At 65.5% G+C, this 113,712-nt stretch carries 113 protein-coding genes and 4 pseudogenes (1 of these 117 cut by a window edge); 65 read left to right on the forward strand and 52 right to left on the reverse strand.

Annotated features, from left to right (window positions below; genetic code table 11):
• Positions 1-294: 294 nt before the first annotated feature.
• Positions 295-888, reverse strand: a complete 594-nt coding sequence (locus AB0L63_RS14625) for a TetR/AcrR family transcriptional regulator (protein ID WP_364499790.1) — start codon at positions 886-888, stop codon at positions 295-297.
• 54 nt (positions 889-942) lie between these two features.
• On the opposite strand from AB0L63_RS14625, the gene AB0L63_RS14630 reads away from it, so the two are divergent.
• From AB0L63_RS14630 to AB0L63_RS14650, 5 genes are all read left to right on the forward strand, one after another.
• Entirely contained in the window at positions 943-1,332 is a 390-nt protein-coding gene (locus tag AB0L63_RS14630) for a DUF2867 domain-containing protein (RefSeq protein ID WP_364499793.1), read from the forward strand.
• A gap of 57 nt (positions 1,333-1,389) precedes the next feature.
• On the forward strand, positions 1,390-2,184 hold the full coding sequence (locus tag AB0L63_RS14635) for an HAD-IIA family hydrolase (RefSeq protein WP_364499796.1): 795 nt from the start codon (positions 1,390-1,392) through the stop codon (positions 2,182-2,184).
• Positions 2,185-2,412: 228 nt separating this feature from the next.
• Entirely contained in the window at positions 2,413-3,045 is a 633-nt protein-coding gene (locus AB0L63_RS14640; RefSeq protein WP_364499799.1) for a TetR/AcrR family transcriptional regulator, read from the forward strand.
• Positions 3,046-3,076: 31 nt separating this feature from the next.
• Positions 3,077-3,937 carry an alpha/beta fold hydrolase gene (locus AB0L63_RS14645; protein ID WP_364499802.1) on the forward strand — a complete coding sequence of 287 codons (861 nt, stop codon included), beginning with the start codon at positions 3,077-3,079 and terminating at the stop codon, positions 3,935-3,937.
• Between the two features lie 18 nt (positions 3,938-3,955).
• Positions 3,956-4,774 carry a thioesterase family protein gene (locus AB0L63_RS14650; protein ID WP_364499805.1) on the forward strand — a complete coding sequence of 273 codons (819 nt, stop codon included), beginning with the start codon at positions 3,956-3,958 and terminating at the stop codon, positions 4,772-4,774.
• A 38-nt stretch (positions 4,775-4,812) separates the two neighbouring features.
• On the opposite strand, the gene AB0L63_RS14655 is transcribed toward AB0L63_RS14650, so the two are convergent.
• From AB0L63_RS14655 to AB0L63_RS14665, 3 genes are all read right to left on the reverse strand, one after another.
• Positions 4,813-5,460 (reverse strand): TetR/AcrR family transcriptional regulator C-terminal domain-containing protein, encoded by a 648-nt coding sequence (locus AB0L63_RS14655; protein WP_364499808.1) that lies wholly within the window; start codon positions 5,458-5,460, stop codon positions 4,813-4,815.
• Positions 5,457-6,392 carry an alpha/beta hydrolase gene (locus AB0L63_RS14660; protein ID WP_364499811.1) on the reverse strand — a complete coding sequence of 312 codons (936 nt, stop codon included), beginning with the start codon at positions 6,390-6,392 and terminating at the stop codon, positions 5,457-5,459. The genes AB0L63_RS14655 and AB0L63_RS14660 overlap by 4 nt, the downstream gene beginning before the upstream one ends.
• Positions 6,393-6,478: 86 nt before the next feature.
• Positions 6,479-8,536, reverse strand: coding sequence for a prolyl oligopeptidase family serine peptidase (locus AB0L63_RS14665; RefSeq protein WP_364499813.1), 2,058 nt, complete (start codon positions 8,534-8,536; stop codon positions 6,479-6,481).
• A gap of 169 nt (positions 8,537-8,705) precedes the next feature.
• Here AB0L63_RS14665 and AB0L63_RS14670 point away from each other — a divergent pair, with 169 nt between their 5' ends.
• Positions 8,706-9,680, forward strand: a complete 975-nt coding sequence (locus AB0L63_RS14670) for a membrane dipeptidase (RefSeq protein ID WP_364499816.1) — start codon at positions 8,706-8,708, stop codon at positions 9,678-9,680.
• A 9-nt stretch (positions 9,681-9,689) separates the two neighbouring features.
• Here AB0L63_RS14670 and AB0L63_RS14675 read toward each other — a convergent pair whose 3' ends face one another.
• Positions 9,690-10,127 carry an MmcQ/YjbR family DNA-binding protein gene (locus AB0L63_RS14675; RefSeq protein WP_364499819.1) on the reverse strand — a complete coding sequence of 146 codons (438 nt, stop codon included), beginning with the start codon at positions 10,125-10,127 and terminating at the stop codon, positions 9,690-9,692.
• Positions 10,128-10,343: 216 nt separating this feature from the next.
• Between AB0L63_RS14675 and lpdA the strand changes: the two genes are divergently transcribed.
• Both lpdA and AB0L63_RS14685 read left to right on the forward strand, forming a co-directional pair.
• Positions 10,344-11,744 (forward strand): dihydrolipoyl dehydrogenase, encoded by a 1,401-nt coding sequence (gene lpdA, locus AB0L63_RS14680; protein ID WP_364499822.1) that lies wholly within the window; start codon positions 10,344-10,346, stop codon positions 11,742-11,744.
• Between the two features lie 70 nt (positions 11,745-11,814).
• Positions 11,815-12,534, forward strand: a complete 720-nt coding sequence (locus AB0L63_RS14685; protein WP_364499825.1) for a polysaccharide deacetylase family protein — start codon at positions 11,815-11,817, stop codon at positions 12,532-12,534.
• Here AB0L63_RS14685 and AB0L63_RS14690 read toward each other — a convergent pair.
• A complete protein-coding gene (locus tag AB0L63_RS14690; protein WP_364499828.1) occupies positions 12,519-12,935 on the reverse strand; it encodes a PPOX class F420-dependent oxidoreductase in 417 nt (138 codons plus the stop codon). The two genes, AB0L63_RS14685 and AB0L63_RS14690, sit on opposite strands and share 16 nt — an antisense overlap.
• Positions 12,936-13,434: 499 nt before the next feature.
• Entirely contained in the window at positions 13,435-13,812 is a 378-nt protein-coding gene (locus AB0L63_RS14695; protein ID WP_364499831.1) for a VOC family protein, read from the reverse strand.
• Between the two features lie 136 nt (positions 13,813-13,948).
• On the opposite strand from AB0L63_RS14695, the gene AB0L63_RS14700 reads away from it, so the two are divergent.
• Positions 13,949-14,716 (forward strand): TetR/AcrR family transcriptional regulator, encoded by a 768-nt coding sequence (locus AB0L63_RS14700; RefSeq protein WP_364499834.1) that lies wholly within the window; start codon positions 13,949-13,951, stop codon positions 14,714-14,716.
• Between the two features lie 10 nt (positions 14,717-14,726).
• Here AB0L63_RS14700 and AB0L63_RS14705 read toward each other — a convergent pair whose 3' ends face one another.
• Together AB0L63_RS14705 and AB0L63_RS14710 are read right to left on the reverse strand one after the other, a co-directional pair.
• Positions 14,727-14,858, reverse strand: a complete 132-nt coding sequence (locus AB0L63_RS14705; RefSeq protein WP_364499838.1) for a hypothetical protein — start codon at positions 14,856-14,858, stop codon at positions 14,727-14,729.
• Between the two features lie 283 nt (positions 14,859-15,141).
• Entirely contained in the window at positions 15,142-15,675 is a 534-nt protein-coding gene (locus AB0L63_RS14710; RefSeq protein WP_364500244.1) for a carboxymuconolactone decarboxylase family protein, read from the reverse strand.
• A gap of 221 nt (positions 15,676-15,896) precedes the next feature.
• Here AB0L63_RS14710 and AB0L63_RS14715 point away from each other — a divergent pair, with 221 nt between their 5' ends.
• Positions 15,897-16,781, forward strand: a complete 885-nt coding sequence (locus AB0L63_RS14715) for a nuclease-related domain-containing protein (RefSeq protein WP_364499840.1) — start codon at positions 15,897-15,899, stop codon at positions 16,779-16,781.
• Between the two features lie 10 nt (positions 16,782-16,791).
• Here AB0L63_RS14715 and AB0L63_RS14720 read toward each other — a convergent pair whose 3' ends face one another.
• Positions 16,792-18,621: an acyl-CoA dehydrogenase gene (locus AB0L63_RS14720; protein WP_364499844.1), complete on the reverse strand. Its 1,830-nt coding sequence runs from the start codon at positions 18,619-18,621 to the stop codon at positions 16,792-16,794.
• 410 nt (positions 18,622-19,031) lie between these two features.
• Positions 19,032-20,438: an acetate metabolism transcriptional regulator RamB gene (gene ramB / locus AB0L63_RS14725; RefSeq protein ID WP_364499846.1), complete on the reverse strand. Its 1,407-nt coding sequence runs from the start codon at positions 20,436-20,438 to the stop codon at positions 19,032-19,034.
• A gap of 93 nt (positions 20,439-20,531) precedes the next feature.
• Between ramB and AB0L63_RS14730 the strand changes: the two genes are divergently transcribed.
• From AB0L63_RS14730 to AB0L63_RS14740, 3 genes are all read left to right on the forward strand, one after another.
• Positions 20,532-22,043, forward strand: a complete 1,512-nt coding sequence (locus AB0L63_RS14730) for an ATP-dependent DNA ligase (RefSeq protein WP_364499849.1) — start codon at positions 20,532-20,534, stop codon at positions 22,041-22,043.
• A 144-nt stretch (positions 22,044-22,187) separates the two neighbouring features.
• Complete coding sequence (locus tag AB0L63_RS14735; RefSeq protein WP_364499852.1) at positions 22,188-23,474, forward strand: lipase family protein; 1,287 nt, start codon at positions 22,188-22,190, stop codon at positions 23,472-23,474.
• 216 nt (positions 23,475-23,690) lie between these two features.
• Positions 23,691-24,347, forward strand: coding sequence for a hypothetical protein (locus AB0L63_RS14740; RefSeq protein WP_364499855.1), 657 nt, complete (start codon positions 23,691-23,693; stop codon positions 24,345-24,347).
• 101 nt (positions 24,348-24,448) lie between these two features.
• Here the strand turns inward: AB0L63_RS14740 and AB0L63_RS14745 are convergent, their stop codons facing one another.
• From AB0L63_RS14745 to AB0L63_RS14770, 6 genes are all read right to left on the reverse strand, one after another.
• Positions 24,449-25,864, reverse strand: a complete 1,416-nt coding sequence (locus AB0L63_RS14745) for a glycosyltransferase 87 family protein (RefSeq protein ID WP_364499858.1) — start codon at positions 25,862-25,864, stop codon at positions 24,449-24,451.
• A 128-nt stretch (positions 25,865-25,992) separates the two neighbouring features.
• On the reverse strand, positions 25,993-26,820 hold the full coding sequence (locus AB0L63_RS14750; RefSeq protein ID WP_364499860.1) for a class II fructose-bisphosphate aldolase: 828 nt from the start codon (positions 26,818-26,820) through the stop codon (positions 25,993-25,995).
• Entirely contained in the window at positions 26,817-27,755 is a 939-nt protein-coding gene (locus tag AB0L63_RS14755) for a hexose kinase (RefSeq protein ID WP_364499864.1), read from the reverse strand. The genes AB0L63_RS14750 and AB0L63_RS14755 overlap by 4 nt, the downstream gene beginning before the upstream one ends.
• Positions 27,756-27,763: 8 nt before the next feature.
• Entirely contained in the window at positions 27,764-28,912 is a 1,149-nt protein-coding gene (locus tag AB0L63_RS14760) for an N-acetylglucosamine-6-phosphate deacetylase (RefSeq protein ID WP_364499867.1), read from the reverse strand.
• 19 nt (positions 28,913-28,931) lie between these two features.
• Entirely contained in the window at positions 28,932-29,975 is a 1,044-nt protein-coding gene (locus AB0L63_RS14765; RefSeq protein WP_364499869.1) for an ROK family protein, read from the reverse strand.
• 32 nt (positions 29,976-30,007) lie between these two features.
• On the reverse strand, positions 30,008-30,952 hold the full coding sequence (locus AB0L63_RS14770; RefSeq protein WP_364499871.1) for a sugar isomerase: 945 nt from the start codon (positions 30,950-30,952) through the stop codon (positions 30,008-30,010).
• A gap of 162 nt (positions 30,953-31,114) precedes the next feature.
• On the opposite strand from AB0L63_RS14770, the gene AB0L63_RS14775 reads away from it, so the two are divergent.
• From AB0L63_RS14775 to AB0L63_RS14790, 4 genes are all read left to right on the forward strand, one after another.
• Entirely contained in the window at positions 31,115-32,365 is a 1,251-nt protein-coding gene (locus AB0L63_RS14775) for an extracellular solute-binding protein (RefSeq protein WP_364499874.1), read from the forward strand.
• Between the two features lie 82 nt (positions 32,366-32,447).
• Positions 32,448-33,350, forward strand: coding sequence for a sugar ABC transporter permease (locus tag AB0L63_RS14780; protein ID WP_364499877.1), 903 nt, complete (start codon positions 32,448-32,450; stop codon positions 33,348-33,350).
• Between the two features lie 34 nt (positions 33,351-33,384).
• Positions 33,385-34,290, forward strand: a complete 906-nt coding sequence (locus AB0L63_RS14785; protein WP_364499880.1) for a carbohydrate ABC transporter permease — start codon at positions 33,385-33,387, stop codon at positions 34,288-34,290.
• A 127-nt stretch (positions 34,291-34,417) separates the two neighbouring features.
• A complete protein-coding gene (locus AB0L63_RS14790; RefSeq protein ID WP_364499882.1) occupies positions 34,418-35,071 on the forward strand; it encodes a TetR/AcrR family transcriptional regulator in 654 nt (217 codons plus the stop codon).
• Position 35,072: 1 nt separating this feature from the next.
• Here the strand turns inward: AB0L63_RS14790 and AB0L63_RS14795 are convergent, their stop codons facing one another.
• Entirely contained in the window at positions 35,073-36,221 is a 1,149-nt protein-coding gene (locus AB0L63_RS14795) for an FAD-dependent monooxygenase (RefSeq protein WP_364499885.1), read from the reverse strand.
• An 89-nt stretch (positions 36,222-36,310) separates the two neighbouring features.
• Between AB0L63_RS14795 and AB0L63_RS14800 the strand changes: the two genes are divergently transcribed.
• Positions 36,311-36,883: a helix-turn-helix domain-containing protein gene (locus tag AB0L63_RS14800; protein WP_364499887.1), complete on the forward strand. Its 573-nt coding sequence runs from the start codon at positions 36,311-36,313 to the stop codon at positions 36,881-36,883.
• A gap of 118 nt (positions 36,884-37,001) precedes the next feature.
• Entirely contained in the window at positions 37,002-37,793 is a 792-nt protein-coding gene (locus AB0L63_RS14805) for a DeoR/GlpR family DNA-binding transcription regulator (RefSeq protein ID WP_364499890.1), read from the forward strand.
• Between the two features lie 21 nt (positions 37,794-37,814).
• Here AB0L63_RS14805 and pnuC read toward each other — a convergent pair whose 3' ends face one another.
• The 3 genes from pnuC to AB0L63_RS14820 all read right to left on the reverse strand — a co-directional run bounded on the left by pnuC (position 37,815) and on the right by AB0L63_RS14820 (position 40,286).
• Positions 37,815-38,504 (reverse strand): nicotinamide riboside transporter PnuC, encoded by a 690-nt coding sequence (pnuC, locus tag AB0L63_RS14810; RefSeq protein ID WP_364499893.1) that lies wholly within the window; start codon positions 38,502-38,504, stop codon positions 37,815-37,817.
• Between the two features lie 142 nt (positions 38,505-38,646).
• Positions 38,647-39,684, reverse strand: a complete 1,038-nt coding sequence (locus AB0L63_RS14815; protein ID WP_364500247.1) for an XdhC family protein — start codon at positions 39,682-39,684, stop codon at positions 38,647-38,649.
• 14 nt (positions 39,685-39,698) lie between these two features.
• Positions 39,699-40,286 carry an NTP transferase domain-containing protein gene (locus AB0L63_RS14820; RefSeq protein WP_364499896.1) on the reverse strand — a complete coding sequence of 196 codons (588 nt, stop codon included), beginning with the start codon at positions 40,284-40,286 and terminating at the stop codon, positions 39,699-39,701.
• 59 nt (positions 40,287-40,345) lie between these two features.
• On the opposite strand from AB0L63_RS14820, the pseudogene AB0L63_RS14825 reads away from it, so the two are divergent.
• The 4 genes and pseudogenes from AB0L63_RS14825 to AB0L63_RS14840 form a co-directional block, all read left to right on the forward strand.
• A pseudogene (locus AB0L63_RS14825) lies at positions 40,346-40,556 on the forward strand (2-oxo-4-hydroxy-4-carboxy-5-ureidoimidazoline decarboxylase); the annotation flags it as partial.
• Positions 40,553-40,900, forward strand: a complete 348-nt coding sequence (gene uraH / locus AB0L63_RS14830; protein WP_364499898.1) for a hydroxyisourate hydrolase — start codon at positions 40,553-40,555, stop codon at positions 40,898-40,900. The pseudogene AB0L63_RS14825 and the gene uraH, both read left to right, overlap by 4 nt.
• 7 nt (positions 40,901-40,907) lie before the next feature.
• Positions 40,908-41,813 (forward strand): factor-independent urate hydroxylase, encoded by a 906-nt coding sequence (pucL, locus tag AB0L63_RS14835; RefSeq protein ID WP_364499901.1) that lies wholly within the window; start codon positions 40,908-40,910, stop codon positions 41,811-41,813.
• Positions 41,814-41,876: 63 nt separating this feature from the next.
• A pseudogene (locus AB0L63_RS14840) lies at positions 41,877-42,143 on the forward strand (8-oxoguanine deaminase); the annotation flags it as partial.
• 34 nt (positions 42,144-42,177) lie between these two features.
• On the opposite strand, the gene AB0L63_RS14845 reads toward AB0L63_RS14840, so the two are convergent.
• On the reverse strand, positions 42,178-43,221 hold the full coding sequence (locus AB0L63_RS14845) for a type II CAAX endopeptidase family protein (protein ID WP_364499904.1): 1,044 nt from the start codon (positions 43,219-43,221) through the stop codon (positions 42,178-42,180).
• A gap of 372 nt (positions 43,222-43,593) precedes the next feature.
• Positions 43,594-43,797: a hypothetical protein gene (locus tag AB0L63_RS14850; RefSeq protein WP_364499907.1), complete on the reverse strand. Its 204-nt coding sequence runs from the start codon at positions 43,795-43,797 to the stop codon at positions 43,594-43,596.
• An 8-nt stretch (positions 43,798-43,805) separates the two neighbouring features.
• Here AB0L63_RS14850 and AB0L63_RS14855 point away from each other — a divergent pair.
• A pseudogene (locus AB0L63_RS14855) lies at positions 43,806-43,922 on the forward strand (urate oxidase); the annotation flags it as partial.
• Positions 43,923-43,926: 4 nt separating this feature from the next.
• Positions 43,927-45,288, forward strand: a complete 1,362-nt coding sequence (locus AB0L63_RS14860; protein WP_364499910.1) for an 8-oxoguanine deaminase — start codon at positions 43,927-43,929, stop codon at positions 45,286-45,288.
• Positions 45,289-45,299: 11 nt separating this feature from the next.
• Here AB0L63_RS14860 and AB0L63_RS14865 read toward each other — a convergent pair whose 3' ends face one another.
• Together AB0L63_RS14865 and AB0L63_RS14870 are read right to left on the reverse strand one after the other, a co-directional pair.
• Positions 45,300-45,482 (reverse strand): hypothetical protein, encoded by a 183-nt coding sequence (locus tag AB0L63_RS14865; protein ID WP_364499913.1) that lies wholly within the window; start codon positions 45,480-45,482, stop codon positions 45,300-45,302.
• Between the two features lie 371 nt (positions 45,483-45,853).
• Positions 45,854-46,273: pseudogene (locus tag AB0L63_RS14870) on the reverse strand (IS5 family transposase); the annotation flags it as partial.
• A 236-nt stretch (positions 46,274-46,509) separates the two neighbouring features.
• Between AB0L63_RS14870 and AB0L63_RS14875 the strand changes: the two are divergent.
• Both AB0L63_RS14875 and AB0L63_RS14880 read left to right on the forward strand, forming a co-directional pair.
• A complete protein-coding gene (locus AB0L63_RS14875; RefSeq protein ID WP_364499916.1) occupies positions 46,510-47,289 on the forward strand; it encodes an FAD binding domain-containing protein in 780 nt (259 codons plus the stop codon).
• Positions 47,286-50,213 (forward strand): molybdopterin cofactor-binding domain-containing protein, encoded by a 2,928-nt coding sequence (locus tag AB0L63_RS14880; protein WP_364499919.1) that lies wholly within the window; start codon positions 47,286-47,288, stop codon positions 50,211-50,213. Before AB0L63_RS14875 ends, AB0L63_RS14880 begins: the two co-directional genes overlap by 4 nt.
• Before the next feature lie 64 nt (positions 50,214-50,277).
• Here AB0L63_RS14880 and AB0L63_RS14885 read toward each other — a convergent pair whose 3' ends face one another.
• On the reverse strand, positions 50,278-51,402 hold the full coding sequence (locus tag AB0L63_RS14885; protein WP_364499922.1) for a lipase family protein: 1,125 nt from the start codon (positions 51,400-51,402) through the stop codon (positions 50,278-50,280).
• Between the two features lie 434 nt (positions 51,403-51,836).
• Between AB0L63_RS14885 and aceA the strand changes: the two genes are divergently transcribed.
• From aceA to AB0L63_RS14910, 5 genes are all read left to right on the forward strand, one after another.
• The gene (aceA, locus tag AB0L63_RS14890) at positions 51,837-53,126 is read left to right on the forward strand and encodes an isocitrate lyase (RefSeq protein WP_364499925.1); all 1,290 of its coding nucleotides are present in this window, start codon (positions 51,837-51,839) and stop codon (positions 53,124-53,126) included.
• 246 nt (positions 53,127-53,372) lie between these two features.
• Positions 53,373-54,245, forward strand: a complete 873-nt coding sequence (locus AB0L63_RS14895) for a 3-hydroxybutyryl-CoA dehydrogenase (RefSeq protein WP_364499927.1) — start codon at positions 53,373-53,375, stop codon at positions 54,243-54,245.
• A 452-nt stretch (positions 54,246-54,697) separates the two neighbouring features.
• Positions 54,698-57,004, forward strand: coding sequence for a 5-methyltetrahydropteroyltriglutamate--homocysteine S-methyltransferase (gene metE, locus AB0L63_RS14900; RefSeq protein ID WP_364499930.1), 2,307 nt, complete (start codon positions 54,698-54,700; stop codon positions 57,002-57,004).
• 108 nt (positions 57,005-57,112) lie between these two features.
• Positions 57,113-57,532 carry a VOC family protein gene (locus AB0L63_RS14905; protein WP_364499933.1) on the forward strand — a complete coding sequence of 140 codons (420 nt, stop codon included), beginning with the start codon at positions 57,113-57,115 and terminating at the stop codon, positions 57,530-57,532.
• Entirely contained in the window at positions 57,532-58,098 is a 567-nt protein-coding gene (locus AB0L63_RS14910) for a TetR/AcrR family transcriptional regulator (RefSeq protein ID WP_364499936.1), read from the forward strand. Before AB0L63_RS14905 ends, AB0L63_RS14910 begins: the two co-directional genes overlap by 1 nt.
• Before the next feature lie 118 nt (positions 58,099-58,216).
• On the opposite strand, the gene AB0L63_RS14915 is transcribed toward AB0L63_RS14910, so the two are convergent.
• Positions 58,217-58,789 (reverse strand): TetR/AcrR family transcriptional regulator, encoded by a 573-nt coding sequence (locus AB0L63_RS14915; protein WP_364499938.1) that lies wholly within the window; start codon positions 58,787-58,789, stop codon positions 58,217-58,219.
• Between the two features lie 124 nt (positions 58,790-58,913).
• Here AB0L63_RS14915 and AB0L63_RS14920 point away from each other — a divergent pair, with 124 nt between their 5' ends.
• Entirely contained in the window at positions 58,914-60,215 is a 1,302-nt protein-coding gene (locus AB0L63_RS14920) for a condensation domain-containing protein (protein ID WP_364499941.1), read from the forward strand.
• Here AB0L63_RS14920 and AB0L63_RS14925 read toward each other — a convergent pair whose 3' ends face one another.
• Positions 60,216-61,418: an AI-2E family transporter gene (locus AB0L63_RS14925; RefSeq protein ID WP_364499944.1), complete on the reverse strand. Its 1,203-nt coding sequence runs from the start codon at positions 61,416-61,418 to the stop codon at positions 60,216-60,218.
• A 51-nt stretch (positions 61,419-61,469) separates the two neighbouring features.
• A complete protein-coding gene (locus tag AB0L63_RS14930; RefSeq protein ID WP_364499946.1) occupies positions 61,470-62,522 on the reverse strand; it encodes an NAD(P)-dependent alcohol dehydrogenase in 1,053 nt (350 codons plus the stop codon).
• Positions 62,523-62,661: 139 nt separating this feature from the next.
• On the opposite strand from AB0L63_RS14930, the gene AB0L63_RS14935 reads away from it, so the two are divergent.
• A complete protein-coding gene (locus AB0L63_RS14935; RefSeq protein ID WP_364499949.1) occupies positions 62,662-63,777 on the forward strand; it encodes a trypsin-like peptidase domain-containing protein in 1,116 nt (371 codons plus the stop codon).
• On the opposite strand, the gene AB0L63_RS14940 is transcribed toward AB0L63_RS14935, so the two are convergent.
• The 10 genes from AB0L63_RS14940 to AB0L63_RS14985 form a co-directional block, all read right to left on the reverse strand.
• Entirely contained in the window at positions 63,774-64,340 is a 567-nt protein-coding gene (locus tag AB0L63_RS14940) for a vitamin K epoxide reductase family protein (protein ID WP_364499952.1), read from the reverse strand. The two genes, AB0L63_RS14935 and AB0L63_RS14940, sit on opposite strands and share 4 nt — an antisense overlap.
• Positions 64,337-65,125, reverse strand: a complete 789-nt coding sequence (locus AB0L63_RS14945) for a thioredoxin domain-containing protein (protein WP_364499955.1) — start codon at positions 65,123-65,125, stop codon at positions 64,337-64,339. The genes AB0L63_RS14940 and AB0L63_RS14945 overlap by 4 nt, the downstream gene beginning before the upstream one ends.
• A gap of 126 nt (positions 65,126-65,251) precedes the next feature.
• Positions 65,252-66,097, reverse strand: coding sequence for a polyphosphate kinase 2 family protein (locus tag AB0L63_RS14950; RefSeq protein ID WP_364499957.1), 846 nt, complete (start codon positions 66,095-66,097; stop codon positions 65,252-65,254).
• Positions 66,098-66,234: 137 nt separating this feature from the next.
• On the reverse strand, positions 66,235-66,930 hold the full coding sequence (locus tag AB0L63_RS14955; protein WP_364499960.1) for an ESX secretion-associated protein EspG: 696 nt from the start codon (positions 66,928-66,930) through the stop codon (positions 66,235-66,237).
• A complete protein-coding gene (locus AB0L63_RS14960; protein ID WP_364499963.1) occupies positions 66,927-67,592 on the reverse strand; it encodes a hypothetical protein in 666 nt (221 codons plus the stop codon). Before AB0L63_RS14960 ends, AB0L63_RS14955 begins: the two co-directional genes overlap by 4 nt.
• A 3-nt stretch (positions 67,593-67,595) precedes the next feature.
• A complete protein-coding gene (locus tag AB0L63_RS14965) occupies positions 67,596-68,015 on the reverse strand; it encodes a hypothetical protein (protein ID WP_364499966.1) in 420 nt (139 codons plus the stop codon).
• 134 nt (positions 68,016-68,149) lie between these two features.
• Entirely contained in the window at positions 68,150-68,782 is a 633-nt protein-coding gene (locus tag AB0L63_RS14970) for a class I SAM-dependent methyltransferase (protein ID WP_364499969.1), read from the reverse strand.
• An 18-nt stretch (positions 68,783-68,800) separates the two neighbouring features.
• Positions 68,801-70,051: a saccharopine dehydrogenase NADP-binding domain-containing protein gene (locus tag AB0L63_RS14975; RefSeq protein ID WP_364499972.1), complete on the reverse strand. Its 1,251-nt coding sequence runs from the start codon at positions 70,049-70,051 to the stop codon at positions 68,801-68,803.
• A gap of 31 nt (positions 70,052-70,082) precedes the next feature.
• Complete coding sequence (locus tag AB0L63_RS14980) at positions 70,083-71,522, reverse strand: AarF/ABC1/UbiB kinase family protein (RefSeq protein WP_364499975.1); 1,440 nt, start codon at positions 71,520-71,522, stop codon at positions 70,083-70,085.
• Between the two features lie 257 nt (positions 71,523-71,779).
• Positions 71,780-72,460, reverse strand: coding sequence for a TetR/AcrR family transcriptional regulator (locus tag AB0L63_RS14985; RefSeq protein ID WP_364500250.1), 681 nt, complete (start codon positions 72,458-72,460; stop codon positions 71,780-71,782).
• Positions 72,461-72,694: 234 nt separating this feature from the next.
• On the opposite strand from AB0L63_RS14985, the gene AB0L63_RS14990 reads away from it, so the two are divergent.
• The 4 genes from AB0L63_RS14990 (at position 72,695) to AB0L63_RS15005 (ending at position 75,876) form a co-directional block, all read left to right on the forward strand.
• Positions 72,695-74,179, forward strand: coding sequence for a DUF445 family protein (locus tag AB0L63_RS14990; protein WP_364499977.1), 1,485 nt, complete (start codon positions 72,695-72,697; stop codon positions 74,177-74,179).
• A gap of 177 nt (positions 74,180-74,356) precedes the next feature.
• On the forward strand, positions 74,357-74,857 hold the full coding sequence (locus tag AB0L63_RS14995) for a helix-turn-helix transcriptional regulator (protein ID WP_364499980.1): 501 nt from the start codon (positions 74,357-74,359) through the stop codon (positions 74,855-74,857).
• Entirely contained in the window at positions 74,854-75,507 is a 654-nt protein-coding gene (locus tag AB0L63_RS15000) for a heparin-binding hemagglutinin (RefSeq protein ID WP_364499983.1), read from the forward strand. Before AB0L63_RS14995 ends, AB0L63_RS15000 begins: the two co-directional genes overlap by 4 nt.
• Before the next feature lie 72 nt (positions 75,508-75,579).
• Positions 75,580-75,876 carry a DUF2516 family protein gene (locus AB0L63_RS15005; RefSeq protein ID WP_364499984.1) on the forward strand — a complete coding sequence of 99 codons (297 nt, stop codon included), beginning with the start codon at positions 75,580-75,582 and terminating at the stop codon, positions 75,874-75,876.
• An 11-nt stretch (positions 75,877-75,887) separates the two neighbouring features.
• Here the strand turns inward: AB0L63_RS15005 and AB0L63_RS15010 are convergent, their stop codons facing one another.
• Positions 75,888-77,582: a GMC oxidoreductase gene (locus AB0L63_RS15010; protein WP_364499986.1), complete on the reverse strand. Its 1,695-nt coding sequence runs from the start codon at positions 77,580-77,582 to the stop codon at positions 75,888-75,890.
• Between the two features lie 294 nt (positions 77,583-77,876).
• A complete protein-coding gene (gene purU, locus AB0L63_RS15015) occupies positions 77,877-78,767 on the reverse strand; it encodes a formyltetrahydrofolate deformylase (protein ID WP_364499989.1) in 891 nt (296 codons plus the stop codon).
• A gap of 200 nt (positions 78,768-78,967) precedes the next feature.
• Here purU and AB0L63_RS15020 point away from each other — a divergent pair, with 200 nt between their 5' ends.
• Positions 78,968-79,234: a hypothetical protein gene (locus AB0L63_RS15020; protein WP_364499992.1), complete on the forward strand. Its 267-nt coding sequence runs from the start codon at positions 78,968-78,970 to the stop codon at positions 79,232-79,234.
• Between the two features lie 50 nt (positions 79,235-79,284).
• On the opposite strand, the gene AB0L63_RS15025 is transcribed toward AB0L63_RS15020, so the two are convergent.
• The gene (locus tag AB0L63_RS15025; protein ID WP_364500253.1) at positions 79,285-79,845 is read right to left on the reverse strand and encodes an N-acetyltransferase; all 561 of its coding nucleotides are present in this window, start codon (positions 79,843-79,845) and stop codon (positions 79,285-79,287) included.
• A 194-nt stretch (positions 79,846-80,039) separates the two neighbouring features.
• Between AB0L63_RS15025 and deoC the strand changes: the two genes are divergently transcribed.
• Entirely contained in the window at positions 80,040-80,666 is a 627-nt protein-coding gene (gene deoC, locus AB0L63_RS15030; RefSeq protein ID WP_364500256.1) for a deoxyribose-phosphate aldolase, read from the forward strand.
• A gap of 35 nt (positions 80,667-80,701) precedes the next feature.
• Here the strand turns inward: deoC and AB0L63_RS15035 are convergent, their stop codons facing one another.
• Positions 80,702-81,427, reverse strand: a complete 726-nt coding sequence (locus tag AB0L63_RS15035) for a DUF2993 domain-containing protein (RefSeq protein ID WP_364499995.1) — start codon at positions 81,425-81,427, stop codon at positions 80,702-80,704.
• Positions 81,428-81,526: 99 nt separating this feature from the next.
• On the opposite strand from AB0L63_RS15035, the gene AB0L63_RS15040 reads away from it, so the two are divergent.
• Positions 81,527-82,135 (forward strand): hypothetical protein, encoded by a 609-nt coding sequence (locus tag AB0L63_RS15040; RefSeq protein WP_364499998.1) that lies wholly within the window; start codon positions 81,527-81,529, stop codon positions 82,133-82,135.
• A 48-nt stretch (positions 82,136-82,183) separates the two neighbouring features.
• On the opposite strand, the gene AB0L63_RS15045 is transcribed toward AB0L63_RS15040, so the two are convergent.
• From AB0L63_RS15045 to AB0L63_RS15055, 3 genes are all read right to left on the reverse strand, one after another.
• On the reverse strand, positions 82,184-82,987 hold the full coding sequence (locus AB0L63_RS15045) for a class I SAM-dependent methyltransferase (protein ID WP_364500001.1): 804 nt from the start codon (positions 82,985-82,987) through the stop codon (positions 82,184-82,186).
• Positions 82,957-83,478 carry a DUF2505 domain-containing protein gene (locus AB0L63_RS15050; RefSeq protein WP_364500004.1) on the reverse strand — a complete coding sequence of 174 codons (522 nt, stop codon included), beginning with the start codon at positions 83,476-83,478 and terminating at the stop codon, positions 82,957-82,959. Before AB0L63_RS15050 ends, AB0L63_RS15045 begins: the two co-directional genes overlap by 31 nt.
• Positions 83,479-83,616: 138 nt before the next feature.
• A complete protein-coding gene (locus tag AB0L63_RS15055; RefSeq protein WP_364500007.1) occupies positions 83,617-84,102 on the reverse strand; it encodes a DUF2505 domain-containing protein in 486 nt (161 codons plus the stop codon).
• 40 nt (positions 84,103-84,142) lie between these two features.
• On the opposite strand from AB0L63_RS15055, the gene AB0L63_RS15060 reads away from it, so the two are divergent.
• The 5 genes from AB0L63_RS15060 to AB0L63_RS15080 all read left to right on the forward strand — a co-directional run bounded on the left by AB0L63_RS15060 (position 84,143) and on the right by AB0L63_RS15080 (position 90,096).
• Positions 84,143-85,234 carry a UDP-N-acetylmuramate dehydrogenase gene (locus AB0L63_RS15060; RefSeq protein ID WP_364500259.1) on the forward strand — a complete coding sequence of 364 codons (1,092 nt, stop codon included), beginning with the start codon at positions 84,143-84,145 and terminating at the stop codon, positions 85,232-85,234.
• A gap of 140 nt (positions 85,235-85,374) precedes the next feature.
• Positions 85,375-86,547, forward strand: a complete 1,173-nt coding sequence (locus tag AB0L63_RS15065) for an Ig-like domain-containing protein (RefSeq protein ID WP_364500262.1) — start codon at positions 85,375-85,377, stop codon at positions 86,545-86,547.
• Between the two features lie 38 nt (positions 86,548-86,585).
• Positions 86,586-87,035: a helix-turn-helix transcriptional regulator gene (locus tag AB0L63_RS15070; RefSeq protein WP_364500010.1), complete on the forward strand. Its 450-nt coding sequence runs from the start codon at positions 86,586-86,588 to the stop codon at positions 87,033-87,035.
• A 5-nt stretch (positions 87,036-87,040) separates the two neighbouring features.
• Positions 87,041-87,451, forward strand: a complete 411-nt coding sequence (locus AB0L63_RS15075) for a VOC family protein (protein WP_364500013.1) — start codon at positions 87,041-87,043, stop codon at positions 87,449-87,451.
• A gap of 179 nt (positions 87,452-87,630) precedes the next feature.
• Complete coding sequence (locus AB0L63_RS15080; protein ID WP_364500016.1) at positions 87,631-90,096, forward strand: excinuclease ABC subunit UvrA; 2,466 nt, start codon at positions 87,631-87,633, stop codon at positions 90,094-90,096.
• A 65-nt stretch (positions 90,097-90,161) separates the two neighbouring features.
• Here AB0L63_RS15080 and mscL read toward each other — a convergent pair whose 3' ends face one another.
• Both mscL and AB0L63_RS15090 read right to left on the reverse strand, forming a co-directional pair.
• A complete protein-coding gene (mscL, locus tag AB0L63_RS15085; RefSeq protein WP_364500019.1) occupies positions 90,162-90,611 on the reverse strand; it encodes a large conductance mechanosensitive channel protein MscL in 450 nt (149 codons plus the stop codon).
• A 175-nt stretch (positions 90,612-90,786) separates the two neighbouring features.
• Entirely contained in the window at positions 90,787-91,521 is a 735-nt protein-coding gene (locus tag AB0L63_RS15090) for an SDR family NAD(P)-dependent oxidoreductase (protein ID WP_364500022.1), read from the reverse strand.
• Positions 91,522-91,765: 244 nt separating this feature from the next.
• Here AB0L63_RS15090 and AB0L63_RS15095 point away from each other — a divergent pair, with 244 nt between their 5' ends.
• The 6 genes from AB0L63_RS15095 (at position 91,766) to AB0L63_RS15120 (ending at position 98,813) form a co-directional block, all read left to right on the forward strand.
• A complete protein-coding gene (locus AB0L63_RS15095) occupies positions 91,766-92,587 on the forward strand; it encodes an alpha/beta hydrolase (protein WP_364500025.1) in 822 nt (273 codons plus the stop codon).
• 175 nt (positions 92,588-92,762) lie between these two features.
• A complete protein-coding gene (gene mshA / locus AB0L63_RS15100) occupies positions 92,763-94,199 on the forward strand; it encodes a D-inositol-3-phosphate glycosyltransferase (protein WP_364500028.1) in 1,437 nt (478 codons plus the stop codon).
• Positions 94,196-94,699 (forward strand): YbjN domain-containing protein, encoded by a 504-nt coding sequence (locus tag AB0L63_RS15105; RefSeq protein WP_364500031.1) that lies wholly within the window; start codon positions 94,196-94,198, stop codon positions 94,697-94,699. Before mshA ends, AB0L63_RS15105 begins: the two co-directional genes overlap by 4 nt.
• 77 nt (positions 94,700-94,776) lie before the next feature.
• Positions 94,777-95,682 carry an ROK family protein gene (locus tag AB0L63_RS15110; RefSeq protein ID WP_364500034.1) on the forward strand — a complete coding sequence of 302 codons (906 nt, stop codon included), beginning with the start codon at positions 94,777-94,779 and terminating at the stop codon, positions 95,680-95,682.
• Between the two features lie 51 nt (positions 95,683-95,733).
• A complete protein-coding gene (locus AB0L63_RS15115; protein WP_364500037.1) occupies positions 95,734-96,471 on the forward strand; it encodes a phosphoglyceromutase in 738 nt (245 codons plus the stop codon).
• A gap of 287 nt (positions 96,472-96,758) precedes the next feature.
• The gene (locus AB0L63_RS15120; RefSeq protein ID WP_364500040.1) at positions 96,759-98,813 is read left to right on the forward strand and encodes a CocE/NonD family hydrolase; all 2,055 of its coding nucleotides are present in this window, start codon (positions 96,759-96,761) and stop codon (positions 98,811-98,813) included.
• Positions 98,814-98,904: 91 nt separating this feature from the next.
• Here the strand turns inward: AB0L63_RS15120 and AB0L63_RS15125 are convergent, their stop codons facing one another.
• Positions 98,905-99,567, reverse strand: coding sequence for an NAD(P)-binding domain-containing protein (locus AB0L63_RS15125; RefSeq protein WP_364500043.1), 663 nt, complete (start codon positions 99,565-99,567; stop codon positions 98,905-98,907).
• 90 nt (positions 99,568-99,657) lie between these two features.
• On the opposite strand from AB0L63_RS15125, the gene AB0L63_RS15130 reads away from it, so the two are divergent.
• The 3 genes from AB0L63_RS15130 to AB0L63_RS15140 all read left to right on the forward strand — a co-directional run bounded on the left by AB0L63_RS15130 (position 99,658) and on the right by AB0L63_RS15140 (position 102,196).
• Positions 99,658-100,047, forward strand: coding sequence for a helix-turn-helix domain-containing protein (locus tag AB0L63_RS15130; protein ID WP_364500046.1), 390 nt, complete (start codon positions 99,658-99,660; stop codon positions 100,045-100,047).
• A 227-nt stretch (positions 100,048-100,274) separates the two neighbouring features.
• Positions 100,275-101,510, forward strand: coding sequence for an ATP-binding protein (locus AB0L63_RS15135; RefSeq protein ID WP_364500049.1), 1,236 nt, complete (start codon positions 100,275-100,277; stop codon positions 101,508-101,510).
• Positions 101,507-102,196 carry a response regulator transcription factor gene (locus AB0L63_RS15140; RefSeq protein WP_364500053.1) on the forward strand — a complete coding sequence of 230 codons (690 nt, stop codon included), beginning with the start codon at positions 101,507-101,509 and terminating at the stop codon, positions 102,194-102,196. Before AB0L63_RS15135 ends, AB0L63_RS15140 begins: the two co-directional genes overlap by 4 nt.
• A gap of 169 nt (positions 102,197-102,365) precedes the next feature.
• Here AB0L63_RS15140 and AB0L63_RS15145 read toward each other — a convergent pair whose 3' ends face one another.
• The gene (locus AB0L63_RS15145; RefSeq protein ID WP_364500056.1) at positions 102,366-102,698 is read right to left on the reverse strand and encodes a hypothetical protein; all 333 of its coding nucleotides are present in this window, start codon (positions 102,696-102,698) and stop codon (positions 102,366-102,368) included.
• A 76-nt stretch (positions 102,699-102,774) separates the two neighbouring features.
• Complete coding sequence (locus AB0L63_RS15150) at positions 102,775-103,629, reverse strand: hypothetical protein (protein ID WP_364500059.1); 855 nt, start codon at positions 103,627-103,629, stop codon at positions 102,775-102,777.
• A gap of 160 nt (positions 103,630-103,789) precedes the next feature.
• On the opposite strand from AB0L63_RS15150, the gene AB0L63_RS15155 reads away from it, so the two are divergent.
• The 9 genes from AB0L63_RS15155 (at position 103,790) to AB0L63_RS15195 (ending at position 112,492) form a co-directional block, all read left to right on the forward strand.
• Positions 103,790-104,821 (forward strand): Ppx/GppA phosphatase family protein, encoded by a 1,032-nt coding sequence (locus tag AB0L63_RS15155; protein ID WP_364500062.1) that lies wholly within the window; start codon positions 103,790-103,792, stop codon positions 104,819-104,821.
• Complete coding sequence (locus AB0L63_RS15160; protein ID WP_364500065.1) at positions 104,818-106,488, forward strand: hypothetical protein; 1,671 nt, start codon at positions 104,818-104,820, stop codon at positions 106,486-106,488. Before AB0L63_RS15155 ends, AB0L63_RS15160 begins: the two co-directional genes overlap by 4 nt.
• A 142-nt stretch (positions 106,489-106,630) precedes the next feature.
• A complete protein-coding gene (locus tag AB0L63_RS15165; RefSeq protein WP_364500265.1) occupies positions 106,631-107,494 on the forward strand; it encodes a sugar phosphate isomerase/epimerase in 864 nt (287 codons plus the stop codon).
• A 110-nt stretch (positions 107,495-107,604) separates the two neighbouring features.
• Positions 107,605-108,489: a thioesterase family protein gene (locus AB0L63_RS15170; RefSeq protein ID WP_364500067.1), complete on the forward strand. Its 885-nt coding sequence runs from the start codon at positions 107,605-107,607 to the stop codon at positions 108,487-108,489.
• A gap of 54 nt (positions 108,490-108,543) precedes the next feature.
• Positions 108,544-109,380 (forward strand): pyrroline-5-carboxylate reductase, encoded by an 837-nt coding sequence (gene proC / locus AB0L63_RS15175; RefSeq protein ID WP_364500070.1) that lies wholly within the window; start codon positions 108,544-108,546, stop codon positions 109,378-109,380.
• Positions 109,381-109,689: 309 nt separating this feature from the next.
• Positions 109,690-109,878 carry a helix-turn-helix domain-containing protein gene (locus AB0L63_RS15180; protein WP_040696222.1) on the forward strand — a complete coding sequence of 63 codons (189 nt, stop codon included), beginning with the start codon at positions 109,690-109,692 and terminating at the stop codon, positions 109,876-109,878.
• A gap of 168 nt (positions 109,879-110,046) precedes the next feature.
• Positions 110,047-110,148: an AURKAIP1/COX24 domain-containing protein gene (locus tag AB0L63_RS15185; RefSeq protein ID WP_003402602.1), complete on the forward strand. Its 102-nt coding sequence runs from the start codon at positions 110,047-110,049 to the stop codon at positions 110,146-110,148.
• Positions 110,149-110,403: 255 nt separating this feature from the next.
• Positions 110,404-111,468, forward strand: a complete 1,065-nt coding sequence (locus AB0L63_RS15190; RefSeq protein ID WP_364500268.1) for an NAD-dependent epimerase/dehydratase family protein — start codon at positions 110,404-110,406, stop codon at positions 111,466-111,468.
• Positions 111,461-112,492 (forward strand): lysophospholipid acyltransferase family protein, encoded by a 1,032-nt coding sequence (locus tag AB0L63_RS15195; protein WP_364500073.1) that lies wholly within the window; start codon positions 111,461-111,463, stop codon positions 112,490-112,492. The genes AB0L63_RS15190 and AB0L63_RS15195 overlap by 8 nt, the downstream gene beginning before the upstream one ends.
• On the opposite strand, the gene AB0L63_RS15200 is transcribed toward AB0L63_RS15195, so the two are convergent.
• Positions 112,489-113,499, reverse strand: a complete 1,011-nt coding sequence (locus AB0L63_RS15200) for an HAD-IB family hydrolase (protein ID WP_364500076.1) — start codon at positions 113,497-113,499, stop codon at positions 112,489-112,491. The two genes, AB0L63_RS15195 and AB0L63_RS15200, sit on opposite strands and share 4 nt — an antisense overlap.
• 130 nt (positions 113,500-113,629) lie before the next feature.
• Here AB0L63_RS15200 and AB0L63_RS15205 point away from each other — a divergent pair, with 130 nt between their 5' ends.
• Positions 113,630-113,712, forward strand: partial view of a glutaredoxin family protein gene (locus AB0L63_RS15205; RefSeq protein WP_364500078.1) — the start only. It continues 178 nt past the right edge of the window; 83 of the gene's 261 nt are visible here — the first part of the coding sequence; its start codon is at positions 113,630-113,632; its stop codon lies beyond the right edge, outside the window.

Genomic DNA, 113,712 nt, shown 5'->3' on the forward strand with positions numbered 1-113,712 from the left:
CGCCACTTCAGCCTCGTGCCCGGTCAGTCGGCCGAGCTTACGTCACCGCGGCGGCAAACCTGCAATGGGTGCGGGCGTTTCGTTGCGATTTAGATCAAGTTGTCATCTGGTGAATTGTCCGATGGCAGATGCGGACGCGAGCGCCGTCTGCGTGGAGCGCGCATTGGCCGGCGAGTTCACCGCGGCCGAGCACGCCGCGCTGCGAGAATTGCTCACCCGCTGCGCCGATCTGCTCGACTCCGTCCGCCCCGAATCCGCGCCGAAAATAGCTCCCGGGCGGCGGCAGCAGCTGATTCAGCGCCGCTTCGGCAGCAGACTCTCGAATGCGCTGTCCACCAACGCCCTCCGCTGGGCCTCGGTGCTCGGCAGCGCGTCGGGGGAGACGCGGGCCAGTTGGTTGAAGCCGTGGTAAATGCTCACGGCGACAACAGCTCTGGTCCGCGCCTGCCCGGCGGTGAGCCCCATTTCACGCAGCAGTTCCGCGACGTATTCGATGCGGCGGTCCGCGGCTCGGCGCAATGTCGCGGCGACCGCCGCCTGGTCCGCCGAGGCCAGTAGCGCCAATTCGATGCGTCCGGTGGCCGCATAGTCGATGACGTGGGCGAAGAGTCGATGCAATCGCTCGGCTGGGTCGGGCTCGACGCTGATCTCGGCGATCACATTGTCGGTGCTGCGCTGCTCCCAGCGCGCGAGTGCCGCGTCGATGAGGGCCGCGCGGTCCTTGAAGTGCCAGTAGAAGCTGCCCTTGGTGGTGCCGAGCCGCTTGGCGATGGGCTCGACGGCGACCGCCGCCAGACCCCCCTCCGCCAGCGCGTCCAGCGCGGCATGCGCCCAGTCGGTGGCGCTGAGCCGTGTCCTCGCGGTCGCATCCCCTTGTGCCATTTCCATACGCTATCGTATGGTCATTCCATACGCTACCGTATGGGTTATTGGAGGAATGCGATGCCGACTTATGGGCGAGTCGAAATTCCCGAGCGCGCGGCCTTGGCGCGCTCGTCGGGGACCGATTGGGATTACATCGATTCCTACGAAATTGCGTTGCCACCCGGCGCGCCGACCGATCCTCGGGAATGGACCCGAAAGATATTCTTCGGCAGGCCTTTTCCCGATCGCGAAAGCGATGAGCATGAGCACGTGACCGCCGATGCGATGACGGTCCTCGACTTTGTCGTCTCGGTTCTCGTCGACGGCGGCACGGTCACCATCACCTCGCTGGTCAAATATCGAAATCGCTGGGGCCGAAGGTATTTCGCGGTCGTGCGCCCATTCCATCGTCGACTCGTGCCATTGATGCTCGCGCGCGCCGCCCGCGGTTTCGCCGCCGCCCGCTGACGCGCCGCGCCAAACGGATGCGGCGACGACTACGCGCGATAGTCGTAGGCTGAACCCATGTCCGGCTACATACGCGGTGTGCTCTACGACATCGACGGCGTGCTGGTGACTTCTTGGCGAACGCTCGACGACGCGGTCGACGCCGTGCGTCGCGTGCGCGAAAGTGGTTTGCGCCGAAGGTTTCTCACCAATACCACGTCCCGCACCTGCGACGAGATCGCCGAGCGGCTGCGGGATGCCGGATTCGAGGTCGATGCCGCGGAGATCGTCACCGCCGCCCGGCTCACCGGTGAGTATGTCGGCCGCCGCTACCCGGATGCGGCAGTGTGGGTGCTCAATCACGGTGATATCGAGGCCGATCTCGCCGAGTTGACACTCGACGACGAACATCCGGATGTCATCGTAATTGGCGGCGCCGGTGCGGAATTCACCCATGACGCGCTGAGCCGGGTGGCCGAACTGATGCTGGACGGTATCCCGGTCGTGGCGATGCACGGCGGCCTGACCTGGGCCACCGAGACCGGACTCCGCATCGATGCAGGCGCGTACCTGCCGGGTCTGGAGGCGGCGGGCAATGCCGGGATCGCGGTGGTCGGCAAGCCCGCGGCGGCCGGATTCCGTACCTGCGCGGACCTTATGGGCCTCGATCCGGCCGAGGTGCTGATGATCGGTGACGATTTGCACTCCGATGTGCTTGCCGCCCAACAGGTCGGTATGACCGGAGTTCTGGTGCGTACCGGCAAATTCCGGCCCGCCGTTCTCGCGGCGGCCTCGGCGGCGCCGGATCATGTCATCGATTCCGTGGCGGAACTGCCTGCGTTGTTGAAAGGCCTGTCGAAAGAATTATTCTAAAAATAGTCCTTCAAAAGATTTTCGGCGTGCCGAACCTCTCGGTATCCTCGAATTTGGCAAACAGCCAGTGAAGATCATCGTTGTGGCGATGAGATCGGAGATCGGCAGATCGCAAGCGCAATAGCAACCGCGCGGCCAACTTTCGGCTAACGACTATTCGGCTGCAGGTTGATACGAAGGGCCCGATCCATGACGAGGGGATCGGGCCCTTCGGTATTGTCTGCCCCAATGTCACAGGATGCGAATACGGGACGAATGTATGCCGGGCAACCCGTAGAGGACCGGCAACGTCAGCGGCGTGCGCGTTTTCTGGAATCGGGCCTGACGGTCTTTGCGCGCGACGGCTACGCCAATAGTTCGGTCGGCGCTATCTGTAAGGACGCCGGACTCTCCTCGAGACAGTTCTATGAGGAGTTCACCGGCCGCGAATCCCTCCTACTCGAGCTCTACGAGCAGATCGACAGGGAATCGCGCGAAGCGGTGACCGCCGCCCTCGAGAAGAAATCCGATGCGACCGCACTGGAGACCATAGATGCCTCGGTGCGCGCCTACGTCGGATCCATCGGCTCCGATCCGCGCAAGGCGCGGGTGGCGCTGGTGGAGGTCGTCGGCGCTGGGCCGAAGGTCGAGAAGTTCCGGCTGGAGCTGCGTCGCGTCTGGGGCTCGCTACTCGCCAGCGCCGCGGAGGATGCGGCCCTGCACGGCGAAATCCCAACGGGCGACTACGAGATGCGGGTGCTCGCCATCATCGGCGCGGTCAACTATGTGGTGGATTCCTGGAGCGGTTCGGATCCACGACCGCCACTAGATGACGTGATCCGGGTGCTCAGCCGCGTGATCATGGGTGCGGTCGGCGCGTAGTTCCGCCCCAGCGTCGGCTAGCGTGCGCTCTATGGAGACGGTTCCCATCCAGATGCCGGACGGCACCACCGTACCGGTGCGGCTGTTTCCGGCGAGCGGGGCGCATCGGCATCCGGTACGCCCCGATGCGCCGCGTCCGGTGGTGGTGATGGTGCCCGGCCTCGGTGTTCCGGCCGGTTACTACGAACTGTTCGCCCAGGAGCTGGCTGCGCGCGGCTTCGATATCGCGATCGGTGAGCTGCGCGGCGCGGGTGATAGTCGCCCGCGCCCGAGCGCCGCGAGCACCTTCGGCTACCACGAGCTGGTGTCGGTCGACTTCCCGGCGATCTTCTCGGTGGTGCGCGACCGCTTCCCGGACAGCACCCCGTATCTGCTCGGCCACAGCATGGGCGGTCAACTCGCGGTGCTGTACGCGTCGCGGATCCGGGGCCGCTTGGGCGGGCTGATCCTGATCGCCTCCGGTACCCCGTATCACCGTGGGTTCCGAGGCATTTCGGGTCCCGGCATGCTGGCCGGCGCCACGGCCATGTCGCTGACGGCCAATCTGGCCGGTTTCTGGCCCGGCGACCTGATCTCGCTCGGCGGCTTCGGACGCCAGTCCAAGGTGCTGGTGTCGGACTGGGCCCGACTGGCCCGCACCGGCCGTTTCGTGCCGGTCGATGCGGATATCGACTACGAGGAGCGGATCGCCAGACTGAAGCTGCCGGTGCTGTCCATCACGATTACCGGCGACGATGTCGCACCGAGCAGTTCGGCCGCGCACCTGCTGGCCAAGATGCCCTCGGCCGAGGTGACCACCTGGGAGCAGCCGGAACCGTTGGGGCACAACGGCTGGATCCGTCGGTACGGCAGCACGGTCGATCAGATCGAGAAGTGGCTGCGGAACCGCTGATCGGACGGAGTCAACGCTATGAATGCCTTCTATCTGCCCGACTCCTCGGACCCGGATCTGTTTCATTCCACCGAGCTCACCCGGGGGCCGTGGTCGCCGAATGCCCAGCACGGCGGGGCGCCGTCGGCTCTTGTGGGGCATGTGATCGAACGGTGCGAACCTCGACCAGGGTGCCGGATCGCTCGGGTCACGGTGGAGTTTCTCGGGCCTGTGCCGATTGCGCCGCTGCGAGCCCAGGCGCGAGTCACCCAGGCGGCGGCCCGAGTCGGCCAGCCGGGGCGCAGCGTCGAACTGATCGAGGCCACACTGAGATCCGACCACGGACCGGTGCTGAAGGCCACCGCTTGGCGGCTGCGGCAGCTGGAGCCAGAGCTGGATGTGCTGGCCGAGATACCCGCGGCCGGTCCGCTGCCTGGCCCGGATACCGTGACGCCGGGCCCGGATCACAGCTTCCCGAGCACGCAACTGGTTGGATTCCACACCGGCGTCGAATACCGTTTCGTCTCAGGCGCATTCCGGACCCTCGGCCCAGCCGTGTGCTGGATTCGTCTGCGCTACCCGATCGTGGCCGGCACCTCACCCAGCCAGTTGCAGCGGACCCTTGCCGCCGCCGACTTCGGGAACGGGGTCAGCTCCGTCCTGCCATGGGATCGATACTTTTTCATCAATACCGATCTCACAGTGACCCTGCACCGCCACCCCGCCGGCGAATGGGTATGCCTGGACGCGGTCACCTACCCAGAACGCGGTGGCATCGGCTTGGCCGAGTCCCGCCTGCTCGATGAGAAGGGCCCGATCGGGCGCAGCACCCAGACGCTACTACTCGGCACACGCTGAGCCGCACGGCAACGACCAGCTGTGGCCCGTCGAAGGCGCTAAGTGGGGTCGGCGATTTCGCCGAGGTGTCTGCTGAATCCGTCGAGCATTGCGGTGAGGCCGATGTCGAAGTGGTCGGTGTCGACAGTGGCGTCGGCGGCTGCGGCGAGGGCGTTGTAGTCGGGTGCGTTCGGGGTGGGTTTGCGGCTGCGTTGGGCGGCCACGGAGTGGCTCAGGATGTGTCCGACTACGTATTCGCGCAGGCAGCGGGCGAATTGCAGGGCTACGGCGGGGGTGAAGCCGACGTCTTGTAGCCGTTCGAGCATCCAGTTTCCGGTTTCGATCGCCGCGGCGCTGCGGACCGGTCTCGTTGCGAAGATCGGTACGGCATTCGGGTGTCGGCGCAGTGTGGAACGTAGTCGATGGGCGTAGGCGCTCATCAGCTCCGGCCAATCTTGCTGCCACGGTAGGGTTTCCATCTCCAGTTCGTCGAACATCGCTTCGGCGATGCCATCGAACAGGTCCTGCTGGTCGGTGAAGTGCCGGTAGGCCGCCATCGGGTCCGCCCCGAGTGCCGCACCCAATTTCCGCATGGTGAAGCCGTCGAGCCCCGCGGTATCGATGACGGTCAAAGCCACCGCGGCGATGTAATCGCGGTTCAGCGCGGTCCGGGTACTCGGCTGCCCGCGTCGACCTGTTCGGCTCATCGCAAGGTCCTTTCGTCCATTTCGTCGAACAGTTCGAGCAGCCGATCGACGAACTCCTCCGGCTGCAACTGATAGGGCACATGCCCATAAGGGAATTCCACACAGTCCCGGCCGAGTTCGCCAGCCAGTGCGTGGGTGGCGACGTAGTACGGCTTGCCGACGCTGTCGCGTCCGGCGGCGAGTCGCCAGGGCACCGCGACCTTCCGGAGGGCGGACAGGTCCGGGCGGTAGTCGAACAAGAAGGCGGGCAGTTCGCGGCGGAGCAGCAGGTCGGCATTGTTCAGCTGGCGGGTCATGGTCGAGGGGTGAGCTCGAGTGATTCGCCGCAGCGCGGCTCCGATCGACAATGAAATCCGACTACCGCCCGCCATCAAGGCCTGTCCGAAGTTCGATCGCAATACCCGCGGCACATTCGGCATCGTCATGACACCGAATGCGGCGAACGCGCGCAGCGGGCTTTTCTCGGTCGCGAGTTTTAAGAGCTCGGCGATCTCCGATCGTGCTGGACTCGTCTCCGGCAGCAACTGAACGACCGGTGCTTCGTGCACGATCGCGTCGGTAAGCCGGTCGGCGTGCGCGGCGAGCAGTTCCAGCGCGATGATCGCCCCGCCACTGTTGCCGAAGATATGGGCGCGGTCGATGGCGTAGGCGTCGAGGATCGCGATGACATCGGCCGCCTGCGTCGCGACATCGATCGCGGCGTGCGGATCGGTGAACGGGCTGCGTGAATTGCCACGTCGGTCGAAGGTGATGACGCGGTAGCGGTCGGCCAGTAGCGGTACGACCGCCTCGTACATTCCGGCGTCGCCGCCGCCGCCGGAGATGAGGACCAGATCCGGTCCGGTTCCGGCCGATTCGGTATGCAGTCGCGCGCCGGTGGTCTCCACGATTCGTACGGCGGTTTCGGGCATCGCGGATCTCTCGTTCGTCATGTCTACAACGTAGACTAAGTCTGCGTTGTAGACAAGGGCGCAAAAAAATCGGCCCGGTGCAGCGCTGCACCGGGCCGGGATGCGGCTCAGGCGGACCGCTCCATCAGCGTCTGGGTGAAGAACTCGTAGATGAGTCCGGCCTGGAACGCCGACTGCTTGTTGTCGGCCGCGCCGCCGTGGCCACCCTCGATATTCTCGTGGTACCAGACGGTGTGGCCCTGTTCCTCCAGCAGCGCCGCCATCTTGCGGGCGTGCCCCGGGTGGACTCGGTCGTCGCGGGTGGAGGTGGTCAGCAGGATCGGCGGGTAGGACGCGTCGGCGCGCACGTTCTGGTAGGGCGAGTACTTGCTGATGTACTCCCACTCCTCGGGCTTATCCGGATCGCCGTATTCGGCCATCCAGGACGCACCGGCCAGCAGCAGGTGATACCGCTGCATATCGAGCAGCGGGACCTGGCAGACAATGGCGCCGAACAGTTCCGGATAGCGCGTCAGCATGACGCCCATGAGCAGGCCGCCATTGCTGCCGCCGACGGCACCCAGCTGCTCATGTGTGGTGATGCCGCGGGCCACCAGATCCTTGGCGATCGAGGAGAAGTCCTCATAGACCTTGTGCCGGTTGGCCTTCTGCGCCGAGGTGTGCCACTGGGGGCCGTATTCACCGCCGCCACGGATATTGGTCATCACCCAGGTGCCGCCGCGTTCCAGCCAGCCCATGCCGGAGGCGCCGCCGTAGCCGGGGGTGCGTGATACCTCGAAGCCGCCGTAGCCCGACATCACCGTCGGACCAGGAGTGCCCTTTCGGTCGCGATGGCGGATCACGAAGTACGGCACCATGGTTCCGTCATCGGAGCGCGCGAAGAACTGCTCGGTCTCGATGCCGTCGGCGTCGAAGAAGCCCGGTTCCTGTTTGAGTTGTTCGGTCCGGCCGCCGACCGCGCTGGCGAGCAGCGTGGCGGGAGTGGTGAATCCGCTTGTGGTCAGCATGAATTCGTCGCCGCCTTCGAGCGGGTCCAGATTCATCACGCTGGTGGTCGCCATCGGCGGGGTGTCGGCGAGTGGCTCCCTGTGCCAGCCGTCCGGGCCGGGCGTGAGGACGTAGAGCTTGGTCTGCACGTCCTCGAGGGTGATGAGCAGCAGATGGTTCTCGGTCCAGCCGTAGCCGTGCAGCGAGGTGTGCGCGTCGGGGGTGAAGATCACCTCGAATTCCCGTGCGCCGGAAAGGAACTTCTCGAAGTCGATGGCCAGCAGCGCACCGGCGGGGTAGGTCTTGTCCCCGATTTCCCACGGCGACTTCAGTCGCACCAGGAACCAATCCTTGTACCAGGATTCGCTGGCGTCGGTCGGCACCTCGAGATGCCGCAGACTGCCGTCGCTTTCGAGCAGGTACACCTCTTCGTTGAAGAAGTCGGTGGCGCGGCCCACGAAATGCCGTTCATAGCCGGGCGTGCGGTCATAGCCGGCCGCGACCGAGACGTCGTCTACCTCGCCCTCGAATACCGTTTCGGCCTCGGTGATCGGGGTGCCGCGCCGCCAGCGCTTGGCGATGCGCGGGTAGCCGGAATCGGTGAGCGAACCCGGACCGAAATCGGTGCCGACATACACCGAGTCGATATCGATCCAGCGGATATCGGATTTCGCCTCGGACAGGAAGTAGCCGCCGTCGGCGGGATCGATGAATTCCCTTGTTTCGATATCGAATTCGCGAATGACCTTGGCATCCGCGCCGCCGCGGGACAGGCTGATGAGCGCGCGCGACTGTTCTGGCCGCAGCACCGCGGCACCGCCCCACACCCAGTTCTCGCCCTCCGTGGTGCCGAGCGCGTCCAGGTCGATCAGCACATCCCAGTCCGGCGCTTCCTTGGCGTATTCGGCGAAGGTGGTGCGCCGCCACAGCCCGCGCGGATGTTCGGCATCGCGCCAGAAGTTGTAGAGCCAGTGGCCGCGCCGGCCCGGGTAGGCGATCTTGGTATCGGTGTCGAGCATGTCCAGGATGCGCTGCTCGAGCTCGGTGAAACGATCGGAGCTGGCGAAACGCTCGACGACCACCTCGTTGTGCGCGCGGGCGAAGTCGAGGGCCCGCTCATCGGTTACTTCTTCGAGCCACAGGTAGGGATCGGTCACAGTGTGTTCAACGCCCGTCATGTCCACATTGTTGCCGAGCGTCTGGTAAATGTGAGACACCACCCGAAGAATCGGGCAATTCGGGCACACTGTTACCGGTTGCCCAACATGTGTCAAGGTGTGACATCCGTACCGGTCGGCTCAGTACGATCGCTGCTCCGATACCGATCCGAGTGGAAGGTGGCCGGGTTTGCCACAATTTCTCTGGGAGCAGCACTGCTGCCTGCCATTATCGCATTCCGCGCGGATCGCAGATCTGGCACGCTATCCGCTCGGGTCGTATTTATCGGTGAACGTCGGGTATTCGCGGCAGTCGACCGCGGATTCGCTGGCGCTGCTGCACAAGTTCCGCCGGGGTGCGCTGGGCGACGATCGCTTCCGGCTGGTCGAGCGGTTCCCCGATATCGGTGCCGCCGACACCATTTCGCTGGCCTTCGACCTGGAGGATTCCGGACCGCTCGGCGGCGACCCGGATAGCCTCGAGATGTTCTATGAACTGGGCGTCCGCTCGATGCTGCCGACCTACAACCACGCCAATGCGGCCGGTTGTGGCTGTTTGGATGCCGACGACACCGGACTCACCGCCTATGGCCGAGATCTGGTGCGCAAACAGAACGAGGTCGGCATATTCGTCGACGGTTCGCACTGCTCCCGGCGCACCGGGCTGGACCTGGCCGAATGCACCGAGGTTCCGATGATCTATAGCCATTCCAATTTCGCGGCACTGTGGGCGCATCCGCGCAATATCACCGATGAACAGGCGCTGGCCTGTGCGCGCACCGGCGGAGTTATCGGAATCAATGGCGTGGGAATCTTCCTGGGGCAGAACGCGGTCGATGGCCGGGCCGAGCGGGTGGCGGCCATGGCCGCGCATATCGAATACGGCGCGGAGCTCGTCGGGATCGAACATATCGGCATCGGGTCGGACTACTCCTTCGATGCCGAGGATTTCAATGACATGCTCACGCAGGACCCGGGTGCGTTTTCCGACGCGTATACGAAATGGGGACCGTTGCAATGGGTGCCGCCGGAGGACCTCTTGGGGCTCGACGAACTACCCGGGCTGGACGCGGTACTCACCGATCGCGGATTCAGCGCGGCCGACCGAGCGGCGGTGTTCGGCGGCAACTTCGCCCGGGTCGCACAGCAGGTCTGGCGCGACTAGCACGCTGGCTCAGGCGCCGAGGTGTTCGGCCGCGACGCGCTTGGGGACGACCATGCGCCACGCCTCGATGACCAGTTCGGTCAACTCCGTCTCGTCGATGGCATCGAGGCGCACCCGGACCCAGTTGTATCGCTCATCGCGTGGCAGTGGCATCAAGAACTTGTCCGGCTCACCCGCGACCAGCGCCACCCGCTCCTGCCTGGGAAAGGCGAAACCCATCCGGTTCTCGTCCGTGGACAGCGCCAGGTACACGATGCGGCCAACCCGGAACTTGACCCGGTCCCGCACCAGCGCCTCGGTCGTTCGCGGCAGGCTCAGCGCGATCCGGCGTACGTCATCGGAGGTCACCACCGGCCCAATTATCGTCAGCCGGGCCGAACCGGCCGCGGTCGCCATCGCGTAAATAATGTTCACCGCACTGACGATTCCGCCTGGTGCGCCACTCATGGATGCAGATCCAGCTCGAGAGCTGATCGCTATCAGTGCTGCTGGCGGCGCGAGGGGTTTAGTTCACCGCCACCGTGTGTCGCAGCCGCCGGCCTAGGTATCGCAGCCCGTTGCAGTTATCCGGTCGCAGGAAAGTCGCGATGCCATGTGGCGCGCGTCTCATAGTTGCAGGGGGACGGTGGGTGCAGTTTGCTCCACGGAGTTAGGCTCGACGACGTGACTTCCCATTACGACGTTGTCGTTCTCGGTGCCGGACCTGGCGGTTATGTCGCCGCCATCCGCGCGGCACAACTTGGCCTCCGTACCGCGATCGTCGAGCAGAAGTATTGGGGTGGTGTCTGCCTCAATGTGGGCTGCATCCCTTCCAAGGCGCTGCTGCGCAACGCGGAACTCGCGCATATCTTCACCAAGGAAGCCAAGACTTTCGGCATCTCGGGTGAGGTGAACTTCGACTTCGGTGTCGCGTTCGACCGCAGCCGCAAGGTCGCCGACGGCCGGGTCAAGGGCGTCCACTTCCTGATGAAGAAGAACAAGATCGACGAGTTCGACGGTAAGGGCACCTTCACCGACGCGAACACCCTCTCGGTCGCCCTGTCCAGCGGCGGTACCGAGACGATCACCTTCAGCAATGCCATCATCGCCACGGGCACCGTCACCAAGCTGCTGCCGGGCACCTCGCTCAGCGCGAATGTGGTGACCTACGAGGAGCAGATCCTCACCCGCGACCTGCCCGGTTCCATCCTCATCGTCGGTGCGGGCGCGATCGGCATGGAGTTCGGCTACGTCCTGAAGAACTACGGCGTCGACGTGCGCATCGTGGAGTTCCTGGACCGTGCGCTGCCGAACGAGGACGTGGACGTCTCCAAGGAGATCACCAAGCAGTACAAGAAGCTCGGCATCACGATCACCACCAGTGCGGCCGTGCAGTCTATCGACGACGACGGTTCGAAGGTCACCGTGTCGATCAAGGACAACAAGACCGGCAACCTGGAGACGGTCACCGTCGACAAGGTGCTGCAGGCCGTCGGCTTCGCGCCCCGGGTCGAGGGCTACGGCCTGGAGAACACCGGTGTCGCGCTCGAGCGCGGCGCCATCGTCATCGACGACAATATGCGCACCAATGTGCCGCACATCTACGCCATCGGTGACGTGACCGCGAAGCTGCAGCTCGCCCATGTCGCGGAGGCTCAAGGCGTCGTTGCCGCGGAGACCATCGCCGGTGCGCCGACGGTCACCCTCGGCGACTACCGGATGATGCCGCGCGCCACCTTCTGCCAGCCGCAGGTCGCCAGCTTCGGTCTCACCGAGCAGCAGGCCAGGGATGAGGGCTACGACGTGAAGGTCGCCACCTTCCCGTTCACCGCCAATGGCAAGGCGCACGGCCTCGGTGATCCGACCGGTTTCGTCAAGCTCGTCGCCGACGCCAAGTACGGCGAACTGCTCGGCGGCCACCTCATCGGACCGGACGTCTCCGAGCTGCTGCCGGAGATGACCCTGGCCCAAAAGTGGGACCTGACGGTCAATGAGCTGATCCGCAATGTCCACACCCACCCGACGTTGAGCGAAGCCCTGCAGGAAGCGTTCCACGGCCTCGCGGGTCACATGATCAACTTCTGATCCGTATCGAAAGCGGTGGTGTTCGGGCCGAAAGGTCTAGGCACCACCGTTTTTTCTTTGGAGCGCAACGATGCGACGCAAGTGGTTGATCGGTAGCGCGCTGGTACTCGTGGTGGTGTTGGCGCTGGTGGTCGGCGGCTATTACCTGATGAACTCGCGCACCTTCCAACTGGCGGGGCGATTGGTGAACCGAGTCGATACGACCGACAAGGTGGTTGCGCTGACCCTGGACGACGGGCCGACCGAAAAAGCGCCCGAAGTGCTGAAAGTTCTTGCCGAAGCCGGTATTCCGGCTACCTTCTATCTGATGGGCCGCGATTTGGCCGCACATCCGGAGTACGGCAGGGCCATCGCGCAGGCCGGTCACGAAATCGGCAATCACACCTACAGCCATCGCCGCATGGTGTTCGTGTCCGGCGATACCGTCCGCGACGAGATCGAACGAACCGACGCGGAAATCGCGAAAACCGGTTACCAGGGCCCGATCACTTTCCGCCCGCCCTACGGCAAGAAGCTCCTGGCCCTCCCGAAATACCTCTCCGACCACGATCGCACGACGATCACCTGGGATGTGGAACCGGACTCGGGTAGACAGGCGAGCACCGACGCCATTGTCGCCGAGACCGTTGCCGAGGTGCGGCCGGGTTCCATTGTCCTACTGCACGTCATGGGCCAGTGGAATGAATCCCTTGCCGCCATCCCGCGCATAGTCGGCGAACTCCGTTCCGCGGGTTATCAATTCGTCACGGTGTCGGATCTGCTGAAGCAGTGCGGTCAGAGCATGCCGTAGGCATGGGTGGGGGTCAGGCGGACGAGAGCGCGGTGGTCGGTGACCATGGCCTTGCGGTATTCGTCCCAGTCGGGGTGCTCGCCCGCGCCCGCTCGATAGTAGGCGACCAATTCGTCGACGGCTGCGTCATTGGGGTCGGCGGCGACGGGGGTGAGGTCGACAGTGCCCTCGATGACGGCGTAGGCGTAGAAGTCGTCGCGGGTGACGTGGATCGCGGCCCATGGATCGCGCACCAGGTTGTGGTACTTGGCCCGGTCGGCGGTGATGGAAATGCGAATGATCCCGTCGTCACCCACCACATGCAGCACATTGGATAGCTGTGGGCGGCCATTGCGCCGAATAGTCGTGAGCACGGACCGCTTGATGGTCCGCGCGAAATCAACAGCCGAAGAAATTTCCATACCAACACCAACCCATCGCAACCGCCCGATCTTCCCTGCCCGCACGGCTGGTCAGTTGATCACCATGCAGTGGTTGCGGCATGGCCGAGAGGCAGCGCATGACGGTTACCGACCAATTCGGGCCGGGTGTCATTCGCGGTGTTAGGCGGCTTGGGCCTCGCGGACTCGGGGCGCGCGCTCGAGCAGGCCGGTTACTGCTCGGCCGTCCCTCTGCTCCCGCCGTCGAGGTCTTCCGCGCTGCCCTCGCCTGAAGCTTCCACCGGGCTTGCGCGCCGCCGCGGCAATACCTTGATGCGCCGTGCCGGCCCGTTGCGCGGCAAAGGAATTAGCTGGTCGGAGCGTCGAAATCGCACGCGGCTGGCGTGATGAATTCAGGGAGGTTCACCGGGCTTGCGTGGCGCGAGGCTGTGTAAGCCCGGTGTGTGTCAACGGAATTGGTCCTCTGACGCTACCCGGGTCGCACGCCTGCTTCTGGCATGGTGTGCGACCTCGACGCCCATCAGACCCACTGCACCAGTTGCAGGATGATGCCGTTCGGATCGGCCGTCTGGAAATAGCGCTCGCCCCAGGGTTCGGTTTCGATCGGGGTGACGATCGGCACGCCCTCGCGCTGGAGCCGCTCGTACTCGGCATCGATACCGTCCACCACGAAGGCGACCAGTAGGCCCTCGCCGGCACTCCCCGCCTTGTCTTTCGGTTTGAAGCTGCCGAGACCGGTGCGCAGGTAGCACAGGTTGAAACCGGCGTCGGGGCGAGCGACCGAGACGAAACCGTCGGCCGACATCTGCTCGGTGAAGCCGAAGTGGTCGATGGCGAACTTCGCCGACGCCTCCGGGTCGGCGACATTGAGCGAGATGGCGGAAGCGGTGATATTCACAAGGTCCTCCTCGGAGTTGGCATCAAGTACTGTACTTAGTACGATGTACTTTGTACAGAAATTTCCGACCGGCCGCATTGTCATGTGGACCACACCGATACGATCGGCTTCCGCGGCGCGTAAATGAGGAGGCGGCATGGCTGAGCAATCACGGGACCGCAGCGGTGCGGGCGATCCAATGCGGACGTTGGCACTGCTGTGGCGCGTGCCCGCGGCCTCGGTGCGTGGACCGAAACAGCGCAGCAGTGTGGATGCCGTGGTCACGGCGGCCATCGAAATCGCGGATGCGAAGGGGATCGGCGCGCTCACCATGCGAGCCGTCGCCACCAAGCTGGGGCTCACGCCCATGGCCACCTACACCTACGTGCCGGGCAAGGCGGAACTCGTCGACCTCATGCTGGATGCGGTCTACCAGGAGATATCGCGTGCCGACCTGACCGATCTACCCTGGCGCGATCGCGTCGCGACGATCGCCGCCGAGAATCGCGCCATGCTGGTCCGCCACCCGTGGGTCGCCTATCTGCCGACCACGCGGCCGCCGCTCGGCCCGGGCGTCGCCGCTAAATATGAACACGAACTGCGCGCTTTCGACGGTCTCGGCCTCGGTGATCTCGAGATGGACGCCGCCGTCACCTATGTCGTCGGCTTCGTCACTTCGGTGGCTCGCATCGCCATCGACACCGAACGCGCCGCCGCCGATAGCGCCATATCCGACGGGCAATGGTGGGAGCGCGCCGCCCCGCTATTGGCTCAGTTCTTCGACGCCGAGCGCTACCCGCTGGCCGCCCGCATCGGCGCGGTCGCCGGGCAGGCGCACGATTCCGCCTACAGCGCCGACGATGCTTACGAATTCGGTCTGGCTCGAGTCCTGGACGGGCTGGCGGATCTCGTCGAAAACCGCTGAGCCGCAAGGGCTACTGATCGTCGGTTTCGTTGGGCGGCTCCGGATGCCGCGGGGCATCCGCACCGCCGGGAAGCGTGAAGGTTGCGATCGCGATGGACAGAAGAATGAATCCCGCCATGATCAACACGAGACTGATGGTCATGACGCCCCCTTTCTCCTTGAGCCGACAGTTAATTGTCAGCTAGCTTGACGGAGGGTTTCCGATCTCGGTGTCATCACGCTATGGCGTGCAACACACTGCGGTTGTGGGTCTCGAAGACTGTGGTTGTTCCGATGTGCTGCATGACGATGGGCATGAGAATCGTCATTCTGTGCGTGCCGAGTTTCAGTTTAGGAGCTATCGGCGGTGATCGCTATGGAATTGCTACTTCGAGAATGAGCGGCGTCGGCGCGAATAGCAAACCGCGCGCCAACGCCGGGGTTCGTCAAACGCCGTCGCGCTGGATCCGCAATGTGGTGATGGTCGCGGCCAGTCCGTCGTACTGATTGATGAGCAGCACGATTTCGATCAGGCTGCGCTCGTCGTAATGCTCGGCGAGGGCGGTCCAGGTGGCGTCGTCGATATCGCGGGTTTCGACCAACCTGTCGACGGCGGTGAGCAGCGCGCGATGCTTATCCGACCAGCCGACGGCGGTGGGCCCGGTGCGAACCCGGTCCAGGATCTCCGGTGTGACACCCGCCCGCCGGCCGAGGCGAATGTGATGGTCCATTTCATACGCGCAGTCGCGCAGCTTGGCGACGCGCAGGATGACCAGCTCGGATTCATGCCGGGGCAGGTGGCCGCCCGGCATCAACCGTCCGGAGAAGTGCAGCCAGCCGCGGAACAGTCCCCCCGTGCGGCCGAGTGTGCTGAACAGGTGTGCGTCGTCTGTCCCCGCCGCACGCGAAAGTATCTGCCAGACAACCCAATTGAGCGGGCCGAGCTCCCGGAGCCGACCGGGTGAAATGCGTGGTTGCAACGCCGGAACCATGCTTGTGCCTCCTTGTCCGTCGCCGGTGGCGGGATCCGTCCTGCTGGATCGGATCCGAGCGTACTAGCGGGTAGGTCCGTGATCGCCGGAGGATCGTGCTGATCTTCTCGGCTTTCCGGTGGTTTTCGCGGCGATGGCGGGTCATCATCAGTACCGGCGCGGTGGATGGTGGGGCGCCGGTTCGAACCGGATGAGGCAGGGAATACGCGATGCTGGTGAAGATCAAGACCGGAGCGAATCTCTCCGGTGCCGAACAGGAGTTCGTCGAATGCCTGCGGTCGTATCCGACGACTGGTGTCGCATTGGTCGGTTTGGAGGTCGGCGAGAACGGGTCGCGCCGGGTCGACGCGGTCATCCTGACCCCGCGCGGCATTACCGTGATCGATATCAAGGGCTTCCAACGCCGCCAGAGCGGGATCCTGAACATTCCGGGCGACGGTCCATGGACGATCAGCGCGGAGCCCGCCGACTTGGACGAGGAGATCTCCGGCAATCCCGTCGATCAGCTGGAACATAGCGTGCATGCGGTAAAGACACGGCTGGAGCGGGCACTGGTCGATCCGGGCCACATCTGCGGCGCCGTCGTGCTCATGCCGTTCCGCGGGGTCGCGGTGCGGCCGGCTCGGACCAATCTGCGCCCCGGCATGGATATCATCGTCGCGAATGTCCGTGATGCGACCGAACTCCGCATCTACCTCGAGGGTTTCTCCGCCGGACCGCGCAGCTGGACCGCGGATCGGGTCGTCGCCACCTGTGCTGCGCTCGGCGCCACCGAAAAGCCTTTCCGCGCCGAGCTGCTCGCCGACGGCTTCGACGAGGTGCAGCCCAAAGCGCCATCGCTGTCAGCGCGTGAGATGCGCCAGCACGCCATCCCCGCGCCGCTGCCGCCGAGCAGGCGGCAGACGGCCGCGGGGTGGGCAGTCTTCGCGGTTGCCCTGGTCGGAATGGTTGTGGTCCTCATCGTGATCACGAGTTCGCTCGCCCACGATTCGGCCCATCCGGCCCGCGAACCGGATACCTCGACGACGAGCGTGACGCCCTCGCCGCCGCCGTACCACCCGATCGAGTGCTGGCCCCTGCAGCAGAACTGCTGATCCGGTCGGATCAGAATGCGGCTTCGTCCAAATCCATGATGTCGTTATCGATCTCGGCGATAATCTTCTTCATCGCGGTCAGTTGCGGCAGCACGTTCTTCGCGAAGAAGCTCGCGACGGCAACCTTTCCGGAATAGAACGCCCGATCCTTCTCCGGCGCTTCGGCGGCCAGTGCGGCGGCCGCGATCTCGGCCTGCACCAGCAGTCGCCAGGCGATGAGCAGATCGCCGACCGCGAGCAGGAAGCGCACCGAACCGAGCCCGACCTTGTACAGCTGCTTCGGATCCTGCTGGGACGCCATCAGATACCCGGTCAGCGTGGCCGCCATCGCCTGCACATCGGCCACCGCGGTGGCCAGTAGCGCCCGCTCGGTCTCGAAGCGGCTGGTCTTCGCCTCCAGGAAGGCGGTGATCTGCCCGTTGACGTGGGCGAGCGCCACACCCTTATCCCGAATGATCTTGCGGAAGAAGAAGTCCTGCGCCTGGATGGCGGTGGTGCCCTCGTAGAGCGAGTCGATCTTCGCGTCGCGGATGTACTGTTCGATCGGGTAGTCCTGCAGATAGCCGGAGCCACCCAGTGTCTGCAGCGATTCGGTCAGGTACTGGTAGGCCCGCTCGGAACCGACACCCTTGACGATCGGCAGCAGCAGATCGTTGACCTGGTGCGCCAATTCGGCGTCCGCACCCGAAACCAGCTGCGCCACATCGGCATTCTGATGGGCGGCGGTGTACAGGTAGATGGCGCGCAGACCCTCGGCGTACGCCTTCTGCATGGCCAGGCTGCGGCGGACATCCGGGTGGTGGGTGATGGTGACGCGCGGGGCGGACTTGTCGGTCATCTGGGGCAGGTCCGCACCCTGCACGCGCTGCTTGGCGTAGTCGAGCGCGGTGAGATAACCGGCGGACAGCGTGCCGGCGGACTTGATGCCGACCATCATGCGGGCGTTCTCGATCACCTGGAACATCTGTGCGATGCCGTTGTGCACCTCGCCGACCAGCCAGCCCCTGGCGGGCACCTCGGTAGCGCCGAAGGTCAGCTCACAGGTGGGCGAGGACTTCAGACCCATCTTGTGCTCGACACCGGTCACGTAGACGCCATTGCGGTCGCCCAGCTCCAACGTCTCGTGATCGAACAGGAATTTCGGCACATAGAACAGCGAGAGCCCCTTCGTGCCCGGGCCGGCTCCCTCCGGGCGAGCCAGCACCAGATGGAAGACATTCTCGGCGGTCTCGCCGACATCGCCGCCGGAGATGAAGCGTTTGACGCCCTCGATATGCCAGGAGCCGTCCTCCTGCTCGATGGCCCTGGTGCGGCCCGCACCCACATCGGAACCGGCATCCGGCTCGGTCAGCACCATGGTGCCCGCCCAGCCGCGCTCGTAACCCTTTGTGGCCCACTGCTTCTGCTGTTCGGTGCCGACATTGAACAGCACCGAGGACATCGCCGGGCCTATATTGAAGAAGCTCGCCGCCGGGTTGGCGCAGCTGAGCATCTCGTTGATCGACCAGATCACCGCGGCGGGCGCGGGTGTGCCGCCCATCCCCTCCGGCATGCCGAGCCGGCTCCAGTCGGCCTCGTGCACGGCCTGGACCGTCTTGCGTAGCGGCTCGGGCACCGAAATCGAGAAGGTGGCCGGATCGTAGACCACCGGGTCGCGGTCGGCCGCGGCGAAGGAGTCCGCCACCGGGCCCTCGGCCAGCCGCTTCACCTCGGACAGGATCTCCCGCACGGTTTCCGAATCGAGATCGCCATAGGCATCCGTATCCAGGAGCTTGTCCAGTCCCAACACCTCGAATAGGTTGAACTCGATATCCCTGACGTTCGCCTTGTAGTGACCCACCGGTCCTCCTCGACTCACGCCTCCGCGACCTGGCAGCCACGGGATCGGCGTTTTGACGTTGTACAAAAGGAGCCTGCCGTACCGCTGTCTTGCTACGCAACCGTAGCCAGGCCGGGGTCCGCACAACCGTTGACCGAGCGATTACCGCAAACGTTCACACGGCGCAGACGTGTGCAACGGACTCGTCACCGCGAGATATTCCGGCGCACCGCAGTGAAACCGCGAATCGGTGTATCGGAACCGAAAGCGTTCAGTCGGCGAGGAGTTTCAGGACGACGGGACGGGACAGCGTTCCCGATACTTGGCGGGCGAGTTGGTTGGCTGGGGGTGCGGATCCAGCGTTCGACGCTACCGGCTTAGCGGAATGTGCAAGGCCGACATCGGGTATCGCCGGTGTCGGCCTTCGCGCGTCACTTGAGCACGTACGGTGAAACCGAACTTCGATGTTCGCTGATATCGAGCACCTTGCCCAGCGGCGGAAATGCGCGCTGCGGGCAATTGGCGCGTTCACAGACCCGGCAGCCCGCACCGATCGGCGTTGCCTTCGCCACGTCGAGATCGATGCCGTCGGCATAGACGACGCGACCCGCGTGCCGTAGTTCGCAACCGAGCCCGATCGCAAAGGTCTTACTGGCCTGGCCATAGCGGGTCGCGCGGCGTTCGACGGTGCGAGCCACCCACAGGTATTTGCGGCCGTCGGGCATCTGGGCGATCTGCGTCATGATCTTGCCCGGATAGGCGAAGGTTTCGTAGACATTCCACAGCGGGCAGGTGCCGCCGCTCGAGGAGAAGTGGAAACCGGTGGCGGACTGGCGTTTCGACATATTTCCGGCGCGGTCCACGCGCACGAAGGAGAATGGCACGCCGCGCAGCTTGGGCCGTTGCAGCGTCGAGAGCCGATGACAGATCGTCTCGTAACTCTGGGTGAAGAAAGCCGAGAGCCGCTCGATATCGTAGCGGAAATCCTCGGCGACCTCGTGAAAGTGCGTGTAGGGCAATACGGTTGCCGCGGCGAAGTAGTTCGCCAGGCCGAGCATTGCCAGTTTGCGGGTGTCCTCGGAGGCGAAATTGCCCTCCTCTACCAGCCTTTCGAGCAGATCACCGCATTCGAAGTAGGCGAGTTCGGCGGCGAGTTTGAAGGTGCGCTGGCCACCGGACAGATGCGGTGCGATCTCGAGTCGCTGGGTCTGCGGGTCGTAGCGGTGCAGTACCCCCTCGCCGAGATCGATGCGCTCGATAATGCGCACATCGTGTGCGCGTAGCAGGCGGGCGATCTCGCTGTTCACATCGCCGCCGTGGAAGCGGATGCGGGCGGTGAGTTCCTCTGCGGCGGTATCCAATTCATGGATGTAGTTCTGCCGCTGGTAGAAGAAGTCGCGGACTTCCTCATGCGGTTTGCTGATCGTCGCGCTGCCGGAGCCGTCGGCGAAGCGGTCCTCGGTGGCGGCGGCCAGCTGTGCCGAGGTATTGCGGTACCGGTTGTGCATATTGACCAGAGCGCGCGCCATACTCGGATGCGCGGAGACCATATCCGCGATCTCCTGGGTATCGGCCTCGATTCCGAGTTCCTGATCCATCACGACCTCTTGGAGTTCGGCGATGAGCCGGGTGTCGTCCTGGGAAGAGAAAAAGGTCGCGTCGACGCCGAACACTTCGCTGATGCGCAGCAATACCGGTACGGTGAGCGGGCGCACATCGTGTTCGATCTGGTTGAGGTAGCTCGCCGAGATCTCCAGCTTCTGGGCGAGTGAGACCTGGCTCAGCCCGCGTTCGGTCCGCAGCTGACGAAGCCGCGCCCCGACGTAAGTCTTGGCCATGTGTCCAGCCTATTAGCGGATTCGCAAACCTGCCAATAGGTCATTAGCAGCGAAGCTGAGCGATATGTCACAGGGTCGGGCTACCGTCGACTGATGCTGTTCTCGGATGTCGTGCAGGCTTCGGAGACCGTCCGTGCGACCCGGTCCCGGAAGACGAAGATCGTCACCCTGGCCACGCTGTTGTCCGCGGCCGCCCCGGATGAGCTGGCGTCGGTGGTGGCATGGCTCTCTGGTGAACTGCGGCAGGGGCGCATCGGCACCGGCTGGCGCACGTTGACCGCACTCGAATGCGAGCCGAGTGAGCTTGCGACGCTGACGGTTTCGTCGGTCGACAACATGTTGAGCGAATTGGCCACCACCTCCGGCCCTGGCTCCACCAACCGGCGCAAGGAATTGCTGTCGGATTTGTGGACCGCCGCGACCGCCGATCAGCAGGCATTCCTGATGCGGCTACTCGGTGGCGAGCTGCGTCAGGGTGCGCTCACCGCGATCGTCGCGGAGGCGGTGGCGGTGGCCGCGGCGGTGCCGATCGAGCTGGTCCGGCGCGCGTACATGCTCTCCGGACAACTGCCGGTCACCGCTGTCGCGGCGCTGACCGGTGGGGCCGAGGCACTGAGCGAATTCCGGCTCGAAGTGGGCCGCCCGATCCAACCCATGCTCGCCTCGCCCGGTGCGACACTGGATGAGGCGATGACCGAATTCGGTGCCGAGGTGAGCGTCGAACACAAACTGGACGGCGCGCGCATCCAGGTACACCGCGCGGGTTCGCGGGTCTGGGTATTCACCAGGACGCTACGCGATATCACCGCCGGCGTGCCGGAACTGGTCGATCTCGTCGCCCGGCTCGACTGTACGAGTGTGGTGCTGGACGGAGAAACGCTGGCGCTCACCGATTCCGGACGGCCGCGTCCGTTCCAGGAGACGATGAGCCGCTTCGCCGAGGTCAGCTCGACCCGGGAATTGCTGCTGCACCCGTACTTCTTCGACTGTCTGCATCTGAACGGCAAGGATCTGCTCGACGCCCCGCTGCACGAGCGCCGCAGGTCGCTGACCGAGGTCGCGGCCGAGCACAGCATCCCGGCCCTGATCCGGCCCGATGCCGAGGCGGCCGCCGAGTACTTCGACGGCGCGCTGGCCGCTGGACACGAGGGCGTCATGGTCAAGTCGTTGACCGCGCCATACGCCGCGGGCCGCCGCGGCCGGTCCTGGCAGAAGATCAAGCCGACGCACACCCTTGACCTGCTGGTGCTCGGCGCCGAATGGGGTTACGGCCGCCGTACCGGATATCTATCGAATCTGCACCTCGGCGCGCGCGATCCCGAAACCGGCGAACCGGTCATGGTCGGCAAGACCTTCAAGGGCCTCACCGATGCGCTGCTGCAGTGGCAGACCGCCGAATTCCCGCGGCACGAGCGCACCCGCGACGAGTACGCCGTCTACCTCTGGCCGGAACTCATGGTCGAGATCGCCCTCGACGGCGTCCAGGTCAGTCCACGCTATCCGGGCGGCGTCGCGCTGCGCTTCGCCCGCGTGGTGCGCTATCGACCCGATAAATCCGCCGCCGACGCCGACACCATCGACACGGTCCGTGGACTCCTGCCGTAATCGGGCGGCCGAATCGTTATGCGGACCGCGCGGTTGTGTTCCCGGTATTTGTGCTGGCCGTAGGTGAGACTGGCTGCGATTCGGTCCGATACCCGCGCGGAAACGAAGGACTCGGCGTTGCTCGGTGCGGCACAAAAACGATGGATGCGATCGTGGTCGGCCATTGGTCGGCCGATTCGGAAGGTGGTGGCGCTCGGTGCGGTGACCTGTCTGGGGTTTGTGGCGGCGGTCGGGGCGGCGGTGCCGGGAATGGCTGGGGCGGACCCGGTTCCGGCCACCGATGTCGTGCACCTCGTGCGTGATCCCGCCTCCGTCATGCCGACGCCGCTCGACGACCCCTTCTATTCGCCGCCGCCGGATTTCGAGAAGCTGGGTCCCGGCACCGTGCTCGCGGCCCGTGGCATCGATATCGGGCCGGAGCCGACGCCGGTCACTGCCACCGAACTGCTGATCCGATCGACCGATGCCAAGGGCCATCCGGTGCCGGTGGTCGCCACCCTGCTGGTGCCCGTCGCGCCGTGGCAGGGTTCGGGACCCCGACCCCTCGTCGCCGACAACGAAGCGATCGATTCACTCGGCAACGACTGTGCGCCGTCACAGCAAATCAGGAAAGGTCTCGCGGCCGATATCCACTCGGTGCAGCTGCCACTTTCGAAGAACTATGCGGTGATCGTGCCCGATCACCAGGGACCACGACAGGCTTACGCGGCCGGTCGCATGGCCGGACATGCCGTACTGGATTCGATACGCGCCGCCGTGCACACGCCCGAGTCGGGTCTGTCGCCCGATGCGCCGACGGTGGTCTCCGGGTACTCCGGCGGTGCCATCGCCACGGGCTGGGCGGCGCAACTCGCACCGGAATACGCAGGGGAGTTAAACCTCGTCGGTGCGGTGGTCGGTGGCGTTCCCGCCGACTTCGGCATGCTGATCAACACGATGAACGGCGCCAATGCCGCCGCCGGCGTATTCCTGGCCGCGACCCTCGGTCTGGCCAGGGAGTACCCGGAGATCATGGCGCTGTTCAATGACAACGGTTGGCGGCTATCGCAATTCGCGAAGGATTTCTGCTTTCTGGGTGCGGCGCTGCTCGGTGCGCTCGCGCCCATACCCGCGGAGATGCTCACCGATGTGCCCCACCCGACGAAGCTGCCGATGATCAGGGAGATCCTGGCCGAGAACCGCCTCGGTACCGCCGCGCCGCGGGTGCCGGTCTTCATGTACCACGGCACCAACGAGGTATGGGTCCCCTTCGCCGGAGCCGAACATCTCTACGACGACTGGTGCCGGTTGGGAGTTCCGGTGCACTTCGAGGCCTACCTCGGCGAGCATATTATCGTCAACAGCGCCGGCGTCTCGGCCGCGAATTCCTGGATTGATCAACGCTTCGCGGGTGGGCCGCCACCGGTCGGCTGTACGAAGGTCGGTAAGTAGCGAGCGGCATTCCTGACCGCTGAATTCGGAATACATTCCGAATTTGCCGATCCGACAGCCGATCAGCGCGGAACGCTCCCGCCCGATTCGAGTTTCGTTCGGGCAGAACGGTATTCGCTGTGGCATAGGCCTCACAATAGGTAACAATATCGGACGGTCGGCCGATCCTCAGATCGGAGCGCGGCACCGCGCTCCGTTTCGAGAAGGAGGTCGATTATGGTGCGGTGGACGAGGAGTTCACGCACGGTGCAACGGATGCTGATGCAGACCGTTGTCACCGGGACATTGGCACTCGCTCCCGCGGCGGCAATCACGTCCGCGTTCGCAACCCCGGACACCGGCGCCCCAGCGGCGGCGCCGAATCCCGCCCCGATTCCCACTCAGGCTCCGATTCCCACTCGGGCTCCCGCGCCGACGCAGGATCCGATTCCTACGCAGGCTCCGGCGCCGATGCAGCCCGCCACGCCGATGCAGCCCGCCACGCCGATGCCGACTCCGCCGCCCGACATCGACGGTCCGGACGGTTATGGTCCCGATGGCTACAACCGCGCGGGCCGTGATCGGTCCGGCTTCGACCGCTTCGGGTACGACGTATGGGGTTACGACCGTGAGGGCCGTAACAGGTCCGGCCACGACCGCGGCGGCTTCGACCGCTTCGGGTACGACGCATGGGGTTACGACCGTGAGGGCCGTGACAGCTTCGGCTATGACCGCAGCGGCTATGACCACTGGGGTTACGACCGCTGGGGCCGTGACGCGTCGGGATACAACCGACAGGGTTGTAGCCTGCAGGGTCCGGACCGCCCCGATGCCGACCCCCAGGAATGCGAGCGGCAGCGCCAGGCCCGTCCATCCACCGGAAGCGCCAACTAACCGCTTCCCAGGCGATTCACAGCTGGAACGCCAATATTCTCGAGGTTGTCCGAGCAGTATGACGATGTCGGCGAACGGAAGCAGGCTCCGCGGACAGAGCCCTACCCCACGGCTTCCAATTCGTTCGACCTCGGCGGTTCACTGCTCGGACCGCCTTCTTGCCGACCGGCGGGGCCGATCCCTTGCTCGCGCCCTCGGTCCGCAATAACCTCGTCGCAGGATTGCGGTGTCCGCGGTTTCAGCGGCAGCAACCAGACGATCGCGACGACGAGCGTGATGGTGGCGAGCAGGGTGTACGAATCGCCGAGCAGGAATTGCCATGGCGTCCAGCGGAATTCCCGGCCCTCGGTCTGCGGTACCTGCCAGATCAGCCCCTGCGGTAGCAGTGGCAGATCCGGATCCCATGCGCCGAACTCGTCGGCTCGCAGCGGCCAGGCGAAGACGAACAGGTAGATGAGCGCGGGCACGGCGATCCGGACGGCGAGCGGTCGGTGGCGCAGCACGTGGATCAGCCACAGCAGCGCCGGTGCGATCCACACCCAGTAGTGGGTCCAGGAAATCGGCGAGATCAGCAGCATTACCGTGGCCGCGAGCAGTGCGCCCAGCAACTCGTCACCGCGCAGGTAGGCGATTCGCGCCGCCGCCATTCCGGCCAGTCCGAGCAGTCCGGCGCAGAAGAACGCGGAGGTGGTGTCGTGCCACGTCGTCCATTCCAGGCGGCCGAACATGCCGTTGATCGACTGGTTCTGCACATAGGCAAAGCCGATGCGGTTCTGCGAGGTCATGGTCGTGGACCAGAACTGCAGCGCCTGGGTCGGCCGGTACCAGAAGCCGATCGCGACCGTAGCGCCGAAGGTCGCGGCGGCCGTCGCGGCGGCCCGGAACTGGCGGGTGATGAGCAGATAGACGATGAAGATCGCGGGGGTCAGCTTCAGTCCGGTCGCGATGCCGATGAGGATGCCCCGATAGCGGCTCTGCTCGGGCATGGCCAGATCCGCCAGGACCAAGGCCATCAGGATTGCGCTGAGCTGACCGAAACGGAACGTCTGCTGGACCGGCTCCAACCAGATCGCGGCACCGGTGACCGCGATGCTCAACGCCAGCAAACCCGTTGTGCGGCGTAGGTGCTGCAGTTTGGCGGCGCTCCAGACGCTCACGAACAGCGACACCATGGTGAGCACCGTGATGCCGGTCCCGATGTAGTTGATCGGGAATCTCGACAGTTCGGCACAGATCCACGCGGCGAAGACCGGATACAGGAAGGGCAGGCCGAGCGGTCCGCGGCCGTCGTAGAGCAGCGCGGGGTTGGTAGCCGCGGCCGTACCGCCCCACATATAGACCTGGAGGTCGACTTGGTGCCAGTACATCTGCCAGTTGGGCCGCAGAAATAGCAGCCAGGCGCCGATGGACACGGAGGTGAATACGATCGCGGCACTGAGCATGAATGTGTGCGAGACCTTGGGCTGCGTCCCCGCACCGACAGCGCGCTGTTCTCCTGATTGCAGGATGACAGCCATGGAGTTGTTTTTCCTTCACCAGGTGATACAGCTCGAACAGACAGCAAATCCTTAGCTAAACTAAAAACAATTCAGCCTATCATCGCTGGCCGGTGCTGGCTGCCCCTAATTCCCCGGACTGGTGAGATCTACCCGGCGAGCACCCGCAGCAGATGTTCGACCTCGGACCGGATCGCATCCCGGGCGGGACGCAGGTACCTGCGTGGATCGGCGATGGTGGGGCCGTCCGCGAGCACTGCCCGGATTGCCTCGGTGGCAAGGACATTGAGCCGGGTGGCGATATTGATTTTGGTCATGCCGTACTCGACGGCGGCACGCAGACCCGCGTCGGGCACGCCGGAGGAGCCGTGCAGCACAAGGGGGACCGGAACCTTCGCGGCCAGCCGAGAAATCAGGTCGTTATCGAGTTCGGCCGTGCGCTGCTGCATGGCGTGCGAGGAGCCGACGGCGACGGCAAGGGCGTCCACGCCGGTCGCCGCGACGAATTCGACGGCCTCGTCCGGATCGGTGCGGACACCGGGGGCGTGCGCACCGTCCTTACCGCCCACCTCGCCGAGTTCGGCCTCTACGAAGACATCGCGGTCCTGGCACCAGCGGACGATATCGGCGGTGGCGGCGACATTTTCGGCGTAATCGAGAGTGGAGCCGTCGTACATGACCGAGCGGATGCCGAGGTCGACCGCGGTGCGGATGAGTTCGAACGAAGTGGCATGGTCCAGGTGAACGGCGATATCGGCGCTGCTGTCGGCGGCAATGTGCAAGCAAGCCAGCGCGATCGGGGCCAGAGCGCCGTGGTAGTGCACCGTATTCTCCGAAAGTTGGAGCAGCACGGGCCGTTCGGCCGCCTCGGCAGCCGCGGCGATGGCCTCGGCATGTTCGATGGTGATCACATTGAAGGCGCCGAGACCGCCGGGTCGGGCGGTCGCGATCAGGTCCGTGACGGGTCGTGCGGTCATGGGGAGGTCTCCTGCGGGGTGGCTAGTCGTTCGACGATCACCGTCGGTGCGATCTGGTTGCGTAGGCGGCGATCGATTTCTCCGGCGACCGGGATGACTACCGCCGCCGCGGAGGTGGCGACGGCATCGACCAGCACGGCGGGCCAGTCCGGGGTGTCATTCGCCTCCGACAGTGCCGCACTTACCGCGGCGGTCGCCGAATCGCCCGCGCCGGTGGGATTTCCGGCGAGTGGTTCGGGCAGGGTCGCCGACCACGCGCCCGTGGCGGTGACAACGACCATGCCCTCGGCGCCGCGGGTTGCGATGACGGCGCGCACCCCGCATTCGATGAGCGGCCATGCGGCTGTGGCGACTTCGTCCGGGGTCACCGGTACCCGTCCGGTGAGACGTTCCAGCTCTTCGGTATTCGGCATCAGTACGATGCCGGGGACCTGGGCGGCCAGCCGCAAGGACTCGCCGTCGACGTCGCAGATGGTCGGGACACCGGCGGCGATGGCGGTTCGTGCGATTTCGGCGGGTAGGTCGTTGGCGATACCGCCCGGTAGTGATCCGGAGATGACCAGGCCGTTGATATCCGGCAGCATGCCGGAGACGCGGACCGAGAGCTGTTCGGCGGCATGTGGATTCGAGACTCGGGCGCCGGGTTCCCACAGTGCGGTCGCGGTACCGTCGCCGGATTCGCTGATCACCACCGTGCGCCGGACCCAGGGCAGCGCGTGCACGAAGTCGACCGGCATTTCCAGCTCGGCGGCGGCGGCGAAGGCGTGGTCGGAGAAACCCGTTGCCCTGGAATACTTTCCGAGCTGATTGAGCACCCGGGTCACATTGATGCCCTTGCCGCCGATGCGTTGCTCGACCGAACGGACCCGATGGGCCTGGCCGCGCTCGAAATGCTCTACCCGGTAGGTCATGTCGTAGGCGGGATTCATTGTCACGGTGAGGATCACGTCAACAACTGTCCACGTCTGAGCACCTGGCGCAACTGTAGATTGTCATCGACTATCAGCAGGTCGGCGAAATGGTCGGCCCGGAGGTCGCCCACATCGGCCAGTCCGGCCGCCGCGGCCGGTACCGAAGTGGCGGCGATGACCGCCTCTCGCAACGGCACACCGCAGCTGCGGACCGCCCAGGCGAGGCAGCGCAGCAGGTGCGCGGTGCCGCCCGCAATGGATCCATTGGCGATCCGGGCCACGCCATCGGCAACGCGAACGACCTGCGGACCGAGTTGGTATTCGCCATCGGGCATGCCGGCGGCCTGCATCGCGTCAGTGATCAGCGCGACCTGTCCGGGCGCGGACGCGAAAACCATTGCGCCGAAACCGGAGTCGATGTGCACCCCGTCGCCGATCAGCTCGACGACGACTTGGCGCTGCGCCGCGGCAACGAGTGCGGCGGCCACCGGGCCGGGCGTTCGATGATGCAGTGGCGGCATGCCATTCGCCAAATGCGTGACCAGGCCGCCGAATCCATTGGGTCGCATGGCCTGTCGGAACCGAGTGAAGTCGGTATCGCTGTGGCCGAGCGAGACCACCACATTACTGTCGGAAAGGCGTTGGGCGACCTTCTCGAATCCCGGCAATTCCGGTGCGAGCGTCATGACCCGCAGCTGCCCGTCGGCGGCGCCGAGCAGACGTTCGGTCAGCTCGAGATCGGGATCGCGCAGAAATCGGGGATCCTGCGCACCACACCTGGCGGCAGCCAGAAATGGTCCCTCGGCATGGATTCCGCCGATGGTGCCGTCTGCCGCCAACGATCGCAGCGTCGCGACCTGCGCGACCATATCGGTCGCCGCGCCGGTGACAACGCTGGCCAAGACGGTGGTGGAGCCGTGCTTGTGATGAAACTCGGCGGCCGCTCGCGCCTCGGCGCCATCGACGGTGTCGAACCGGTGGCCGAATCCGCCGTGGTTGTGAATATCGACGAGGCCGGGCAGTAGGGTGCCGGAAAATGGCGGCACGGTCGAATCTGGATGTGCGGCAACCCAGTCCGCGAGTGAGCGCACCCGATCGATCCGGTCCGCGCGGATGGATACGACACCGTCGTCGAAGGTGCAGGCCGCCGAGACGATCCGGCCGCGAATCTCGAAATTCATGCGAACACCTCGACGTGCGTCATGTGAGGGCTCCGTGTCTGGCGAACAGGGCCGCGCCCATGAGCCCCGCGCGCGCGCCGAATTCGCCGAGCACCACCCGCGGTGCGGGCACGACGCGCAGGCGTTCGGCAATGGTGTGGTGCAGGGGTTCAGTGAGCGCGGGTCCGGCCCCGGCCAGGCCGCCGCCGAGAATGATCAGTTCGGGGCAGGCCGCGTGAATGAGGCCGAGCAGACCGTCGGCAAGGGCGCTGATCGCTTCGCCGACCACGGCTTTGGCATCCGAATCGCTATTGATTCTGGCGAAAACATCTGCTGCGCTTGCTGTTTCATGTCCGGTTCGCTTCGCGTAGGCGCGAGCGATGGACGCACCCGATGCTACGGTCTCCACACAGCCGATATTGCCGCAGGGGCAGCGCAATCCGTCCGTGCGCCGAACCGGGATGTGTCCGTATTCGCCGGTCTGCCCGTAGCCGCTGCGCAGCAAGCGGCCGCCGACGGAAACAGTGCCGCTGATGCCGGTGCCCAGAATGAGCACGCACACGTCATCGTGGCCGCGTCCCGCGCCGAAACGCCATTCGGCCCAGCCTGCCACCGCGACATCGTGCTCGATCAGCACCGGCATACCCCAGCGACGGGTGAACCGATCGCCGATGTGCACATCGCGCCAACCGACATTGCTGCTGAATACCGCGATCGACCGGACCGGATCGACAATGCCCGGCAGCACTACCGCCGCGCGCGCGACCCGACCACGCTGCTCATCGGTCAACTCGGCCAGCAGCTGATCTCCGAGTGCCCCCATGGTTTCGAAGGCTGCCTCGCCCTGCGGTGTGGCCAGCACACCCGAGGCGAGCACCGTGCCCTCGGCATCGGTGACCTCGCCCTTCATTGTGGTGCCGCCGACATCGAGACCGAGCACCAGCAGGTCATCGGTCAGCGCCGGGACCGACTGCGGCTGTTCCGCAACCGGCCCCTGCACATCCGGCGCCGCCGAGTTCGCCGCGCCAGTGCGATCCGCGAGGTCATCGCGGTGCACTGTGGTCTGGCGCTGTTGCGTTCCCATATCCCGCACAGTAGTTGCCTGGTAGCGGACGCTCACCGATCCAAGACGACGGAACGGTTCAGGTTGCGCGGATGGTCCGGGTCGAGTCCCTGGTCGGCGGCGCGCAGCACACAGAGCTGCTGTACGCGGACCAGATCGGCCATCGGGTCGATATCGCGGTGTTCGAAGTGGGCACCGGTGACGGCCACATCGGCAGCGAAATTGGGGACCAGCGGTCCGAAGGCCCAGACGGCGCGTCCCGGGGTGGAGATGCTGATCGGGCCGTGCCGGTATTCGGTCTGCAGATACGCCTCGGTCCAGGACTGGCAGGATTCGCGCAGCTTGAGCCCCGCCTCCTCGGCGATCGCGGCCGCGAAACCCATCCCGACGAAGCTGATCTGCTCGGCACGACGTACGGCGGCGAGCGCGGTCGCCGGGTCTTCGGCGAGTACGGCCCTGGCCTGCTCGATGGCCGGACGCAGGTCCTCGCCAAAATGCCAGCGTAGGATCGAGAGCGCGGTGGTGGCGAAGCGGGTCTGCACCACCGACTGCTCGTCGACCTCGTCGATCAGGATCGGATCGCCGAGGTCGAGCACCGGGGTGCCCGGACTGCTGCAGATGACGGTGCGCGGAATCTGCGTCGGAATCGCCCGCATGGCATCGACCACCTCCGTGGTGGTGCCGGAGCGGCAGATGACGAGGTAGCGGTCGTAATCGCGACCGCCGCGAACTTCGCTGGCCGGCCACGCGTCGGTAATGCCCTGCCCCGAACCCTCACGCAGTGACGCGATCGCACGGGACATGAACAGTGAAGTGCCGCAACCGATGACGGCGACGCGCTCGCCCGGTTGGGGCAGTACGGCACGGTGTGCGGCGGCGGTGGTCTCGGCGCGGACCCAGTCGTCCGGCTGGGTGGCGACTTCGGCGGCCAGATGGGACCCAGGGGTGGAGTGAGCGGAGATCGACACGACAACAGAATCGCCCCGTTGATCGTTCATGTCAAGTTTATGAGCGAATCAGTCACATATGATCACTATTGGGTCTAAATTGTCCGTAGCGACTTGCTTGCAAGTCGCTCGAAACGATCGGCTCAGTCGATTCGTTCGCTCCATCATCGGCGGTGCGGTAGCGCCCGGAGTGAAAATTGAAAGGTTCTGCTCGTGAAAAGACCCCTCCACGGCATACTCGCGGGGATCGCGCTGGTCACCGGCCTCGCGCTGGCCGTCTCGTCCTGTGGTTTCGGCTCCAAGAATTCGGCCGACTCCGATAAGACGATCTACTTCCTGGCTCCCACCTACAGCGACGGTGCCTATGGCACGAAGGCGCTGTGGGATCACATCATCGACGACTTCCAGAAGCAGAATCCGGACTACAAGGTCATCCTGCAGATGGAGTCCTGGGAGTCGATCAACGATGTGGTGAAGACCAAACTGCAGTCCAAGTCCACCACCCCGGATCTGCTGAATATCGACGCCTACGCCAGCTTCGCCAGTGACGGCATGCTCTATCCGGTGTCCGAGGTCGTCTCCCCGAATGTGCTGTCGGATGTGCAGCCCGGCTTCGCCAAGAACGCCTCGCTGAACGGCACGCAGTACGCGATGCCCCTGTTCGCCTCCACCCGCACCCTGTTCTACAACACCGATCTGTTCGCCAAGGCCGGGGTGACCGCGCCGCCGAAGACCTGGACCGAGCTGACCGACGCCGCCAAGAAGATCCAGGCGCTCGGCGGCGGTGTCTCCGGCTACGGTCTGCCACTCGGCAGTGAGGAATCGCAGGCCGAGACGTCGCTGTGGACCTTCGGCGCGGGCGGCAGCTGGTCCGATGGCGACAAGATCACCGTGGATACCCCGCAGAACCTGGAAGGGGTCAAGGCCATGCGGGACATCTTCGATGCCGGTGTCACCCAGCCGACCCCCGGTGCGACCAACCGCAAGGACGTCATCAATTCCTTCATCCAGGGCAAGATCGGGATGATCGCGGGGCTACCGCCCACCATCGCTCAGATCGCCGATAAGAATCCGGGTCTGAAGTACGCCACCGCGCCCACGCCGACCAAGGACGGTACGCCCGTCACGCTCGGCGTGGCCGATCACCTGATGGCATTCAAGAAGGACGGCAAGAAGGCCGATACGATCAAGAAGTTCCTCGACTTCTTCTACTCGGCGAATGTGTACTCGAACTTCGTCAAGAACGAGCACTTCATTCCGATCACGACCAGTGCCACGGCGGTGCTCGCCGACGATCCGGTGACCAAGGCCTTCGCGTCGACCCTGCCGGTGGCCAAGTTCTACCCGAGTAATAACTCGAAATGGGCCGCGGTACAGGGGGCCATGCGTCAGCAGATGGGCACCATCGCGCAGGGTGCGGACCCGGCGCAGGTGTTGCAGCGGATACAGGAAGCAGCGAAATAGCGTGGGTCGCCAAGCGGCCCGAGCGACGGGCTCGGAGGAGGTAGCGCAGCGTGACCACACAAGGTCCCGGGCGGGCCGCACTGTGAACGGGGCGATCCGGGTTCTAGCGGGGAAGAATTCGACGCTGCGGGCCGTCCCCTGGATCGGGCCGTCCCTGGTGCTGATCGGGGCCATCGTCGCGTTCCCGGTCGGCAATATGGTTTGGACCAGCACCCGGGACCTGAGCGCCTACGGCCAGGACCGCGGTCCCGCCGGCTTGGCCAATTACCGAAACCTCTTCGATATCAGCGAATTGGGATCGGTATTGGCCCATACCGTGGTCTGGGTGGTCAGCGTCGTGCTGATCACCCTGGTGCTCTCGGCGGGACTCGCGCAGTTCCTCAATAAGGAATTCCCGGGACGCACCGCGGTACGCATGGCGATTCTGGTGCCGTGGGCGGCCTCGGTCGTGATGACGACGACGATCTTCTATTACATGCTCGATCCCGATGTCGGCATCGCCAATCGGTTCCTGGTCGATATCGGGCTGCTGGATCGCGGCTATGGTTTCACCAAACAGCCGACGCCCGCCTTCCTGGTGGCGATCGGCGTCGCGGTCTTCGTCTCGATCCCATTCACCACCTACACGATTTTGGCTGGACTGCAATCGATTCCGGCCGAGATCGAGGAGGCGGGCCGGGTCGACGGCGCAAGTGCCTGGCAGCGCTATCGGTATCTCACCCTGCCGCAACTGCGTCCGGCGATCGCGGTGGCCACGATCATCAACATCATCAATGTGTTCAATTCGCTGCCCATTCTGCAGGTGATCACCGGCAGTATCGCGGGCTTCGGTGCGGATACGACGACGACCTTGACCTTCAAGCTGATTCGGCAGAATCAACAGCTCGATACCGCCGCCGCTATGAGCGTGTTGAACTTCGCGCTGATCGTGGTCATCATCGCGATCTATGTGAAGATCATCAAGCCGACCCAGCAGGTGGATTGATGAGCACATACGCCTACTCAGGTGAGGTGAGCCCATGACCACGCAGGCGGACATACACATCGACGGTGTGGAAATCCCGCCCGGCACAGCGGCTGCCGAAGCGCCGACCGGGCGAACGCGGCGGCGGCGTTGGGAACTCACCGCGGTGGGCGTGGTGCTCGCCGTCGTCTTCCTGACCCCATTCGTGGTGATGGTGCTCGGCTCATTGAAGAGCCGCGCCGAAATCTCGCGTATCCCGCCGACGTATCTGCCCGAGACCTGGCATCCGGACAACTACGCCACCATGTGGAACACCCCGGAGACTCCGCTGCCGTTCAATCTGGTGAGCACGATCGTCATCTCGGTCTGTGCCACCCTGCTGGTGCTCTTCGTGGCCGTCCCGGCCGCGTATTACACAGCGCGGCACAGGTTTCCGGGGCGTGCGATATTTCTCGCGCTGGTGCTGGTCACCCAGATGTTGCAGCCCACGGTATTGGTGACCGGTCTGATCCGGGAGTTCTTCACCCTTGGCATCAATGACACCTGGCTGGCCATGATCCTGGTGAATGCCGCGTTCAACCTCTCGTTCGCGGTGTGGATCCTGCACAGCTTCTTCGCCGCCATTCCGGTGGAGATCGAGGAGGCTGCGCAGCTCGACGGTCTGAGCCGCTGGCAGATTCTGGTCCGGGTGAGTCTGCCGTTGGTCTGGCCGGGCATCGTCACCGCGACAATTTTCGTGGTGGTGGCCTGCTGGAACGAATTCGCGGCGAGCCTGGTAGTGCTGACCACCCCGGCGAATCAGCCGCTGTCGGTGGCGCTGACCAAATTCATCGGACAGTACGACACGGCATGGCAGTACGTTTTCGCGATCTCCACGGTCGGCATCGTTCCGGTGGTCATCCTGTTCGCATTCATCGAGAAGCGCTTGGTCGCGGGACTTACCGCCGGCAGCGTCAAGTAATCGCCCGGAAGACGGCGGGTGGCCTTGTGCCCCCGCCGTTTTCGTCGCCGCGTTGGCGGGCTGACGGCGCACCGAAGTAGATGTCCGGACCCAGGGCAGGCGCTTGCCGACCGGTAGCATCGAAGCCGTGGCACGGCGGGATGACGGAACCAAGGAGGGCCGCAATTACGGCGGGCTGTCCAAGCAGCAGCGGGTAGCCCAGCGGCAGGCGCGACTTATCGATGCCGCGTTGGAATTATTCGGCACCCAAGGCTATGCGGCAACCTCGATCGAACGGCTGTGTGCCGTCGCGAATGTTTCCACGCGCAGTTTCTACGAGGATATGGGTAGCCGCGAGGCATTATTGATCGCGCTGGTGAACCGTACTACCGCGCATGCGGTCGAGCGCGCGCTGGGCAGTATGGCAAGGACTGCGGGACAACCGCTTTCGGCACGGATCGTCGACAGTTTCCGGGCCTATCTCGAGGTGACCTGCGCCGATCACCGCTCGGCGCGGGTGTGTTACGTCGAAGTGGTCGGGGTCAGTTCGGCGGTGGAGGATTGGCGCATGCAGCAGCGGCGACTGCTGGCATCGCTGCTGATCAGCGAGGCGGAGCGAGCCGCCGAGCGCGGCGAGACCAAGTGGCGGCGGTTCGATCTGTTCGCGATCGCGGTTATCGGTGCGGCGAATTCGCTGGCCCAGGAGTTGGTGCGGACCACGCATCCCGACGCCGAGGTGTCGCTGGATGAAATATGTGAGGAGATAGCGCATTTCGTGAATTCCGGACTTGGGTTGACCTGATTCACGCCGCACGCCGGGTTCGATTGCGGATGGCGGTGACCGCGGGCAGGACGCGAGTCGCGGTATTGCGCAGTACGATTCCGGCCCGCGTCGCGGGAATGAGCATCGAAGCCGCGGTGGCCACGCCATGGAGTCTGGGGTCGACCAGTACCCGGTGCCGGGTCTCGTAACGCTGGAACGCGGCCGTGTGGTCCTCGGGTGTGGCTGCCAGTTCTTCCGCCAACGTGTACGCACCGGCGATCGCGAGGGTGGAGCCGTCGCCGAACAGTGAGACGCAGGACGCGGCGTCACCGAGCAGGGCGATGCGTCCGTCCGACCAGCGCGGCAGTTCGCCCTTGCTGACGGAGTCGAAGAACAGGTCGTCGGTGTCGCGAACGCGGTCCAGCAGTTCGGGGACGCGCCAGCCCTGATCGATGAAGGCCTCGATGACCAGGCGCTTGTGCAGTTCGGTATCACGGTGGTCGAAACCGGGCACGCCCTTGTGTCGGAACATGAATGCCGCGATGGCGCGCCCCTTCGTCGGATGCACCGACAATGCCCGTCCTGGTGTGTTGTAGATCAGGACTTCGCGCTCGCTGCCGAATGGCTCATCGATTCGAATGGTGGCGATGTAGATGCCCATATGCCGGACGAATTCGGATTCCTCGCCGAAGGTCGAGCGGCGCACCGCGGAATGCAGGCCGTCCGCACCGATGACGAAGTCGAAGCGACGGGGTTGGGCTTGTTCGAAGGTGACATCGACGCCATCGGCATGCTGGATCAGGCCGGTAATGGTGTCGCCCCACAGGAATTCGGCATTGTCGCGGCTCGCATCGAGCAGGATTGCGGCCAGATCCGCCCGGGGGATCTCGACTTCGCGCTCGCCCGCCGATCCCTGGAAAGCCTTCAGGTCGACCCGGGCGACGTGTCGGCCGCTCGCATTGACGAAATTCATGTGGGACACCGCGGAATTCGCGGCGCGCAGCAGCGGCATGATGCCCATGCGCTCGACCACATCGATGGCGGGTCCCTTGACGTCGACCGGATTTCCGCTGGAGCGATGGCCCGTTGCCCGCTCGACCACCGTGACCTGGAAGCCTCGGTCGGCCAGCCAGTACGCCAGGGTCGAGCCGCCGACGCCCGCGCCAGAGATCAGCACCGTCTTCTTCATGCCAACATCCTTCACTAAGTGGACGGAATTCGTCCGCTTAGTGAAAAGGGTACAGTAAGCGGAAGGATTTCGTCCACTTAGTCTTGGAGGTGAGGGCGACGACCGGTCCGAAGCGGGCGGATGCCAGAAACAACCGGGATCAGATCATTGCCGCGACCTTGGTGACCTTCCGTGAACAAGGTGTCGAGGTGCCGATGAAGGAGATCGCGGATCGGGCGGGTGTTGGTGTCGGCACGCTGTATCGGCACTTCCCGGATCGGGATGCGTTGATCGCGGAGACCGCGCAGTCCTATCTCGCGGATCTGGCGCAGTCGGCGGCGACCGCACTGGCACAGGAGGGTGCGGCATGGCCTGCGCTTTCGCGGTTCCTGCACGAATGTGCACAGCGTCGGGTCGGGGCGCTGGCCGCGGCGATCGAGCCGAATCTGCATGCCGAGATTCAGGCCGATCCGCGGTTGCGCGAGGTGCGTGGGCGCATTGTCGAATTGGTCTCGCGGATGACCACGGAGGCGCAGGCGGCCGGTGTCATGCGTGCCGATATCGAGCCAGCAGAGGTGGCCGGACTGATGACGCTGCAGATCTACACTCGGGCCGGTGAGTCGTATCCGGAGGCGGTCCGTCGGGTTGTCGAGATCGTCCTCGATGGGTTGCGGGCCAGGTGATGCGTGCCCGGCTTCGCGATACGGCGGCCGACTATCTACGGTCGGCACGTGCATGTGGTCATATTGTTTGCGTGCATGCAAAAATGGCAGGTCGCCCGCGTGGTCGGGAAGGCGTGAGATGACCGGACCGACGGACCGGCCGCAGCGGTGGAACCGACTGCTGGAACTGCTCGCTGATTCCGGGCGGCTTTCGGTAGAGGAGGCCGCCGAACGCCTCGGGGTTTCCCCGGCAACGGTGCGCCGCGACTTCACCGCACTCGCCGAACAACAGTTGGCGACCAGGACGCACGGCGGTGTGGTCGCGACTTCGGTCGCCTACGACCTGCCCGCGCGCTACCGGCAGGGCGCGGATGAGCCGAAGCAGCGCATCGCCGAACACGCTGCGGGGCTTATCGAACCGAGTGCGGTAGTGGGAATGAACGGCGGAACAACGACGACCGCCGTGGCACGGGCATTGGCCGGACGAACCGATCTGGCCAATGCCGCCGGGGACCCGCTGACCATTGTCACCAATGCGCTCAATATCGCGGGTGAGATGGTGTTGCGGCCACATATGCGCACAATCGTCCTCGGTGGAGTGGCCCGGCGTGAGTCCTATGAGCTGCACGGACCGTTGGCCGAGCGCGCACTGGCCGAATTGCGTTTGGACGCGCTGATTCTCGGAGTGAATGCGATCTCCGCCGAGGGCGGCGCACAGTGTCGGCATATCGACGAAGCAGGGGTGACCACCGAGATGGTGCGGCGCTCCAACCAGGTGCTGGTCGTCGCCGCCGCCGACAAGCTGGAGCGCTCGGCACTGGCCCGGATCTGCGGAATCGACCAGGTCGACGTGCTGGTGACGGATTCGGACGCGGACCCGGCCGCGGTGGCGACAATCCGAGCGGCCGGGGTCCGCGTAGACGTGGTGTGAGCCGTCAAGGCGCACGGATTCCTATGGCCGCGCCGGTGCGAGATCGGCGGCCAGGGGCACGGCCGATGTGCGCAGGGTGCGCACCCAGACGGCGAAGCCCCACGCGACGAAGCCCGCGTAGATCAGATACAGCGTCGCGGAGGGGTAATAGTTCGCCCGCAGCAGCAATGGCACACCGACGAGATCGACGGCGATCCAGATCAGCCAGAATTCGGCGAGCCCGCGCGCCATCCCGTAGGTCGCCAGCACCGATCCGGTGAAGATCCACGCCTCCGCCCACGGCCCGTAGGAGCCGATCAGCGCGAACACCTTGGCGAATGCCGCCGTGCCGACCACCATCGCGGTCACCAGCACCAGCCGTTCCCGCCCACTGGCCCAGCGCGGCACGACGCCTCGGTGTTCGAGTCCGGTCTCGGCGCGGGCATGCCGATACCAACTCCACCAGCCATATCCGCTGACCGCGATGAACATCAGCTGCCGCCCGGCCTGTCCGGCCATATTCAAATGCTGTGGCGTGTTGAAGATTCCGCCGACGAATACGGTGAACAACAGCGCATTGCCCGCGATCCCGATCGGCCACGCCCACACCCGCCGCCGCATACCGCCGACCGCGGAGGCCAGACCGAAGCCATTGCCGATGATCTCGCGCCAGAGGATTTCCGAGCCCGCGATATGCAGTTTGGCGTCGAGCAGCGCGAAAAGTGGATTCACTTCCGCTGTAACCCGAGCGGGTTGATATCTCATCCCAACGGCACGGCAGGCGATTTTCGACGATCTGTAGATCACCCTGCCAGTTGTTCGACCGCTCGGTGCTGCGGCGAGGTGTACGCGGAGAATCCGGGCTCGAGTAGCGCTAGAGTGCCACCGGGGCGTTGGCTGGTAATTCGCTGAATTGCGTCGCGGCGTGCCGGGTTTCGGTAGTTTGCGCCCTGGCCCTGGAACGGGCGGCAAGTAGTTCGGCGGCGATCGAGACGGCGACCTCGGCGGCGGTGCGCGCCCCGATATCGAGACCGGCGGGGGAGTGCAGACGGGCGAGCGTCGCGTCATCGAAGCCGCCCGCCTTCAGGTCTTCGATGCGTCGAATATGTGCGGACCAGGAACCATTTGCGGCTAGGTAACCTAGCTCGGGCAGTCGCAGCGCAACGGTGAGCAGCGGGATTTCGAACCTCGGATCGTGTCCGAGGACGACAATCGCTGTGCTGTCATCGATTTCGCCCGCCGCCGACAAAGTGTTCAGGTATCGGTGCGGCCAGTCGACAACCACTTCGGCACCGGGAAAGGTCTCCGGCGTCGCGAAGGTGTCGCGGGAATCGCAGATCGTGACGCGGTAGCCGAGCAGTCTGGCCTGGACGGTCAGCGCCGCGGCAAAGGCGTTGGCGCCGAAGATGATCAGCCGCGGCGGTGGGGGGAATGATGCGACGAATACATCGGATTCGGGCAGCGCGACCAGTTCGGTCGCATGCCGCTGCGGGGTGATCAGATGCTGTCCGATCAGATCCGGATCCGGATTCCACACCACGGTGAAGACGGTGACCCTGCGGTGCGCGGCGATTTCCGCTGCGACGGAGGGGAATTCGGGAAAGTACCGACGCGAGAACGGCTCGACGAAGACATCGACCATGCCGCCGGAGTCCAATCCGGGGCCACCGGGCGGGACGCCGAAGCGGTGCAATCCGCGTCGACCGCTGCGCACGGCATCGGCGGCCGCCTCGACCAATGTTGCCTCGACGGTGCCGCCGTGGATCGAACCGTAGACCGCGCCATTGGCATCTACCAGGATCGATGAACCGACCGGCAGCGCTCCGGAACCAACGGTGCGCACGATGGTGGCCAGTCCACCGGTCCGGCCGGAATGCCATACCCGCAATAGGTCGTCGACGATGTCGCGCATCTGCTCAGCTCCACTCACGCATGCGGCGTGGCCGGGAAGTCACGATCATCGCCTGTCGCCAAGTCGTCGCACGTGACGCACACCATATCGCTATTACCCGCCAAATAGGTGCGCCCGCCGGAATCTCTAACCGCGGCTTGATAAACCGAGGTCCAGTGCTTGTCCGACATGACGACCGGATGCCCAGGTGTGGCGTGGAATACAGCCCTGGCAAGGCCGGTCCGTGTCGCGAAGGCCGCGGCGACCACTCGAGCGACCACATCGGCACCGACATCGGGGGTATCCACCGGCATGATCGCGACGTACTCGGCGGGCGTGTCCGCAACGGCGCGCAAACCCGCCCGCAGCGAAGCCCCGAGCCCGGTCGCCCAGTCCGCCGCCCACACATGATCGACACCCTCGGGTAAGTCGACCGCGGCCGGAGCCGGTCCGGTCGCGCCGAGCACCACGATCACCGGATTGCAGCCGCCGTCGCGCAGTGCCGCCACCGCCGACCGCAGCCAGGCGCCGCCCTCGGCCAAGGCCTTGGGCATCCCGTAGCGCGTCCCGGCGCCCGCGGCCAGGACGATGCCCGCGCAGATCGGGTCGGGGGGTGCGGCCATGACAGGACGGTAGCCCGACCGTGTAGCCGATGGGTTACGAAAAAGTGTTTTGACGTCGACAATCGGATATGGCTGCGGGCAATCTGGCCTATGCGGAGAAGTTCGGCCATATCTATCTGGTGTGCGCGACCGTTGAGTCCGGGGACGAGCTGCTTGCTCACCGCCCGGCTCGGGAATGATCCGGCGACCGAAAGGCGGGTTATGCGAACGGAATTGGCGAAGATCAATCGGATTCGGTTGGCGCGGCTGCGAGTCGGGGCTGCCGAATGAGCGAGCGCAGCGAGCGAACATTCAACACAGCCACGATCGGTACGCATGTGCTCGATGCCGTCGCGGGTGTGCCCGCGGCCGGTATCGCGGTCGTGCTCTCTCGGGACACCGAGGTACTCGGTTCCGCAACCACCGATGCCGACGGCCGGATCGCCGCGCTCGGTGCGGCATTGCCGTCCGGCACCTATCGGCTGATGTTCGATACCGGCGCCTACTTCGCCGAGCGCGGGATGGAAACGTTTTATCCGGAGGTCGCCATCACCTTCGTTGTCATCGAGGAGCGGCACTACCACGTCCCATTGCTGTTGTCGCCCTTCGCTTTTTCCACCTACCGAGGGAGTTGAGCCAGCTATGGAATTGACCGGGCCGATCGTGCTGTCCGACAACCGGTACGGCAAGGCGGAGAACCGCATCGTCCGGATCTACCGCGACCGGCCGCGCCACGAGATCCGCGATGTAAACGTCTCCACAATGCTGCGCGGCGATTTCACCGCTGCCTATGTCGCCGGTGACCAGTCGAAGGTGCTGCCAACCGATACCCAGAAGCAGACCGCCTACGCCTATGCGAAAAAGCCTGGGCTGCAACCGATCGAAGACTATGCGCGCGCCCTCGCCGCGCATTTCGTCGACGAGATCGCACCGGTGGACAGCGCGCGCATCGAGGTCGAGGAATATGCCTGGCAGCGCGTCACCGTCGACGGCAGCGAGCACGATCACGCCTGGGTGCGGCAGGGTCCCGAGGTGCGGACCGCGACGGTCACCGTGGCGGGCAAGGCCGACCGGCAACGGGCCTGGGTGATCGGCGGGGTAAAGGATCTGGTGCTCCTCAAGTCGACCGGTTCGGAGTTCGCCGACTTCCTCACCGACGACTTCACCGTGCTCGCGCCGACGCACGATCGGATGCTCGCGACCGCCCTGGTCGCGCAATGGCGTTTCGCTGCCATGACCGGCGTGGACTGGGACGCGGTGTACACCGGCGTCCGGCAGCGGCTGGTCGAGGTCTTCGCGACACTGCATTCGAAGGCGCTACAGCAGACACTCTTCGAAATGGGCAAGGCCGCGCTCGAGGCCTTTCCGGTGCTCGCCGAGATCCGGGTGGCCGCGCCGAACAAACATCATTTCGACTATGACCTGGGTCGGTTCGGTATCGAGAACCACGGCGAGGTCTATCACGCCGATGACCGGCCCTACGGACTCATTCATGCCACTGTCCAGCGGGAAGACGCCCCGGAAGCCGGGCTAGCATGGCTATCGTAGGAGCATGACGGCCACGACGGTCATCGACGGTTGTGCCGTGGCGACCGTCGATCCGAACGGCACCGGGTGCTGGGGTGGGAAGCCGAAATCGGGTCGATCGAACTGGGCAAACTCGCCGATCTCGCGCTGTGGCGGCTCGATACGCCCGCGCACGCGGGTATCGATGATCCGGTGACCGCTCTGCTGCTCGGTTCCGCGCCGCCGCTGGCCGCCTTGATCATCAACGGGCGCATGGTCGTTCGGGATGGCGAGGTGCGCACGGTCGATGAGGAGAAGGTCGGTGGTGCGGTCGCGCGGGCACAGGCGGCGCTGGTGGCGAAGGCGGGATAGCGCCGCCCAATACCCGCGTCCGGCGCTCTCGGGCCTACATCAGCAGCAACGGGAAGGTATTGACGATGGAGTGCGCGGCCACCAACACCCATACATTGCGATACCGCGCCCAGAGATACCCAGCGAACACGGCGTAGGTACCTTGGAACGCCACGATGGCCCCCAGCGTCAGGGGCAGTCCGGTCAGTGCGGCCGAACTCTGTCCATGCGTCGGTAGGTGCAGCAAGGCAAACAGCAACGCGCCGAGCACGATTCCCGGCCAGCGGCCGAACAGCGCCTCCAGCCGAGTCTGCAGCATGACACGGTAGAACACTTCCTCGCAGATATTGGCGGTGAACACGGTCACCGTGGCACCGATGACAAGCACCACCGGATCCGGGTAGTCCGCCGAATTCGGCAGCGCGCCGGAGAAAGGCCCGACCAGACTGAGGTAGCCGAAGATCAGCAACGCGGGAATCGGTGCGAGCCAGCGCCACCACTGCCGGGGCCACCACCAGTGTTGCACCCGGTGTGGTTTCGATATGTCACGCGCCGCGCGGAAGGCTCTGAAGGCAAACCAGGGCAGCAGCAGGAAGAATACCGGCTTGCCGAGGGCCCATACGCCCTGCACGATGTCGCGGGACGTGCCAGCGGCGACGAGCACAAACAATATCAACGGCATCAGCACCGCCACCGAGGCGACTACCGCGGTCTCTCGGATCAGCCCGGCCCGGTCTCCGACAACCTCCGGCGCGAGCCCGGTCGCGCGCGGCGGCACCAGCCGTACCAGCAGCAAGCCCGCGGCGACCGGCAACAACGCGCCCGCCAGCGACAACTGCTCATCGGAGTCCGTGGACGGCATGATCGAGTCGTGCCCGGTGAGCAGCAGGCCGACGACCGCGACGAAGAACACCGCCACCCCACCGGTGAGAATCAAGCTGCCCATGGTTTTCCCGCCGTGGCGGCGGGGAGACGATCCGGCTGCTGTGGTCTGACCAGCGATCGCGACGGTCGGCGCATCGTCGCTGCCCCCCAGGCCCTGTGCCACGTACCTCTCGCCTGCGGTGCTGGCGGCATCCCAACCTTCAGACCTGGACAATGAGCAGGCTCCTTATGTGCTGTTTCGGTTCCGCTCCAGCCTGGGGGGCACGGCAATCGAGACGCAACCTCCGAAAGTAGGACCGGCTGGGCATGCATCGGCAACCTGGTAGGCCATGTGGGAGTAGAAGGCCAGGATCGAAAGAGCGGTGGTGTACCCGAATGTGCCGTCGGACAAGGCCAAAGGTCAACTCATCGATCCGCATGACCCAGCGCCGGGCTCATCCTCAACGGCAATTTCACACCGTACGAACCGGAACCGGTCAGACCGCCGGCCGAACACAAGAGCCGGACAGGCCGACGTGCTGAAGACGTCCGCCCCGCCTGCTGCCGACGGTCGTCGTGATGATCATGGCCAACGCGCATGTGTCGGTCAACGCCAGCTGGGCAGCCAGAGGTGATTGCGCCAGGTGCCGACAGTGATCGGCAACCCGGTGCGAATCGGCCCCGGATACCGGCACACCAGCAGCAGACTCGAGCCCTGTCGCTCACTGGGCGCCGGGATCCGGTAACGGTCGGCTGCGGGGCGGGACGGCGCGGTGTCGAGAATGTTGCCGAGCCCCAACGCGATTCCCATGACCACGGTTCGGTATCGAGAACCACGGCGAGGTCTACCACGCCGATGACCGGCCCTACGGACTCATCCATGCCACTGTCCAGCGCGAAGATGCCCCGGAAGCCGGGCCCGCATGGCTACCGTAGGCGCATGGCGACAACGACGGTCATCGACGGTTGCGCCGTGGCGACCGTCGATCCGAACGGCAGCGAATACCGCCCCGGATATGTGACGGTGCAGGGTAATCGGATCACCGCGGTCGGTGCCGGCGCTGCGCCCGATCTGGGCGCGGATGTGCACCGCATCGACGGCCGTGGCTGCCTGCTCACGCCGGGTCTGGTGAATACCCATCACCATCTCTACCAGTGGGTCACCCGAGGTCTGGCCGCGGATAGCACTCTCTTCGAATGGCTCACCACGCTCTATCCGATCTGGGCGGGCATCGATGCGGATGCGGTTCGCGTCGCCGCGACCGGCGCGCTCAGCGCGTTGGCCCGCACCGGCTGCACCACGTCCAGCGACCATCACTACGTCTTCCCGCGCGCGGGCGGAGACCTGCTCGGCGCGGAGATCGCCGCGGCCGCCGAGGTCGGGTTGCGATTCCATCCGACACGTGGCTCGATGGATCTCGGGCAGAGTTCCGGTGGGCTGCCGCCCGACGACATGGTGGAGACCCTCGACGCCATTATGGCTGCGAGCGCGGATGCCGTCGCGCGCTGGCATGATCCGTCGTTCGACTCGATGCTGCGGATCGCACTCGCACCGTGTTCGCCGTTCTCGGTGACCACCGAGTTGCTGCGCGAATCCGCAGTGCTGGCACGCGATCTGGGCGTAGGTCTGCATACGCATCTGGCCGAGACGACCGATGAAGCGGAGTACTGCGCGGATACATTCGGCTGCACACCCGCCCAGTATCTGGAGCGGCTCGGCTGGCTCGGCCCGGATGTCTGGTACGCGCATGGCATTCACCTCGACGATGCCGCCATCGGCGCTATGGCGAAAACCGGTACCGGAGTGGCACATTGCCCCACCTCGAATGCGCGGATCGGTGCGGGTACGGCGCGCACCGCGGATCTGGTCGCCGCCGGGGTGCCGGTGGGGCTCGGCGTGGACGGTGCGGCGAGCAATGAATCGAGCTCGATGATCGAGGAGCCGCGCAATGCGCTGCTCTGCGCCAGAGCTAAGGGCGGACCGCGCGCGATCAGCACTCGAAAAGCGCTGGAGCTGGCCACAATCGGCGGTGCGCGGGTGCTGGGGCGAGAAGCCGAAATAGGGTCGATCGAACCGGGCAAACTTGCCGATCTCGCGCTGTGGCGGCTCGATACGCCCGCGCACGCAGGCATCGATGATCCGGTGACCGCATTGATTCTCGGTTCCGCACCGCCGCTGGCCGCCTTGATCATCAACGGGCGCATGGTCGTTCGGGATGGTGAGGTGCGCACGGTCGACGAGGAGAAGGTCGGCGGCGAGGTCGCGCGGGCACAGGCGGCGCTGGTGGCGAAGGCCGGATAGCGCCGTCGCACTCACCGGGCCAGCCATTGCTCGATGAGGTCGAGCGTCGCTGCTGAGTGCAGCGGTTCGCCGTCCTCGGCGTCCAGCAGGATCCAGGAGTATGGCGGCCAGGAGTCGCGCATGAGCTGGTAGCCCGCTCGCTCGGCCCGGTCTGTGAGCAGTTGTACTCGTGTGGATTCCGGATCGTGTGTCACCACAAACCTTTCGTTGAGGTCTGCCGGAACGTCATCCCGTCCTCCGGCGCGCTTCGGTCGTTGGGTGGACCGGGATCGCGGCCAGAGCCTGCGAAGTCCGCTCAGGCTGAAATTCCGCGGCCGAACATCTCTGGTGACGGTGACCACTGCTGGACCGCGGCAATACAGTGACCGTGCTCGGCGGCTTTTCGGATCTGTGTCGGGTGAAACGAGGGGTGGCATCGCAAGCCGTCAGATTGTGCCCTGTGAATGTTCTTGCTTTACAAAGAATTTCGCCCGATACCCGTGCCGGATCGCATCCCACAGCGGCGATATTTTTGGGAATCGCTCACGCATCCGGGCCAGATCCGGCGCGGCGCTTGGCGCGGCGCCTTGTCCGCGATGACGGTTTCGGGCCTGGTCCGTGGGCGGCCGCGCTTCCCCGTCGATTGCGATCGAGCCACCTGATCTGCTGGTGGTGCCCCCTTTTTCCGGGCGCCGCCAGAATGCTCGTGAGTCCGGACAGCGGTCGAATCCACGCTGATGATCCACTCGACTTCGCCGATCGAGTCGTCCTTGACGATCACCTCGTCCAGGATGCGCTGCCAGGTCCCGTCGGCGGTCCACGGCCGCAAACGCTCGTGCGTAGTCTTCCACGGTCCGTACCGTTCGGGCAGATCACGCCACGGTGCGCCAGTGCGTAGCTTCCACAGGATCGCGTTGATCACCTGCCGATGATTCCGCCATCGCCGGCCACGACCCGGCGCCGGCAGCATGGGCTCGATCCTCCTGACCAGGCGGTACTGCTGGATACTGGAACAGAGATGTCTCGGACTGCGCGGCGCGGCGCTGAGGCGTGGGTGCTCGATTCGGCGGGTAACGGCCGCGCAGCCTGGGGCGGGTGTCGCGCAACATCGCGGCAACCAACAGCTTCTACTGTGGCGACAGCGGTAGTGAAGCGAGGTGTGGCGTGGATCTGGACACGATTCGGGATGTGATTGTGGCTCGGGGGCGGTCCGACCTGGCTTTTGTAGGCGAGGGTTGTGGGGTGCTTGCCGGGGGGACATTCTTGTTCTCCGAGCCGCAGGAGGGGATGGATCGGCTGGTCGATATCACTGCGCTCGGGTGGCCCGCGTTGGCGGAGACGGACGAGGGGCTGGAGATCGCGGCGACCTGCACGTTGGCGGAGTTCGCGGGGGCCGTGCCAGGGCGGGAGTTGGGGGTGGAGGTATTGCGGGCGCAGTGGCCGGGGACGGCATTGTTCGCACGGGCGTGCCGGGCGTTGGTGGCGTCGCACAAGATATGGCGGACGGCGACCGTGGGTGGGAATGTGTGTCTGTCGTTGCCCGCTGGAGCGGTGTTGGGCGCGTTGGTGGCATTGGACGGTGTCGCTATGGTGTGGTCGCCGGATGGTTCCGATCGGCGGATTCCCTTGCGGGAGTTCGTGCTCGGTCCTGGACATACTGTGCTCGGCTCGGGTGAGGTGTTGCGATCGATTACCGTTCCGACTCGAACTCTGCACGCGCGCACTGCTTTCCGAAAGATCGCGCTGGCTCCGCTAGGTCGTTCCGGTGCGGTTGTCATGGGTCGCCGCGAGGCGGAAGGCCGCTGCGCGCTGACCATAACCGCGGCGACGACCCGGCCGACAGTGCTGGATTTCGATGAGACGCCCGGTGCTGCCGAGGTGCGGGGTGCGGTAGCCGCCATCGACCCAACGCTCTGGTTCGACGATCCGCACGGAGCGCCGGACTGGCGTCGCCATGTCACAGGCGTGCTCGCCCGCGAGGTCGCGGCCGAGCTACGCACCGAAGTCGGTGATGGGCAATGAGATTCGAGGTCGACGGTCAGTCTGTGCAGACCGAACCACGTCCTGGCCAGTGCCTGCGCACGTTATTGCGCGAACACGGCTTTTTCGCCGTGAAGAATGGTTGTGATGCGGGCGATTGCGGTGCGTGCACCGTGCAACTCGACGGTGTGCCCGTGCACTCGTGCATCATTCCCGCCTACCGTGCCGCCGATCGCAGCATCACCACCGCCTCCGGTCTCGGCACTGACGAGGATCCGCACCCGATGCAACAGCGCTTCATCGACACCGCCGCCTTCCAATGCGGCTTCTGCACCGCGGGCATGGTGGTGACCGCGGCGGGTCTCGGCTGCGGCGGCCCGAACGCCCCGGAACCGGACGCGCTACCGGAGCTCATGAAGGGAAACCTGTGCCGCTGCACCGGTTATCGCGCTATCGCCGATGCCATCGGCGCGGTGTTCGGCCGTGATGTGGTCGCTGGCGTCGAGCGCGGCGTGGTGTCTGGTTCTCGCCCTGATGCGGTCGCTGGCGTCGCCTCCGATTCGGTACCCGATACACCGACGACTGCCATGGCGGACGGGACGGATCGCGTCGAGCCGCCCCGGAGCGCCGGTTCGGGTACCCGGCCCGAACTACCGGACGACGTCGCCCGCGGACGAGCGGGCCGCGGCGTCGGCGCGCCCGCCGGACCCCGGATCGTCACGGGCACAGAACCATTCACCTTCGACATCCTGCCTCGTGATGCCGCGGCCGACGTGGACGCCGCCGCGGCACCACCCGCGGCCCCACTGCATATCGCGGTCCTGCCGAGCCCGCACCCACATGCGCGGATCGTCGCCATCGATACCACCGCGGCCGAGGCACTGCCGGGCGTGCACGCGGTGCTCACCTACGCGGACGCGCCCGATATCGCCTTTTCCACCGCGCGCCACGAACTTCGAGCCGACGATCCGGATGACACCTATGTGCTGGATCGCACGATGCGTTTCGCCGGACAGCGGGTGGCCGCCGTGGTCGCCGCAAGCCTGGATATCGCTCGCGCGGGTTGCCGCGCCCTGCACGTCGAGTACGACATCCTGCCCGCGGTATTCGATCCCGCCGAGGCATTGCTGCCGGATGCGCCGAAACTGCATGGCGGTAAACCGGATTCGGCTCGCATCGCCGATACCGAACGCAATCTGATCGCGGAGATCAATGGCGAGGTCGGCGATGTGGCGGCGGGCGTCGCCGCGGCGGCGCGGGTGGTCAGTGACGTATGGCATTCGCCGCGCGCCCAGCACGTACATCTGGAAACCCACGGTGGTATCGGCTGGTTGGACGCGGACGGCAGGCTGGTCATCCGCTGCAGCACGCAGGTGCCGTTCCTGGTACGCGACGAGCTGTGCCAGATCTTCGGGCTGCCGCGGGACCGGGTGCGCGTATTCGCCAAGCGCGTCGGCGGCGGGTTCGGCGCCAAACAGGAGATGCTGGCCGAGGATCTGATAGCACTGGCGGTACTGCGCACCGGACGTCCCGTGCAGTACGAATTCACCCGCACCGACGAATTCACCAGTGCCACCTGCCGTCATCCGATGCGGGTCTCGGTCATCGCGGGCGCGGATGCCGACGGCCGGTTGACGGCGCTGTCGATCGACGTGCTCGCCGATTCCGGGGCCTACGGCAATCACAGTACCGGCGTGCTGTGCCACGGCGTCGGCGAATCCATCGAGGTATATCGCTGCGCCAATAAGCGCGTCGCGGCGAAGATGGTGTACACCAATAACATTCCCTCCGGCGCATTCCGTGGGTATGGCCTCGGACAGGTCATCTTCGCCGTCGAATCGGCCCTGGATGAACTGGCGCGGGCACTCGCTATCGACCCGTTCGAATTCCGCCGCCGCAATGTCATCGTTCCCGGTGACGCGTTCGTCGGCGCGGAAGTGCGCGACAGCGATCTGGACTTCGGCAGCTACGGTCTCGATCAATGCCTCGACCTGGCCGAACGAGCCCTGCTGCGCGGCAATGGCGTGCGCGCGCCGGGGCCGGACTGGCGGGTGGGCACCGGTATGGCGCTGGCGATGATAGCCACCATCCCACCGCGCGGCCACCGTTCCGAGGCAACCGTCACTCTGCTGCCCGACGGACGCTACGAACTCCGCGTAGGCACTGCGGAATTCGGCAATGGCACCACTACAGTGCACGCTCAACTCGCGGCGACGGCGCTGCACAGCGACGTGCGCCGCATTGTGATCCGCCAATCGGATACCGATATCGTCGGCCACGACACCGGCGCCTTCGGGTCCACCGGCATCACCGTCGCGGGCAAGGCCGCCTACGCCGCGGCCGTGGCATTGCGTGAGCACATCCTGGTCCGGGCCGCCAAGCTGACCGGTCGCGCCGAAGCGGAGTGTGTGCTGGTGGCCGATGGCGTCCGCTGCGGCGATCGATTGATCGGCGCCACCGAACTCCTGGCCGACGGTGCGTTGTCCGGACACGGCGAACACGCGGGCAGCCCGCGATCGGTCAGCTTCAATGTGCAGGCGTTCCGGGTTGCTGTGCGGGCGGCGACCGGGGTGGTGCGCATCCTGCAATCCATCCAGGCCGCCGACGCGGGTACGGTGCTCAACCCGGTGCAGTGCCGTGGTCAGGTAGTCGGTGGTGTCGCACAGGCCATCGGCACCGCGCTCTACGAGGGCATGCGCTCCGCGCGGGGTGTGGTCACCACACAGACGCTGCGGCACTATCACATCCCGCAGCTCGCCGATCTGCCGCACACCGAGGTCTACTTTGCCGAAACCGTCGATGACCTGGGCCCACTCGGTGCCAAGTCGATGGGCGAATCCCCGTACAACCCGGTTGCCCCCGCACTGGCGAATGCCATCCGCGATGCTGTCGGGGTACGACACACCGGTCTGCCGATGACGGCGGACCGGATCTGGCGGGCCCTTCAGGGAGCAGACCAGCGGTGAGCGAACACTGGCGCCGCACCCATCCGCCGATCGGCGGCGACAAGCGGCGGTATGCCCGATCGCATCAGGCGAACAGATCGCGGACGAACGGCAGTGAATCCGACAGCGACGCGTTGACCGTACCGTCGTGATCGTCGGGGTAGACGTGCAAGGTGACCGGCTGCCGGTTGGCCGCGAGCACCGCGCCGAATCGCAGCGTCTCCGGGGTGATCACATCCGTATCGCGCAGGCCCTGGCCCAGGAACAGCGGCCTGTCGTAACCGGATTCGGGCAGGCCCAGATACCCGGACAGCAATCCGTGCAGATTCGGAATCTGCGCCAGCGGCCGCGCGAACAGGTCGCCGACCAGCACCCCGTCCGCGCCGAGGGCCTCGGCCAGCGGGGTGACGCACACCTCCCGGGCCCTGGTGAGCCATGCGCGGCCGGAGTCGGTCAGGAAGGACTCGATGTCGAGCTCCGGATAGGTGGTGCGCAATCCGTTCAGGATGTAGAGCACGTACGCGGTGCTGTGCTGGTTCAACGTGATCGGCGGCACCTGCGGCCCGAGGAACTGCAGGATGTCTTCGATATACGCGGGCACGCCGGTGCCGACCGCACCGCGGTAATCGAGTTCCGGTCCGCCGAATTCGGTCGCGTACCGGGCGGTGAACACGGCCGCGCCGCCGCCCTGTGACTGTCCGACGACCACCCATTTCCGTGCCAGCGACGAGTACTGCCTGGTGGCGGCCTTGACCGCGTCGACGACATTGTGCGCCTCGACGAGTCCGTCGAGGTAGGGATGATCGCCCGGCGTACCGAGTCCGGCATAGTCCGCGGCCACGATCGCGTACCCCTGCCGCAGCCAAGTCGCCAGATACGCCCAGTCCCGTTCCACCGCGCTGGGGCCGGCGATGCTGTAGGCGCAGTCGTCCGCGAGGCCGACCGTGCCGTGCGCCCAGGCGATCACCGGCCAACCTCCTGCGGGTGCGTCCCCGGGTGGGAAGTAGACCGCGGCGCTGGCCACCGTCGGCGCGCCGTTCGTGGTGGTCGTGTCGTACAAGATGCGGCTGGAATCCACCGAACCGGGCGGCGTCGCCACCGCGGCCAGCGGCGCGACGGATGTCACCGTGCCCGGATCGGCGCTCGCCGCAGGCAGCTGTGGTAGCCCCAGACCACATATGACGGCAACGGTGAACCACAGTTTCCGCATGGAAGCTCCTCTCGGACGTTGAACGTCCGTCCGCGCTGGACTCGATCTTTCCGATCGAACCACCGGCGTCCCATCTCGAGGTGGCGGCGGCCACACGGATGTTTGTGAAGGTGCTCACAATTCGGAATGCCTGGCGTGTCGGATGGCGACGCGTTGGGCGATCGCAAACAGTACGAGCGTTACGCTAAAATCCCACGTCAGAGCTACCGGCGGGTAGGTTGCACGTCCGCAATTCGCGGGCAAATTTCGCAGAGTTAACAAAGGTTGGTCGAAACCTAACTCGAATTCACACTTGCAACAGGTAGACGGCTATTTCCTGGTGTGCCATCGTGTGGAAGTACACCCCATGGGCCTAGCAAGCCTGCAAATTGCCGCCACAGCAGCTCGAGCGATGCTCGACCGTGGGGCACCGAAACGAAGAAGTGGAGTCAGAGATGTCGAACGTCGGCACCCCGAAGACCGCTGCGCAGATTCAGCAGGATTGGGACACCAACCCGCGCTGGAAGGGCATCACCCGCAACTACACCGCCGAACAGGTGTCGAAGCTGCAGGGCACTGTCGTCGAAGAGGCCACCCTCGCCCGTCGTGGCTCGGAGATCCTCTGGGACCTCGTCAACAACGAGGACTACATCAACTCCCTCGGCGCCCTCACCGGCAACCAGGCGGTCCAGCAGGTCCGCGCCGGCCTGAAGGCCATCTACCTGTCCGGTTGGCAGGTCGCCGGTGACGCGAACCTGTCCGGCCACACCTACCCGGACCAGTCGCTGTACCCGGCCAACTCGGTGCCGTCCGTGGTCCGCCGCATCAACAACGCGCTGCTGCGCGCAGACGAGATCGCCAAGGTCGAGGGCGACACCTCCGTCCAGAACTGGCTGGCCCCGATCGTCGCCGACGCCGAGGCCGGCTTCGGTGGCGCGCTGAACGCCTACGAACTGCAGAAGGCCATGATCGCCGCCGGTGCCGCCGGTGTGCACTGGGAGGACCAGCTGGCCTCCGAGAAGAAGTGTGGCCACCTGGGCGGCAAGGTGCTGATCCCGACCCAGCAGCACATCCGCACCCTGACCTCCGCGCGTCTCGCGGCCGACGTCGCCGACGTGCCTTCGGTCATCATCGCGCGCACCGATGCCGAGGCCGCCACTCTGATCACTTCGGACGTGGACGAGCGCGACCGTGAGTTCCTGGACGGCACCCGCACCGCCGAGGGCTTCTTCGGTGTGCAGAACGGCATCGAGCCCTGCATCGCGCGTGCCAAGGCCTACGCCCCCTACGCCGACCTCATCTGGATGGAGACCGGTGTGCCGGACCTCGAGGTCGCCCGCAAGTTCGCCGAGGCCGTCCGCGGCGAGTTCCCGGATCAGCTGCTGGCCTACAACTGCTCGCCGTCCTTCAACTGGAAGGCGCATCTGGACGACGCGACCATCGCGAAGTTCCAGCGTGAACTCGGCGCGATGGGCTTCAAGTTCCAGTTCATCACCCTGGCCGGCTTCCACTCGCTCAACTACGGCATGTTCGACCTGGCCTACGGCTACGCCCGCGAGGGCATGACCGCCTTCGTCGACTTGCAGGAGCGCGAGTTCAAGGCCGCGGCCGAGCGCGGCTTCACCGCGATCAAGCACCAGCGTGAGGTCGGTGCCGGCTACTTCGACACCATCGCCACCACCGTGGACCCGAACACCTCGACGGCGGCCCTGAAGGGGTCCACCGAAGAGGGGCAGTTCCACTGAGCTGACGTGAACGATGGCCATCGCTCGGTCTGAGTCGGTCGAACACCGGGGTGTACCAGAGTTCGATGCTGAACCGATCCCGACGGAGCGAGTCTTACGAGCGACCATCGGACACCGCCCTCCCCGCTGAACAGCCCCAGCGGGGAGGGCATCCCTATACCTTGGACGATCGAAGGATCCGCTCACATCCGAGCGACCTTCGCCACCAGCCACCCGACAGCCAGACAAAACCAGCAGGAGCGGGACGTGAGCAGCGAGAAGATTCAGCGCGTCGGTATCATCGGCGCCGGCCAGATGGGTGCGGGAATCGCGGAGGTGTGTGCCAGGGCGCATATCGACGTGCTCGTCTACGAACAGACTCGGGAACTAGCGGCGGCGGGCCGCGCTCGCATCCTGCGCTCGCTGGACCGTGGCGTCAGCAGCGGCAAGATCACCGAGCGTGAACGCGAACAGGCCGCGTGGCGGCTGCGGTTCACCTCCGACCTCAGCGATTTCGCCGACCGCCAGCTGGTGGTCGAGGCGGTGCTAGAGGACGAGAAGGTGAAGACCGCCATCTTCGCCGAACTCGACAAGGTCGTCACCGATCCGGATGCCGTACTGGCCTCCAACACCTCCTCCATCCCGATCATGAAGATCGCCGTCGCCACTGCCAACCCGGAGCGCGTGGTCGGCATGCATTTCTTCAACCCGGTGCCGGTGCTGCCGCTGGTCGAGCTGGTCACCACGCTGAAGACCAGCGAGTCGGTGTCCGCGCGGGCCGAGACCTTCGCCGGCGATGTGCTCGGCAAGCAGGTCGTGCGCTCGGCCGACCGCTCCGGCTTCGTGGTGAACGCGCTGCTGGTGCCGTACCTGCTCTCGGCCATCCGGATGGTCGAATCCGGCTTCGCCACCAAGGAAGACGTCGACAAGGCGATGGTGCTCGGCTGCGCCCACCCGATGGGTCCGCTGGCGCTGACCGACCTGGTCGGCCTCGACACCGTGAAGTCCATTGCCGACTCCATGTACCAGGAGTTCAAGGAGCCGCTGTACTCGGCACCGCCGCTGCTGATGCGCATGGTGGAGGCCGGGCTGCTCGGCAAGAAGACCGGCGCGGGCTTCTACCAGTACAACCGCGCTTGAGCTGAGTCGAGCGTGCAACCTGTGGGTGTCAGGGGTCCGTTCGGTACCCAGGTAAGCATGACGAAGCGAGTCGTACGAGCGAGGAGTTCGCGGCTCGTCTGGTGTTCGCGCGGATGCGTGGCGGTCGACTCGACCGAGTCGACGAAGCCCATACGCCATCGCCGCGAGTCTCGACTATCGGTCACGCATACATCCACTGCTGAACTGCCCGCCCAGGCGACCCCAACGGAGCGAGTCTTACGAGCGACCGGTTCGCGGCCCGTCTCGCGTCCGCGCCGAAGGTGCGGCCGTCGAACACAGCCGAGTCGTCGAAGCGCATGCGCCGCAGGCGCGAGTCTCGACGGCGCCGCTAGCGACTGCTTGCAGGTCGCTCGAAAGGGTCGGCTCGCGAGACACCAGGGGGCCGCGAACACGCCGCGGCCACGCGGCCAAAATTAAGGAGTACCCCGCTCATGGTCAACGTTCAGGACGGATACGGGTCCAGCATTCTGGGCTACCCGAGGATCGGGCCGCACCGGGAACTCAAGCGGGCCCTCGAGGGCTATTGGCACGGCGGGATCTCCCGCGACGAATTGCTCGCGGTCGGGCGCGATATCCAGGAGCGGCAGTACAACGGTCTCGCCGCTACCGGTCTGACCCAGGTGCCGGGCAACACCTTCTCGTTCTACGACCACATTCTCGACAATGCGTTGCTGTTCGGTGCCGTGCCAGCGCGATTCAAGCCGTTCCAGGACGAGTTGCACCCGCTGGACTTCTACTTCTTGATGGCGCGCGGCCGTCCGGATCTGCCGCCGCTGGAGCTGGTGCGGTTCCTCGGTACCAACTACCACTACCGCCAGCCCGAACTCGACGAGAACACCGAATTCTCGCTGCACCCTGAGGCTTTACTGGACGAATGGGATCGCGCCAGGGCCCGGGATATCGAGCTGCGCCCGGTGGTCGTCGGCCCGGTGTCGCTGCTGCTGCTGTCCAAGGCGGGTCATATCCCCGGTGAGGCAGGCGGTTTCGACACACTGAGCCTGCTGGACAAGCTGCTCCCGGTGTACGAGGAGCTGTTCGAAATCCTCGCCAAACGCGGGTCTACCTGTGTGCAGCTGGACGAACCGTGCTTCACCAGCGAGCGCACCTCTGCGGAGCTGGCCGCGTTCGAGCGTGCCTACCAACGACTTTCGACCTCGGCGCTGCGTCCGCGCATGCTGGTCACCGGGCAGTACGGCGATTTCGGTGAGGCGTTGCGCATCCTGGCCGAAACCAATGTCGAGGCCATCGGATTGGATCTGGCCAGCTATCGGATCCAGCCCGAAGAGCTCGCGCAGATTCCGGGCATTCGCCGTAAACGCCTGTACGCGGGCGTGATCAGCGGTCTGAATGTGTGGCGCGCGGACCGCTATGTGACGCTGGAATACCTCAACGAATTGGCGAAGGTGTGCCCCGATCTGGTGGTGTCCACCGGCACGACACTGCTGCACGTCCCGTATGACGTGCTCGCCGAATACGAGATCGAGGGTTATGTCGCCGACCGCCTCGCCTTCGCGCAGCAGAAGGTGGGCGAGGTGGTTTCACTCGCCAAGGCCCTCACCGAGGGACCCTCGGACAAGTGGCGCAAGCGGCCCACCGAGGTGCATTTCAAGCAGAAACATGCGGTGCGGCAACGGGTCTACGCGATCACCCCCGATATGCGCACGCGCGAGCCATATGAGGTGCGCCGCGAGGCCCAGCAGCGCAAGCTGAATCTGCCGTCGGTGCCCGCGACCACGCTGGGTTCCTTCCCACAGACGAACAAGATTCGGCAGGCCCGCTACGACCTGGGGCAGGGCAAACTGTCCTACGACGAATACCGCAAGCGGATCGAGGCCGAGATCGAGGCCACGATCCGCCTGCAGGAGGACATCGGTCTCGATGTGCTCGTGCACGGTGAGCACGAGCGCAACGACATGATCCAGTACTTCGCCGAGCTGCTCGACGGCTTCGCGACCACCCACTTCGGCTGGGTGCAGGTGTACGGATCCCGTTGTGTGCGACCGCCGATCATCTACGGTGACGTTTCGCGGCCCGCGCCGATGTCGGTCGAGTGGATCAGCTTTGCCCAGTCGTTGACCGATAAGCCGGTCAAGGGCATGGTCACCGGTCCGGTCAGCATGATCGCGCGTTCCTTCGTGCGGCAGGATCAGCCGCTGTATGAGACCGCGGATCAGGTCGCGTTGGCCATTCGCGATGAGGTCGTGGATCTCGAACGGGCCGGGATTTCGATCATCCAGGTCGACGAGCCCGCCATTCGCGAGCTGCTACCCATGCGTCCACAGGGACGCGCCGAATATCTGCGGTGGGCGGTCGCGGCCTTCCGCCTGGCCACCTCCGGCGTCAAACCGGAGACCCAGATCCACACGCATATCGGCTATTCCGGTCGCACCGAGGTGGTCGACGCGATCGAGGAGCTCGATGCCGATGTCACCGCGATCGTCGCGACCCGCTCGATCGAATGGGTGCTCAAGGCGCTCAAGGAAGACTCCGCATCGGGTCACGGCCTGAGTCATGGCGTCGGTCCGGGTGTCTACGAGAGTCGTTCGGCGCGGATTCCGGATATCGATGAGCTCGACGAATTGCTCACGGCCGCAGCCGAAGCTGTCAGTCCGGAACGCCTGTGGGCGAATCCGGACGGTGGTCTGAAGACTCGGCACTACTGGCAGCTGGAGCCCTCGCTGCGCAATATGGTCGCGGCCGCGCGCCGTGTTCGTCGACGGGTCACGCCGCCGGAGTAGTACCGAAGACGAAGGCCGCCGCTATGTCTCGAACATGGCGGCGGCCTTTTCGGCTCGGGTGATGGATGTCATACGCAATCGGTACAGTACGTACCGTATCGTTGAGATATGACTGAGCAGATATGGCCCGAGTCGTTACCGGTGGCCCAAGTTCGAATCGCCAGGCCCACCGATCGGTTGGTAGAGGTCGTGCGGTTCTACGTCGAGGGGTTGGGGCTGCGCGAGCTCTACCGATTCGAAAATCACGCAGGCTACGACGGCGTGATGCTCGGATTGCCGGGAACCGGATACCACCTGGAGTTCACCACCCATGTGGACGGCAGTCCGGGCGATGCGCCGAGCGCGGAAAACCTACTGGTGCTTTACTTTTCGACCGAATCCCAGATGTACGACGTCGCACAGCGCCTCGGTGAATTCGGTGTGGAGCCGGTTCCCGCCGAGAATCCGTATTGGGCGGCCAACGGCGGCTTGACCTTTCCGGATCCGGACGGCTGGCGAGTCGTCCTGATGCCGCGTCCGGTGTTCTGATGCCGGGACGCATGCGCGAGGACCGCATCGATACCGCGGTACTCGCCGCGGCGCGAGAGCTGTTGGACGAGAACGGTTATGCCGAACTGTCCATCGGCCAGGTGGCAGCCAGAGCCGGTCTGCATCGCCCGGCGATCTACCGCCGCTGGCCGTCGAAACGCCACCTCGTTGTCGAGGTGGTCGCCGACCTGCTCGGTTTGCAACCGACGCCGAATACCGGCGACCTGCGCGGCGATCTGACCAGCGCAATGCGCAATCTGGTTGCCGCACTATGCGATACCTCGCTGAGTCACGTATTGCCGGCCCTGGTGGCGGATCTCGCTAACGACCCGGAGCTCCGGGCGCATTTCCTGGCAACGGTATTCGAACCGCGCAGGCGAACCACCGCGATCGCTCTGGAGTCGGCCATCCATCGAGGCGAGATCGATCCGGATATCGATCTCGATTTCGTCTTGGACGCGGTCGCCGCCCCGATCTACTATCGCGCCCTCTTCGGCCATCTACCGCTGACCGACCCCCTCGCCGACCAGTCGGTCGATGCCGTGCTCCGCGCTATCGCCCGCTGACCGCCCGAGTCCGAGCCCGGCGATATTCGCGCAGCGAGTTCGCGAGGCATCGGCAGTGGGGCGAAGAGTGCTGATATGGCATGCCGAGCGAAGCTGCTCGGGCATGGATAGTTCGCGATCAGCCGGGGCGCTGGTCGGCGGGTGACAGCAGCGTGGCGAGGGTACGCAGACCTGCGGTGATGTCGGTGGCGGTAGGGGCGTGTTCCGGGTCGACCAGGTGTTGGGTCAGCAGGCCGCCGAGCATGGTTTGCAGGACGGCGCCGAGTTGCGGATCCGCCGCGCCGGGACCGAACAGGTCGGCCAGCCCGGCGCGCGCCTGTTGCTGAGCGGAGCCCAGTTCGGCACGCAGTTCAGGGGAGTGCAGCGCCTGGATCAGACCTTCCGCATTGGCGGTCCAGAGTGCGTGCTGCTCGCTGAACGAGGTGATCAGCTGCTGGAAGAAGTCCCGCAACCGCGCGGTCGGATCCGCGGCGTCGTGGGCGGGCAGTGAATCAAGGATCTGCTGTACCGCATCGGCGCTCGATTCCATCATCGCCTGGTTGAGCAGCTTGTCGCGGGTGCCGAAGTGGTAGTTGATGGCGGCCAGATTGGTGCCGGAGGCGGTCACGATATCCCGCACGGTGGTGCGCGCATAGCCGCGTTCGGCCAGGCATTGCTTGGCCGCGGCGAGCAGATCTTCTCGGGTTCCCACGCTATCAGGGTGGCATACATCTGTTTGTGACGCACGCTTCAAACAATTGTTTGTGACAAGCGTTTGAAACAGTTGTATGTTGAGGTCGTAGCCCGCTCCACCACATGGAAGTACGAGACGACCAATGACCGCACAGCGAGCGCTTTCTCCCCTCGAGCTCACCTATTTCGGCACCGAAACCCGCCTCGGCAGCGTGCCGGCCGCCGGTATGCCCGTGTTCATCGGATCCACCGTGCACGGCCTGCTGGATATCGAAATCCTGCGCCGAGTGCTCGATGAACTGGCGGCCCAGCATCCACTGCTGCGCAGCAAGCCGGTGACCGATGCCGATGGCACGCGGTATCTGCGCCGGGACGATGCCTACCGGCCGCGCCTCGATATCGCCGATGGCGGTGAAGCCGAGTACCTGAATTTGGTCAATAGACCACAGGATTGGCGCGACGGCCTGTTCCACGCCCACCTGCTCCGCGATGGTGACCGCGATCGGATCATCCTGGTCATTCATCACGGAATCGCTGATGGCCGATCGGCTTTCGCGCTACTCGCGCAGCTGTGGCAGCGCTACACCGCACATGCGACGGGAACCGCACTGTCACAGTCGGATTCCGATCAGGAACTGCCGGAGAGCATCGATGCTCGGCTTGCCGAGGTTGTCTCGGATGCCGAGGTGGCCGGCTGGCTCGACCAGATCCGGGCCGGTGCCGCGACGATGAGTCCGGAATCGGCTCCGCGCAGCTTGCCGATCGACGGTGACGGGATCGGCGACGATCCGCTCGGCCGGTTCGCGCTGCAACGAATCGAACTGGATACCAATGAAACCCGGGATCTGATCGCCGCTGCGGGGGCGCACGGGCTTTCGGTCAACAGCCTGCTCGGCGGTGCCGCACTCGTCGCATTCCGCTCCCAGCTCGAACCCGCGACGGGAAAGCTCCCGGTACTCTGCGGCCACGCGGCGGATGTGCGATCCGAGCTGAACCCACCCCTGTCCGCGCATACGATCCTGAATTGCGCTTCCGGCGTGGGCACATTCGCCCTGGTGGCCGATAACGCGGACCCGATCGATATCGCACACGAGGTGGCCGCGGGTATGGCGACCGCACGGGAACAACGCGAAGCCCCCATCTTCCTGCTCGCATCCCAGCGCGTCCAGGACGAGACGACCGCCGCGATCTTCGCGGCCACGCCGACCGTGGCCATCTCCAATATCGGTCGCCTGCCTGCACATTCGACCCCGGAGGGTATCCGCCACATTCGCGACGAGATCTACGCCATGGGCCCCGGCATGCCGCCGAAGCTCACCGTCTTCACCGTCGGTGAGCGGCTGACCATCCAGGTCGAATACGACACCGCCCGGTACAGCCGCGCCCAGATGGGCAAGATCAGCTCGGCATTCATCGACGCACTGCAAGGCATCAGCGCCGCCTGATCACTCCCGCGGCCGATCGCGGCCCGTGCGGTGAATGGTCAACTGACGCGCCCATTTTCGCTGTTTCTTCGGCGGCCGCTCGGGCTTTTCGACATCGCCGTCCGCCTCGACCTCGTAGCGACGGATATAGGCGCTTGCGAATGCCTGCACCGTCGCGGTGACCGGAATCGCTAGCAGCGCACCGGTCGGCCCGAGTATCGCCGCACCCGCGATAACCGCGCCGAAGGCGACGGCCGGATGCATATCCAGCGTGGTCGCGGTGATTCTCGGTTGCAGGACATAGTTTTCGAACTGCTGGTAGACCACGATGAAGCCCAGAACCCACAGCGCGGTGGATGGGCTGTGCACCAGCGCGACGAGCACCGGCAGCGCACCGGCGAGATAGGTGCCGACGGTCGGAATGAACTGCGAGACAACGCCGACCCACAGCGCGAGCGCGAATGCGGACGGCACATCGAGAATGCGCAGCGCGATATAGTGCGCGATCGTCGAGCACAGCGCGAGCAGTGCGCGCGAATAGATATAGCCGCCGGTCTTTTCGACGGCGATATCCCAGGCGCGCAACACATGTCGCTGGCGGCTCGGCGGCAGCAGCGAGGAGACCGCATTGCGGAAACGCGGTCCGTCGGCGGCGAAATAATAGGTGAACAACAGCACGCCGAGGACCTGGAAGATGGCGCCGATCGCGGCGGTACCGACACCCCAGGCATTGCCCGCCAGCCCGACCAGATAGCGGTCGATGGTGGAACTCCACTCGCCGAGGTACTTCCGCAGATCATCGCTGGACAGATTCGTCTCGATGGTGCGATTGACCCAATCGATGACCTGATCCACATTGTCGGGCACGTTCTTGACCAACGTGGTGACCTGATCGATCAGCAAAGCGCCGAGTGTCCACACGAACGCTACGGTGACCACGGTCAGAATCAGGAAAACCAGCCCGGTCGCCAGCCCACGTCGTACCCCGCGCGCGGCAAGCCAATTCACCGCCGGCTCGATGGCGAAGGCCAGGAACAGCGAAACCAGCAGTACCAGCAGGAAACCCTGCAATTTCTGCAGAATCCAGAAGCCGAACATCAACCCGGCCACCGTCGCCGCCGCGAGCAGGAATGCCCGCAACAGCCACGGTGGCGGCCCCCCGTTCACATCGGCGCTGACCGCCGCCGTTTCGGTGGGCGGGGATTGCTCTTCATCCGCAGACACACCGCCAAGCTAGGTGAACCGGCGACGAATCGGCGCAACGACACGGACCAACTAGATCGTCGAGGCGTCGATGACGAACCGGTACCGCACATCACTAGCGACGACCCGGTCGTACGCGCCATCGATCTCGTCGGCCGAGATCAACTCGATCTCCGCACCGATCCCGTGTGCGGCGCAGAAGTTCAGCATCTCCTGGGTCTGCGCGATACCGCCGATCATCGAGCCGGCCAGCGCCCGCCGGTATCCGGTGAGGGTGAAAGGCTTGACGCTCAACGGGTTCTCGGGCAGGCCGAGAATCACCAGGGTGCCGTCCAGCTTCAGCAGGCGCAGGTAGTTATCGATCGGCAGATCGGCCGAGACCGTATTGAGGATCAGATCGAAGCGGTTGCGCAGTTCGCGGAAGGTCTGCTTGTCGCCGGTCGCGTAGTAGTGGTCCGCGCCGAACCGTTTGCCGTCGTCCTGCTTGGCGAGCGAATGGCTCAGCACGGTGACCTCGGCTCCCATCGCCGCGGCGATCTTCACCCCGACGTGTCCGAGTCCACCCATGCCGATGATCGCGACCTGCTTACCCGGCCCGGCATTCCAGTGCCGCAGCGGGGAGAACAGTGTGACGCCCGCGCACAGTAGCGGCGCCGCCACATCGAGTCCGATGCCCTCCGGAATGGCGAGCACGAAGTTCTCGGTCACCACGACCTGGGTCGAATAGCCACCCATCGTGTAACCACCCGGCTGGATGGACGCGTCCACCGGGCTGTTGTAGGTCATCGTGGCACCGTTGTCGCAGTACTGCTCCTCATTGGCCAGACAGGGACCGCAGACACCGCAGGAATCGACCATGCAGCCGACGCCGACGCGATCGCCGACCCGATGCCTGGTCACTTCGGAGCCGACCGCGGCGACAATGCCCGCGATCTCGTGGCCGGGGACGCATGGGTATATGGCGCCGCCCCATTCGTCGCGGGCGGTGTGGATATCGGAGTGGCAGATACCCACGTATTTGACGTCTATCAGTACATCGCGCGGCCCGAGCTCCCGCCGCTCGATGGTGAGCTTCTCGAAGTGCCCGTCGGGCGCGGGTATCGCGTAAGCAGCAACAACGCTCATGCTTACATGCATACCGTCGCATGCGGAGGTTTGCCAAACCCACGCCCGAGAAAGTGTGCGCGCCATTTTCTGATCTACCGCACAGGTCTGCGGCCACAATGGAATTGGTCAAAGGCCCAGCCGGAGGCGGGAGAGCGGCATGGACGACGAGCGGCACCGCGCGCCCGAGGGGCAGCGAGCCGGTGGCGGGCGTGCGCTGGCGCTCTTGGTGGCCCTCCTGCTCGCCGTGGCGGCATTCATCGGCTTCCGGGGTGAGCTGCCCGACTGGTCGTCCTCGGGTGCGGACAGCTCCGCGCCCGCGCTGCTCGAGCCGCTACCGGCGCTGGATCCGGTGGCGGTCGCGCACGCCGTTGAACCGGCACTGGTGAATATCAACGCGTCCTCGCGGCCGTTCGGAGTCGCCGCGGCCGGCACCGGGATCGTGCTCACCGCCGACGGACAGGTGCTGACCAGCCATCATGTGGTCAAGGGCGCCGAGATCGTGACGGTCACCGATGTCGGCAACGGCACGGTCTACGACGCGAAGGTGCTCGGCTACGACGCCGGCGCGGATATCGCGCTGCTGGAACTCACCGGCGCCACCGATCTGACGATCGCGCGCATCGGCAGCTCCGCCGAACTGCGCGTCCGCGAGAAGGTGCTCGCCATCGGCAATGCCGGCGGCGCGGGCGGCATTCCGACCTCGATCCAGGGCAGTATCACCGATCTGAACAGCACGATCGTCGCGCTCAATTCCTCCGATCTGACCCGCAAGCCGCTGACCGGGATGGTGGAGATCGCCGCTCCGGTCACCGCCGGACAGTCCGGCGGTGCGCTCGCCGACCCGGGCGGCACTGTGGTCGGCGTGATCACCGCCGCGTCGGGTGGGAACGCACGCGAGGTCGGGCACAGCCCGAACGGCTATGCGGTGCCGATCGACACCGCGATGCGGGTCGTGGGCCAGATCCGTTCCGGTACGCCCACCGAATCCGTGCACATCGGGCCGACCGCGACGCTCGGTGTGCTGATCTCCGATGCGAAACCGAGTGGGGCACGGATCGATGTCGCGCTGTACGGATTACCGGCCTACGCCGCCGGACTCATCGAGGGCGATGTGATCACCTCGATCGACGGTCGTGACATCACCAGCGCGAAGGCATTGCGGGCGGCGATCAATGTGCACACGCCGGATGACACTGTTGCGCTGGGTATTCTCGATGCGGACGGAGCGCAGCGCACGGTCACTGTGGTGCTCGCGCTCGGCACCCCGAACTAGACCAGCGACAGCCAGTAATCCTGGAACTCCAGGAAGACCAGCAGCAGCGCCACGGCGTAGAACACCGCGACGAAGGTCCACCGCCACTCGACGACGATCCGCATCGGCCCGCGCGCAGCACCCCACACCTGCTCGGTGGCCACCGCGAGCAGCGGTGTGATGATCGCCCACACCACCATGCAGTACGGGCACAGCGCGCCGATCCGGTACAGGCTCTGGAAGATCAGCCAGCAGATGAAGATCGTGCCGAGCGCGGTCCCCACCCACAGCCCGCCCCAGATCCAGCGCGGAAAGCGCACATTGGCGACCGCGAGCACCGCCAGGGTGACCACCACCGAGAAGCCGACGATGCCGATGATCGGATTGGGGAATCCGAATCTGGCGGCCTGCTCGGTGGTCATCACACTGCCGCAAGACAGGATCGGGTTGATGCTGCACGAGGGCCGATAGCTCGGATCGGTGAACAACTTGAACCGCTCAACGGTCAGCGTGACCGAGGCAAGCCAGCCGGCCAGCCCGCCGATCAGCAACACCCAGGCGGCTCTGGCAGAGGTGTTGTTCACTTGGCCGCAGCGGCGATGATCGCTGCCATCGCGTCGGGCTTGAACTGACCGGACGGCAAGGCGAGGTCCTGGCCGCTCAGCTGCTTGCCGTTGACGAAGATCGTCGGGGTCGATTGCACTCCGCTGGTCAGCACGTCCTTGGTCTTGGCCTCGATGTACTTGCTGTAGCTGTTGTCCTTGATGCACTGCCCGACCGAATCCGGAAGGCCGACGCTCTTGGCGATTTCGATCAGCCGGTCATCGGTCAGACCCGCACTGCCCTCGGGGGGCTGCTGGTCGAACATGGTGGTCAGCCACTCGAGGTACTTCGACGGATCCGCCGTGGCGACGCAGTAGGCCGCATTGGCCGCGCGCGAGGAGTACTTCGTGGTGGAGAACCTGTCCAGGAACGCGAGGATGTTGTACTCGACGATGGCCGTGCCGTTGTCGACGGCATCCTTGATGGCTTGGGCGTTGGCCGTCTCGAAGCCCTTGCAGGCTGGGCACTGCAGGTCGGCGATCACGCGGACGGTCACCTTCGCGTCGGGCTTGCCGATGCGGACCGCGCCGTTGTCGGCGATGGTGGCAGTGGCGCCGTTGGCCAGTTGACTCGCGGTGGCGGCGATGGACGGGGTGGCGCCCAGGTCGTTCTTCTTGGCGTTCTTCACCGCGATGCCGATGCCGATCGCCGCGATGAGCCCGACCAGCACGATGGCTACGCCCACCTGGATCAGGATCTTGCGGTTGCGGTCGGCGCGCTCTGCCGCCGCGAGCGGATTCGATTTACCACCCGGTTTCTTGCTCACCGTGCGTTCACCACGCCTTTCGCTTGCCTGCCGGTTTCCTGCCGCCACGATGGTAGATCCGGAACTGTCCCGGGGCGTGGACGGGTACGGCCACATCATCCGTGGTCAACCTGAGAGGAACCTTGGTCAGGCGTGGGCGAGGCGGCGCCGCTGCTCCTCGATATCGAACCGGGCCGGAGGCCAGTCGAGTTTCAGCCGGTCGAGTGCGTCGATGAGCAGTTCGGTGATCGCGAGGCGGGCGAACCACTTGCGGTCTGCCGGGAGCACATGCCATGGGGCGTAATCGGTCGAGGTGCGGTCCAGCATGACCTGATAGGCCTCTTGATAGGCGGACCAGTAGCCACGTTCATCGATATCGGCGGGGTTGAACTTCCAGTACTTATCGGGTCGGTCCAGACGTTCGCGCAGTCGCTTCTTCTGCTCGTCGAGCGAGACGAACATGGCGACCTTCACCAGTGTCGTGCCCTGGTCGAGCAGTTCTCGCTCGAAGGCGTTGATCTCGTCGTAGCGTGGTTCCCATACCTCCGGCGGCACCAGATTGTGCACCCGCACGATGAGCACATCCTCATAGTGCGAGCGGTCGAAGACGCCGAGTTGACCACCGCGCGGCAGTGCCTTGCGGATGCGCCACAGGTAGTGGTGGCGCTTCTCCTCCTCGGTCGGGACGCCGAAGGAGACGTGGTCGACGCCCTGTGGATCCACCGAGCCGATAACGTGCCGGACGATGCCGCCCTTGCCCGCGGTATCCATCCCCTGCAGCACCAGCAGCACGTTGCGGGTATCGCCGGAACGGCCGTTGGCGTAGAGCTTCTCCTGCAGATCCGACAGCACGGCGGTGCGTTCGGTGAGTAGGTCCAGACCTTCGTTCTTGTCACCTTCGAATCCGGGCGTACCGCCGGCGTCGAGATCAGCTATGCGCAGGCCATCGGCCCGCAAGGACTCGATGGGCGGCAGAGACCATTTCTTCGCCATCGATATATCTTATGGCTGTGTCTGATTGCCGCGCCTGCGGCGCGGACGCGAGACGGGCCGCGAACTCCTCGCTCGTAAGACTCGCTCCGTTGTGGTTGCGGATACTGTGACGTGGGGATTGCTCAACTGCGTGGCAGTCAGTTGATCTGAGCCAGGCGGAGCAGTTGGTCGGCGAACTCTTCGTCGGTGACCGGGGTCAGGGTCAGTTCGTGCGAGGTGGTGAGCAGATAGCGTCCGTCGCCGGTGAAATCGAGCCAGCTGCGGTGGCGGGTGGGCGGGGACATCGGGTTTTCCGGTTCCACGGTCACGGTGACGAAGCCGCGACCGTCCACCGGTTTTCGGAGGGTCTGGCGGAATCGGGCGGCGCGGCGATGGCCGTTGGTCGCGCTATCGCCTTCCTCGGAGTTCAGTACCGCGTCCTGCGGCTCCCGCATGGGCGCCAGCTTGCCGGGCTGGGCCGAGCCGATGATCTCGACGAGATGTCTGCCGAGGTTGCGGGCGTGGGACATGCGTACCGTCACCTTGTCGATATCGGCGATCAGGATGCTCGCGTGTTTGTGCACTACCGCGGCGAAAATCAGGATCCGCCGGGCGCCCGACTCACCGGAGATGGTGATGGTGGTGGCGTCGGGACGCGCGCACAGCATGAGTGCGGCGGCCAGATCGGGATCGGCCTGGCGGGCGAAGCGCTGGGGTAGTCGCAGTGCGGTGTACTCGGATTCGGTGCGAACCGTGGCGGCGGGCGCCAGATTGATCGGGTAGGGGCGTCGGTCCAGACTCGTTTCGTTCTCCCAGACATGCGTGAATTCGTCCGGGGTGAATACCCATTTCACCGTGCGCCCCCGCTGCCGGCATTCGGCCGCGCGATCTGTGGTCCGTCGGGCGGTGAGGTGAATCGGGGGACACGATCGCCGGATGCGGGCATGATCGGGGTGTAGACATAGGTCATCGTGTCCTGGACGTCGGCCTGCGCCGTAGCAGCGGCCATGTCGTGGTCCATCCTGCGTTGTCCGCCGTGGATCGCCTCGGCGGCTGGATCTTCCAGAGCACGATACTGCGGCGGCGGCGAAATCGCCGCTCGGATGGTCTGCGCCGCATCGGAATTGAGCTCCATCAGGCGCTGTACCGCGCAGCAGATATCGTGCACCTCCGTGCCGGCGTGGACGAATTCGCGGGTGGCGCGCAGCGCGGCATCGGCCGAACGTCCGGACCAGTGTGCGAATTCGCGATTGGTGGCATCGGAGAAGGCTTGGAATGCCTCGGCGACCGCGGTGGCATTGGCGTGCCAGGCATCGGCGACCCGGCCGAGGGCGGCGGGATCGATAACCTCGTGCACCAGATCCCAGATCTCCTGGTGCGAGTAGGCGCCGAACAGTTCGCGTTCGGGTGCGTACGGGGGATCGGTTCCGCCGCTTGCTGATCCGGCGGATGCGGCGACGGCACGCTGCTGGACCCGAATGGCGTCGGCGGCTGCCCTGATGACGGAATCGGCCATGGGTCAGTGGTTTCCGTCGGTCTGTTCGCCGCGCGGCGACTCCAGGTACTCGGTGATCAGTTGCAGCGCGGCGCGGTTCGCGGCCTCGGCATCATCGAAACGTTTACCCGCGGCCAGATAGGCGGCCTTGTACAGCAGGGCCGTTTCCTGGAACGCCGTGACGGTGTCGAGGAATTGAGTGCCCTTGTCGCCGAAGCCTTTTGCCAGGCCATGTCCCGTCGGTAGATCGGGAAAACCGGATACCTCGGTGACGAGATGTCCAGTGGCCGTGGCCTTTTGTAGGTCCTCGACCAACTTGTCGCATGCGGCGGCGAGGTTTTCGGCGACATGCTCGGCCAATTCGAAGGGGTCGCCGCCGCTGGTTCCGATGGCGGCGGCATACAACTGCCTTGCCATCCGCTGACCGGTATCAGGTACCGCCATCTGGGTCGCCCCCTCACGTTCGGTCCACCCACCGCACTTGCGGGCACTTTACCGTTCGGTACCGACCGGTGTAACCCGCTTGTGCGTGTCCCGATCGTCGCGCCATGGTGATGTGGCGCACGACAGAGCGATCCCTAGAGCGGGCGGGTGGCGCTGACGTATTGCAGGAGGCGATGGACCTGTTGATCTATATCGATCAGGCCCGCTTCGGCGAACAGCTTCGGGAAGGTCGTGCTGCCGAAGACACGCAATCCGCTCCACCCGCCGACGACTCGGCTCGCCTGGCCGCACGGGTCGTCGGTGCGATGGCTGGTGGTGATGGCGATGCGCCCGCCGGGGGCGAGGACCCGGATCATTTCGCGGGTCGCCGCGATCGGGTCGGGGATCAGGTAGAGCGCCCCGAAGCAGCAGACAGCATCGAAGGTGCCGTCGGCGAAGGGCAGGGTGCGCGCGTCGCCGCGCAGATAGCCGACGCGCGGACCCGCGTTATCGGCGATGGCTCGGGCGAGCATCGGCTCGGAGTAGTCCAGCCCGATGGTATAGCCGTCGCGGTCGAGGGCATTGCTCAGATATCGGGTGAAGTTGCCTGGGCCACAAGCGATATCGAGCACCTTCTTGGACCCGTCGAGACGCAGCGTGGTAACCGCGTCACGGCGGTCGGCAGCGGTGGTGCGACCACTGGCCAGATAGAACAACGCAGGCCGCCAAGCCTTCTCATAGATCGCGGCAAGCGCCGGGGCATTCATCGTCCGTCGAGCGAGATTCACCAGACCGCCTCGTGCCCGCTATGTGCGCTCGACCGCGATGGTCATGCCCGTGGCGCGCAACCGGTCGGTGAGTGCATCGCCCATTGCGGCCGCGGGGGTGAGGATGCCCGCCAATTCGGGCAGTTCGGCGCCATCGAGGGCCAGGCACAGTCCGGCCTGTCCGAGCATGACGGGGGTGGCCTGGTAGCCGGGATCGCCGGTGCCGGAGAATGTAGCCACGTATTTCGCGCCCGACGACGTGCGCGCGTAGGTCTTCATGGTGAACCAGCCACTGGTGCGCGCCTGTTCGCTCGGTCCGGTGCCGGGCTTGGGCACGATCCGGTCGAGCAGCTTGCGCCCCACCGCGACTCGCGACAGCACCGCGCCGGCCGCCCCCGCCGCCACGATGCCGCCGGCCATACCGGCGGCAACCAGCGGCGCCGCGGCCGACTTGCCCGCGCTCATCACCTCGCGGTAGCGGAAGTTCTTGCCGTAGACCCAGCCGAGCAGGCCATTGGTGCGACGCACGATCTTGGTGTTGTGCGCGGCCATGACGAAGGTGCCGACCCACCCGTCCAGGGTGGGATCGATGCTGCTGGCGCGCTGCAGCGCCTGATCGGTTTGCCGGCCCACATCGGGTTCCATCGACTTGTCTGCGCTGAGCGAGTATGGGTGGCTCAGCACCGAACCCTTGGCCGGATCGGCCGCGATGGCCTCCATCATGGCCCGGCCCGAGTCGATGGTGCCGCCGCTCACCCCGCCCTTCATCGACGCGATCAGGGTGGTGTCCGCGAGCTCGCCGGTACTGTCCGCGACCGTGCGCTTGTATAGCTGGTACACGCTCAGATCCGACGGAATCGAGTCGTAGCCACAGGAATTCACGATCTTCGCGCCGGTCTGCACCGCCTGCTCGTGATACCGGTCGATCGCGTCCCGGATGAACAGCGGCTCACCGGTGAGGTCCGCGTAGTGGGTCCCGGCCTTCGCGCACGCGGCCACCAGCGGCATGCCATAGCGCAGATAGGGGCCGACGGTGGTCACCACGACCGTGGTCCGTACGGCCAGTGCGTCGAGTGCGTCTTGGTCGGTCGAATCGGCAACCACCAGACCCCAATTCGCTGCGGCCGGGCCGAGTTCGTCACGGACCATTGTCAATTTGTCGAGCGAACGTCCCGCCAGCGCGATGCGCGCCTCGGCGGGCGCCGCGCCGAGCAGATACTGCGCGGTGAGCTTGCCGACGAAACCCGTCGCGCCGAACAGCACTAGGTCGAATTCTCGGTGGTCTGCCATGGTCTTCCGTTCGATAGCCGCTGTGGTGGATTTATTCGGTGCCGGAACCGCGCGTGGCCGGCTTCTTCGCCCGCGCCCGCGGTTTCTTGGTCGGCGTCGGTGTGCGCTCGATCAACCACTCCCGATGCGCCTTACCCAAATCGGTGACCGGCGCTTCGTCGTAGAGCCATTCGCGGGAGATCTTGTGCCAGTTCGCAGTGCATCCGAGCTGGCCGAGCATGCCGAAAGTGAGGAAGTCGGCACGCCGGGAGAACAGGTGCTCCGGCGGCAGATTCTGCTGTTTCATCCCGGCGAATTCACTGGCTCGCGGATCCACCGCGAGCAGAAACGCGCCGCTGGCCAGCTCCGGGGTAATGGTCAGTTCCTCGTCGACCAGACACCATTCCGACGCCGCGAGCACATATTCCAGGCATTCCTCGGCGCCGATTTCGTCCGGCGAATCGATCACGCCGCGCTCGATCATCAACTGCCGCAAGTCTTCTGCCCGATCCTCGGCCGCCGCGCGCAGACAGATCGTCTCGAACCGCACATGTTCGGGATCCATCCGATTGAACAGGCCGAAATCGAGGAAGCCGATCCGGCCGTCATCGGCCAGCATCACATTTCCCGGATGCGGGTCGCCACAGAATTCGTTGAAGCTGAACAGCGAACCGACATAGAAGCGATAGATGATCTCGCCGATCTGGTTGCGCTCGGCCGCGGGCAGCTGACGGATCTCCTCGAATCCCTTGCCCGGCACATATTCACTGACCAGCACCCGCGTCGTACTGAGTTCGGGCAGCGAGCGCGGCACCAAGATGAACGGATGTCCGGCGTAAAGCTCGGCGATCTGCAGCTGGGTCGCGGCCTCGGCGTGATAGTCGAGCTCGCTCTCCATATTCAGCCGCAGCTCGTCGAGTACGGCGGGCGTCACCCACGGCATCGCTGATTGCAGTACCCGCCGGAACATGGCCAGATTCTTGAGATCCGCGCGCACCGCGGCATCGATGCCCGGGTACTGCACCTTCACCGCGACCTGACGTCCGTCGCGCAGCCGCCCCAGATACACCTGCCCGATCGAGGCCGCGGCAATCGGCTCTGGCTGGAATTCGGCGAATACCGCGTTCAGCGGCTGCCCGAAGTCCTGCTCGATCACCTGCCGCATCGACTCGAACGACACCGTCGGCGCGGCGTTGCGCAGCACGGCGAGTCGTTTCTGGAAGCGTTCGCGATGGCTCGGAGGCACCAGATCGAGGTCCAGCACCGACATCATCTGGCCGAGCTTCATGGCCACGCCCTTCATGGTCCCGAGGACCGTGACCACCTGCTCGGTGGTGCGGAGCATGGACTCCTCGGCCATTTTCGCGCGTACGGCCGCCGACCTGCCCCGCATCGATAGGCGTGTGCGCTGGGTTCGGATGACCGAACTGGCTGCCACCGCACCCAGCTTGGTGCCACGAGCAAGCCGAGACGTCGGCACTTGCTTCGCCATCGAGGTACCTCCATTGGTGCCGGCGGTCGGAGCGACGGGCGCGCAGTTGCATGACCACGTAGCGACCCGCGCAGACCACCATCAGGGCACAGTGCCGGGGGTGGTGACGTGGGACACCGATGCATCGCTCGGGTTCAGAGTAGCCAACCTCGCGGCAATGTCGAGACTGCCGTCACCATTTCAGCTAGCGCCCTAGCTAGCGGCCTGTTAGCGCGCGAAGTCGGGCGATTGATCAATTGGCGATGGCGAGCTAGCGCTCAGGCGCCGGTCTGCGGCGGCTGCGGCAGGACGTGCGGCTGGGCGTTGAAGATCGCTCGGGAGCCGCCCGCGCGCGCCATGCCCTCGATGGCACTCCAGGCCATCATGGTCAGATAGTCGATGACTTCCTCGCGGGACATTGCCTTATCCGTGGTCCACCAGTGTGTTGCCAACTGGATGCCGCCGACGAGCACATACGACCACAGCAGCGCGCCCTGGGTTTCGAAGCCGTGCTGGGCGCCGCGATCGACGATGACCGTGGTGACGACCTCGGCGAAGAGCTTCTCGAATTCGGCCAGCGAGGACTGATCGGTCGAGCCGTTGCCCATGATGAACCGATAGACCTCGGGGTCCTCGTCGACCGTGCCGACGTAGGCGGCCAGGGCCGAACGCACCAGCTGGTACTCGTCCGCGTCGAGGCTGATCGCCTCGTACACCCGCGGCATGAGGGTGGTCTCGATGAACCGCTGCATGGTCGCGTGGACCAAGTCGTTCTTATCCGAGAAGTAGCGGTAGAGCACGGTTTTGGAGACGCCGATCTCCGCGGCGATCTCGTCCATGCCGGCATTGCTGCCCCGCGTGCGAATAGCCGCGAGGGTGCCATCGACCAGTTCCTCGCGGCGGTCGATCTTGTGCTGCCGCCATCGGCGCTTGCGACCGTCCGTCCGGCCGGTGCGCACCGCCGCCGGTCGTTCGGCACGTTCGCCGACATCGACAAGGTCATCGGTGGACAGCGTGAGCTCCCTCGTTCGTATGGGTTCGTGGACCACCAGCTTAGGTCCAGGCAACGACCCACATGCGCGTTTGGGTGTTGGTTGCGACAGGCTGCACACAATCCGGCCATTCAGCGTCGGTTGCATGTCGCTTGTGATCAGCCGGGAGGTCGCGCGGTAACACACAGCAGAATGGGTGTCATGGAGAAAGCTCCCGGCAACACAGCGGCGCGAGCGACGGGCCCGGAGGCGGTAGCGGAGCGTGACCAGGAAGGGCCCCGCGAACGCCGCCGATCCGATACAGCGGCGCGAGCGACGGGCCCGGAGGCGGTAGCGGAGCGTGACCAGGAAGGGCCCCGCGAACGCCGCCGATCCGATACCGCGGTGTTGGATGCGCCTACGTCAGCACCACCGGCCGGTTTCGCGGCGTTCGTCGACGAGGCGGGCAAGCGCCGCGATCTGTTCAAGATGAAGGCAGTGGCCACCGGGTTGTTGGCGTTCGCGACGGCGATCTACCTGTTCTGCCGTTGGCTGGAATCGCGCGGGGCGGGCGGTGATTGGGTTGGCTATCTGCGGGCCGCGTCCGAGGCGGGCATGGTCGGCGCACTCGCCGACTGGTTCGCCGTGACCGCGCTGTTCCGCCATCCGCTCGGCCTGCCGATCCCGCATACCGCGATCATCAGGAAGAAGAAGGATCAACTCGGCGCCAGCCTCGGCTCCTTCGTCGGCTCGAATTTCCTTGCCCCGGACGTGGTCTCGGTGAAGGTGAGTTCGGCGCAGGTCTCCTGGCGGGTCGGGCGCTGGATGGCCGAGCCCGGACACGCCGGCCGGGTGGCGCAGGAAAGTTCGACCATTCTGCGTGCGGTGGTCGGGGTGCTGCGGGATGAGGATGTCGAGCAGGTCATCGACAACACCATCGTCAAGCGGATCGCCGAACCGCTGTGGGGTCCGCCGATCGGCCGGGTGCTTGCCGAACTGCTCGCCGACAATCGGCAGTTGCCGCTGCTCGACTTGTTGGCCGAGCGGGCGCACCAGTGGGCGCTCGGTTCACAGGAGACGATCGACCGGATCGTTTTGCGGGATGCGCCGCAGTGGGCTCCGAAATTTGTAAATATTCTGCTTTCGGAAAGGATCTATCGGGAGCTGGTCGAGTTCACCTGGAAGGTGCGGTCGAATCCGGAACACGAGGTGCGGCTCGCGGCGAACCGGTTCCTCGAGGAATTCGCCGACGACCTCCAGCACGACGACGCCATGATCAAAAAGGCCGAGCGGATCAAGGCGCAGATCATGGGTCGCGAGGAGATCACCGGCATGGCCGAGGCGACCTGGCGCGCGGCCAAGCGGTTGATCCTGGAGTCGGCCGACGATCCGAACTCCACGCTGCGGCGCAAGGTGGCCGAGAATGTCGAGCAGCTGGGGGAGCGGCTGCGCGACGATGCCGAGATGCGTGCCAAAGTCGACGGTTGGATCGACCGCGGGGCACGGTATCTGGTGGAAAACTATGCCGGGGAGATCACCACGCTGGTCACCGATACGGTTGCCAGGTGGGATGCCGAGGAGGCCAGCAAGAAGATCGAATTGCAGGTTGGGCGTGATCTGCAATTCATTCGCATCAACGGCACGGTCGTGGGATCGCTTGCGGGGCTGGTGATCTACACGATTTCGCATTTGATGTTCGGCGGCTGACCGCCGCGGCGTGAGCTCAGGCCCGGAGGCGGCAGCCTGCGTAACCATGGAGGGCCGTGAACGCCGCGAATTGGGCAGAGCGCGCTGAATGTTTGCGGAAGGGGTGCTAACAACATGCTTGCAATAGCTAGCACTCTGCTTTAGAATTGGAAACGTACAATCGCCAGAAGGTGAGTAATGGCAGACCAGTCCGAAGGTTCCGCCGAGTACACCGACGATTCGCAGGAGAGATCCAGCGGCGTCGGCGAAAAGGCGGCTCGTGTGGCCAACGCGGCGCACGACATCGGAGGTTTCATCAGAGCACAGCGAGAAGCTGCGCAAGTCTCGTTGCGCCAGCTCGCCACGCTGGCGGGAGTGAGCAATCCATACCTCAGCCAGATCGAGCGCGGATTGCGTAATCCGTCCGCCGAAGTACTCGCGCAGATCGCCAAGGCACTGCGGGTCTCTTCGGAGGTGTTGTATGTACGGGCTGGCTATCTCGAGCAGCGGCCGCACAGTCCGGTCCGGGATGCCCTGCTTGCCGATACGTCGATCAGCGAACGGCAGAAGCAGGTGCTGCTGGACATCTATGAATCGTTTCGCCGGGAAAACGCAGGAAGCGAACCAGGGGGGAATGAGTGGGACAGCGTCGTTCCGAGCACATCACACACTTCGCCACGCCAGGAGAACGAAGAATGACCGAAAACGTAAGCAGCAAGCCACTGTTCGCGACCGTCGGCGCAGGTGACGCCGTGTACACCGCGGTAGTCGACGCCGTCGCCCAGCTGCGTGAGCGCGCCGTCTCCGCCGATGTCAGCGGTCGCGTCGAAGAGGCCCGCGAGCGCTTCGCCCATGTGCCCGCCGATGTCCGGGCCCAGTTCGAATCGCTGCGCGAGCGACTGTCCGGACTTCCGTCGGAGCTGCCGGAGGACCTTGCCGAACTGCGCGAGAAGTTCACCTCGGAGGAGCTGCGGGCGCTCGCCGAGAAGTACTACACCCAGGTCCGGGACCTGTACTCGGATCTGGCCGTACGCGGCGAGGAGACCGTTGAGCGGATGCGCGCCAACCACCTCGTCGAGGATCAGATCGAGCGCGTCGAGACGCTGTACAAGGATGCGGCCAGCCGCGCCGAGGATGCGCTCGCCAAGGTCAATGAGCTGATCGGCCGCCCAGCCGAGGAAGAGGAAGCGGCCGAGGTCGAGCCGGTCGTCGAGGCCGAGGTCATCGAGGTGACCACCGAGACCGAGCCCGAGCCCGTCACCGACGGCGCCGCGCCCGAGACGGCTCCGGCCAAGAAGGCGCCCGCCAAGAAGGCCGCGGCCAAGAAGGCCGCCCCCAAGAAGGACTGACGCCCGCCCTTCTCCACGCCGACGACCCCGCACACCCGACAGGTGCGGGGTCGTTGCTTCTATGATGGGCTGGTGGACACAGCGCACGGATTGGCCAGCTGGATCTTGTACGGGCTGCGGCTCTTGGCGCTCGGCGCGACGATTTTCGCGCTCATCCACGCCATCCGTCAGCGCCCCGACGCATTCACAGCGGTGGACAAGCTGACCAAACCGATCTGGATCGCGATCCTCTGCGCGGCCCTGCTGTTCCTGTTGCTCTCGCTGAGCGTCACGAGTTTGCTTGCGCTGGCGTCGATTATCGCGACCGGCGTGTATCTGGCCGATGTGCGGCCGAAGGTGGATGAGATTCAGCGCGGGCCGCGCTGGTAGCGGTGCGCCAGCTACTCCCCGGAACGGATGATCGCTTCGATATTGCGCTCGGCCAGCGCACTGATCGTCAACGACGGGTTCACCGTTCCGGTGCTGCCGGGTACCGCCGCCCCATCCATCACGTACAGGCCGCGATAACCGCGCACTCGACCGTACGCGTCCGTCGCACGTCCGATCACCGCGCCGCCCAACGGATGTGGGGTGAATGAGGCGTCCGGCTCCAAGATCGATCGGTTGGGGGACGGGCAATCGCAGGCCAGCTTGTTGTTGACTTCCTGGGCTCGGGCGAGGTAGCCGGCAGCGCCGTCAGGTGGCCACTGCAGGTCCACGCTGCCGTCGGTCGGGTTGTAGACGAACCGGCCGCGGGTGTCGTCGAGCACGATGCCCAGCGACGCGACAATGCCGATGTCGAAGGGTGTGGTGCCGGGGACGTACCAGTTCTCCAGCGATACGGGTGTGCCCGCCTCGTCCAGAATCCGGCTCGCGGATGGCGTGCCCTGCGTACCTACGGCGAGTGAGGTGGCAGGCCGTGCCAGGGCGACGTCGCCGTTGCTGCCCCAGCCTTCGCCGATGTGCTCGTTCAGGTTCGGCAGCGCGCCGGTCGCCCGCGCGCGCACCAGCAGTTCGGAGGTACCGACGGAGCCCGCGGCGAGGAATAGCTTGTCGCAGGTCAGCGTCCGGATGCCGAGCACCTCGCCGGTCGGTGCGAGTTTGGTGACGGCGACGGTATAGCGATCCGCGTCTTCGGCGATGGCGTCCACGCGATGGCCGGGATAGATGTGGGTACAGCCGGTGTCCTCGGCATAACGCAGGTAGTTCTGGTTCAGATCGAATTTCGCGCCGTTGGAATTGCCGAGGTTCGAACAGCCGGCCGTCGCCGACGGCAGCGATCGTCCGGTCAGTTCGGCGCGGATGACGTCCCAATTCCATGAGCTGTCGATGCGCTGCGGCGAATAGCCCGCCGCGCGGACCTGCTCGTCCCAGACCCGCGCGTGGGTGAACGCGAAAGAGTCGTAGATGTCGTTCGGTATCGGGCTCAGTCGCAACATCTGTCGGACCCTGGGGTAGTAGACGTCCTGCATCTCGCGGTAGTCGACTACGCCGCCGAACACGTGGTCGAAGAACCGCTGCTCCGGCTCGGTCATCACTCCGGTGAACACCACCGAGCCACCGCCTACACACGCGCCGCGCCACACCTCGATGCCCTGGTAACTGGAAACGTCGAGCACCCCGCCAAATGGATCGATCTGCACCGGGATCCTGTTCACGCCGGTAAAGGTGCTGCGATACCAGAAGCCGCGGCCATCCGGAACAGTGTCGGTGGCGAAGATATTGCGCCATGGATCATTCGGCCAGCGCGACCCGCGTTCGAGCACCGCGACCTGGGTCCCGGACTGCGCCAAGCGCAGCGCGGTGATCGCCGCCCCGAATCCGGATCCGATAACGATCGCAGGCACATGATCGGGCGGATCCGGCAGCGGGGCGAAGATCTCCGGCACCAGCGTGCGGTACACCGGCGTTCGCGGGCTCGGGCCGTTATCTTCGGGTCCCGCCGCAGCGGCGGCCGCCGCAAACGTGCTGCCACCCGCAAAACCCAGCATCGTCGCGGCCAGACCAGCGCCCTTGATGAAACCGCGCCTTTCCATGGTGCCTCTCACCTGATCTGAAGGTCGCTCCATCAGCGCCGACAGCGGCGCTGTTGTCATAGCGGCTATCCATCATAGGAAATGGGTGGAGTGGGAGGTGACGAAATGTTGCTGCGCAGGTGGATCCGCTGGCTGATGCTGCATGGTGTGCCACGGTTCTACCTCCTGTGGTCGGCGCGTCGGGGTGATCCCCTCGGGGTGATGACCAAGACGGATCCGGGGCCGCCCAATCTCGCCGAACCACCCTCCATGCTGGTGACCGATCCGCCGGATCACACCCGGTACCGACGGCGGAACATCGGACAGGTGCTGCCACCGGGCCCCGCCATTTCGACTCGCCTCGATCGCACGGGGTCAAGAGAAGACAACGGTGCGGCGACCGTGGACCAGGACTCGGCCTTCCAGGTGCCAGCGGAGGCCGCGGGCCAAGACGACGCGTTCGATATCGCGGCCCTGGCGGACCATATCGCGGACTTCGTCAGCGTGGTCGATGCGGATGACGTCCTGCTCGATGATCGGACCCGCGTCGAGTTCGGCCGTGACGTAGTGGCAGGTCGCGCCGATCAGCTTGACGCCGCGCGCGAAGGCCTGGTGGTACGGGCGGGCGCCGACGAACGAGGGCAGGAAGCTGTGGTGGATATTGATCGCCTTGCCCGCCCAGTGTTCACAGAGCTCGGCGGGCAACACCTGCATGAAGCGGGCCAGGACGACGGCGTCCGGGTCGTGGGCGTCGACCAGCGCACGGACCTCGTCGAAGGCCGGGCCGCGCTCGGCCGGATCCTTCGGGAAGGGCACATGGTGGAATTTGACGCCGTGCGCCTCGGTCATACCGGCGAGATCCGGGTGATTGCCGATCACCGCTTCGATGGTGGCGGGCAGTTCACCGCTCGCGGCCCGGCCGAGCAGATCGTGCAGGCAGTGGCCGTCTTTGCTGACCAGTAGTACGGCCCGCCGCCGCTCACCGGAGTCCAGCAGCTGCCATTCGGTCTCCGGGCCGAAGTCCGCTGCCATGCCCGCGAACCGGTCGCGCAGTTCCGCGATACCGAACGACACCGTCGACGCCTTGATCGCCTGGCGGGTGAAGAACCAGCCGATATCCGGGTCGGAGTGGTAGCCCGCCTCCACAATGGACCCCCCGAATTCGGCGATGAAGGAGGTGATCCTGGCAATGATGCCGGGACGGTCCGGGCACCCGAGGGTGAGCACGAAGCGTCGGTCGTCCGAGGCAGGTGAATCGGAACTCATGTGCTTATCTTCCCAGGCCGACCGTCTGCGATTCGCACCACCACCGCGCCCTGGCTCGCACAGCGAACGACCGGGACTCGGTAGCTGCACCCAGCTCTGCTCGACGGCGGCCTGCGCATCCTGCCGTCGGACGGCAGCGGACGTCGCGATGGTGTTGAGCGAATGTTGCTGGAAAGCCGACAATGGGGAATGTGACGCGTGTGCGGTTTGTCCGACAGCTCGACGGGCTGACGTATGAATTCGTCCGCGATGGCTGGGCACACGGCTACCCGTCGTACAAACGGGTCGACCACGACCTCTGGTGTCGGCGCTTGCCCGACTTCGGTTGGTCGATCTGCACCGATTCCGGCGAAGTACTCAGCCGCCCCTTCGACGACCCCGGCCAAGGCGACCTACCGCCCGAAGGCGCCTGGGTCTCCCGCAAACACCAACGCTCCTACGTCTACGACATGATCCACCACGCCTGACCGCCGCCGAGAATGCATTCCTGGAGTACCGCTTTCGGCGTGACCGCCCGCTACAGATCGTAAAACGGCTCCGCGTAACGGAATTCGCCGGTGATCTGTACGTCGTACGCCGACAATGGGCGCACCTGGAAGTGCGAAACCCAGGCCGGTTCATCCGGCGTGATGCCGAGGCGGGCGGCGGGGACGAAACCGAATTGCGGGTAGTAGTCGAGGCTGCCGAGCAGGCCGATGAGGGGTTCGTCGAGGGCATCGGCGGCACCGAGGGCGGCGTGCATCATAGCCGCGCCGATGCCGTTGCCCTGATGTTCGGCCTGGACGCCGATCGGGCCGAGGGCGAGCACCGGGAATGGGCCGACGCCCGCGCGGGTGAGGCATACGTGGCCGATGACAGTGTCGTGTTCCACCGCGACCATCGAGAGGGTGGGGATCCACCCGGAGTCGCTGCGCAGCCGGGTGACGAGGTCGACCTCGGGTGGGTCGGCGGCGCTGTCACCGATGAGTTCGGCTGTCTCCCGGTCGCTATCGGCGTTCGCGTACTGCGGTCCGAAGGCGCTGCGAAGGACGGCCGCGATCGCGGCGGCATCGTCGGCGCGTTCGCGACGGATCAGCACGGTGTCGTCTCCCCTCCTGAACGAATGGGCCATCCGCAATCGGTCGGGCAGTCGCACAGCGCTGTCCGTAGCTCCACCGACAGTATCGAGTGTGCGCGATGCGTCCGAGGCGCGCAATGGAATTCGCCGCCGGTATGCCACACTCTCACCTTGTGGCAAATTCCGCGTCGCTGACCAGGGCCGAAGTGGCCGCCATGATCGATCACACACTGCTGGCGCCGGAGGCCACGGCCGCCGAGGTGGACGCTGTGGTCGCGGAGGCGCGCGAACTCGGCGTGTACGCGATCTGCGTATCGCCGTCCATGTTGCCGATTCGGGCGTCCGGCGTGGTGATCGCGACGGTCGCCGGATTCCCTTCTGGGAAACACCATTCGCTCGTCAAGGGCGCCGAGGCCCGCCTCGCGGTCGAGCAGGGTGCGGCCGAGGTCGACATGGTGATCGATGTCGGGGCCGCGCGCGCAGGCGATTACAGCGCGGTGCTGTCCGATATCGTGACGGTGCGTGAGGCAATAGGGGATCACGCGGTGCTCAAGGTGATCATCGAATCGGCGGCGCTATCGGATGCCGCGATCGTCGAGGTCTGCCGCGTCGCCCAACGCGCCGGTGCCGATTTCGTGAAGACCTCCACGGGATTTCATCCATCCGGTGGCGCCACCGTGCACGCGGTCCAGCTGATGGCCGAGACCGTCGGCGGACGTCTCGGCGTGAAGGCCAGCGGCGGTATCCGGACCGCCGAGGCAGCCGCCGAACTGATCGCCGCGGGTGCGACTCGTCTCGGGCTCTCGAAATCCCGTGCGGTGCTTGCGGGATTCCCGGTCTGATCCGAAAACCGGCGGACAGTTCACCCTCCGCCGAATCAGCAGCTGATGTTGTTGTTGTTCTGCGCGGCGGGCAGTTCGGTCCGCCCACCCGCCAGCTTCACCGCGACGCCGTTATCGGTGACCTTGACCTCGGTGGCCTTCATGCCGAGCGGGTAGCTCTGCAGACTCTGCGTGAAAACATCGACGATGCCCGACACCAGATCCTTCGGTATCCCTATACCGAGCAGCGCCGCCGACATCGTCTCGATCTGCACAGTGCCGTCCTTCACCTCCGGCTTGACCTGCAGCTGGGCGAGCCCACCGAGCACATCCAGGGTCAGCAACCCGCTCGACGAGGAGGACGTCACGCCGCTGACCAGGCCGCCGAGCGTCTCCCGGATGCCGTCGTTGCCCCAGGTGACATCGGCTGACGAGCTGCCGATGGTGCCGCCGCTGCCGTTATTGCTGACCGACACGTCGTTGAATCTGGCATGCACAACCATGCCGACGGCCGGACCGAACTTGGAATCGGCGCTGTCCACCTTGACCTGATCGACCTTCCCATCGATCCAGGTGATCAGCATCGGCTTTGCTCCGAAGCCGACATCGATCTTCGAACCCATATCCTTCTCGAATTGCGTGCTGATGCATCGCGAAACCTGATGCCGTGCATACAGTTCCCCGCCGACCAGCACGGTAGCGAGCAGAATCGCGACCACGACGAGGGCGATCACCAGGGCACGCCGGTTGACCTTCAATGTGGATGAGCTCTTCGTACTCATGCGCTCGATTCTTCCGCACATTTCTGTGCTCGCTCTGTGGGCGCTATGAAGGGTTCGAATGTGACATGCGACACAATATTCGAGCGTAGCCTGGTCGACATGGCTGGCGATGCGGCGCGCGGCGCACTCGATTCCGCCGAGCACGGGTGGCGTGTGCTGCGGCGATTGGCCGGGCGACACGCCGGGTTCTTCACCACCAGACAGGTACTGCGCGCCGGATGTGAGGTGCGTGTTCGTGCCGGACTCGGTGACGGTTCGGTGACGCGAGCCGGGGTCGGGCTCTTGCGGTTGGCCGATTGGCCCACCGGTCCGCTCGACGAATACGCCATGTGGGCGGCCTGGTTCGATGGGGCCGCCGCGGTATCGCATCAGAGTGCCGCGGAGTTGCACGGATTCGGTCGACTGCGGCCGCGATTCCTGCATATGTCGGTGGGGGCGGGACGGCCGCCGGTCACCCCGCGACTGGTGGTGCTGCGCCGCCCGCTGGTTCCGGCCGATCTCGAATCCGCGGGCGCCTTCCTGGTGACCACACCCCTGCGCACGGTGCTCGATCTGGCCGAGAGCGATATCGGGCAGTTGGCATTGGATGAGGTGGTCGGTGACGCGGTCGCCATCCATCGCTGCGCCATCAATGAAATCCGTTCCGCGAGTGTGCGACTACCCCCGCGTGCGGCGGTTCGGGTGTACCGCGCCCTCAGCGCCGTGTGATCAGCGCGATGAAGTCGTGAATGATTCGCGTGGCGATGACGCCGCGACTCAGCCGGTTCCGTTGGGTGCCACGGTGGCCCAAGGCACCGACAGCACGCAGTCGCGCATGCGGCGGCGATATGTGCGCATCGGAAAACCCTCCTGGCGCAAATGCTCCGCCGCCGTGCGCCAGCGCACGCGGGGACCGAAGGGTGCGAGGGGAGCGGCGCGGGCCCACGCGTGATCGGCGGCAGTCAACAGTGCGTGGATCGGCTCACCGGGAATATTGCGGTGGATCAACACCTTCGGGAGGCGCTCGGCGATATCGGAGGGACGCTCGACCGTGAACGGATCCCAGGCCAGCGTGAGTGAGCGCGGTCCGGACCGGTCCAGAAGCACCCAGGCGCAGCGCCTGCCCAGCTCGTCGCAGGTGCCGTCGACGAGTAAACCGTCCGGATCCATCCCGGACAGAATGGTGGCCCACGCATCGGCAACGGCCGACTCCGGATATTGACGCAGCACATTGAACGCGCGCACCAGCACCGGGCGCAGTCCGGCCAATTCGAAACCGCCGCGGGCGAAAGTGACGCCGTCGCGGCCTGGCACCACCCGTTCCGGATCGATCTCCAGCCCGACCACCCGCACATCCGCCCGGACCGTACGCAGTCGGGTCGCCAACTCCAATGTGGTCCACGGACTCGCCCCATAGCCGAGGTCGACGACCAGCGGATCGGCCGCTTCGCACAGTCGGCCGGTGACCAGCTCATGGTGGATCAGCCAGCGGTCGCTGCGTCGCAATCGGTTGACACCGGTGATGCCCCTGGTGATGGTGCCGACCGGCCTCAGCGGGTCGGGTGCTGCTCTTCCAGCCACTTCACGGTCTGCTCGGCCTCGGCGCGGAACAGGTCGACGAGGTTCACCAGCATCAGCTGTTCGAGTCGGGGCCCGACCATCGGGATGAACACCTTGGCCTCCGAGGAGAATCGCATGGTGCAGCCGGTATCGGTAGGGAACAGCCGAATGGTGCCGCCGAGGCTGCCCGGCCCGGCCGGAATGGAGGCCGAGAACTTGCCGACGGACTCGTTCTCGTCGAACGGTCCCCAGCTCTCCTTGCGGGTGATGATCATGTCCTTGCGCATGACCGCCTGCGCGATCTCCGGCAGCATGTCGCGCGGCAGGATGTGGTTGAGCACGATGTTGATACCGGAGTCGCCGACTTCCAGGGTGTCGACCTCATTGCCCGGCGCGTGTTTCGACATTTCTGCGCACCGGTCTTCCCAGTACTCCCGGGTCGACAACGCCGCGTACAGCTCCTTGGTGGTGTGCAGTGGGAAGCGGGCTGAATAGTCCAGTCGGCGAGCCATGGGGGGTTACGTTACCGAAACGTTGCGGATTCGCCACAACCTCCATACTCACCCACGCGAAATCCGCATATCGTCTGGACAGAATCACGGTAGGAACGGCACGTGGGAGGCGTGGGGCGGGGTGATCCCAGCGGTGTTTCAGTGCTCGGCGAGCCAGTTGTTCGTGAACTCTTCCTCGTTGGCCAGCAATTCGGTCAACCGCTCGGCGATCGCGGCCTCGATCTTCCCGCCGAACAGCGGAATCTTCACCTCGATGGTGCCCTTGGCCTGCACCACCGAACCCGAGCCGTCGGTGGTGAGCGTGATGGTCCCGCGGACTTCGGCCGGCGCACCCTCGACCCGCGCGGTGAAGGTGGCCGAATCACCGGTCCAGGCCTCGGCGCGCGGGATGATCAGATCGCCCGGCCGCACCGCGGTGATCGCGGCGGGCAGCAGCTCGGCTGCGATGACCTGCACCATCTCGACCTTGACCTGGTCGCCGTCGACGGTGACCGAATCCAGCCGGGCATTATCGCCACTCACCTCGGCGATGCGGTCCTTCCAGTACTGCACATCGGCGAAGGCCGCGCGTACGGCGGCAACTGGATACGAGTAGCGAGCCGTGTACGCCAGGGGTGTAGCCATGGTCGAACAGGCTACCGTCTGGGGCGTGCGAACTTCACGGGTGGTGTCGGCGGACCAGCTGCGCGAGCTGCTGGTCGATAGCGGTGCGCGGCTGCGCGAATCGGTGCGGCTGGCCGAGTTGACCACGCTCAGGGTCGGCGGTCCAGCCACGGTCGCGGAGTGTGCGACGACCGAAGCGCTGGTCGCGACGGTTCGAACGCTGGATACCGCGGGCATTCCGCTACTACTGTTGGCGGGCGGATCCAACCTGCTCATCGCGGACGACGGCTTCGACGGTGTGGTGGTCCGCGTGTGCAACGAGGCGGTGCAGATCGGTGCGGACGGCGTGGTCGCCGAGGCGGGGGCGAACTGGGACACGGTGGTCGCGGCGACGATCGAGGCCGGCCTCGGCGGGCTGGAATGCCTGTCGGGCATTCCCGGATCGGCCGGTGCGACACCGGTACAGAATGTCGGCGCGTACGGTGTCGAGGTCGAGAGCCTGCTGCGCCGGGTGCGCCTGCTCGATCGCGCGAGCGGCGAGATCCACTGGGTCGAACCGGCCGAACTCGGCTTCGGCTACCGCACCAGCGCACTCAAGCATCGCGATACCGCCGTGGTGCTCGCGGTGGACTTCGCACTCGACCCGGACGGGTCGAGCGCACCGCTGCGCTACGGCGAACTCGCGAACGCACTCGGTGCGGACAACGGTGCCTCCCGTCCCGCCGATCAGGTCCGAGCGGCAGTGCTGAAGCTGCGCGCGGGCAAGGGCATGGTGCTCGATCCGGCCGATAACGACACCTGGAGCGCGGGCTCGTTCTTTACCAATCCGGTGGTTCCGGACCATCGCGTCGCGGATGTGCAGGCTGCGATCATCGCCCATGTGGGCGACGTCACGATCCCCACCTATCCGGCGACCGACGGCGTCAAATTCTCCGCGGGCTGGCTCATCGAGCGGGCGGGGTTCGCCAAGGGTTTTCCGGGCCAGGATGCCCCGGCTCGGCTGTCCACGAAACATACGCTGGCCTTGACCAACCGCGGCAGCGCGACCGCCGCCGATCTGGTCGCACTGGCTCGCACGGTTCGTGACGGTGTCGCCGATCGATTCGGGATCCGGCTGGAACCGGAGCCAGTTCCCATCGGGGTGGCTCTCTGAACAAGTGAAACCGACACCACATTCCTCGCTGGCGAGGCGCGCGGTTTTCGCCGCGTAAATTCGACGAAGTGAGCCATCGTTCAGTCCGCTACAGACCAGCCGCCGCCGTCTCCGCCGTGCTGCTCGTGGTAGTCGCGCTGATGGCCGGATGCTCGACCGACAACAGCGGTAAGAGTGACTCCGCCAAAGACAACGCCCCCGTCGCGAAGGTCACGCTGACACCGGGCGCCGACGCCAAGAACGTCAATCCGACCGCACCGATCTCGGTCACCGTCACCGACGGCACTATCGATCAGATCGCGCTGACCAATGCCGACGGCAAGCAGGTCAACGGCGAACTCGCCGCGGACCGGCACAGCTACCAGATCACCGAACCGCTCGGCTACGACGCCAAATACACCTGGTCCGGCACCGCGGTCGGCGCCGACCAGAAGCCGGTCCCGATCGACGACAGCTTCACCACCCTGGCCCCGAAGAACACCTTCCCCGCGACGCTCAATATCGCCGATAACCAAGAGGTCGGCATCGCGGCGCCGATCATCTTGCAGTTCAAGGGATCTGTGCAGAACAAGGCCGCGGTGGAGCAGGCGCTCACCGTCACCACCAATCCGCCGACCGAGGGCGCTTGGGCCTGGTTCCCGGATGAAAACGGCGGCTCGCGCGTGCATTGGCGGCCGAAGGACTACTGGGTGCCCGGCACCGCCGTGCACGTCGCGGCCAAGCTTTACGGTCTGGATCTCGGCGGCGGAAATTTCGGATATTCCGATCTCACTTCGGATTTCCGCATCGGCCGCAGCCAGATCGTCGAGGCCAGCGCGCCGAGCCATCGCATCCAGGTCGTGCGCGACGGACAGGTCGTCTTCGATTTCCCGGTCAGCTACGGCGAGGGCAATGAGGCGCGCAATGTGACCCGATCCGGTGTGCACGTCGTCACCGAGAAGCACGAAGACTTCATGATGTCGAATCCGCCGTTCTACACCAACGTTCGCGAACGGTGGGCCGTACGCATTTCCAATAACGGCGAATTCATCCACGCCAACCCGGAATCCCTTTCGGCGCAAGGCTCTTCGAATGTCACCAACGGCTGCATCAATCTGTCGCCGACCGACGCGCAGGCCTACTTCCCGACCGCGCTCTACGGCGATCCAGTCGAGGTGACCGGCACATCGATCGCGCTGTCGGCCGCCGATGGTGATCTCTACGACTGGACCATCGACTGGAACACCTGGACCGGGCTGTCGGCATTGCCGGGCGAGCCCAAGAATCCGGTGTCCGCCACACCTGTGCCACCGCTGTCGGCCGGTGGTCGCTGAGCTAGGCAAACCCGGCGCGACATGCGACGATCGGACGCGTGAGCAGCAGACCCGCCGCCGAGGACAACCTGCGTGACCTCGCGCGCCTGCGCCACGTCCGGGACCGGATCGACCGGGAGTACGCGCAGCCGCTGGACGTCGAGGCGCTGGCCCGCGACGCGCACATGTCGGCAGGGCATCTCAGCCGTCAGTTCAAGGCCGCCTACGGTGAGTCGCCGTACTCCTACCTGATGACGCGGCGCATCGAGCGCGCGATGTCGCTGTTGCGGCGTGGCGATCTCAGCGTTACCGAGGTTTGTTTCGCGGTCGGTTGCCAGTCGCTCGGCACCTTCAGCACTCGGTTCACCGAGCTGGTCGGCATACCACCCAGCACGTACCGGGAGCAGGCGGAGCACGCACCGGTGGATCTGCCGACGCTCGTCGTGAAGCGGGTGACACGACCGATCAGGAATCGAGAAGCGCAGGTCACGAAGGCGCAACTAGCGTGAATGCCATGGACATCACCATTCAAGCAAGCTTTCTTCCCCAAGATGACCCGGAGGCCGCCCTGGCCTTCTACCGCGACGCCCTCGGCTTCGAACTCCGCAAAGACGTCGGATTCAATGGGATGCGCTGGCTCACCGTCGGCCCGGTCGACCAGCCCGGCACATCCATCGTGCTGCACCCGCCGGCCGCCGACCCCGGCATCACCGATGACGAGCGCCGCACCATCGCCGAGATGATGGCCAAGGGCACCTATGCCAGTATTCTGCTGGCAACCAAGGATGTCGACGCCACCTTCGACCGGGTGCAGGCCACCAATGCCGACGTCGTCCAGGAGCCGACCGATCAGCCGTACGGGGTTCGTGACTGCGCCTTCCGCGATCCCGCCGGAAATATGGTCCGTATCCAGCAATTGAGCTGAGCCTTCAGCCAGCACAACACCGCGTTCGGCGCCGGCGGCCGCCGGCGCCGAACCCATGGCGAACAATTGCCACGACCACTGCCCGAGAACTGAGAACGCACTGCTCGAGGCCGATGAGCTCGAGCCAGTCGACTCCGACGGAGACCGCGCGAGCGGCCCGCGCAACAGATGGAGACACGATGAGCACAGCATCGCGAAGCGATTCCACGAGGAGTGGCCGGGTGACGGGTGGGCTGGCCGAGAAGACGGATACGCAAGCTCTGCACGCTGCCGACAGCCACGATCTGATCCGCGTGGTCGGCGCGCGTGTGAACAACCTCGCGGACATCAGCATCGAGATCCCCAAGCGCCGGTTGACGGTGTTCACCGGTGTTTCCGGCTCGGGCAAGAGTTCGCTGGTATTCGACACCATCGCCGCGGAGTCGCAGCGGCTGATCAACGAGACCTACAGCACCTTCGTGCAGGGCTTCATGCCCACCCTGGTGCGGCCCGAGGTCGATGTGCTCGACGGTCTGACCACCGCGATCATCGTCGATCAGCAGCGAATGGGTGCCGACCCGCGCTCCACAGTCGGCACCGCCACCGACGCGAACGCCATGTTGCGCATCCTGTTCAGCCGACTCGGGAAGCCACATATCGGCTCGCCGCAGGCGTTCTCCTTCAATGTCGCCTCGATCAGCGGCGCCGGGGCGGTCGCGATCGAGCGCGCCGGGAAGACGGTGAAGGAGCGCCGCAGCTTCAGCATCACCGGCGGCATGTGTCCGCGCTGTGAGGGCCGGGGTTCGGTCAATGACATCGACCTGACCCAGCTGTACGACGACACCAAATCGCTGAACGAGGGCGCGCTGACCATCCCCGGCTACAGCATGGACGGCTGGTTCGGCCGCATCTTCACCGGCTGCGGCTTCTTCGATCCGGATAAGCCGATCAAGAAGTTCAACAAGCGCGAACTCAACGATCTGCTGTACAAGGAGCCGATCAAGATCAAGGTCGACGGCATCAACCTCACCTATGAGGGCCTGATCTCGAGGATTCGCAAGTCGATGTTGTCCAAGGACGTCGACGCGCTACAGCCGCATATCCGCGCCTTCGTGGAGCGAGCGGTCACCTTCCAGACCTGCCCCGAATGCGGCGGCACCCGGCTCAGCGAATTGGCACGTTCGTCGAAGATCAGGGGCATCAGCATCGCCGACGCCTGCGCCATGCAGATCAGCGATCTGGCCGAATGGGTCAGCGGGCTGCGGGAACCGTCGGTGGCGCCGCTGCTGACCTCGCTGCGGCACACCCTCGACTCGTTCGTGGAGATCGGGCTCGGCTACCTTTCGCTCGAACGGCCCGCGGGCACGCTGTCGGGCGGTGAGGCGCAGCGCGTCAAGATGATCCGGCACCTCGGTTCCTCGCTCACCGACGTCACCTATGTGTTCGACGAGCCGACCGCGGGCCTGCACCCGCATGACATCCAGCGGATGAACGAACTGCTGCTGCGGTTGCGGGACAAGGGCAATACGGTGCTCGTCGTCGAGCACAAGCCGGAGACGATCGTCATCGCCGACCACATCGTCGACCTGGGCCCCGGTGCCGGTACGGGCGGCGGCACAGTCTGCTTCGAGGGCACCATCGATGGGCTGCGCGGCAGCGGCACCATTACCGGCCGTCATTTCGACGACCGGGCCGCGCTGAAGGGGACGGTGCGAAAGCCCAACGGCGCGTTGGAGATTCGCGGTGCGTCGACGAACAACCTGTGCGACGTCGATGTCGACATTCCGCTCGGGGTGCTCGCGGTTATCACGGGCGTCGCCGGCTCGGGCAAGAGCTCGCTCGTGCACGGGTCGATACCCGCGGGCGCGGCTCAGTTCAATGGCCGCCGCGCAAGCTCCACGGACGTGGTGTCCGTCGATCAGGGCCCGATCCGCGGCTCCCGCCGGAGCAACCCCGCCACCTACACCGGACTGCTCGACCCGATCCGCAAGGCATTCGCGAAGGAAAACGGCGTCAAGCCGGCGCTGTTCAGCGCCAACTCCGAGGGCGCGTGCCCCAGCTGTAATGGCGCGGGTGTCATCTACACGGACCTGGCGGTCATGGCCGGTGTCGCGACCACCTGTGAGGAGTGTGAGGGCAAGCGGTTCCAGGCCGCGGTGCTCGAGTACCACCTCGGCGGCCGCGATATCAGCGAGGTGCTCGCGATGTCGGTGACCGAGGCACAGGAGTTCTTCAGCGCGGGCGCGGCGCGCACACCGGCCGCGGAGAAGGTCCTGGACCGGCTCGCCGATGTCGGGCTCGGCTATCTCACCCTCGGCCAGCCGCTCACCACGCTGTCCGGTGGCGAGCGGCAGCGGCTCAAGCTGGCCACACATATGGCCGAGAAGGGCAGCGTATACGTCCTCGACGAGCCGACGACCGGCCTGCACCTCGCCGATGTCGAACAGCTGCTCGGCCTGCTCGACCGGCTGGTCGACTCCGGCAAGTCGGTCATCGTCATCGAGCATCACCAGGCCGTCATGGCGCATGCCGACTGGATCATCGATCTCGGCCCCGGCGCGGGCCACGACGGCGGCAAGATCGTCTTCGAGGGCACGCCCGCGGACCTGGTCGCCGAGCGTGCCACCCTCACCGGCGAGCACCTCGCGGCATACGTCGGCGCCTGATGAGAATCGCCCCCGCTCGGACAAGCGAATCCGTGCGGGGGCGAAACGTATTCGGCGCGTGGTGATTACCGTGCGGCGCGCGCCTCGACGAGTAGACCGTCCTTATCGAACGATTCGGTGTCGCCGGCCGAATTCCGCCGCTGGTCGGCGAGCAGATCGCGGATTTCGATGAGCAATTCGATCTCGGTCGGCTCGGCTACCTTGGCGGTGCCGAAGCGGTTGGTCAGCGTCTTCATCGGCACCATCAGCACGAAGTACAGCACCGCCGCGACCAGCACGAAGTCGATGAGCGCGGTGATGATCGGCCCGATCGCGATGAAGGTGGCCGGCTTATCGGCGACCAGCTGAAAGCCGAGGCCCAGCTCATTGGTCTTACCCAATACCGCGAGCAGCGGGTTGATGATCCCCTTTGTCACCGCCGTCACCACCGCGGTGAACGCGGTACCCATGACCACCGCGACAGCAAGATCGATCACGTTCCCGCGCATCAGGAAATCTTTGAAACCCTTGAGCATGAGCCGAGCAACTCCAATCTGTTCTATGCGTTCAAAGCCCCGATGCTAACGTCCGCGCCCGGTTGGAGCGAATTCACAGCAATCGGATTGGTAGTCGATCGCGCCGTAGTCGGCAAACGCCGTCCGCTCGAATTCCGAGAAACGCTCGAATTCAGATGGAGTATCGCCGATCCGGTCAGCCGCGGCGAGCGAAGCGGCCCGGACCGGCCTGGTCACGGGGCTTGACGACGATCTGGTCCAAATTCACATGGGACGGTCGCGACGCCACGAAACCGATGATCTCCGCGATATCCTGCGCGACCAGCGGATCAATGCCCTTGTACACCTTGGCCGCACGCTCGGCGTCGCCGGCGAATCGAACCAGCGAGAATTCGGTTTCCACGGCGCCTGGCGCGATTTCGGTGAGCCGCACCGGCTGGCCGAGCAATTCGCCGCGCAAGGTGCGATGCAGTACGGCCTGCCCATGTTTGGCCGAGGTGTAGCCGGAGCCGTTGTCGTAGGTCTCGAAAGCGGCGACCGAGGTAATTGTGACGATGAGCCCGTCGCCCGAGGCGATCAGCTTCGGCAGCAACGCCTTGGTCACCCGCAGTGTGCCGAGCACATTGGTCTCCCACATCCAGCGCCAGTCGTCCAGATCCGCTTCGATCACCGGCGCCAGACCTTTCGCGCCGCCGGCATTGTTGACGAGCACATCGGCGTTCTCGATCGCATCGGTAAAGGCGCGCACGGAATCTTCCGAGGTCACATCGAGTTCGAGTGCGGTGCCGCCGATTTCGTCGGCGATGCGCCGCAGCCGATCGAGCCTGCGCGCGCCGACATACACGTGATAGCCCTGTTGGGCGAGTTCCCGGGCGGTGGCTTCGCCGATTCCCGAGCTGGCTCCGGTGACGATGGCGGTGCGAATGCTCATATTGCGATCGTAAATGCGCAGAATTTACCCACCCCGGCCAGCCTGGTCCGCCTCTCCGCGCCTTTTGCCGGTCGTCGGGTGCCACTCGAGTTCACATCCGGGCCGGCGGTCTTGTGTCAGCTGGGTTTCGGGCGTACCCGGCGAGTTACCCATGTCGTCACGAAATCAAGTCTTGCGTTTTCCTACAGCCGCGCGGTCCTAGGCAAATCCGGGGGACCGCGGGGACTAGCCTAGCCTCGGGAACATGGCTATTCGGGAAGCGGTCAGTGCGGACGGAACGAGCATCGTCTATCGGGTCGGCGGCCCGGCCGACGGCAGGCCGCTGGTGCTGGTACACGGTTGGTCGGCCAATCTGCAGTGCTGGGGCGCGGCGGCGGGCGAGTTGGCCGAGCGCTTCCGGGTGCTCGCCGTGGACCTGCGCGGTCACGGCTATTCCGGGGCCCCGGAGACCGGCTACGACAATCCGAAGAATTGGGCCGCCGATATCGCCGCGGTGCTCGCCGCCGAGGGCATCGAATCCGGCGCGGTCCTGCTCGGCTGGTCCTACGGCGGCATTGTGATCAGCGACTATCTGACTGCCTGCGGCACCGGCGCGGTCGCGGGCGTCATCTACTCGGGTTCGATGGCCAATATCGGCCGCGCACCCGGTGCGGCGACTGGCCCGGCCATGCAGCAGGCCGTTCCCGGCGTCTTCGAGGAGAGCGCGGGGCGTGCGTTGCGTGCGTTCGGCGTCTTCGGTAATGCCAATACCGGACCCGATCCGGACAAGGGCGTCGACGCGCAGCGCATCTTCGGCGCGAGCCTCGGCACGCTGCCCCGGGTGCGCAAGGCGCTGTTCTACCGGACCGTCGACAACACCGAAACGCTACGCGCCCTGGACATTCCGGTACTTGTCCTGCACGGAACCAAGGATCCGGTCGTGCCGATCGAGAACGGTCGCTACATCCTCGACGCGGTGCCCGACGGCCGCGCCTCGTTCTGGGAGGACGCGCAGCACGGGCTGTTCATCGAGGACCGCGCCCGCTTCGTCGCCGAGGTGAGCGCGTTCATCGACGGTTTGAATTAGCCGTCCGAAATTCGCTGGCTTCATGCGCTCGGCCCGAACAGACTTGTCGTATCCCGGTGTCGAGATCGGTGCCGGTGGATTTCGTGCACCGTCCGTGAGAGCCCGCAGGAAACCGCTGTGACGGCTGTCACTTGGCCCGGTTGCGGTGTCTGAATTGGGCAATCCAACGTGCACTATGGATGGTGTGAGTCAACGCCCGAACCTACGGCCGAATCGGATTGCCGTGTTATCGGTGCACACCTCACCACTTGCTCAGCCGGGTACCGGCGACGCGGGCGGCATGAACGTCTACGTGCTGCAAACCGCCATTCAGCTGGCCCGACGCGGCACCGAGGTCGAGATTTTCACCCGGGCCACCTCCTCGAACGTGCCGCCGGTCCAGGAGGCGGCCCCGGGGGTCCTGGTACGCAATGTGGTGGCGGGCCCGTTCGAGGGGCTGGACAAGCGCGACCTGCCGACCCAGCTGTGCCCGTTCACGGCCGAGGTGCTGCGCCAGGAGGCCGGACACCTGCCCGGTCACTACGATCTCGTCCATTCGCATTACTGGCTCTCCGGTCAGGTCGGCTGGCTCGCGCGCGACCGCTGGCGGGTGCCGCTGGTGCACACCGCGCACACGTTGGCGGCGGTGAAGAACGCGGCGCTGGCCGAAGGTGACTGCCCCGAACCCGCGACCCGCGAGATCGGCGAGAAGCAGGTGATCGCCGAGGCCGATCGGATGGTCGCGAACACCGCACAGGAGGCGCGCCAGCTCGTCGAGCTGTACGGCGCCGATCCCGGGCACATCGATGTGGTGCCGCCCGGCGCGGATCTGACGCGCTACCGTCCCGGTGAAATGGCCGCGGCCCGAGCCGAATTGGGCCTGGCGGCCGATGAGCGGATCGTCGCGTTCATCGGCCGCATCCAGCCGCTCAAGGCCCCGGATGTATTGGTCCGCGCGGCCGCCGAACTGCTGCACCGTGACCCGGCGCGCAAGCTGCGGGTGCTCATCGTCGGCGGCCCGTCCGGCACCGGACTGGAGCGCCCCGACGCGCTGATCGAACTCGCCGCCGCGCTTGGCATCGCCGAGCACGTCACCTTCCTGCCGCCGCAGCCGCCGGATCGCCTGGTGCAGGTGTATCAGGCCGCCGACCTGGTCGCGGTGCCCAGCTACAACGAATCCTTCGGTCTGGTCGCCATCGAGGCGCAGGCCAGCGGCACCCCGGTACTCGCGGCCGATGTCGGTGGACTCGGTACCGCGGTGCGGCACGGCGAGACCGGCCTGCTCGTCCCCGGACACCGGACGCCGGACTGGGCCGATGCCCTCGGCCACCTGCTCGACGATGGCGAGCGGCTGCACGGGATGGGGCTGCGCGCGGTCGAGCACGCCGCGCGCTTCTCCTGGGAGCACACCGCGGACGGACTGCTCGCCAGTTATTCGGCGGCGCTGACCGATTTCCGTGCGCTGCGCGCCGGTCTCGGTGCGGGCCGCCGCGAGGTCTTCGAGGCCGCGCTGGCCGAGCTGCCCGGGGAACGCACTAGCCTCGCGGGTGAACGCAGTGCTGTTCTCCTCGGCGAGAGCAGTCAGGCCAGATCGCGGGCGCTGTGGCGGCGCCGGACGGGAGCGCACCGATGAGCACGGCCGCCGCGACCGCACAGCTGATCGACGAAACGCTGCGCGACCGCGAAATCGAGTACACCCATCCCAGCCAGGAGACATTCGTCGTCATCCTGCCAGGTGAGCGCAAACTGAAGACCACCGTGATGCTCACCGTCGGAAAGCACGGACTGCGCATCGAATCGTTCGTCTGCCGCAAGCCCGACGAGAACTTCGAGGGCGTCTATAAATTCCTGCTGCGCCGCAACCGCCGCCTCTACGGTGTGGCCTACACCCTGGACCGCATCGGCGATATCTACCTGGTCGGCCGCATGGCCACCCACGCCGTCACCCCCGATGAACTGGACCGGATCTTCGGCCAGATCCTCGAGGCCGTCGACGCCGACTTCAATGTCCTGTTGGAACTCGGCTTCGCCGAATCCATTCGCCGGGAATGGAAGTGGCGTGTATCGCGCGGTGAATCCCTGCAGAACCTGCGCGCCTTCGAACATCTGGTCGAGGCCGCCGATCAGCCCTGATCGCGCGCGGGCGGATCCGGTATCGGCGACAATCGCATTGCGGGAATGGGCTGCGAGGCACAGGAGGCTGCCCGGCGATGATGGTTCTTGCTCTGGATATCGGCGCGACGAAATTCGCCGCCGGGGTGGTCTATGCGGGCCGGAAGGTACGCGATGTGCGGCGGGTCGATGTGCCTCGGGAAGCGGTGTGGGCGGCGTGCCGCGACCTACTGCTGGAAGTGGCCGGTGACACCCTGGTTTCGGCGATCGGGATCGGTTCGGCCGGACCAGTCGATGTGCGGACCGGGGTCACCAGGCCGCTGAATATTCCGGAATGGAAGTCGGGCTTCCCGATCGTCACCGAGGTACAGCGGCTGTTCCCTTCCGCCGCAGTGCGATTCGCCATCGACGGGGCCTGCCTCGCCCTGGCTGAACATCACGTCGGCGCGCTGCGCGGGATTCCGAACGGCCTGGCCATGACCGTCTCCTCGGGCATCGGCGGCGGCATCATCGCCGACGGCCGGGTGGTGCTCGGGCGCACCGGCAATGCCGGACATGTCGGCCATATCGTGGTGCCGGGTTGGGATGTGCCGTGTGAATGCGGCGGCGTCGGCTGCGTCGAGGCGATCGCCAGCGGCATGTCGTCGGTACGCTGGGCACGGGAACAGGGTTGGCGTGGCGAGACCGGCGCCGGACTGGCGAAGGCCGCGCACACCGGCGATGAGATCGCGCTGGCCGCGCTGCATCGGGCCGGAACCGCACTGGGCACAGCCATCGCCTCCGCGGCCGCGACGCTGGATATCGATCGGGTGGTGATCGGCGGCGGCTTCGCGCAATCGGGTGAACCGCTCTGGGAACCGCTGCGCGCGGCACTGACCCGGCACGCGGGCTTGGACTTCCTGCGCGAGCTGCGGGTGGTGCCTTCGCAAATCACCAATGGCGCCACCCTCGTTGGCGCGGGTGTGCTCGCCGCGGGCCATGATACCGCCGATGCCGTCTCCTGAGCAGTGGGAACGGATGCGGGCCCGGTTCGGGCACATGCCAGAATGGCCTGCATGACGTACACCCTCGTGTTGCTGCGCCACGGCGAGAGCGAATGGAATGCCCTGAACCTTTTCACTGGTTGGGTGGATGTGCACCTGACCGATAAGGGCATCGCCGAGGGGAAGCGCGCCGGGGAGCTGCTGGCCGAACACGGCATCCTGCCCGATATCGTCTACACCTCGCTGCTGCGTCGCGCGATCAGTACCGCGAATATCGCGCTGGACGCCGCCGACCGGCATTGGATCCCGGTCGTGCGCGATTGGCGCCTCAACGAGCGCCACTACGGCGATCTACAGGGCAAGAACAAGGCGCAGGTCCGCGACCAATACGGCGATGACCAGTTCATGCTGTGGCGGCGCAGCTACGACACCCCGCCGCCGCCCATCGACCCAGCCAACGAGTACAGCCAGCAGGACGATCCGCGCTACGACGGCATCGACGTCCCCAAGACCGAATGCCTGCTCGACGTGGTGAACCGGATGGTCCCGTACTGGGAGTCGACCATCTCCAAGGATCTGCTCTCGGGCAAGACCGTTCTCGTTGCGGCGCACGGTAATTCGCTGCGCGCACTGGTCAAGCACCTGGACGGGATTTCCGATGACGAGATCGCGGGCCTGAACATCCCCACCGGCATTCCGCTGCGCTACGAGCTGGACGAGAACTTGCGCCCGGTTCGCCCGCGCGAATACCTGGACCCCGAGGCCGCCGCCGCGGGTGCCGCGGCCGTCGCCAGCCAGGGCGGCAAATAAGCATTTACGTGGGCACTACAACGCGCCGTGACTGGTTTGGTCGCGGCGCGTTGCTGTTCGGGTGGTGACACGCCGTTTGCCTCGATCGGTTAGCCGGGTTTACCTGGGTTAGTGTGAATTCTGCAGGTGGGCGTTGATTTTCTGAGCCTTACCCAGGCGTTATGCGGTGTCAGTTGCTGTATGTGAACCGGTATTCGACCCGCGATTTATGTAACCCTGAGTTCGAACTTACTCGCCGGTATGTAAGATCTGGTCGTTCGACCAGTCCGAGAGGTGGATCACCCCCGATGCAGACAATGTTGCGTGCCACGGTGGCGGCAGTCGCCACGGCGGTGGTGCTCATTCCTTTCGTCACACAGAGTGCGATCGCCGCGCCGGAGCCGTCCGGTCCCGACGGTGGTGCGGCCGGTGCCGCCTGGGTTGCGGCCGAGGACGGCCCCCAGCAGTACCCGAATGTGAATATCCAGTGGGACGTCCCGCTCACCATGAGCGACGGCACCGTCCTCAAAGGCAATGTGTATCGTCCGGCGGATGCCGCGGGTCATCCGATCGACACCCCGACGCCCACAGTGGTCAACCTGACTCCGTACACCAAACTGGTCTCGAATATCGCCGACAGCGCCATGTCCATTCCCGGCCTGTCCGACGCGCTGCTCGAACTGTTCCGTCGGATCGACCTCAGCGGCACCCCGCTCTCCGGCGTCACCGATCTGACCAAAGCCTTGGGCGGCGGCGAACTGCGCAACTTCGCCGTCGACCGTCAGCTCATCAAGAGCGGCTACACCCAGGTCGTGGTCGACGTGCGTGGCACCGGCTTCTCCCAGGGCACCTGGGACATGCTGCGCCAGCGCGAACAGCAGGACTCCTACGAGGTGATCGACTGGACCGCACGCCAGCCGTGGTCCAACGGACGCATCGGCATGAACGGCCTGTCGTATTCAGGCATCAACCAGGTTCAGGTGGCCGCCATGCAACCGCCCGCGCTGAAGGCGATCTTCCCGGTGGTGCCCGGCAGTGACCTGGTCAACGACGTACTGGCACCCGGCGGCGGCTTCGGCTTCAACTTCATTCCGCTGTGGCTGACCGCCGTCAACGGCCTCAAGCTCGTCCCGGATGTCGCGTCGATCCTCAACGGACAGTTCGATATGAAGTGGCTCGCGGATCGTGCGAACGATCCGTTCACCTTCATGGACGTGCTGCTCAATGTCTACAGCGCCACCCGGATCGAGGATTTGGACTCGCGGGCCGAGGAACTGCTGACCGGTTCGTCGGCACCGCGCGCCTCGTGGCTGAGCGACCCGAGCAAGATCCGCGTGCCAACCTTCGTCACCGGTGGCTGGCACGATCTGTTCACCTACTCGGAATCCAAGATCTACAACGAGATTCCGCTGCCCGCGGGCCAGAAGCAACTGCTGATGGGCAATACCTACCACCTCAACTCCGGAAACGAATACGGCAAGCCCGGCCTGCCGCCGCGGCTGGATGTGCTGCAGCGCGCGTGGTTCGACAAGTGGCTCAAGGGAATCGACAACAGCATCGATGCGTATGGCCCGATCACCTTGCGTCAGCAGGGCGGCGGCTGGATCACCACCGACACGTTCGCCGATCCGCGGCCCGGTCCCGACGATGCCGAATATCGCCGGATGTACCTGTCCGCCAATCCGAGTGGCACCGCGAACAGCCTGCACGACGGGTCATTGCTTGCCACCGTGCGCCCAGACTCGGCGCGGCTTTCGGTCGCGCCAGGCCTGACTACCCTGTGCTCCAACGACGCAGCGCAGGGTAGTGCGGGTGTCCTGTCGATCATCGATGGCTGTGCCAAGGACTCCCGGATCGCCGAGCTCAACGCGCTGACCTTCACCAGCGACCCGGTCGCCGAGGTGACCACCATCTCCGGTCGAATCGCCGCACATCTCAATACCGTTCAGGACGCGGCCGACGGCTACTGGGTGGTCACAGTGAACGATGTCGCGCCGGGCGGACAGTCAACTGTGCTCTCCTCCGGCCAGTTGATGGCGTCGCTACGTCAGGTCGACGAGGCGAACAGCACCCGTTCCGCCAGTGGCGATTACACCGATCCGCGGCCTGACACCTCGCTGGACCTGCGCCAGCCGACCGTGCCGGGAGAGGAGACGACCCTCGATATCGCCCTGCCCGCCACCGAGGCGTTGCTGCAGCCGGGGCACCGCCTGCGCGTGGATATCTTCGCCGGCAACTTCCCCAAGGGTCTGCCGATACTGCCGATGCTGATCGATACAGGCCTGAAGCCGCAACACGTGCAACTGGATCCGAATCGGCCGAGTTTCGTGAATATCCCGGTGCGAGGGAACCCGGGCTGGTAGGCCGTATCCGGCCCGAGCGTGCACCTCTCGCGCATTCATGCTCGAATCCGCGGGGTATGGGCGGTCGTGCACGTTCGGATCGGTCCGAGCACTAGTCGGCTACGGCGAATGCCGCCTCTAACGGCGGGAAGATCGCGCGCGCGTCCGCGCCGCCGAACCATAGGCCGACGGTGAAGACCGAGGTGGCCTCGAGGAATTTGGCGCGATGCAGCCCGCCCGCCGAAATCGGTTGCAGTTCGATATCTTCCGCCAGCGTGGCGACCTGTTGTACAGCCGCCGCATCGTCGCCGCAGATCGGCACCGCAAGTCGGCGGTTCTCGAAGACACGGGCCCGCGATTCCCATACTTCGGCGGCGCATACGTTGAACGCCTTCACCACATTTGCGTCGGGAACCGTCGCCGCGATGCGCTCGGCGACCGCGTCCTCGGACAGCACGAATGCCGGAACTCCCGCAGGCGCGGCCGCGTCCGGCTGGAACGCATTGGTGCAGTCAATGACTGTTTTCCCGGCGAGCTTTCCGCCGATTTCACCCAATACTTCGTCAAGGGCGCTTACCGCCATCGCCAACAGCACAACCTGCCCGAATTCGGCCGCCGCGCCGACACTTCCGCTGCGCGCTTCGTATCCGATGGTCGCCGCCAACCCGGCCGCCGCCTGGGACCGAGCGCCGATGACGATCTCGTGCCCGGCCGCGGCCCAGCCACCGCCGAGTGCCTTCGCCATCGCGCCTGCCCCGATGATTCCGATTCGCAAATCAACTCCTAGCTTCGATGTATTCGATACCGACGCTAGGGATTCCGATAGGCACCCGAAGGTGCGCAATGACGATGGCAGGCTGGTGTCATGACGGTCGAACCTGCCGAGCCGGTGGAATTCGCGCCCTATGGCGATTACGAGGCCGACTGTCCGGCCCGCCTCGGCGTCGACCTGTTCAGTAACCGCTGGCTCGCGGTCATCGTCTACATGTTGCGCGACGGCCCGATGCGCCCCGGCGAACTGCGCACCGCCGTCGGCGGCATCAGCCAGAAGATGCTCACCCAGACGCTGCGCAGGATGGAGTCCATCACCCTCATCGAGCGGCGCCGCTATGCCGAGGCCCCACCCCGCGTCGAATACGAACTGACCGAAGCCGGACGCGATCTGCTCATTCCGATCTACTCCCTCGGCGAATGGGCCGACCGACACGGCGATTCCGTTCGTACGGCGATGTGCGAAAACGAGCGTGACAACTGATCTCGTAGGAATACGGGTAATTGTCGGGGACGTCCAGAACTCGGCAGTCATCGGACCGGCGGCCCGCAGCGTAACGGTCGACTCACCTACGATCGGGAAAAGGCTTGGGGAGGCGGGGGAGAACAACGCGTAAACAAGCGGCTAACGGTCCTGGAAGTGCCCATGACCTGCGTGAAACTTCGCGTACCCCGAGTTGGGTTGTCGGTCGGCGACCGTACGATTCAAGTGTGAGTGTTCCCCAGGCCGTCCTGCTGGCAGCCCTCGCGGCTGTCGTCGGCCTGGCAGTCGGCGGGCTACTGATCCCGTTCATGAACGCCAGGCAGGCCGCCCGCAGACAGGAAGATTCCGGTCTGACCATGTCGCAGGTGCTCGACCTGATCGTGCTCGCCTCCGAGAGCGGAATCGCGGTCGTCGACGAGTACCGCGATGTGGTGCTGGTCAATCCGCGCGCCGAAGAACTCGGCCTGGTCCGCAACCGACTACTCGACGAACGTGCCTGGGCCGCGGTGGAGAAGGTGCTCGCCACCGGTGAATCCGCCGAATTCGACCTCACCGCGAAGAACCCGATGCCCGGCCGCAGCCGGATCGCGGTGCGCGGAGTGGCCAGGCAGCTATCGCGCGAAGAGACCAGTTTCACCGTGCTGTTCGCCGACGACGATTCCGAGCAGGCCCGCATGGAGGCCACCCGCCGGGACTTCGTCGCCAATGTCAGCCACGAACTCAAGACCCCCGTCGGCGCGATGAGCCTGCTGGCCGAGGCCATGCTGGAATCGGCCGACGACCCTGACGCGGTCCGGCACTTCGGTCAGCGCGTACTCGGTGAATCCCGGCGCCTTGGCAAGATGGTGACCGAGTTGATCGCGCTCTCGCGACTTCAGGGCGCGGAAAAGCTACCTGAGCTCGAAGTAGTCGACGTCGACACCGTGGTCATGCAGGCGGTCGATCGTTCCCGCACCGCCGCCGAGGCCGCGGGCATCACCGTCAGCACCGATCACCCGAGCGGACTCGAGGTACTCGGCGACGAAACCCTGCTCGTCACCGCGCTGTCCAACCTGGTGGAGAACGCCATCGCGTACTCACCGACCGGCTCTCACGTTTCGGTGAGCCGCTCGCTGCGCGGCGATCACGTCGCGATGGCCGTGACCGATCGCGGCATCGGCATCGCCAAGGAAGATCAGGAGCGGGTGTTCGAACGCTTCTTCCGGTCCGATAAGGCGCGCTCGCGCGCCACTGGTGGCACCGGGCTCGGCCTGGCTATCGTCAAGCACGTGGCGGCCAACCACAACGGTGAGATCACCCTGTGGAGCAAGCTCGGCACCGGATCGACGTTCACCCTGCGAATACCTGCCCACCATGAGTCCGACGGCGAAGAAGAGGTCGACGGGACCGAGGTGAGCATGAGAGAAATACACCCGCGCCCCACGGGGCCGGGCAGACCGAATGGTGTGGAGGCACGCAGATGACGACTGTTCTGATCGTCGAAGATGAGGAGTCGCTGGCCGATCCGCTCGCGTTCCTGCTGCGCAAGGAGGGCTTCGATGTCACCGTCGTCGGTGACGGACCATCGGCGCTCGCCGAATTCGACCGCTCCGGCGCCGATATCGTGCTGCTCGACCTCATGCTGCCCGGCATGAGCGGCACCGATGTGTGCAAACAACTGCGCACCCGCAGCGGTGTCCCGGTGATCATGGTCACCGCGCGTGACAGCGAGATCGATAAGGTGGTCGGCCTGGAACTCGGCGCCGACGACTACGTCACCAAGCCGTACTCCGCGCGCGAGCTGATCGCCCGCATCCGGGCCGTGCTGCGCCGCGGCGCAGGCGATGAACTGGACGGCGGCAATGAGAGCGGTGTGCTCGAGGCCGGACCGGTCCGGATGGATGTCGACCGCCACACCGTGCACGTCAACGGCAGGCAGGTCACCCTGCCGTTGAAGGAATTCGATCTGCTCGAATATCTGCTGCGCAATTCCGGTCGCGTGCTGACCCGCGGCCAGCTGATCGACCGTGTCTGGGGCGCCGATTACGTCGGCGATACCAAGACTCTCGATGTGCACGTCAAGCGGTTGCGCTCGAAGATCGAGGGCGATCCGGCCAAGCCGGAGCACCTGGTTACCGTCCGCGGCCTCGGCTACAAGCTCGAAGCTTGATCCGGAGCCGAAGAACCCATGTTCTCACGAAACGTAGCAACTGATTTCGTAAGAACATGGGTAACTCGTCGGGCACACCCGAAATGGATGGTCAGCTGAACCGCAAGTCCGCGACGCAACTTTGCCTGCACTTACCGATCGGCAAAAGGCTCGGGGAGGCGGGGGAGCATCAGGGCAGGTAGACCCAGGTGGGGCCGAGACCGGGGACGTCGTTCTTGCGCAGGGTGATCCAGCCGAGATCGTCTTCCTGCATGCAGTCGTAGACATCGGCCGCGCTGGTGCCGCGGCAGGCGATGGTGCGGGAGATGCCGTACGGGCTCATGATCAGGTTCTTGCCATTGGCCTGGGCATTGATCGCCTCGGGGGCGTTGGCGGGCAGGAAGTCGGCGGTGAAATCGGCGTACTTGGCCGGGTCACCGTTGGGTTCGGCGTGCGCGGCGCCGGTCAGCGCGGCGGTGGCGCCGAGCGCGATAGCGGTCAGGGTCAGGGCTTTCTTCACCATGACCGCATCCAACCCCATTCGAGTAAAGCCCGCATAGCGAGGAGGTGAATCACCCGCAATGCAAACCTCACGCCGACTAGTCGGCAATGGGTTGGTCGGATTTCATCCGGTCGGCATGGACGGTCGCCGGATGGATCGCGATCAGGCCGAGTCCCTCGCGCCGCTTGCAGTGTCTGGCCAGCTCTTCGTAGGCGGGTGCGCCGAGCAGCTCCTTCAGTTCGGGGGCATAGGACTGCCACACCGGCCGGGCGCCGACATGGGCGTCGGGTGAGCCGGAGCAGTACCAATCGAGATCCTCGCCACCGGGACCCCAGCCGCGGCGGTCGTATTCGGTAATGGTGGTCTTCAGGATCTGCACGCCGTCGGGACGATCCACCCAGTCCTGGGTGCGCCGGATCGGCAGCTGCCAGCACACATCGGGCTTCACCTCGAGCGGCTCGATGCCTTTGCGCAGCGCCATGGTGTGCAGCGCGCAGCCGACGCCGCCCGCGAAGCCGGGGCGGTTCAGGAAAATGCACGCACCGTCGAAGCGGCGGGTGCGCAGGGCGGGCTCGTCCTCCAGCTCGTCGAGCTCCAGATAGCCCTTCTTGGTGATCTTGCCGTCGGCGTCGGTGGCCTCGTCCATCAGCTGCCAGTCGCTCGGTGTGAGCATTTTCACAGCTTTGGTCAGGCGCTTGCGATCGTCAGTGTCGGAGAGGAACGCGCCGTGCGAGCAGCAGCCGTCATCAGGGCGATCGCTCAGAATTCCCTGACAGGCCGGAGTTCCGAAGACACACGTCCAGCGCGACAGCAGCCAGGTCAAATCCGCGACGATCACATGCCCGTCGTTTGCTGGATCCACGAATTCGATCCATTCACGGGGAAAGTCGAGATCGACCTCCGGCGCCGGATCGATCTTCCCCGCTGGTCGGAGCCTCTTGGAGCCACTCACGACTCCGCCTCGCTGGCGCTCGACTCCGTCGTGCGCGGTGCGCGCCGTAACATGGTTTGCTCGCTTCGCTCCCTCACTTTTGCGCCTACCGTCACACTTCAGGACGCTAACAGTTCAGTCGCCTGGGCTAAAGGGCCGGTTCACCCAGTACCGTATTCATGTGCGGCTTGGGGTACTCGATGTTGGAAGCAATACTGTCCACCTGCTTGTGGTGGACGCCCATCGTGGTGGTCACCCGATGCCGATGAGCTCCACGAAGGCCACCCTCCGGCTGTCGGAGAATATGGATTCCGACGGTCGCATCACCGTCCAGGGGGCCGAGCGGTTGATCGCTACGGTCGCGGAATTCGCCAGCATCGCCGAGACTTCCAGGTGCGTCGAACTGATGCCGTTCGCGACATCCGCGCTGCGTGACGCCGCGAATTCCGATGAGGTGCTCGCCAGGGTTCGCGCCGAAGCGGGCGTCGAACTGCAGGTGCTCTCCGGTGTCGACGAGGCCCGGCTGACCTTCCTCGCGGTGCGTCGGTGGTACGGCTGGAGCCCGGGCCGGATCCTCGATCTCGATATCGGCGGCGGCTCGCTGGAAATGACCAACGGCGGCGATGAGGAGCCCGATGTCGCGCTCTCGTTGCAACTCGGTGCGGGACGGTTGACCAGGGAGTGGCTGCGCGAGGATCCGCCGGGTAAGCGCCGCGTCGCGGTGCTGCGCGATTGGCTCGACGCGGAACTCGTCGCACCGGCGAAACAGCTGCTCGATGCCGGGAGACCAGATCTCGCGGTGGGGACATCGAAAACCTTTCGGTCGCTGGCCCGGTTGACCGGATCGGCACCTTCTTCGGCCGGGCTGCGGGTGCGCCGTACACTCACCAGCTCAGGTCTGCGCCAACTGATTGCCTTCATCTCGAGAATGACGGCGGCGGACCGTGCAGAATTGGAAGGCGTAAGTTCCGATCGGTCACAGCAATTGGTGGCTGGCGCATTGGTCGCGGAGGCGAGTATGCGGGCACTATCGCTGGATACCCTCGAGATTTGTCCGTGGGCACTGCGCGAGGGGCTCATCTTGCGCAAACTGGATACCGATATCAACGGCGGAGCGAGCGCTGCGGCAGTGCCGGGTGCTGTTGTGGAAACGAGCGGTAAGCCGGTGCCCGGCGGCGGTCTATCGGGCCCGATCGAAACGGTGTCGTCATGAGTGAGGATTCCAAGCAGCTATCGGTTGCCGAGCTGCTGGCACGCAACGGTCAGCAGGGCGCGGCATCGCCCGGCGGCGGCGGACGGCGGCGGCGCAGTGGCCGCGGCATCTCGGTGGCCGAGCTGACCGGTGATCTGCCCGCCATTCCGGCCGGCGGCGGCGGTGGCCATTCGGCGCACGCCGCACCCGAGGACGGGGAACCGGCCTACGAAGCACCCTCGTACGAATCCACCGGATTCGACGCGTCGGGTTACCAACCCTCTGGTTTCCAGTCCGGCGGGTACGCGTCCGGTTTCGAAACGCCCGCCCCGGAACCGACTTCGTACGCCGCGGCGGATCCGGCACCGTACGCCGCACCCGAATTACCCACGATGTCGGGCCCGATCACCCGCTACGACCCGCTCTCGGGCTACGGCGCGCCGGAGGCCGATCCGCTGCCCGCGCCGGGATGGTCGAGCCGGGTCATGCCGGGGCGGGAAATGCCGGATGCGTCGCGATATGCCGCACCCGCGGATCCGCTGTCCGCGCCTGTATCGGATCTGTACGCCCCGGCGTCCGATCCGTTCGCGGGTGATCCACTGGCCGATGCCGCCCCGGCGGTCGACGCCGGACGCCCCGGCCGCCGCCGTCGGCGTGCCGAACCCGACGATGAGACCACCGACGTACAGCCGATGCCTGAACTCGGCAACAGCATCGGCCGCCGCGGCGCGGACGCCCCGCCCGACCCACAGCAGAACGGCGCGAGGCTCGGCGGTCGGGCCGCCCGGCGACGGGCGGCCGAGGCGGCAGAGGTGGCCGAAGCCGGACCCGCGACTGTGGGATGGTCGCCGTCCACCAATGGCTTCGCCCCGGAATCCGCGCCGCTGCCGATGTCCCCGCCGCCGGATGGTCCGTCGCGATCGGGGCTCGACCGCGACGCGCATCCCGATCCGCCGGATCAGCGAAGATCCGCACGACGGGACCGTCCGGCCGACGGCGCTCTGCCTGCCTGGTCGGTGCGAAGACATGTACCGCCCAAGAACAACGCGCCCGAATCCGAGGGCATCCCCACCGCCGCGTGGTCGCTGGCCAGTCAGGATCAACAGCTCGTTTCCGGCCAGACCGTGGCCGGCGACCTGCTGCGCGACGAAGTCGAACGCGCCGAGGCCGAGCGGGCGAACGAACGCGCCGCCGAACGCAACGGGCGGGGACGACGCGGCCGGTCCAAGCGCGACACCGGTCCCGCCGAGCCGGATGAGGTGTACGACGGTCTCACCGATGCATACCAACCGTTCCCGACCGATGATGCCTTCGATGACGACGAGGATTTCGACGACGACGATGTCGATTCGGACCATTCGTTCGTGTCCCGCCTGTCTCCGAGACGCGCTCGCTCGCGGATCGCGCGCAGGTCGGAGTACGACGCCAATCGCCGGCAATGGATGATTCTCGGCGGTCAGAGCACCGGCGCCGCGGTCGCCGGAATGTTGCTCTTCAAGGGTTTCGAGCGCATGTGGGAAATGCTGCCCTGGGTGGCGCTGTGCCTGGCGATGATCGTGATCCTGGGGCTGGTGGCGCTGGTGCGAATACTGCGGCGCACCGATGACATCACCAGCACGGTGATAGCCGTCGTCGTCGGCATCTTCGTCACGCTCGGACCGCTAGCCTTTCTACTCAGTACAAACTGAGCAGGGAGCGGCTGTGGGGAACATCGGGCAGGCGGACGACACCAGAACGGCGAGCGCGACCGGGGAACGCTCTCCCGATCCCGAGGTGCACACCGAATCCGGTTCGCCCGTCGAAGCGGCCGGTGGATCCCACGGCCAGCAGATCCGTGTCGGCCTCTCGACGGCCTCGGTATATCCGCAGAACACCGAGGCGGCCTTTCGATACGCGGCCGAAATCGGTTACGACGGTATCGAATTGATGGTCTGGGCCGAACCGGCCAGCCAGAGCATCGCTGCGGTGCAGGCATATTCCCGCAAATACGGGGTGCCGGTCCTGGCGATCCACGCACCGTGCCTGCTGATCTCGCAGCGGGTATGGGGTTCGGATCCGGTGGCCAAACTCGAGCGCAGCGTGCGCACCGCCGAGGCGCTCGGTGCGGGCACCGTGGTGGTGCATCCGCCGTTCCGCTGGCAGCGCAGGTATGCGCAGGGCTTCGCCGATCAGGTTGCCGAGTTGGAGGAGCACGGTCACGTCATCGTCGCGGTGGAGAATATGTTCCCCATGCGCGCGGACACCCTCTTCGGTCGCAAGACCGGGGCGGTGAAGCGGATGGAGCGCCGCGGCGGCCCCGGCCCCGGCGTGACCGCATTCAGTCCGTCCTACGATCCGACCGATACCGGATTTCGGCATTACACCCTCGATCTCTCGCATACCGCGACCGCCGGTGCCGATCCGCTTGCCCTGGCCGCGCGGATGGGCACCGGCCTCGCGCACCTCCATCTCGCCGACGGCCGCGGCGCGGCGCACGACGAGCATCTGGTGCCGGGCGAGGGCACTCAGCCCTGTGTCGAGCTGTGTGCGGCGCTGCTGCGCTCCGGTTTCGCCGGCCACGTGATCGCTGAGATCAATACCCAGAACGCGCGCACCACCCAGGACCGCGCGGGCATGCTGAACCGCACGCTGGACTTCGCCAGAACACACCTCAACGCACCCGCTCCGGCACGGACGCACGCCAACCAGGTGTGACCGCTGCACCGATCTGCCGGCGGAGGGGAGTTCCGACCCGCGAATCCTTCGTTCTACGCTGTACGAATGCTGTGTCCCGCCGACGCGGCCGACCGACGACAGGAGTGACGATGCCGGAGCTGACCGCCGACCTCGAGCAAGCCATCCCGACGGCCGCACCCTTCAGCCGGGTGTGCACACTGACCGAACTGCTGTCGGCCAATCCGGATACCGGCCGCTACCTGGGCATCATCGACAAAATCTGGACCATCGGGCCGAAGGTGCACGGCGGCACTATGGTCGCGGCCAGCGCCGCCGCGGCCACCCGCTGGCTGCGCGCCTCCGATCCGGCCCTGGTTGCCATGGCCCCCATCGCGGCGAGTTCGGACTTCCTCGGCGCACCCGAACCGGGCGAGGTCGAGTACGAGGTGCGCATCCACAAGGTCGGCCGCCAGATCTGCCTGGTCGATGTGAACCTGATCCAGAGCGGGCGCATGCTGGCGCGCACCGCGTTCACCTTCGGTCATCTCGACGATGCCGATCCGATCTACGCGCCGCAGCACGGTGATATGGCGGTCGAACCACCCGCCGACGCGGTCGGATACCGGGATTCGTCGATGGGCGAGGTCGTCCATGTGGCGCAGGGCGCCGAACTGTTCATCGACCGGGACTGGGCCCGATTCCTCGACGGCGCGAAAGGTGAACCGCGCCTGCGTCTTTGGATGCGGCCATTCGAGGGCGACCAGCGGGATCCGGATATCGCCATGTACTTCGCGATCATGTCCGCCGATATGAGCCCGCCGGTCCCGATGAATCTCGGCCACTTCGGTTGGGCCCCGACCGTGCAGATCACGACCTATCTGCGCCGCCAGCCGGCCCCCGGCTGGCTGCGGATCATCGCGACCAGCCACGAGGTCGGTGAGCGCATGTTCGATGAGGACCAGCTCGTTCTCGACTCGACCGGTGCGGTGGTCGCACAGAGCCGTCAGCTCGCGCTGGTGCCGCAACGGCGATAGGGCTGGTCTTGCCCTGCGCCGAGCCGATACTGCCGCGCGACTAGCCTTAGGCCCATGACGAGAGTTGCGGTGATCGGTGGCGGTCGCATCGGGGAGGCGTTGATCGCCGGATTGCTCGATTCCGGACGGGCGGTGAAGGATCTGGTCATCGTCGAGGCCCATGCCGATCGGGCCGAACTCATCGGCGACCGTTTGGGCGTGCGGGTCACCGATTCGATCGCGGACGCGATCATCGGTGCGGATGTCCTGGTCATCGCCGTCAAGCCCGGTGATGTCGATACCGTCATGACCCAGCTCGGCAAGGCCGAACTCGACGTCGATCGCGATCAGATCCTGGTGTCGCTGGCTGCGGGTGTGCCGACGGCACGCCTGGAGAACAAGCTGCCAGCCGGCTTCCCGGTGGTGCGGGTGATGCCGAATACCCCGATGTTGGTCGGCCAGGGCATGAGTGTGCTCGCACCGGGCCGCTACGCGCGGTCGGAACAGCTGGCCCAGGTGACCGAGCTGCTCGCCGCGGTCGGCAAGGTGGCGACCGTGACCGAGGCGCAGATGGATGCGGTGACCGCGGTCTCGGGTTCTGGACCCGCGTACTTCTTCCTGGTGGTCGAGGCCATGATCGATGCCGGTGTCGGGCTCGGCCTGAGCCGCGACGTCGCCACTCAACTCGTGGTGCAGACCATGATCGGCTCGGCCGCCCTGCTCGAGAGCTCCGGACAGACCGCCGTCGAGCTGCGTGCCGCCGTGACCTCACCGGCGGGCACGACCGCCGCCGCGGTGCGCGAATTGGAGCGCGGCGGGGTGCGCTCGGCCTTCCTCGAGGCTCTGCACGCGGCGCAGCAACGATCTGCCGAACAGGGTGCCAACGACGGCGTGGGCGCCAGCGCTACCTGAGGCGTCTCAGGTGTGCGTTGACCGAACGCCGCGCGTCGATGGGATTACCGGTCGGTTCCCTGCGTGTGAACCTGATTTCTCACACCCGTCGCAGTAATCTCACTGGTCCCGCTAAGCTTCAAGGAGCACGTGCGTGTCTGTTCCGCCGGTGGGGAAGCCGGCGGCGCGGACGTGCCGGAGGTCAGTGGTGCGATGATGTCTAACAAGATGTCTGCGAATAGTTCAGGAACGTCGCCAGGGAGTTCCGGACCATCGGGTGGCCGGGCTGGTTCCCGGACCCAAGGCGGTTCGGCGGCTCCGTCGCAATCGGTGCTCGGCGGAGGTACCCAGTTCCTCACCGTCGCCGAGGTTGCGAATCTCATGCGGGTGTCCAAGATGACGGTCTATCGGCTGGTCCACTCGGGTGAGTTGCCCGCCGTACGGGTCGGTCGCTCGTTCCGGGTGCATGCCAAGGCGGTGCACGACTACTTGGAGACGTCCTACTTCGACGCTGGGTGAGGCGATTTCATCAGCTTATCGGTGTCCCGGTAGGATGAACCCTCGGTTCGTGTGCGCCTGCCGGCGGCACCGCTTTGTGGTGTCCGGTGCCAGCTAGCGGCGCGGACGCTGAAATAGGCGTACGTGATTGGCGTGCGCGCCGAGTAGAGAGAACGCGAGGACAACCCTATGGGTTCTGTGATCAAGAAGCGCCGCAAGCGCATGTCGAAGAAGAAGCACCGCAAGCTGCTTCGCCGTACGCGTGTTCAGCGGCGCAAACTCGGCAAGTAAGTCCCGCCGTAGCAACAGCTCGCAGGTCGCTCGAAACGATCAGCGCGTTAGCTGGAGGGCCCGTCACCGATTGGTGGCGGGCTTTTCTTTTTGAAACAGCGAATTTTGAAAGCTGCTCGTGTTTCGGGTGACTGAAGTCATCGTTAGAAGCTGGTTAATACTGGCTGCGCCTTGGAGTCGACCGGTTACTCTGGTACCGCAGCAAATGGAATTGGGGGGCTGTCACAGTTGGGATCCGGTGCGGTGGGTTCTGAGATGCGGTACGGACATACACCCAAGGTGGTGATGGTGACCGGTGCCAGCCGATTTTTCGGTGGCAACGTGATCGCGCGTTTGGCCCAGGATCAGAACATCGAACGCATCCTGGCCGTCGACACCATGACCCCGAGTCGTGAGCTGCAACGGCGCATGGGCCGCGCTGAATTCGTTCGCGCCGATATTCGAAATCCCTTGATTCGCAAGGTGATCGGCGGCAATGAGGTCGACACGGTGGTACACGCCGCGATGGTCACGCATCCGCCGGTCGGTGGCGGCCGTGCGGTGATGAAGGACCTCAATGTCCTCGGCGCCATGCAACTGTTCGCGGTCTGTCAAAAATCGCCGTCGGTGCGGCGTGTTGTGGTGCGCTCGACCTCCGCGGTCTACGGATGTAGCGCGAAGGATCCCGCGAAATTCACCGAAGAAATGAGTGCGCGTATCCCACCGAGCGGTTGGTTTGCCCGCGACATGATCGAAATCGAAGGATTCGTCCGCGGGCTGGCGCGGCGGCGTCCCGATATCGCCGCGTCGATTTTGCGTTTGGCGCCCATTGTCGGCCCGCAATTGGCCGGGCGCGGTGTGCAGTATCTGCGTTCACCGGTCGCGCCGACGGTACTGGGGCGCGATGCCAGACTGCAGTTGCTGCACGAGGAGGACGCCATTGCCGCGATGGCGCACGCGGCCCGGCAAGCACCCGGTGGCACCTACAATATCGCCGGGGACGGCGCAATATTGTTGTCACAGGCGGTCCGGCGTGCGGGCCGGATCGAGCTGCCGATCCCGTGGCTGGTCTTCCGCACCGCGGGCCGGGCGCTCATGGGCCCGATCATGCGTGATTTCACTAGTGAGCAGATCGACTATTTCCATTTCGGCTGTGGCCTCGACACCACCAGGATGCGCACCGAACTCGGGTTCGTCCCGCGCTGGACGACGGTGCAGGCATTCGATGACTTCATCGGGGGCGCAGCGTCGCGGCCCGTCATCGATCCAGCGTGGATCGATGCCGCAGAACATAGACTGCTCGGCCTGTTGGGGCCGGTACGGGAGCACACATATGAATGATGTGGCGAAAGTCATCCAACTCCACGATCTGAATATCGAAACGCGCCACCGCACCACGCCGCGGCGCTGGCCGGAGCCGGTCACCGGCGAGGTCACGCCGAGCCAGGTGGTGACGTCGTTGACCGAACGTCTCGCGGCGGCCGAGCCGCCGACACCGCGTTCGGTGTCGGATGCGCTGCGCGGCGCCATCGGCAAGCAGATCCGCACCACCGCGGATTTCGCGCGCCGTCGGCTCACCGGCGACTATCAGGTCGACGAATTCGGCTTCGATGAACATCTGCTCGAATCGTTGATCCTGCCCGCGCTGCGGCCGCTCTCGGATTATTGGTTTCGCGTGCAGGTCAATGGAATCGAGAATATTCCTGAGTCCGGCGGTGCGCTGATCGTCGCCAATCATGCTGGCACCATTCCGCTCGACGGGCTGATGTTGCAGCTGGCGATCCACGACCGGCATCCAAAGGAACGCGCGCTACGCCTGCTGGCCGCCGATCTCGTCTTCGAGATGCCGGTACTCGGCGGTCTCGCCCGCAAGGCCGGACACACGCTGGCCTGCCATCCGGATGCCGAAAGGCTTTTGCGCGCAGGCGAATTGACCGGTGTGTTCCCGGAGGGCTTCAAGGGCGTCGGTAAGCAGTTCACCGATCGCTACAAACTGCAGCGCTTCGGTCGCGGCGGATTCGTCGCGGCCGCGGTGCGCACGGGCACGCCGATCATCCCGTGCTCGATCGTCGGCTCGGAGGAGATCTATCCGAAGCTGGCCGATATCAAGCCGCTTGCCCGGCTGCTCAATCTGCCGTACTTCCCGGTGACGCCGCTGTTCCCGCATCTGGGTCCGCTCGGGGCGTTGCCGCTGCCGTCGAAGTGGTACATCGAATTCGGCGCGCCCATCGCGACCACCGGCTACGCAGCCGAGGACGCGGACGATCCGATGACCATGTTCGAGGTCACCGACCAGGTCCGCGAAACCATTCAGCAGACCCTCTACAAACTGCTCACCAAGCGCCGCAATCCGTTCACGGGCTAATTCTCGCGGCGTCGGGTGATCGCCGCGGCGACCGCGCCACCGGCGGCGCCGAGTGCCAGCGCCGTCGGTACGCCGATCTTGGCGGCCTTGCGTCCGGTGCGGAAATCACGGATCTCCCAGCCGCGATTCTTCGCCACCTCGCGTAGGTCCGAATCCGGATTGATCGCCACCGCGGTGCCGACCAGCGACAGCATCGGCACATCGTTGTGGCTGTCGGAATAGGCAGTACAACGCTTGAGGTTCAAGCCTTCACGGATCGCCAGCGTGCGCACGGCATGCGCCTTGCCGAGTCCGTGCAGGATGTCGCCGACCAGTCGCCCGGTGAACTTTCCGTCGACGCTCTCGGCGACCGTGCCGAGCGCGCCGGTCAGTCCGAGCCGCTTCGCGATGACCTGTGCCAGCTCGACCGGGGTCGCGGTGACCAGCCACACCTGCTGCCCCGCGTCCAGGTGCATCTGCGCCAAAGCCCGTGTGCCAGGCCAGATCTTGTCGGCGATGATCTCGTCGTAGATCTCCTCGCCGAGGGCGGCCAGTTCGGCGGTCGGGCGGCCGGCGATGAACGCCAGCGCCTTCTCCCGGCCCGCGGCCATATCGGTGCTGTTCTCCTTGCCGGTGACCCGGAATTTCACCTGTTTCCAGGCGACATCCACCAGATCGGAGGTTTTGAAGTATTTGCGCGCGGCCAAGCCGCGGGCGAAATGTACGATCGACGCACCCTGCACCATGGTGTTGTCGACATCGAAGAACGCGGCGGCGGTCAGATCCCGCGGCACCTCGGGCCCGGCGGCCTCGACATCGGCTTCGGCGAGTTCGGATTCATGCAGTGACAACGCCGCCTCGGCGCTGGCCTCACCGGCCAGATTGGCCCGCAGCTCTTCCTCGCTCGGGCCGAAGGGGCTGCGAGAGATGCGCGCGAGCTGGTCCTGCAGACCCTGGCCGAGCCGACCCTGATTCCACCGCACCGGAAACTCACCGAATCGTCCCGCGATGAAACCAGCCCTTGCCACCTTCGATCGTTCCGGCACCAGTACCTCCGCCCGTCGCGCGAACCACAACCACATTAGCTGGCCGCGGTGACAGTCGAGGCACTACCGCGCGCTCCGATCGGGGCGTTGGCGAGGGGATTTAATATCGGCCATGACCAATCCCACACATTCGGTGACGCTGCTGACGAGATCAGGCTGCGGGCTGTGTGTCACCGCGCTGGAGCAACTTCGGGC

Origin of the sequence: Nocardia sp. NPDC051990 (assembly GCF_040680755.1) — a bacterium.
Lineage (GTDB): Bacteria > Actinomycetota > Actinomycetes > Mycobacteriales > Mycobacteriaceae > Nocardia.

Coding starts and splice junctions, on each gene's coding strand:
- AB0L63_RS14625 (WP_364499790.1), bottom strand. CDS start 888: ATGGAAATGGCACAAGGGGATGCGACCGCGAGGACACGGCTCAGCGCC.
- AB0L63_RS14630 (WP_364499793.1), top strand. CDS start 943: ATGCCGACTTATGGGCGAGTCGAAATTCCCGAGCGCGCGGCCTTGGCG.
- AB0L63_RS14635 (WP_364499796.1), top strand. CDS start 1,390: ATGTCCGGCTACATACGCGGTGTGCTCTACGACATCGACGGCGTGCTG.
- AB0L63_RS14640 (WP_364499799.1), top strand. CDS start 2,413: ATGTCACAGGATGCGAATACGGGACGAATGTATGCCGGGCAACCCGTA.
- AB0L63_RS14645 (WP_364499802.1), top strand. CDS start 3,077: ATGGAGACGGTTCCCATCCAGATGCCGGACGGCACCACCGTACCGGTG.
- AB0L63_RS14650 (WP_364499805.1), top strand. CDS start 3,956: ATGAATGCCTTCTATCTGCCCGACTCCTCGGACCCGGATCTGTTTCAT.
- AB0L63_RS14655 (WP_364499808.1), bottom strand. CDS start 5,460: ATGAGCCGAACAGGTCGACGCGGGCAGCCGAGTACCCGGACCGCGCTG.
- AB0L63_RS14660 (WP_364499811.1), bottom strand. CDS start 6,392: ATGACGAACGAGAGATCCGCGATGCCCGAAACCGCCGTACGAATCGTG.
- AB0L63_RS14665 (WP_364499813.1), bottom strand. CDS start 8,536: ATGACGGGCGTTGAACACACTGTGACCGATCCCTACCTGTGGCTCGAA.
- AB0L63_RS14675 (WP_364499819.1), bottom strand. CDS start 10,127: ATGAGTGGCGCACCAGGCGGAATCGTCAGTGCGGTGAACATTATTTAC.
- AB0L63_RS14685 (WP_364499825.1), top strand. CDS start 11,815: ATGCGACGCAAGTGGTTGATCGGTAGCGCGCTGGTACTCGTGGTGGTG.
- AB0L63_RS14690 (WP_364499828.1), bottom strand. CDS start 12,935: ATGGAAATTTCTTCGGCTGTTGATTTCGCGCGGACCATCAAGCGGTCC.
- AB0L63_RS14700 (WP_364499834.1), top strand. CDS start 13,949: ATGGCTGAGCAATCACGGGACCGCAGCGGTGCGGGCGATCCAATGCGG.
- AB0L63_RS14705 (WP_364499838.1), bottom strand. CDS start 14,858: ATGACCATCAGTCTCGTGTTGATCATGGCGGGATTCATTCTTCTGTCC.
- AB0L63_RS14715 (WP_364499840.1), top strand. CDS start 15,897: ATGCTGGTGAAGATCAAGACCGGAGCGAATCTCTCCGGTGCCGAACAG.
- ramB (WP_364499846.1), bottom strand. CDS start 20,438: ATGGCCAAGACTTACGTCGGGGCGCGGCTTCGTCAGCTGCGGACCGAA.
- AB0L63_RS14730 (WP_364499849.1), top strand. CDS start 20,532: ATGCTGTTCTCGGATGTCGTGCAGGCTTCGGAGACCGTCCGTGCGACC.
- AB0L63_RS14735 (WP_364499852.1), top strand. CDS start 22,188: ATGCGATCGTGGTCGGCCATTGGTCGGCCGATTCGGAAGGTGGTGGCG.
- AB0L63_RS14740 (WP_364499855.1), top strand. CDS start 23,691: ATGGTGCGGTGGACGAGGAGTTCACGCACGGTGCAACGGATGCTGATG.
- AB0L63_RS14745 (WP_364499858.1), bottom strand. CDS start 25,864: ATGGCTGTCATCCTGCAATCAGGAGAACAGCGCGCTGTCGGTGCGGGG.
- AB0L63_RS14750 (WP_364499860.1), bottom strand. CDS start 26,820: ATGACCGCACGACCCGTCACGGACCTGATCGCGACCGCCCGACCCGGC.
- AB0L63_RS14760 (WP_364499867.1), bottom strand. CDS start 28,912: ATGAATTTCGAGATTCGCGGCCGGATCGTCTCGGCGGCCTGCACCTTC.
- AB0L63_RS14765 (WP_364499869.1), bottom strand. CDS start 29,975: ATGGGAACGCAACAGCGCCAGACCACAGTGCACCGCGATGACCTCGCG.
- AB0L63_RS14770 (WP_364499871.1), bottom strand. CDS start 30,952: ATGAACGATCAACGGGGCGATTCTGTTGTCGTGTCGATCTCCGCTCAC.
- AB0L63_RS14785 (WP_364499880.1), top strand. CDS start 33,385: ATGACCACGCAGGCGGACATACACATCGACGGTGTGGAAATCCCGCCC.
- AB0L63_RS14795 (WP_364499885.1), bottom strand. CDS start 36,221: ATGAAGAAGACGGTGCTGATCTCTGGCGCGGGCGTCGGCGGCTCGACC.
- AB0L63_RS14805 (WP_364499890.1), top strand. CDS start 37,002: ATGACCGGACCGACGGACCGGCCGCAGCGGTGGAACCGACTGCTGGAA.
- AB0L63_RS14815 (WP_364500247.1), bottom strand. CDS start 39,684: ATGCGCGACATCGTCGACGACCTATTGCGGGTATGGCATTCCGGCCGG.
- AB0L63_RS14820 (WP_364499896.1), bottom strand. CDS start 40,286: ATGGCCGCACCCCCCGACCCGATCTGCGCGGGCATCGTCCTGGCCGCG.
- uraH (WP_364499898.1), top strand. CDS start 40,553: ATGAGCGAGCGCAGCGAGCGAACATTCAACACAGCCACGATCGGTACG.
- pucL (WP_364499901.1), top strand. CDS start 40,908: ATGGAATTGACCGGGCCGATCGTGCTGTCCGACAACCGGTACGGCAAG.
- AB0L63_RS14850 (WP_364499907.1), bottom strand. CDS start 43,797: ATGGGAATCGCGTTGGGGCTCGGCAACATTCTCGACACCGCGCCGTCC.
- AB0L63_RS14860 (WP_364499910.1), top strand. CDS start 43,927: ATGGCGACAACGACGGTCATCGACGGTTGCGCCGTGGCGACCGTCGAT.
- AB0L63_RS14880 (WP_364499919.1), top strand. CDS start 47,286: ATGAGATTCGAGGTCGACGGTCAGTCTGTGCAGACCGAACCACGTCCT.
- AB0L63_RS14885 (WP_364499922.1), bottom strand. CDS start 51,402: ATGCGGAAACTGTGGTTCACCGTTGCCGTCATATGTGGTCTGGGGCTA.
- aceA (WP_364499925.1), top strand. CDS start 51,837: ATGTCGAACGTCGGCACCCCGAAGACCGCTGCGCAGATTCAGCAGGAT.
- metE (WP_364499930.1), top strand. CDS start 54,698: ATGGTCAACGTTCAGGACGGATACGGGTCCAGCATTCTGGGCTACCCG.
- AB0L63_RS14905 (WP_364499933.1), top strand. CDS start 57,113: ATGACTGAGCAGATATGGCCCGAGTCGTTACCGGTGGCCCAAGTTCGA.
- AB0L63_RS14910 (WP_364499936.1), top strand. CDS start 57,532: ATGCCGGGACGCATGCGCGAGGACCGCATCGATACCGCGGTACTCGCC.
- AB0L63_RS14920 (WP_364499941.1), top strand. CDS start 58,914: ATGACCGCACAGCGAGCGCTTTCTCCCCTCGAGCTCACCTATTTCGGC.
- AB0L63_RS14930 (WP_364499946.1), bottom strand. CDS start 62,522: ATGAGCGTTGTTGCTGCTTACGCGATACCCGCGCCCGACGGGCACTTC.
- AB0L63_RS14935 (WP_364499949.1), top strand. CDS start 62,662: ATGGACGACGAGCGGCACCGCGCGCCCGAGGGGCAGCGAGCCGGTGGC.
- AB0L63_RS14950 (WP_364499957.1), bottom strand. CDS start 66,097: ATGGCGAAGAAATGGTCTCTGCCGCCCATCGAGTCCTTGCGGGCCGAT.
- AB0L63_RS14960 (WP_364499963.1), bottom strand. CDS start 67,592: ATGGCCGATTCCGTCATCAGGGCAGCCGCCGACGCCATTCGGGTCCAG.
- AB0L63_RS14965 (WP_364499966.1), bottom strand. CDS start 68,015: ATGGCGGTACCTGATACCGGTCAGCGGATGGCAAGGCAGTTGTATGCC.
- AB0L63_RS14975 (WP_364499972.1), bottom strand. CDS start 70,051: ATGGCAGACCACCGAGAATTCGACCTAGTGCTGTTCGGCGCGACGGGT.
- AB0L63_RS14980 (WP_364499975.1), bottom strand. CDS start 71,522: ATGGCGAAGCAAGTGCCGACGTCTCGGCTTGCTCGTGGCACCAAGCTG.
- AB0L63_RS14990 (WP_364499977.1), top strand. CDS start 72,695: ATGGAGAAAGCTCCCGGCAACACAGCGGCGCGAGCGACGGGCCCGGAG.
- AB0L63_RS14995 (WP_364499980.1), top strand. CDS start 74,357: ATGGCAGACCAGTCCGAAGGTTCCGCCGAGTACACCGACGATTCGCAG.
- AB0L63_RS15000 (WP_364499983.1), top strand. CDS start 74,854: ATGACCGAAAACGTAAGCAGCAAGCCACTGTTCGCGACCGTCGGCGCA.
- AB0L63_RS15010 (WP_364499986.1), bottom strand. CDS start 77,582: ATGACAACAGCGCCGCTGTCGGCGCTGATGGAGCGACCTTCAGATCAG.
- purU (WP_364499989.1), bottom strand. CDS start 78,767: ATGAGTTCCGATTCACCTGCCTCGGACGACCGACGCTTCGTGCTCACC.
- deoC (WP_364500256.1), top strand. CDS start 80,040: ATGATCGATCACACACTGCTGGCGCCGGAGGCCACGGCCGCCGAGGTG.
- AB0L63_RS15035 (WP_364499995.1), bottom strand. CDS start 81,427: ATGAGTACGAAGAGCTCATCCACATTGAAGGTCAACCGGCGTGCCCTG.
- AB0L63_RS15040 (WP_364499998.1), top strand. CDS start 81,527: ATGGCTGGCGATGCGGCGCGCGGCGCACTCGATTCCGCCGAGCACGGG.
- AB0L63_RS15050 (WP_364500004.1), bottom strand. CDS start 83,478: ATGGCTCGCCGACTGGACTATTCAGCCCGCTTCCCACTGCACACCACC.
- AB0L63_RS15055 (WP_364500007.1), bottom strand. CDS start 84,102: ATGGCTACACCCCTGGCGTACACGGCTCGCTACTCGTATCCAGTTGCC.
- AB0L63_RS15065 (WP_364500262.1), top strand. CDS start 85,375: ATGGCCGGATGCTCGACCGACAACAGCGGTAAGAGTGACTCCGCCAAA.
- AB0L63_RS15075 (WP_364500013.1), top strand. CDS start 87,041: ATGGACATCACCATTCAAGCAAGCTTTCTTCCCCAAGATGACCCGGAG.
- AB0L63_RS15080 (WP_364500016.1), top strand. CDS start 87,631: ATGAGCACAGCATCGCGAAGCGATTCCACGAGGAGTGGCCGGGTGACG.
- mscL (WP_364500019.1), bottom strand. CDS start 90,611: ATGCTCAAGGGTTTCAAAGATTTCCTGATGCGCGGGAACGTGATCGAT.
- AB0L63_RS15090 (WP_364500022.1), bottom strand. CDS start 91,521: ATGAGCATTCGCACCGCCATCGTCACCGGAGCCAGCTCGGGAATCGGC.
- AB0L63_RS15095 (WP_364500025.1), top strand. CDS start 91,766: ATGGCTATTCGGGAAGCGGTCAGTGCGGACGGAACGAGCATCGTCTAT.
- mshA (WP_364500028.1), top strand. CDS start 92,763: ATGGATGGTGTGAGTCAACGCCCGAACCTACGGCCGAATCGGATTGCC.
- AB0L63_RS15105 (WP_364500031.1), top strand. CDS start 94,196: ATGAGCACGGCCGCCGCGACCGCACAGCTGATCGACGAAACGCTGCGC.
- AB0L63_RS15110 (WP_364500034.1), top strand. CDS start 94,777: ATGATGGTTCTTGCTCTGGATATCGGCGCGACGAAATTCGCCGCCGGG.
- AB0L63_RS15115 (WP_364500037.1), top strand. CDS start 95,734: ATGACGTACACCCTCGTGTTGCTGCGCCACGGCGAGAGCGAATGGAAT.
- AB0L63_RS15120 (WP_364500040.1), top strand. CDS start 96,759: ATGCAGACAATGTTGCGTGCCACGGTGGCGGCAGTCGCCACGGCGGTG.
- AB0L63_RS15130 (WP_364500046.1), top strand. CDS start 99,658: ATGACGGTCGAACCTGCCGAGCCGGTGGAATTCGCGCCCTATGGCGAT.
- AB0L63_RS15140 (WP_364500053.1), top strand. CDS start 101,507: ATGACGACTGTTCTGATCGTCGAAGATGAGGAGTCGCTGGCCGATCCG.
- AB0L63_RS15145 (WP_364500056.1), bottom strand. CDS start 102,698: ATGGTGAAGAAAGCCCTGACCCTGACCGCTATCGCGCTCGGCGCCACC.
- AB0L63_RS15160 (WP_364500065.1), top strand. CDS start 104,818: ATGAGTGAGGATTCCAAGCAGCTATCGGTTGCCGAGCTGCTGGCACGC.
- AB0L63_RS15170 (WP_364500067.1), top strand. CDS start 107,605: ATGCCGGAGCTGACCGCCGACCTCGAGCAAGCCATCCCGACGGCCGCA.
- proC (WP_364500070.1), top strand. CDS start 108,544: ATGACGAGAGTTGCGGTGATCGGTGGCGGTCGCATCGGGGAGGCGTTG.
- AB0L63_RS15185 (WP_003402602.1), top strand. CDS start 110,047: ATGGGTTCTGTGATCAAGAAGCGCCGCAAGCGCATGTCGAAGAAGAAG.
- AB0L63_RS15190 (WP_364500268.1), top strand. CDS start 110,404: ATGCGGTACGGACATACACCCAAGGTGGTGATGGTGACCGGTGCCAGC.
- AB0L63_RS15195 (WP_364500073.1), top strand. CDS start 111,461: ATGAATGATGTGGCGAAAGTCATCCAACTCCACGATCTGAATATCGAA.